At 72.8% G+C, this 115,343-nt stretch carries 77 protein-coding genes and 1 tRNA gene (1 of these 78 only partly in view); 42 read left to right on the top strand and 36 right to left on the bottom strand.

Features of this window, described 5'->3' with window-relative positions; genetic code table 11:
• A protein-coding gene (locus IEZ11_RS14885; RefSeq protein WP_189263207.1) for an ATP-binding protein crosses the window boundary here: on the bottom strand, positions 1–487 show its beginning. Its footprint begins 494 nt before the window's first position; the window shows 487 of its 981 coding nt (coding positions 1–487); it begins with the start codon at positions 485–487; its stop codon lies off the left edge, out of view.
• A gap of 100 nt (positions 488–587) precedes the next feature.
• On the opposite strand from IEZ11_RS14885, the gene IEZ11_RS14880 reads away from it, so the two are divergent.
• Positions 588–1,412 carry a Fic family protein gene (locus tag IEZ11_RS14880; RefSeq protein WP_189263206.1) on the top strand — a complete coding sequence of 275 codons (825 nt, stop codon included), beginning with the start codon at positions 588–590 and terminating at the stop codon, positions 1,410–1,412.
• A gap of 355 nt (positions 1,413–1,767) precedes the next feature.
• On the opposite strand, the gene IEZ11_RS14875 is transcribed toward IEZ11_RS14880, so the two are convergent.
• On the bottom strand, positions 1,768–2,592 hold the full coding sequence (locus IEZ11_RS14875; RefSeq protein ID WP_189263205.1) for an HAD family hydrolase: 825 nt from the start codon (positions 2,590–2,592) through the stop codon (positions 1,768–1,770).
• Positions 2,593–3,175: 583 nt separating this feature from the next.
• On the opposite strand from IEZ11_RS14875, the gene ssd reads away from it, so the two are divergent.
• The 7 genes from ssd (at position 3,176) to IEZ11_RS14840 (ending at position 8,233) form a co-directional block, all read left to right on the top strand.
• A complete protein-coding gene (gene ssd / locus IEZ11_RS14870; RefSeq protein WP_189263204.1) occupies positions 3,176–4,276 on the top strand; it encodes a septum site-determining protein Ssd in 1,101 nt (366 codons plus the stop codon).
• Entirely contained in the window at positions 4,273–5,451 is a 1,179-nt protein-coding gene (locus tag IEZ11_RS14865) for a TadA family conjugal transfer-associated ATPase (protein WP_189263203.1), read from the top strand. Before ssd ends, IEZ11_RS14865 begins: the two co-directional genes overlap by 4 nt.
• A gap of 64 nt (positions 5,452–5,515) precedes the next feature.
• The gene (locus tag IEZ11_RS14860) at positions 5,516–6,376 is read left to right on the top strand and encodes a type II secretion system F family protein (RefSeq protein ID WP_229713021.1); all 861 of its coding nucleotides are present in this window, start codon (positions 5,516–5,518) and stop codon (positions 6,374–6,376) included.
• Positions 6,373–7,152 (top strand): type II secretion system F family protein, encoded by a 780-nt coding sequence (locus IEZ11_RS14855; RefSeq protein WP_189263201.1) that lies wholly within the window; start codon positions 6,373–6,375, stop codon positions 7,150–7,152. Before IEZ11_RS14860 ends, IEZ11_RS14855 begins: the two co-directional genes overlap by 4 nt.
• A gap of 103 nt (positions 7,153–7,255) precedes the next feature.
• Positions 7,256–7,444: a DUF4244 domain-containing protein gene (locus tag IEZ11_RS14850; RefSeq protein ID WP_189263200.1), complete on the top strand. Its 189-nt coding sequence runs from the start codon at positions 7,256–7,258 to the stop codon at positions 7,442–7,444.
• Between the two features lie 28 nt (positions 7,445–7,472).
• Positions 7,473–7,787: a TadE family type IV pilus minor pilin gene (locus tag IEZ11_RS14845; RefSeq protein ID WP_229713020.1), complete on the top strand. Its 315-nt coding sequence runs from the start codon at positions 7,473–7,475 to the stop codon at positions 7,785–7,787.
• 29 nt (positions 7,788–7,816) lie between these two features.
• Entirely contained in the window at positions 7,817–8,233 is a 417-nt protein-coding gene (locus IEZ11_RS14840; RefSeq protein WP_189263465.1) for an Rv3654c family TadE-like protein, read from the top strand.
• 126 nt (positions 8,234–8,359) lie between these two features.
• Here the strand turns inward: IEZ11_RS14840 and sftH are convergent, their stop codons facing one another.
• Positions 8,360–10,810, bottom strand: a complete 2,451-nt coding sequence (gene sftH / locus IEZ11_RS14835) for a DEAD/DEAH box helicase (protein ID WP_189263198.1) — start codon at positions 10,808–10,810, stop codon at positions 8,360–8,362.
• 79 nt (positions 10,811–10,889) lie between these two features.
• Between sftH and bldG the strand changes: the two genes are divergently transcribed.
• The 12 genes from bldG to IEZ11_RS14775 all read left to right on the top strand — a co-directional run bounded on the left by bldG (position 10,890) and on the right by IEZ11_RS14775 (position 30,686).
• Entirely contained in the window at positions 10,890–11,231 is a 342-nt protein-coding gene (gene bldG, locus IEZ11_RS14830; protein ID WP_010986038.1) for an anti-sigma factor antagonist BldG, read from the top strand.
• Between the two features lie 240 nt (positions 11,232–11,471).
• Positions 11,472–11,906, top strand: a complete 435-nt coding sequence (locus IEZ11_RS14825) for an ATP-binding protein (protein ID WP_189263197.1) — start codon at positions 11,472–11,474, stop codon at positions 11,904–11,906.
• Positions 11,907–12,254: 348 nt separating this feature from the next.
• Positions 12,255–14,663, top strand: a complete 2,409-nt coding sequence (locus tag IEZ11_RS14820; protein ID WP_189263196.1) for a sodium-translocating pyrophosphatase — start codon at positions 12,255–12,257, stop codon at positions 14,661–14,663.
• Positions 14,664–14,942: 279 nt separating this feature from the next.
• A complete protein-coding gene (locus IEZ11_RS14815; protein WP_189263195.1) occupies positions 14,943–15,629 on the top strand; it encodes a small secreted protein in 687 nt (228 codons plus the stop codon).
• Positions 15,630–15,864: 235 nt separating this feature from the next.
• The gene (locus tag IEZ11_RS14810) at positions 15,865–17,394 is read left to right on the top strand and encodes a DUF7059 domain-containing protein (RefSeq protein ID WP_189263194.1); all 1,530 of its coding nucleotides are present in this window, start codon (positions 15,865–15,867) and stop codon (positions 17,392–17,394) included.
• 324 nt (positions 17,395–17,718) lie between these two features.
• A complete protein-coding gene (locus IEZ11_RS14805; protein WP_189263193.1) occupies positions 17,719–17,916 on the top strand; it encodes a hypothetical protein in 198 nt (65 codons plus the stop codon).
• Positions 17,917–18,183: 267 nt separating this feature from the next.
• Positions 18,184–21,018 carry a type I DNA topoisomerase gene (gene topA / locus IEZ11_RS14800; protein ID WP_189263192.1) on the top strand — a complete coding sequence of 945 codons (2,835 nt, stop codon included), beginning with the start codon at positions 18,184–18,186 and terminating at the stop codon, positions 21,016–21,018.
• A 160-nt stretch (positions 21,019–21,178) separates the two neighbouring features.
• The gene (tmk, locus tag IEZ11_RS14795; RefSeq protein ID WP_189263191.1) at positions 21,179–24,457 is read left to right on the top strand and encodes a dTMP kinase; all 3,279 of its coding nucleotides are present in this window, start codon (positions 21,179–21,181) and stop codon (positions 24,455–24,457) included.
• A 216-nt stretch (positions 24,458–24,673) separates the two neighbouring features.
• Positions 24,674–25,879 carry a DNA polymerase III subunit delta' gene (locus tag IEZ11_RS14790; protein ID WP_189263190.1) on the top strand — a complete coding sequence of 402 codons (1,206 nt, stop codon included), beginning with the start codon at positions 24,674–24,676 and terminating at the stop codon, positions 25,877–25,879.
• A 127-nt stretch (positions 25,880–26,006) separates the two neighbouring features.
• The gene (locus tag IEZ11_RS14785; protein WP_189263189.1) at positions 26,007–27,623 is read left to right on the top strand and encodes an alpha/beta hydrolase; all 1,617 of its coding nucleotides are present in this window, start codon (positions 26,007–26,009) and stop codon (positions 27,621–27,623) included.
• A 107-nt stretch (positions 27,624–27,730) separates the two neighbouring features.
• A tRNA-Thr gene (locus IEZ11_RS14780) sits at positions 27,731–27,804 on the top strand.
• A 119-nt stretch (positions 27,805–27,923) separates the two neighbouring features.
• The gene (locus IEZ11_RS14775) at positions 27,924–30,686 is read left to right on the top strand and encodes a SpoIIE family protein phosphatase (protein WP_229713019.1); all 2,763 of its coding nucleotides are present in this window, start codon (positions 27,924–27,926) and stop codon (positions 30,684–30,686) included.
• 18 nt (positions 30,687–30,704) lie between these two features.
• Here IEZ11_RS14775 and IEZ11_RS14770 read toward each other — a convergent pair whose 3' ends face one another.
• The 12 genes from IEZ11_RS14770 to eccCa all read right to left on the bottom strand — a co-directional run bounded on the left by IEZ11_RS14770 (position 30,705) and on the right by eccCa (position 62,929).
• Positions 30,705–45,026 carry a WXG100-like domain-containing protein gene (locus tag IEZ11_RS14770; protein ID WP_189263497.1) on the bottom strand — a complete coding sequence of 4,774 codons (14,322 nt, stop codon included), beginning with the start codon at positions 45,024–45,026 and terminating at the stop codon, positions 30,705–30,707.
• 10 nt (positions 45,027–45,036) lie between these two features.
• The gene (locus tag IEZ11_RS14765; RefSeq protein WP_189263188.1) at positions 45,037–45,414 is read right to left on the bottom strand and encodes a WXG100 family type VII secretion target; all 378 of its coding nucleotides are present in this window, start codon (positions 45,412–45,414) and stop codon (positions 45,037–45,039) included.
• Positions 45,407–45,838 carry a YbaB/EbfC family nucleoid-associated protein gene (locus IEZ11_RS14760; RefSeq protein WP_189263187.1) on the bottom strand — a complete coding sequence of 144 codons (432 nt, stop codon included), beginning with the start codon at positions 45,836–45,838 and terminating at the stop codon, positions 45,407–45,409. The genes IEZ11_RS14765 and IEZ11_RS14760 overlap by 8 nt, the downstream gene beginning before the upstream one ends.
• Before the next feature lie 26 nt (positions 45,839–45,864).
• Positions 45,865–48,234, bottom strand: coding sequence for a WXG100 family type VII secretion target (locus IEZ11_RS14755; RefSeq protein WP_189263186.1), 2,370 nt, complete (start codon positions 48,232–48,234; stop codon positions 45,865–45,867).
• Between the two features lie 23 nt (positions 48,235–48,257).
• Complete coding sequence (locus IEZ11_RS14750) at positions 48,258–48,908, bottom strand: RidA family protein (RefSeq protein WP_189263185.1); 651 nt, start codon at positions 48,906–48,908, stop codon at positions 48,258–48,260.
• 1 nt (position 48,909) lies between these two features.
• Positions 48,910–49,200: a WXG100 family type VII secretion target gene (locus IEZ11_RS14745; RefSeq protein WP_189263184.1), complete on the bottom strand. Its 291-nt coding sequence runs from the start codon at positions 49,198–49,200 to the stop codon at positions 48,910–48,912.
• A gap of 43 nt (positions 49,201–49,243) precedes the next feature.
• A complete protein-coding gene (locus IEZ11_RS14740; RefSeq protein WP_189263183.1) occupies positions 49,244–49,579 on the bottom strand; it encodes a WXG100 family type VII secretion target in 336 nt (111 codons plus the stop codon).
• 127 nt (positions 49,580–49,706) lie between these two features.
• The gene (locus tag IEZ11_RS14735) at positions 49,707–53,090 is read right to left on the bottom strand and encodes a right-handed parallel beta-helix repeat-containing protein (protein WP_189263182.1); all 3,384 of its coding nucleotides are present in this window, start codon (positions 53,088–53,090) and stop codon (positions 49,707–49,709) included.
• Positions 53,087–55,930, bottom strand: coding sequence for a hypothetical protein (locus tag IEZ11_RS14730; RefSeq protein ID WP_189263181.1), 2,844 nt, complete (start codon positions 55,928–55,930; stop codon positions 53,087–53,089). Before IEZ11_RS14730 ends, IEZ11_RS14735 begins: the two co-directional genes overlap by 4 nt.
• 5 nt (positions 55,931–55,935) lie before the next feature.
• On the bottom strand, positions 55,936–57,447 hold the full coding sequence (locus IEZ11_RS14725; protein WP_189263180.1) for a type VII secretion protein EccB: 1,512 nt from the start codon (positions 57,445–57,447) through the stop codon (positions 55,936–55,938).
• A 14-nt stretch (positions 57,448–57,461) separates the two neighbouring features.
• Positions 57,462–58,913, bottom strand: coding sequence for a type VII secretion integral membrane protein EccD (gene eccD / locus IEZ11_RS14720; protein ID WP_189263179.1), 1,452 nt, complete (start codon positions 58,911–58,913; stop codon positions 57,462–57,464).
• Complete coding sequence (eccCa, locus tag IEZ11_RS14715; protein ID WP_189263178.1) at positions 58,910–62,929, bottom strand: type VII secretion protein EccCa; 4,020 nt, start codon at positions 62,927–62,929, stop codon at positions 58,910–58,912. The genes eccD and eccCa overlap by 4 nt, the downstream gene beginning before the upstream one ends.
• 250 nt (positions 62,930–63,179) lie before the next feature.
• On the opposite strand from eccCa, the gene IEZ11_RS14710 reads away from it, so the two are divergent.
• Both IEZ11_RS14710 and IEZ11_RS14700 read left to right on the top strand, forming a co-directional pair.
• The gene (locus IEZ11_RS14710; protein ID WP_189263177.1) at positions 63,180–63,806 is read left to right on the top strand and encodes a response regulator transcription factor; all 627 of its coding nucleotides are present in this window, start codon (positions 63,180–63,182) and stop codon (positions 63,804–63,806) included.
• Positions 63,807–64,298: 492 nt separating this feature from the next.
• Positions 64,299–65,462 carry a ricin-type beta-trefoil lectin domain protein gene (locus tag IEZ11_RS14700; protein ID WP_189263176.1) on the top strand — a complete coding sequence of 388 codons (1,164 nt, stop codon included), beginning with the start codon at positions 64,299–64,301 and terminating at the stop codon, positions 65,460–65,462.
• A gap of 17 nt (positions 65,463–65,479) precedes the next feature.
• On the opposite strand, the gene IEZ11_RS14695 is transcribed toward IEZ11_RS14700, so the two are convergent.
• Positions 65,480–69,517, bottom strand: a complete 4,038-nt coding sequence (locus IEZ11_RS14695) for an ATP-binding protein (RefSeq protein ID WP_229713018.1) — start codon at positions 69,515–69,517, stop codon at positions 65,480–65,482.
• A 239-nt stretch (positions 69,518–69,756) separates the two neighbouring features.
• Between IEZ11_RS14695 and IEZ11_RS14690 the strand changes: the two genes are divergently transcribed.
• Together IEZ11_RS14690 and IEZ11_RS14685 are read left to right on the top strand one after the other, a co-directional pair.
• A complete protein-coding gene (locus IEZ11_RS14690) occupies positions 69,757–70,650 on the top strand; it encodes a glycosyltransferase family 2 protein (protein ID WP_189263175.1) in 894 nt (297 codons plus the stop codon).
• A 404-nt stretch (positions 70,651–71,054) separates the two neighbouring features.
• A complete protein-coding gene (locus IEZ11_RS14685) occupies positions 71,055–74,420 on the top strand; it encodes an AfsR/SARP family transcriptional regulator (protein WP_229713017.1) in 3,366 nt (1,121 codons plus the stop codon).
• Here the strand turns inward: IEZ11_RS14685 and IEZ11_RS14680 are convergent, their stop codons facing one another.
• Together IEZ11_RS14680 and IEZ11_RS14675 are read right to left on the bottom strand one after the other, a co-directional pair.
• Entirely contained in the window at positions 74,421–76,109 is a 1,689-nt protein-coding gene (locus IEZ11_RS14680; protein WP_189263174.1) for a bifunctional 3'-5' exonuclease/DNA polymerase, read from the bottom strand.
• Positions 76,110–76,176: 67 nt separating this feature from the next.
• Positions 76,177–76,965 carry a Clp protease N-terminal domain-containing protein gene (locus tag IEZ11_RS14675; RefSeq protein ID WP_189263173.1) on the bottom strand — a complete coding sequence of 263 codons (789 nt, stop codon included), beginning with the start codon at positions 76,963–76,965 and terminating at the stop codon, positions 76,177–76,179.
• Between the two features lie 133 nt (positions 76,966–77,098).
• On the opposite strand from IEZ11_RS14675, the gene IEZ11_RS14670 reads away from it, so the two are divergent.
• Positions 77,099–78,235 carry a DUF2786 domain-containing protein gene (locus tag IEZ11_RS14670; protein ID WP_189263172.1) on the top strand — a complete coding sequence of 379 codons (1,137 nt, stop codon included), beginning with the start codon at positions 77,099–77,101 and terminating at the stop codon, positions 78,233–78,235.
• A 193-nt stretch (positions 78,236–78,428) separates the two neighbouring features.
• Here the strand turns inward: IEZ11_RS14670 and IEZ11_RS14665 are convergent, their stop codons facing one another.
• Together IEZ11_RS14665 and IEZ11_RS14660 are read right to left on the bottom strand one after the other, a co-directional pair.
• Positions 78,429–78,947: a DUF4232 domain-containing protein gene (locus IEZ11_RS14665; protein WP_189263171.1), complete on the bottom strand. Its 519-nt coding sequence runs from the start codon at positions 78,945–78,947 to the stop codon at positions 78,429–78,431.
• Positions 78,948–79,121: 174 nt separating this feature from the next.
• Positions 79,122–79,592: a hypothetical protein gene (locus tag IEZ11_RS14660; RefSeq protein WP_189263461.1), complete on the bottom strand. Its 471-nt coding sequence runs from the start codon at positions 79,590–79,592 to the stop codon at positions 79,122–79,124.
• Between the two features lie 723 nt (positions 79,593–80,315).
• On the opposite strand from IEZ11_RS14660, the gene IEZ11_RS14655 reads away from it, so the two are divergent.
• The gene (locus tag IEZ11_RS14655) at positions 80,316–80,534 is read left to right on the top strand and encodes a DUF397 domain-containing protein (RefSeq protein ID WP_089100703.1); all 219 of its coding nucleotides are present in this window, start codon (positions 80,316–80,318) and stop codon (positions 80,532–80,534) included.
• Between the two features lie 90 nt (positions 80,535–80,624).
• Here IEZ11_RS14655 and IEZ11_RS14650 read toward each other — a convergent pair whose 3' ends face one another.
• The gene (locus tag IEZ11_RS14650; RefSeq protein ID WP_189263460.1) at positions 80,625–81,104 is read right to left on the bottom strand and encodes an ATP-binding protein; all 480 of its coding nucleotides are present in this window, start codon (positions 81,102–81,104) and stop codon (positions 80,625–80,627) included.
• 342 nt (positions 81,105–81,446) lie between these two features.
• On the opposite strand from IEZ11_RS14650, the gene IEZ11_RS14645 reads away from it, so the two are divergent.
• From IEZ11_RS14645 to IEZ11_RS14635, 3 genes are all read left to right on the top strand, one after another.
• Positions 81,447–82,283, top strand: a complete 837-nt coding sequence (locus IEZ11_RS14645; protein ID WP_505996124.1) for a helix-turn-helix domain-containing protein — start codon at positions 81,447–81,449, stop codon at positions 82,281–82,283.
• Positions 82,284–82,437: 154 nt separating this feature from the next.
• Positions 82,438–83,898, top strand: coding sequence for an aldehyde dehydrogenase family protein (locus tag IEZ11_RS14640; protein WP_189263170.1), 1,461 nt, complete (start codon positions 82,438–82,440; stop codon positions 83,896–83,898).
• 110 nt (positions 83,899–84,008) lie between these two features.
• On the top strand, positions 84,009–84,545 hold the full coding sequence (locus tag IEZ11_RS14635; RefSeq protein WP_189263169.1) for a DinB family protein: 537 nt from the start codon (positions 84,009–84,011) through the stop codon (positions 84,543–84,545).
• A 52-nt stretch (positions 84,546–84,597) separates the two neighbouring features.
• Here IEZ11_RS14635 and gad read toward each other — a convergent pair whose 3' ends face one another.
• Together gad and IEZ11_RS14625 are read right to left on the bottom strand one after the other, a co-directional pair.
• Positions 84,598–85,998, bottom strand: coding sequence for a glutamate decarboxylase (gad, locus tag IEZ11_RS14630; RefSeq protein WP_189263168.1), 1,401 nt, complete (start codon positions 85,996–85,998; stop codon positions 84,598–84,600).
• A 32-nt stretch (positions 85,999–86,030) separates the two neighbouring features.
• Positions 86,031–87,317 (bottom strand): ion channel protein, encoded by a 1,287-nt coding sequence (locus tag IEZ11_RS14625; RefSeq protein ID WP_189263167.1) that lies wholly within the window; start codon positions 87,315–87,317, stop codon positions 86,031–86,033.
• Positions 87,318–87,450: 133 nt separating this feature from the next.
• Between IEZ11_RS14625 and IEZ11_RS14620 the strand changes: the two genes are divergently transcribed.
• The gene (locus IEZ11_RS14620) at positions 87,451–88,221 is read left to right on the top strand and encodes a MerR family transcriptional regulator (protein WP_189263166.1); all 771 of its coding nucleotides are present in this window, start codon (positions 87,451–87,453) and stop codon (positions 88,219–88,221) included.
• Here the strand turns inward: IEZ11_RS14620 and IEZ11_RS14615 are convergent, their stop codons facing one another.
• Positions 88,222–88,590, bottom strand: coding sequence for a YbjQ family protein (locus IEZ11_RS14615; protein ID WP_189263165.1), 369 nt, complete (start codon positions 88,588–88,590; stop codon positions 88,222–88,224).
• Between the two features lie 141 nt (positions 88,591–88,731).
• Between IEZ11_RS14615 and IEZ11_RS14610 the strand changes: the two genes are divergently transcribed.
• Complete coding sequence (locus IEZ11_RS14610; RefSeq protein WP_373294903.1) at positions 88,732–89,592, top strand: DedA family protein; 861 nt, start codon at positions 88,732–88,734, stop codon at positions 89,590–89,592.
• 105 nt (positions 89,593–89,697) lie between these two features.
• Here IEZ11_RS14610 and IEZ11_RS14605 read toward each other — a convergent pair whose 3' ends face one another.
• Together IEZ11_RS14605 and IEZ11_RS14600 are read right to left on the bottom strand one after the other, a co-directional pair.
• Positions 89,698–91,356, bottom strand: coding sequence for a threonine/serine exporter family protein (locus IEZ11_RS14605; protein ID WP_189263163.1), 1,659 nt, complete (start codon positions 91,354–91,356; stop codon positions 89,698–89,700).
• A gap of 129 nt (positions 91,357–91,485) precedes the next feature.
• Positions 91,486–91,977, bottom strand: coding sequence for an inorganic diphosphatase (locus IEZ11_RS14600; RefSeq protein ID WP_089099927.1), 492 nt, complete (start codon positions 91,975–91,977; stop codon positions 91,486–91,488).
• 79 nt (positions 91,978–92,056) lie between these two features.
• Here IEZ11_RS14600 and dacB point away from each other — a divergent pair, with 79 nt between their 5' ends.
• From dacB to folE, 6 genes are all read left to right on the top strand, one after another.
• Positions 92,057–93,730 carry a D-alanyl-D-alanine carboxypeptidase/D-alanyl-D-alanine endopeptidase gene (gene dacB / locus IEZ11_RS14595; RefSeq protein ID WP_189263162.1) on the top strand — a complete coding sequence of 558 codons (1,674 nt, stop codon included), beginning with the start codon at positions 92,057–92,059 and terminating at the stop codon, positions 93,728–93,730.
• A gap of 130 nt (positions 93,731–93,860) precedes the next feature.
• Positions 93,861–94,994, top strand: coding sequence for an Rv3626c family coenzyme F420 biosynthesis-associated protein (locus IEZ11_RS14590; protein ID WP_189263161.1), 1,134 nt, complete (start codon positions 93,861–93,863; stop codon positions 94,992–94,994).
• A gap of 191 nt (positions 94,995–95,185) precedes the next feature.
• Positions 95,186–96,301, top strand: a complete 1,116-nt coding sequence (gene tilS, locus IEZ11_RS14585) for a tRNA lysidine(34) synthetase TilS (RefSeq protein ID WP_189263160.1) — start codon at positions 95,186–95,188, stop codon at positions 96,299–96,301.
• Positions 96,302–96,377: 76 nt separating this feature from the next.
• A complete protein-coding gene (hpt, locus tag IEZ11_RS14580; protein WP_067240779.1) occupies positions 96,378–96,938 on the top strand; it encodes a hypoxanthine phosphoribosyltransferase in 561 nt (186 codons plus the stop codon).
• 208 nt (positions 96,939–97,146) lie between these two features.
• Positions 97,147–99,186, top strand: a complete 2,040-nt coding sequence (ftsH, locus tag IEZ11_RS14575) for an ATP-dependent zinc metalloprotease FtsH (protein ID WP_189263159.1) — start codon at positions 97,147–97,149, stop codon at positions 99,184–99,186.
• 135 nt (positions 99,187–99,321) lie between these two features.
• Positions 99,322–99,927, top strand: coding sequence for a GTP cyclohydrolase I FolE (gene folE / locus IEZ11_RS14570; protein WP_189263158.1), 606 nt, complete (start codon positions 99,322–99,324; stop codon positions 99,925–99,927).
• 26 nt (positions 99,928–99,953) lie between these two features.
• Here folE and IEZ11_RS14565 read toward each other — a convergent pair whose 3' ends face one another.
• The 6 genes from IEZ11_RS14565 to IEZ11_RS14540 all read right to left on the bottom strand — a co-directional run bounded on the left by IEZ11_RS14565 (position 99,954) and on the right by IEZ11_RS14540 (position 105,077).
• Positions 99,954–100,439 (bottom strand): DUF3180 domain-containing protein, encoded by a 486-nt coding sequence (locus tag IEZ11_RS14565; RefSeq protein ID WP_189263157.1) that lies wholly within the window; start codon positions 100,437–100,439, stop codon positions 99,954–99,956.
• 50 nt (positions 100,440–100,489) lie between these two features.
• Positions 100,490–101,101, bottom strand: a complete 612-nt coding sequence (gene folK, locus IEZ11_RS14560) for a 2-amino-4-hydroxy-6-hydroxymethyldihydropteridine diphosphokinase (RefSeq protein WP_189263156.1) — start codon at positions 101,099–101,101, stop codon at positions 100,490–100,492.
• Positions 101,098–101,457, bottom strand: coding sequence for a dihydroneopterin aldolase (gene folB / locus IEZ11_RS14555; RefSeq protein WP_189263155.1), 360 nt, complete (start codon positions 101,455–101,457; stop codon positions 101,098–101,100). The genes folK and folB overlap by 4 nt, the downstream gene beginning before the upstream one ends.
• 281 nt (positions 101,458–101,738) lie before the next feature.
• Entirely contained in the window at positions 101,739–102,242 is a 504-nt protein-coding gene (locus IEZ11_RS14550) for a nuclear transport factor 2 family protein (RefSeq protein ID WP_189263154.1), read from the bottom strand.
• Positions 102,239–103,165, bottom strand: coding sequence for a dihydropteroate synthase (gene folP, locus IEZ11_RS14545; RefSeq protein WP_189263153.1), 927 nt, complete (start codon positions 103,163–103,165; stop codon positions 102,239–102,241). The genes IEZ11_RS14550 and folP overlap by 4 nt, the downstream gene beginning before the upstream one ends.
• Positions 103,166–103,265: 100 nt before the next feature.
• Positions 103,266–105,077 carry a phosphatidylglycerol lysyltransferase domain-containing protein gene (locus tag IEZ11_RS14540; RefSeq protein ID WP_189263152.1) on the bottom strand — a complete coding sequence of 604 codons (1,812 nt, stop codon included), beginning with the start codon at positions 105,075–105,077 and terminating at the stop codon, positions 103,266–103,268.
• A 225-nt stretch (positions 105,078–105,302) separates the two neighbouring features.
• Between IEZ11_RS14540 and IEZ11_RS14535 the strand changes: the two genes are divergently transcribed.
• Together IEZ11_RS14535 and IEZ11_RS14530 are read left to right on the top strand one after the other, a co-directional pair.
• Positions 105,303–106,427 carry an alpha/beta hydrolase gene (locus IEZ11_RS14535; RefSeq protein ID WP_189263151.1) on the top strand — a complete coding sequence of 375 codons (1,125 nt, stop codon included), beginning with the start codon at positions 105,303–105,305 and terminating at the stop codon, positions 106,425–106,427.
• Positions 106,428–106,524: 97 nt separating this feature from the next.
• Positions 106,525–107,772, top strand: coding sequence for a prolipoprotein diacylglyceryl transferase (locus tag IEZ11_RS14530; protein WP_189263150.1), 1,248 nt, complete (start codon positions 106,525–106,527; stop codon positions 107,770–107,772).
• 205 nt (positions 107,773–107,977) lie between these two features.
• Here the strand turns inward: IEZ11_RS14530 and IEZ11_RS14525 are convergent, their stop codons facing one another.
• Together IEZ11_RS14525 and IEZ11_RS14520 are read right to left on the bottom strand one after the other, a co-directional pair.
• A complete protein-coding gene (locus IEZ11_RS14525; RefSeq protein WP_189263149.1) occupies positions 107,978–109,306 on the bottom strand; it encodes a PH domain-containing protein in 1,329 nt (442 codons plus the stop codon).
• Positions 109,303–109,806, bottom strand: coding sequence for a PH domain-containing protein (locus tag IEZ11_RS14520; protein ID WP_189263148.1), 504 nt, complete (start codon positions 109,804–109,806; stop codon positions 109,303–109,305). The genes IEZ11_RS14525 and IEZ11_RS14520 overlap by 4 nt, the downstream gene beginning before the upstream one ends.
• 31 nt (positions 109,807–109,837) lie before the next feature.
• Between IEZ11_RS14520 and IEZ11_RS14515 the strand changes: the two genes are divergently transcribed.
• Entirely contained in the window at positions 109,838–110,989 is a 1,152-nt protein-coding gene (locus tag IEZ11_RS14515) for an NADH-quinone oxidoreductase subunit D (RefSeq protein WP_189263147.1), read from the top strand.
• Positions 110,990–111,032: 43 nt separating this feature from the next.
• Here IEZ11_RS14515 and IEZ11_RS14510 read toward each other — a convergent pair whose 3' ends face one another.
• Complete coding sequence (locus IEZ11_RS14510) at positions 111,033–112,055, bottom strand: SAM-dependent methyltransferase (RefSeq protein WP_189263146.1); 1,023 nt, start codon at positions 112,053–112,055, stop codon at positions 111,033–111,035.
• A 118-nt stretch (positions 112,056–112,173) separates the two neighbouring features.
• On the opposite strand from IEZ11_RS14510, the gene IEZ11_RS14505 reads away from it, so the two are divergent.
• Both IEZ11_RS14505 and IEZ11_RS14500 read left to right on the top strand, forming a co-directional pair.
• Positions 112,174–113,379 (top strand): sensor histidine kinase, encoded by a 1,206-nt coding sequence (locus tag IEZ11_RS14505; RefSeq protein ID WP_189263145.1) that lies wholly within the window; start codon positions 112,174–112,176, stop codon positions 113,377–113,379.
• Between the two features lie 83 nt (positions 113,380–113,462).
• Entirely contained in the window at positions 113,463–114,137 is a 675-nt protein-coding gene (locus IEZ11_RS14500; RefSeq protein WP_189263144.1) for a response regulator transcription factor, read from the top strand.
• A gap of 25 nt (positions 114,138–114,162) precedes the next feature.
• On the opposite strand, the gene IEZ11_RS14495 is transcribed toward IEZ11_RS14500, so the two are convergent.
• Positions 114,163–115,263 carry a DUF5937 family protein gene (locus IEZ11_RS14495; RefSeq protein ID WP_189263143.1) on the bottom strand — a complete coding sequence of 367 codons (1,101 nt, stop codon included), beginning with the start codon at positions 115,261–115,263 and terminating at the stop codon, positions 114,163–114,165.
• Positions 115,264–115,343: the final 80 nt, after the last annotated feature.

Here is a 115,343-nt window from a genome sequence, read left to right as displayed (position 1 = left end):
TGTCGACCACGACGTACTCGTCGGGGCCGTCGACGAGGTGGTTCAGGAACAGCTCCACCGCTCCCGTCTTGGAGTGGTAGCAGGACACCCCCAGGTCGGCGTCCGTGAAGGGGCCGGTGACCATCAAACGGACCGCGCCGCCGTCGAGTTCCACCGGCCGCGCACAGGCGTCGTACACCGGATTGGGCTCCCGCACCCGGACCAGCCGCGAACCCGCGCCGGGCGGAGTGGTCTTGATCATCGTCGCGGCGGAGGTGATGCGCGGGTTGTGGCCGCGCAGGTGGTCCTTGATCAGGGAGAGCCGCTCGCCCATCGCGGGCAGCGCCTCCGCCTCCCTCTCGTCGAGGCCGAGCGCGGGGCCCAGGTGCTGGTTGATGTCGGCGTCGACGGCGACGACCGGCGCGCCGCCGGCCGCGAGATGCCGGATGAACAGGGAGGAGAGCGTGGTCTTGCCGCTGCCGCCCTTTCCGACGAAAGCAATTTTCATGTTCACGAAGAGTAGTCGGGTGATTGCTTTGCGTGTCATGTGAAGTGAAGAAGACCACTCCTTCGTGGAGTCCCGGGGCGGGGTGCGTACTGTCGTACTCATGAGTACGACAGGTGCGACCGCCGATCCGCTCGCGGCGCTGGGCGAGCTGCCCGGGGTGCCCGAGTCCGTGGAGTCCGTGCGCAAGGCCGTGGACCGGGTCTACGGGCACCGGGTCATGCGGCGCCGCAGCAACGCCGTCACCTCGGAGGCCGCGCTGCGCGCCGCCCGGGGCAGTGCCGCGCTGTCCGGTGCCGACTGGGCGCTGGAGGAGGTGCGGCGGCGCTCCGACTTCGGTGTGGACGACGATGCGCGCGTGGTGGGCGCGGCCCTGCGGCTGACCGCGGAGGCGGGCCAGCTGCTCTCCATCTGGCGGCAGTCGCCGCTGCGGGTGCTGGCCCGGCTGCACCTGGTGGCGGCGGCGACGGGGGCCGACGAGGTCGGCAGGCCGCGCCGGGCCGGCGAGGGCGTCGACGAGCCGCTGGTGGAACTGGAGCTGCCGGGCGCCGACGAGGTGTCGGGACGCCTGGAGGGGCTCTCCGAGCTGATCGTCGCGGGGGGTGAGGCACCCGCGCTGGTGACGGCCGCGGTGGTGCACGGCGAACTGCTCGCGCTGCGGCCCTTCACCTCGTGCAACGGGCTGGTCGCGCGCGCGGCCGAGCGGATCGTGCTGATCGGCAGCGGCCTCGACCCCAAGGCGATCTGCCCTGCCGAGGTCGGCCATGCCGAACTGGGCCGGGCCTCCTACCTGGCGGCCCTGGACGGTTATGTCTCCGGTACCCCGGAAGGGATGGCGGCCTGGATCGCGCACTGCGGGCGCGCGGTGGAGCTAGGTGTGCGCGAGTCGACGGCGGTGTGCGAGGCGCTGCAGCGCGGCGCGGCGTAGCGCCCGTCCGGAAGGCCGCGTGGAGCGGCGGAAAAGGGTTGCGGCGGTACGAGTCCTCGTACCGCCGCTGGCATGCTCACCGGGTTACCAAGCGTCCTCGATATGTTGCCCATCAGGTCGGGTGCTTTGCCCGTCACCTGGTGCGGCTGGCCCGTAATCGACGGGTCGACGTCGCGTGGGTGCCCAGTGTCCATGCTCGGTCCGTGGGGCCAAATGCGTTTTAAAGGTGATCCTCTCGGATGTCCTTTGGTCTCGCGGGCCGCTAACCCCTTTGTACTGCAAGCCCGGAGCAAGCGGAAGTCCTGCCTACAGTTCTTTACTTTTAGGTTCAAAGACCCGCTAAACGGGCGTCTGTTCAGGCGACCGTGCTCCGGCGCCGGCTCGCGTACCAGACCAGGCCCGCGGTGGCCGCCGCCGCTCCTATGGCCGCCGCGGCGACCAGGGCCGGGCGCGGCGGTGCGGAGATGCGCTGCTTGAGCCGTACCGGCCGGTGGAAGTCCAGGATCGGCCAGCCGCGGGCCAGGGCCTCGCGGCGCAGCGCGCGGTCCGGGTTCACGGCGTGCGGATGCCCGACGGCCTGGAGCATCGGCACGTCGGTCGCCGAGTCGCTGTAGGCGTAGCAGCGGTCCAGGTCGTACCCCTCGGACGCGGCCAGCTCCCGCACGGCCTCGGCCTTGGTCGGGCCGTACGCGTAGTACTCCACCTCGCCGGTGTAGCAGCCGTCGTCGCCGACGACCATGCGGGTGGCCACCACCCGGTCGGCGCCCAGGAGTTCGCCGATCGGTTCGACCACCTCGGCGCCCGAGGTGGAGACGATGACGACGTCCCGGCCGGCCTGGTGGTGCTCCTCGATGAGGGAGGCGGCCTCGTCGTAGATGATCGGGTCGATCAGGTCGTGCAGGGTCTCGGCGACGATCTCCTTGACCTGCTGGACATTCCAGCCACGGACGAGACCCGACAGGTACGCGCGGGTGCGCTCCATCTGGTCGTGGTCCATACCGCCGAGCAGGAACACGAACTGGGAGTACGCGTTGCGCAGCGCCGCCCTGCGGTTGATCAGACCGCCTTGGTAGAACGACTTGCTGAAGGTGAGCGTGCTCGACTTCGCAATGACCGTCTTGTCCAGGTCAAAGAAGGCTGCTGCGCGGGGCAGGGAGTGGTTTTCCACGCCCCCGAGCATAGGCGCCCACCATTCGGCGTAAGGTGGGGCGCGTGGGTTTGCCTGAGAGGGCTCTCGGGTACACCATGGAAGTCACGGATCGTTCGCGACCGTGCTAACCCGGTCCGGCTCCTCCCCCCCCGAGTCGGCCGTGGAGACGACCCCCACTCTCCCCCCCGGTGGGGGTCGTCGCATGTCCGGATGGGTTTTTCCTCTCTCTCGTAGGCCGTGAGGCCTTGATCGGGCGGCTTCGGCCGCCCTTTTCGTATGCCCATGATCCGTCACGTTGGGTAGTCGCGGCGCTGCGCTGTGGAAGTCTCGCGGGGCCCGGAACGGGCCTCACCGGTAGGGGTGACGGCGATATTCACAGCCGTCGGGTCGTCCACAGTTTTCGACCAAGATCCACACGATTTCCGGGTTCGTTGCACCGTGATTCCAGCGCGCTCCGGCGGCGGCGAGTTCATGGCCGGTTCCGTTTGTCGGGCGCCAATGGCCGGTTTCTGCCGGCCGTGCATATGGAGGCCGCTTGCCGGTTCTCCACCCGTTTGGGAATCGCGTGGCCGCAGGGGCCATGCGCGAGAACACAGCCAAGGGGGAAGCTCACATGGCCGGAACTGTCACCCAGGACCCGCCGTCCGCCGCCGCGGGACGGCCCGGACGCCCGATGATCGTCACCGAGGACGCCGAACTCCTCGACGACCTGTTGCGCCTGTGCGCGGCGGCCGGCGCCAAACCGGAGGTCCACCACCGTCCTCCGGATCGTGGCGGCGGCTGGGAGTCCGCCCCGCTCGTCCTGGTCGGTGACGACGCAGCGCGGCGGGTGCGCGGGGCCGCACGCCGCCGCGGCGTGGTGCTGGTCGGCCTCGACCAGGACGACCCCGACGTGTGGAAACGGGCCGTGGAGATCGGCGCGGACCACGTCCTGATGCTCCCCGACGGAGAGCAGTGGCTCGTGGACCGGATCGCCGACGTCGTCGAGGGCGTGGGCCGCCCGGCCCTCACCGTCGGCGTCATCGGCGGCCGGGGCGGGGCCGGCGCCTCCACGCTGGCCTGCGCGCTCGCCGTCACCTCCGCGCGGGAGGGGCTGCGCACCCTGCTGGTGGACGCGGATCCGCTGGGTGGCGGAATCGACGTACTCCTCGGCGGTGAGACGGCCGAGGGCCTGCGCTGGCCCGCCTTCGCCGCCTCGCGCGGCCGGCTGGGCAGCGGCGCCCTGGAGGAGTCGCTGCCCGAGCTGCACTCGCTGCGGATCCTCAGCTGGGACCGCGGCGACTGCGTGGCGATCCCGCCGCCCGCCGTCCGCGCGGTGCTCGCGGCCGCCCGGCGGCGCGGCGGCACGGTCGTCGTCGACCTGCCGCGCCGCCTGGACGACGAGGTCGCCGAGGTCCTCACCCAGCTCGACCTCGCGGTCCTGGTGGTCCCCGCCGAGCTCCGCGCCATCGCGGCGGCCGGACGGGTCGCGGCCACCGTCGGCATGGTCGTGCGCGATCTCCGGGTGGCGGTACGGGGGCCGTACGCGCCCGGTCTTGACGACCGCGAGGTGGCCCGGCTGCTCGGCCTGCCGCTGGCCGGCGAAGTACCCGCCGAACCCGGTCTGTCCCGTCCGCACCGGAAACCGCCGGGTGCCGTCGCACGTGGACCGCTGGCCCGCTTCTGCAAGGGCTTCTGGGAGCGCACGCTGGTCGAGGCGGGTGGCGCCGTATGAGGCCCGGCACCGCGGGCGCGGACGGCCCCGCCCTGCTCGACGGGGTACGGCGCTGGCTCGCCGAGAGCGGCGCCGAACCGACACCCGCGCGGGTGGCACAGGCCCTGCGCGCCCAGGGGCGGGTCCTCGGTGACGCCGAGGTTCTCGGCGCGGCCGAGCGACTGCGCTCCGAACTCGTCGGCAGCGGCCCCCTGGAACCCCTCCTCGCCGACCCCACGGTCACCGACGTCCTGGTGACCGCCCCGGACCGGGTCTGGGTGGACCGCGGCGGCGGCCTGGAACTCACCCGGGTCGCCTTCCCGGACCCGGCGGCCGTACGACGCCTTGCGCAGCGGCTGGCCGCGGTGGCCGGCCGGCGCCTGGACGACGCACGTCCCTGGGCGGACGCCCGGCTGCCCGACGGCACCCGCCTGCACGCGGTCCTGCCCCCGGTGGCCATCGGCTGCACCTGCCTGTCCCTGCGCGTGGCCCGGCCCCGTGCCTTCACGCTCGGCGAACTGGTCGCGGCCGGGACGGTCCCCCCGGGCGGCGACCGGATCCTGCGGGCGCTCGTCGCGGCCCGGCTCTCCTTCCTGGTCAGCGGTGGCACCGGCACGGGCAAGACGACCCTGCTGAGCGCGCTCCTCGGCCTGGTCGGACCGGGGGAGCGGATCGTGCTCGCCGAGGACTCCGCGGAACTCAGGCCCGAACACCCGCATGTCGTACGGCTGGAGACCAGACCCGCCAACCAGGAGGGCGCCGGCCTCGTCACCCTGGAGGACCTGGTCCGGCAGGCCCTGCGGATGCGGCCCGACCGGCTCGTCGTCGGCGAGGTCCGCGGGCCCGAGGTGGTCCACCTGCTGGCCGCGCTCAACACCGGCCACGAGGGCGGCTGCGGCACCGTGCACGCCAACGCGGCCGCGGACGTACCGGCCCGGCTGGAGGCCCTCGGCACGGCCGCCGGGCTCGACCGGGCCGCCCTGCACAGCCAGCTGGCGGCCGCGCTGTCGGTGGTGCTGCACCTCGTACGGGACCCCGCGGGCCGGCGACGGATCGCCGAGGTGCATGTCCTGGAGCGGGACCCCGCCGGGCTGGTGCGGACGGTACCGGCGCTGCGCTGGGACACGGCGGCCTTCGCCCGGGAACGGGGATGGGAGCGGCTGCGGGAGCTGCTCGGAGGAGCAGCCCCGGAGTGACGCCGGTGAGCTGTGGGTTTCCGAAGTGATGTCAGTGATGGCTGAGTTGAAAGGGGCATGTGTGATGGGTGAGACGACGGTCGGTGCGGCCGTGGTGTGCGGTGGGGTCATGGCCTGGCTGCTGGCCGAGCGACAGCGTGAGGTACGGCGGACCCGGCTGCTGCTCGCCGGTGGCGGGGTGGTGGCCACCGGGCCGCCCTCCTGGGAGCAGGCGCTGGGGGAGCTACGGCGGCTGCGCGGCCGTTGGCGGTGCGAGTGGTGGGCTCTGGTCGCCGGTGTCACGCTCGCGCTGCTCGCCGCCTCGCTCCTTCCGGTCCTCGCGGGGGCCGCCGGGGTGCCGGTGCTGCGCCGGGTGCGGCTCGCCCGACAGGCCCGGCGGACCCGGCAGGCGCGTGCCGACGCGGTGATCGCGCTGTGCGGTGCGCTCGCCGGCGAGGTGCGCGCGGGACGGCAGCCGGGCGAGGCGCTGTTGCGGGCCGCACGGGACTCCGGTGGGCTCGGCGAGGCCCGGCCGGGCGTGGTCGCGGCGGCACGCTTCGGCGGGGACGTGCCGGGCGCGCTGGCGGTCGCGGCGCGGCAGCCGGGCGCCGACGGCCTGTCGGGGCTCGCGGCCTGCTGGCGGGTGGCCGTCGACCAGGGCGCCGGACTCGCGGCCGGTCTCGACCGCCTGGACGCCGCCCTGCGCGCGGAACGGGACCAGCGTGCCGACCTGCGAGCCCAGTTGTCGGGCGCGCGGGCCACCGCGGTGATGCTCGCCGCCCTGCCCGCCCTCGGCCTCCTGCTCGGCTCGGCCATGGGCGCCGACCCGCTCCGGGTGCTGCTGCACACCGGTGCCGGACTGGGCTGCCTGCTCGTCGGAACGGTGTTCGAGGGTGCCGGGATGTGGTGGGCGACCCGGATCGTGCGGGGAGCTGAGGGGGCATGAGCGCCGAGGTCGTCCACAGGCTGGGGGCGACGGCCGCGGCGCTGGCGGCCCTGGGCTGGTCGGCATGGTGGCTGGAGAGGGCCAGGCGTCGGCGCTGGGCCCGGCGGAGACTGGCCGAACTGCTCGGCCTGGAGCGGGCGGAGAGGCACTCCGACGTCGGCGGTGCCGTCCGCAGGTGGCTGCCGGTCGCCGGTGCGGCGTGCGGCGGCTGGGTGCTGGTCGGCGGGGTCGCCGGGGGACTGCTGGGGCTGGGTGTCGCGGCGGGGCTGTGGCGGTGGCGGAGCCGGGTGGACGACGGCGACCGGGCAGCCGTGGCGGAGGCGGCCGAGGCCGCCCGCCAACTCCCGCTCGCCGCCGACCTCCTGGCGGCCTGCATCGCTGCCGGTGCCGGTCCGGTGGTCGCCGCCCAGGCCGTCGGAGAGGCCCTCGGCGGACCTGTCGGGCAAGGGCTGGCGCGTGGTGCGGCGGAAGTCCGGCTGGGTGGAGAACCGGCGGTTGCCTGGCGGCGGTTGGCCGGGCTGCCGGGGGCCGCCGCCCTGGCCCGGCTGCTGGAGCGCGCGGACGAGTCCGGGCTGCCTGCGGCCGTGCCTGTCGCCCGGCTCGCCTCGGACGCCCGCGCCGAGTGGGCGAGAAGCGCGACCGCGCGGGCGCGCCGGGCGGCGGTGCTGATCTCGGCCCCGGTGGGGCTGTGCTTCCTGCCCGCGTTCATCGCGGTGGGCGTGCTTCCTGTGGTGATCGGACTCGCGGGCGGGGTGCTGCGCGGGGGCGGTGGCTGAAGGACATGTGACGACGAAGCAGCCGACGACGACCGAAGTCGGCGCCGATCCGGGCTAGTTCAAGAAGTTTCAACCAGTTTCAAGCGAGTTCGAGGGAGTCGAGATGTACCTGATGGGGCGGAAGATGCGGAAGCTGGTGCGCCGGGACGCAGGAATGGTCACGTCCGAGTACGCGATGGGGATCATCGCCGCCGTCGGGTTCGCGGCGGTCCTCTACGCGGTCGTGACGAGCGGACAGGTCAGCGCGGAGCTCCAGGACATCGTGAAACGAGCCCTCAGTGCGGGGGTGTGAGCGGTGGCGCGGGGCGGACCGGGGGTTCGTGACGGCGGAGGCGGCCGTGGTGCTGCCGGTGCTGGTGGCGTTCACGATGGCGCTGGTGTGGGGGCTGCTCGTGGTGGCCGCCCAGATCCGGTGCGTGGACGCCGCCCGTACCGGGGCGCGGGCCGCGGCACGGCAGGACGCCGAGGACGCGGTGGTCGCGATGACGAAGGAGGTGGCGCCGGCCGGGGCGACGGTGACGGTCGGCCGGGAGGGCGACGAGGTGCGGGTGACGGTGGTGGCGAGGCCGCCGGTGCTGGGCGTGTTGCCGTTCGAGGTGCGGGAGTCGGCGGTCGCCTTGGCGGAGGGGCCGTGAGGGGGCGGGCGGTGGTCGTTCGGCCGCGGGTGCGTGGGGGCTGGTCGCGCCCACGCGGCGGAGCCGCAGATGGCACAGCCCCGCGCCCCTGCGCGGCGCGTCGCAGCGAGGAACGTGATCGAGGCTCGGCCACTGTTTGGAGTGTCGGTGCGATCGCCGTGCTGTGTGTGGTGTTCGGGGTGGTACTCGGCCTCGGGCAAGCCGTAGTTGTCCGGCATCGAGCGGCCGGTGGTGCCGACTTGGCAGCTCTCGCGGCGGCGGACCACTGGGCCGAGGGGACTGCGGCGGCCTGCGCCCGAGCCGACCGGGTGGCACGGGCACAGGCCACGCGGCTGACGAGGTGCGTGATCGTCGGTGACGTCTCGGACGTCTCGGCGGTCTCGGGCAAGGGGCCGTTCGCGGCAGAGGTTCGAGCCAGAGCCGGCCCCGCTGCACCGCGCCCCTGACACCGCGCCCCTGACACCGCGCCCCTGACACCGCGCCCCAAAGGCGCGCGGGGCTGTGACATCTGCGGCTCCGCCGCGTGGGCGCGACCAGCCCCCACCGGCCCGCACCGACGCAACCGCCCACCCCTACCCCGGCGCCCCCCTCAACAGCACCGTGAGCAGCCGCACCGCCCCTCGCTTGTGCAACGGCTCGTTCCCGTTCCCGCACTTGGGGGACTGGATGCACGACGGACACCCGGCGTCGCACTCGCACACGGCGATCGCCTCCAGCGTCGCCGTCAGCCAGGTGCGGGCGGTGTGGAAGGCGCGCTCCGCGAAGCCCGCGCCGCCGGGGTGGCCGTCGTAGACGAAGACGGTCGGCAGGAGCGTGTCGGGGTGCAGCGGGATCGACACGCCGCCGATGTCCCAGCGGTCGCAGGTCGCGAAGAGCGGGAGCAGGCCGATGGAGGCGTGTTCGGCGGCGTGCAGGGCGCCGCCGAGGATCTCCGGGTTGATCCGGGCCTCGTCGAGCTGGTCCTCGGTGACGGTCCACCACACCGCGCGGGTGCGCAGCGTACGAGGAGGGAGGTCGAGTTTCGTCTCGCCCAGGACCTCGCCGGTGATGAGCCGGCGGCGCAGGAAGGAGACCACCTGGTTGGTGACCTCGACGGAGCCGTAGCAGAGGCGGCCGTCGCCCCAGGGGACCTCGGTGTCCGTCTCCAGGACGGAGATGGCCGTGGTGTCGCGGGCGACCGTGGAGTACGGCGGGTCGGCCTGCTCGACCAGGGCCACCGAGTCCTCCAGGTCGAGGGAGCGCACGAGGTAGGTGCGGCCCTGGTGGAGGTGGACCGCGCCCTCGTGGACCGTGGAGTGGGCGGCACTCGCGTCCACCGTGCCCAGCAGGCGCCCCGTGCCCGCCTCGACGACCTGCACCGGGCGGCCGCCCTCGCCGCGGATGTCGGTCAGCTCGGCGGCCCGCTCCCGCCGGGTCCAGTGCCAGGCCTTCGTCCGGCGGCGCAGCAGCTTCGCGGCCTCCAGCTGCGGCAGCAGCTCCTTGCAGGCGGGGCCGAACAGGTCGAGGTCGTCGTCGGTGAGGGGGATCTCGGCCGCGGCGGCGCACAGGTGCGGGGCGAGGACGTACGGGTTGTCGGGGTCGAGGACGGTGGATTCGACCGGTTGGTCGAACAGGGCCTCGGGATGATGGACGAGGAAGGTGTCCAGCGGGTCGTCGCGGGCGACCAGGACGGCGAGGGCACCCTGCCCGGCCCGCCCCGCGCGACCCGCCTGCTGCCACACAGAGGCCCTCGTACCGGGGTACCCGGCGATCAGTACGGCGTCCAGCCCGGAGACGTCCACACCCAGCTCCAGGGCCGTTGTGGCGGCAAGTCCGAGGAGCTCCCCGGAGTGCAGCGCGCGTTCCAGGGCCCGCCGCTCCTCGGGGAGGTAGCCGCCGCGATAGGCCGCGACACGCCGGGCGAGGGAGCGGTCGACCTCGGCCAGCCGTTCCTGGGCGATGACGGAGATCAGCTCCGCGCCGCGTCTGGAGCGCACGAAGGCGACCGAGCGCACGCCCTGCACGGCGAGGTCGGTCAGCAGGTCGGCGGTCTCGGCGGTGGCGGTACGGCGGACGGGGGCGCCCTTCTCGCCGTGCAGCTCGGTCAGCGGCGGCTCCCAGAGGGCGAAGACCAGTTCGCCGCGCGGGGAGGCGTCGTCGGCGATCTCCACGACCGGCAGGCCGGTCAGCCGCCCGGCGGCGAGGGCCGGCTCGGCGGCGGTGGCGGAGGCCAGCAGGAAGACCGGGGAGGCGTCGTAGCGGGCGCACAGGCGGCGCAGCCGGCGCAGCACCTGGGCGACGTGCGAGCCGAAGACGCCCCGGTAGGTGTGGCACTCGTCGACGACGACGTACTTCAGCGACTTCAGGAAGGAGGACCAGCGGGCATGTCCGGGCAGGATCCCGCGGTGCAGCATGTCCGGGTTGGTCAGCACGTAGTTGGCGTACTGCCGGATCCACTCGCGTTCCTCGTACGGGGTGTCGCCGTCGTACACCGCCGGGCGTACTGCGTGGCCCAGAGGTTGTGAAAGTTCCTTCACGGAACGGCACTGGTCGGCCGCCAGCGCCTTGGTGGGGGCCAGGTAGAGGGCGGTGGCGCCGCGGCCGTTGGCGGCCTCGGAGCCGTCCAGCAGGGTGGACAGGACCGGCACGAGATACGCCAGCGACTTGCCGGAGGCGGTGCCGGTGGCGACCACCACCGAGTCGCCGTCCAGGGCGTGCTCGGCGGCCAGCGCCTGGTGCTCCCAGGGGTGCTCGATGCCGCACTCCTGTACGGCCGCGACGACCTCCGAACGAATCCGGTCAGGCCAGACGGCATGCCGACCCGCCCGCGGGGGCAAGTGCTCCGTATGAGTGATGCGCGAAGCCCGGCTCGGCCCGGAGGCGAGCCGGTCCAGGACCGTGCCCGGAGAGAACCCGGACACGGCCGAAACCGGCGGTCGATCGGATCGGTGATTTATGGCCATCGGGACCGAGTGTGTCACCGGCGTGACGGACAATGGGGCCAAGGCGTCGTGCACGCCTGCCGGTAAGTGATTGAATGCCATCGCGGCTGGCGAACCGTCCCGGGGGCCGCAGGCCGAGTCCCGAGGGACGACCGCTCGATAGCAAGGTGCTGGAGGATCCGTGGACCTGTCCCTGTCGACCCGTACAGTCGGCGATCGTACGGTCGTCGAGGTCGGTGGCGAAATCGACGTATATACCGCGCCCAAGCTGCGCGAGCAGCTGGTCGAGCTGGTGAACGACGGGAATTTCCACCTCGTCGTCGACATGGAGGGCGTGGACTTCCTCGACTCCACCGGGCTCGGCGTACTGGTCGGCGGCCTGAAGCGGGTGCGTGCCCATGAGGGCTCACTGCGCCTGGTCTGCAACCAGGAGCGCATTCTGAAGATCTTCCGTATCACCGGCCTCACCAAGGTGTTCCCGATCCACACCTCGGTCGAGGAAGCGGTGGCGGCCACCGACTGACCCCGGGCCGGCCGACGGACCCGGACCGCCCATCGGTCCGTGCCGTCCGGCCGGCCCTCGGCACGGGCCCGTACGCGCCGTACGGACACCCGTGTCACCCCCGCCCGTCTACGGGCCCGCGTGCCCGTGCCGCCAGCCGCTCACGGACCGCGGTGCCCGCGGCGGACGCAATCCATCGGGGGTCCGGGTTCTTCGGCGGCCCGGCCCCCTACCGCACGCCCGTAGTTCCGAGGGGGACGCATGGCCACCGTTGAACTCCGCTTCAGCGCGCTGCCCGAGCACGTCCGTACCGCCCGACTGGTGGCGGCGGCGGTGGCGCGCAGGGCCGGAGTGGACGAGGCCGTCCTGGACGAGGTCCGGCTGGCCGTCGGCGAGGCGTGTTCCCGTGCCGTGGGCCTGCATCAGGTCGCCGGTATCGCCGAGCCGGTGCGGGTGGCGCTGATCGAGGAGGAGAAGCAGTTCTCCATCGAGGTCGGCGACGAGGCACCCCGTTCCGTTCCCGGTGACCGGACGTCCGGCGGCGCGGCGGAGCTCGACGTGGACGCCGAGGAGGACGAGATGGGCCTCGCGGTCATCAGCGGCCTCGTCGACGACGTGGAGGTCACCGCAGGGGAGCACGGCGGGCTGATCCGCATGACCTGGCCGACGACCCCGCCCGGAGTCGCGCTCACCTGAGAGTGATACCGGTCACACCGTCCGTCTCCGAAGGGCCCCACCGGGTGGGGCCCTTCGGCGTTTCCGCCTGTCCGCATGGCCGCGTCAACCACGCGCCGGTCGTACAGTGATCTCGTGCGATGGATTTAGTGAATTCATTCACGATCAATCAGGCGATAATTCGATCAAGTAAACGCCGCCGTCAATGCTTTTGGAGCATTACCGCTTTCGGGTTCGTCGATGCGACCTCGATCATTTGCTGAAGAGCACGAGAAGGCCAATTCCGTTTACCGTCCCCTGTTTAGATCACTCGCGGGTACCTACAATCCGTCCACATCTTGAGCTCAGTCCAAGCGTCAAGGAGGACGAATGGCGGGGCTTTCTACCCCTCATCAGTTGGGCCACCCCACAACCTTCGCAGCCGCGGTCCTGACCGACGACAATCGGGCCCTGGTGGCGGTCATCGCCGTCGTCGCGCTGGCCGCGCTCGTGGTCGCCTGGATCCTGGTGCGCCAGGTACTCGCGGCGGGCGAGGGCACCGACAGCATGAAGAAGATCGCGGCGGCGGTCCAGGAAGGCGCGAACGCCTATCTGGGCCGACAGTTGCGCACCCTCGGCGCATTCGCCGTCGTGGTGTTCTTCCTGCTCCTGCTGCTGCCCGCGGACGACTGGAATCAGCGCGCCGGCCGGTCGATCTTCTTCTTGATCGGCGCGGTCTTCTCGGCGACCACCGGTTATATCGGCATGTGGCTCGCCGTACGCAGCAATGTGCGCGTCGCCGCTGCCGCCAGGGAAGCCACTCCGGCGGCGGGTGAACCAGAAAAGGATCTCACCGCCGTCTCGCACAAAGCCATGAAGATCGCTTTCCGCACGGGCGGCGTCGTCGGCATGTTCACGGTGGGGCTCGGCCTGCTCGGCGCCTCCTGTGTGGTGCTGGTGTACGCGGCCGACGCGCCGAAGGTGCTCGAAGGCTTCGGCCTCGGAGCCGCCCTGATCGCCATGTTCATGCGAGTCGGCGGCGGCATCTTCACCAAGGCCGCCGACGTCGGCGCCGACCTGGTCGGCAAGGTCGAACAGGGCATTCCGGAGGACGACCCGCGCAATGCCGCGACCATCGCGGACAACGTGGGCGACAACGTCGGCGACTGCGCGGGCATGGCGGCCGACCTCTTCGAGTCGTACGCCGTGACCCTGGTCGCCGCGCTGATCCTCGGCAAGGCCGCCTTCGGCGACTCCGGACTGGCCTTCCCGCTTCTGGTGCCGGCCATCGGCGTGCTCACCGCGATGATCGGCATCTTCGCGGTCGCCCCGCGCCGCAGCGACCGCAGCGGCATGAGCGCCATCAACCGCGGCTTCTTCATCTCCGCGGTGATCTCGCTCGTGCTCGTCGCGATCGCGGTCTTCGTCTACCTGCCCGGGAACTACGCGGACCTGCACGGCATCTCCGACGCGGCCATCCGGGCCAAGGACGGCGACCCGCGGATCCTCGCGCTCGTCGCGGTCGCCATCGGCATCCTGCTCGCGGCCGTCATCCAGCAGCTGACCGGCTACTTCACCGAGACCAACCGGCGTCCGGTCATGGACATCGGCAAGACCTCGCTGACCGGCCCGGCCACCGTGGTCCTCGCCGGTATCTCGATCGGCCTGGAATCGGCCGTCTACACCGCTCTGCTGATCGGCCTCGGCGTCTACGGCGCCTTCCTGCTCGGCGGTACGTCGATCATGCTCGCGCTGTTCGCGGTGGCGCTGGCCGGCACCGGCCTGCTCACCACGGTCGGCGTCATCGTCGCCATGGACACCTTCGGGCCGGTCTCCGACAACGCCCAGGGCATCGCCGAGATGTCCGGGGACGTCGAGGGCGCGGGCGCGCAGGTGCTCACCAACCTGGACGCCGTCGGCAACACCACCAAGGCCATCACCAAGGGCATCGCCATCGCCACCGCCGTCCTCGCGGCGTCGGCGCTCTTCGGGTCGTACCGGGACGCGATCACCACGAACGTGCAGGACGTGGGCGCGAAACTCAGCGGTACGGGCGCCCCGTTGACCCTGTCCATGGACATCTCGCAGCCCAACAACCTGGTCGGCCTGATCGCCGGCGCGGCGGTCGTCTTCCTCTTCTCCGGACTCGCCATCAACGCCGTGTCGCGGTCGGCGGGTTCGGTGGTCTTCGAGGTGCGGCGGCAGTTCCGCGAGCACCCCGGGATCATGGACTACACGGAGACGCCCGAGTACGGCAAGGTCGTCGACATCTGCACCAAGGACGCCCTGCGCGAGCTGGCCACGCCGGGACTGCTCGCCGTGATGGCGCCCATCTTCATCGGGTTCACACTCGGTGTCGGAGCGCTCGGCTCCTACCTCGCGGGCGCGATCGGCGCCGGCACCCTGATGGCGGTGTTCCTGGCCAACTCCGGTGGTGCCTGGGACAACGCCAAGAAGCTGGTCGAGGACGGCCACCACGGCGGCAAGGGCAGCGAGGCCCACGCCGCCACGGTGATCGGCGACACGGTCGGCGACCCCTTCAAGGACACCGCGGGACCCGCGATCAACCCGCTGCTCAAGGTCATGAACCTGGTCTCCCTGCTCATCGCACCCGCGGTGATCAAGTTCTCCTACGGCCATGACAAGAGCGTCGGCGTCCGGATCACGATCGCGGTCCTCGCGCTGATCGTGATCGTCGGCTCGGTCTACGTCTCCAAGCGGCGCGGCATCGCCGTCGGCGACGACGAGGACAGCGCCGAACGGGTGGCCAAGCCGGCCGATCCCGCGGTGGTTTCGTAGGCGGTCTTACGACGCCCACCGGGGCCCTCGCGAGCCTCGCGAGGGGGGACCGGTCAACGAGCGGGCGGATGGCGTGTGCTGACACGCCGTCCGCCCGTTTCGCGTGCCGGGGCGCTCGCCGTCGGTCGTGCGCGGGAGTGGGCTCGGGGGCGGGAATGTGCGCGTCGTCTCGTCGTGAGCCTTCTCTCCCTTGGTGCAAAATTGCCCAAAAGTGAACTTAATGGGTGCTTCCATGAGGGTGCTGTCCGTCCGCCGTGTAGATTCCGGGGGCCGAGAGCCATGGAAGGGACCGATCCGGTGAACAAGAAGCTCGCGGCCGCACTGTCCGGCGGCGCGGTACTGGTGGTGGCGCTGTCCGGGTGCAGCAGCAACAAGGGCACCGACCCGAAGCTGATCGCCTGGGCCAAGACCGTGTGCGACGCGGTGCCGGCGCAGGACGCGAAGATCAAGGCGGCGAACGAGGCGATCTCCACGGCGGTCTCGGACACCACGAGCTCGCCCACGACCATCCAGAAGACCGACTCCCAGGCCTTCCAGGACATGTCCGACGCCTACAAGGCGCTCGCCTCCGCCATCAGCGGTGCCGGCGCGCCCCCCGGGGTGGAGGAGGGCGCCAAGCGCCAGCAGAACGTGGTCACGACCCTCAACAGCCTCTCCGCCTCCTATGCCGACCTGAAGAAGAAGGTCGACGCGCTCGACACCAAGAACCAGGCCAAGTTCGCGTCCGGTCTGCAGGACATCGCCTCCCAGACGACGCAGCTGGAGACGCAGAGCAAGAGCGGCACGGCGGCGCTGCAGGCCCTGGAACAGGGCGAGGTCAAGGACGCGATCGCCGAACAGGCCAGCTGCAAGAAGGTCTCCGCGACGGCGACGACCGGGGTGTCGACCCCCGCGTCGGGGTCGACGCCGTCTTCGTCGGCGTCCGCGTCCTCGTCCGCATCCTCCTCCTCGTCGACCGCGGGCTGAGACAAGGAACTGCCCCGGCCTGCGAGGCCGAGCCTCCGGGGCCGGGGGCGGGGCCGGGGGTAGGGCGAAGGCCGGGGCCGGGGGCCGGAGCCGGCGCCACGCGCTGAGGCCGGGTGCCGGGCCCCGGTGGTTCGGGGCCGGGTCCCGAGTCCGGTGGTCCCGAGTCCGGTGGTCCCGGGTTCCGTGGTCCGGAGTCGTGTGCTGAGTCCGCGGTCGGGCGGTGCCACGGGCCACAATGGAGGGCGTGACTGACTCCGGCCTCGCCCCCCTGCCCGCCTCCGACCGCCCCGACGCCGCCGCCCGGCTGCGCGCCGCCCTGCTGGACGCGTCCTTCACCGCCGACGGGCTGCTCGACCTGCTCGGCGCGCCCGCGTACGCGGCGCTGGCCCGTAGCGAGACGGTGCCCGCGCTGCGGGCGACCCGCGGTGACGCGCCCCTTGAGACGCTCGTCCGGCTGTTCCTGCTCCAGCAGCCCGTGCCGCACGCGCGCGTGGCCGGCGTGCTGCCCCTCGACGACCTCGTGGACAGCGGCTGGCTGACCCGGGTGGGCGGCGACGAGTTCGCGGCCACCGTGGACGTACGGCCGTACGGCGGGCCCGACGGCGAGGACTGGTTCATCGTGTCCGACCTCGGGTGCGCGGTCGGCGGCGCCGGCGGCATCGGGCAGCGGCACGAGGGTGTGGTCCTCGGGGTCGGCGGCGCGTCCACGACGCTCGCCGGCATCACCGTCCGTACGCCCGTCGCGGCCGCCCTCGACCTCGGCACCGGCTCCGGGATCCAGGCGCTGCACGCCGCCCAGCACGCCACACGCGTGACGGCGACCGACGTCAACCCCCGCGCCCTGCACATCACGGCGCTCACGCTGGCGCTCTCCGGCGCGCCGGCGGCCGAGCTGTCCGAGGGCTCGCTGTTCGAGCCGGTCAAGGACGGGGAGACGTTCGACCTGATCGTCTCCAACCCGCCGTTCGTGATCTCGCCGGGCGCCCGGCTGACGTACCGGGACGGCGGGATGGGCGGGGACGATCTGTGCCGCTCGCTCGTTCAACAGGCCGGGGAGCGGCTGAGCGAGGGCGGGTTCGCGCAGTTCCTCGCCAACTGGCAGCACGTCGCGGGGGAGGACTGGCAGGACAGGGTCAGGTCGTGGGTGCCGCGCGGCTGCGATGCGTGGATCGTGCAGCGCGAGGTGCAGGACGTCAACCAGTACGCCGAGTTGTGGCTCCGGGACTCCGGTGACCACCGCGGGGACTCGGCGGAGTACCAGGCGCGGTACGACGTGTGGCTCGACGAGTTCGAGGCGCGCAAGGTGAAGGGGGTGGGATTCGGCTGGATCACGCTGCGGAGGACGGGTGCCGCCGTGCCCTCGGTCACCGTGGAGGAGTGGCCGCATCCGATCGAACAGCCGCTCGGCGAGACGATCCGCGCGCACTTCGACCGGCTCGACTACCTCCGTGCCCACGACGACGCGGATCTCCTGGAGGGCCACTTCCGGCTCGCCGTCGAGGTGGTCCAGGAGCAGGTCGGGCTGCCCGGCGCCGAGGACCCGGAGCACGTGGTGCTGCGCCAGCACCGCGGGATGCGCCGCGCGACCAAGGTGGACACGGTCGGCGCCGGGTTCGCGGGGGTGTGCGACGGCACGCTGAGCGCGGGGCGGATTCTCGACGCCATCGCGCAACTGATGGGTGAGGACCCGGTGCTGCTGCGCGACCGGACGCCCGCGCAGATCCGGCTGCTGGTGGAGCAGGGGTTCCTGGAGCCTGCGGTCTGACGGACCGGAAGGTGTGCCCGGCGGGTCCCTGGGACACGCCGGGAGGGGAAAGAGCCGGAAAAATCTGGCCGGAACGTTCGCCCTGCGGTTCAACGCCCGTCCAGCGCCGGTCCCATGCCGCTCCCATCCGGTCCCATGCCCGTCCCATGCCCGTCCAGCACCGGTCCGTCGCTGCACTGCCGCTAGTCCGTCGATCGAATGTTCGAGAAGGTTGCGCCCGCTCGTTCACCTCGATTTCGCCCGCCGGCCTCCCGCCTGCCGCCCGTGCGTGCCATTCTCCGGGCGCTGGGCAGTCGCAGGCGGCAGGGAAGGGGCGCGCGGGCCATGGAGAGCGGACCGGCGATCTTCGCGGGGGTGGTGTTCGCCCTGTTCGGGGGCGCGCTGCTCGTGTGGACCGGCACCCGGCTCCGGCGCGGCGAATCCGTCGCCCAGGGTGTGAGCCAGGTCGCATCCGCGACCCTCGCGACCCTCGCCGCGATGATCTCGCTGGGACTCGGGGCGTACTGCCTGACCCGCCTCTGAGCCCGTCCGCGACGGTGCGGCCCGGGTGATCGGAGCCTCACGCTCCGGACGGTGCCGGGAGAGCGACCGGGGACTCCGGGCGGCAGGAATGGCGGTAGTCGGGTTACCGTTCGAGTGGCCGTTGTGGGCTTTTCCCGTTTGACACGGGGGCGGGATGTACCGTCACACTCCGCAGCGTCACCAAGTGAGCGGGCATCCGTGCCCGTGCCACGACCCCGGGAGCAAGGCCTGGGGAGGCCCCAGCGTCGACCGGAGAGAAGAGCGAAGTTGTCCCCGACCAGCGAGACCGCACAGGGCGGCCGCCGACTCGTCATCGTCGAGTCGCCTGCCAAGGCGAAGACGATCAAGGGCTATCTGGGCCCCGGATACGTCGTCGAAGCGAGCGTCGGGCACATCCGTGACCTTCCCAACGGCGCCGCGGAGGTGCCCGAGCAGTACACCGGCGAGGTCCGGCGCCTCGGCGTGGACGTCGAGCACGACTTCCAGCCCATCTATGTGATCAACGCCGACAAGAAGGCCCAGGTCAAGAAGCTCAAGGACCTGCTGAAGGACTCCGACGAGCTCTTCCTCGCCACCGATGAGGACCGCGAGGGCGAGGCCATCGCCTGGCACCTCCAGGAGGTCCTCAAGCCGAAGATCCCCGTCAAGCGGATGGTCTTCCACGAGATCACCAAGGACGCGATCCGGGCCGCCGTCGCCAACCCGCGCCAGCTCAACCAGAAGCTCGTCGACGCCCAGGAGACCCGCCGCATCCTCGACCGCCTCTACGGCTACGAGGTCTCGCCGGTCCTGTGGAAGAAGGTCATGCCGCGTCTGTCGGCCGGCCGTGTCCAGTCCGTGGCGACCCGGCTCGTGGTGGAGCGGGAACGCGAGCGCATCGCGTTCCGGTCCGCCGAGTACTGGGACCTGACGGGCACCTTCGGAACAGGCCGGGCCGGTGATCCGAGCGACCCGTCGTCCCTGGTCGCGCGCCTCCAGGCGGTCGACGGCCGGCGGGTGGCCCAGGGCCGCGACTTCGACTCGCTCGGGCAGCTGAAGAGCGCGAACATCCTCCACCTCGACGAGGCGAACGCCCGCGCGCTGGCCGCCGCCCTGGAGAACACCCGGTTCGCGGTCCGCTCGGTCGAGTCCAAGCCGTACCGCCGCTCTCCGTACGCCCCGTTCCGTACGACGACCCTCCAGCAGGAGGCCTCGCGCAAGCTCGGCTTCGGTGCGAAGGCCACCATGCAGGTGGCCCAGAAGCTGTACGAGAACGGCTACATCACGTACATGCGTACGGACTCCACGACGCTGAGCGACACCGCGATCGCGGCCGCCCGCGCCCAGGTCACGCAGCTGTACGGCGCCGACTACCTGCCCTCGGCCCCGCGGACCTACGCCGCGAAGGTCAAGAACGCGCAGGAGGCGCACGAGGCGATCCGCCCCTCCGGTGATCGTTTCCGCACCCCCGCGGAGACCGGTCTCACCGGCGACCAGTTCAAGCTCTACGAGCTGATCTGGAAGCGGACCGTCGCCTCCCAGATGAAGGACGCGACCGGCAACAGCGTGACCGTCAAGATCGGTGGCACCGCCGCCGACGGCCGCGACGTCGAGTTCAGCGCCTCCGGCAAGACGATCACCTTCCACGGCTTCCTGAAGGCCTACGTCGAGGGTGCCGACGACCCGAACGCCGAGCTGGACGACCGCGAGCGCCGGCTGCCCCAGGTCGCCGAGGGCGATGCGCTGTCCGCCGAGGAGATCACGGTCGACGGGCACGCCACCAAGCCCCCGGCCCGCTACACCGAGGCCTCGCTGGTCAAGGAGCTCGAAGAGCGCGAGATCGGCCGCCCCTCGACGTACGCGTCGATCATCGGCACGATCCTCGACCGGGGATACGTGTTCAAGAAGGGGACGGCCCTGGTGCCCTCCTTCCTGAGCTTCGCCGTGGTCAACCTCCTGGAGAAGCACTTCGGCCGACTGGTCGACTACGACTTCACCGCCCGGATGGAGGACGATCTCGACCGCATCGCCGCCGGCCAGGCGCAGGCGGTGCCGTGGCTGAAGCGCTTCTACTTCGGCGAGGGCGGCGAGGACACGGCCACGGGCGGCGCGGCCGACGCCGGCAACGGCGACGGGGACCACCTCGGCGGCCTCAAGGAGCTGGTGACCGACCTGGGCGCGATCGACGCGCGCGAGGTGTCGTCGTTCCCGGTGGGCAATGACATCGTGCTCCGGGTCGGCCGCTACGGCCCCTACATCGAGCGCGGCGAGAAGGACTCCGAGGGCCACCAGCGCGCGGACGTCCCCGAGGACCTGGCACCGGACGAGCTGTCCGTCGAGCTCGCGGAGGAGCTGCTCGCCAAGCCGAGCGGCGACTTCGAGCTGGGCGCCGACCCGGAGAGCGGCCACCAGATCATCGCCCGTGACGGCCGCTACGGCCCGTACGTCACCGAGGTGCTGCCCGAGGGCACCCCGAAGACCGGCAAGAACGCGGTCAAGCCGCGCACCGCCTCGCTCTTCAAGACCATGTCCCTGGACACGGTCACCCTGGCGGACGCGCTGAAGCTGATGTCGCTGCCGCGGGTCGTCGGCGCCGACGCCGAGGGCCAGGAGATCACCGCGCAGAACGGGCGCTACGGGCCGTACCTGAAGAAGGGCACGGACTCGCGTTCGCTCACCTCCGAGGACCAGCTCTTCACGATCACCCTCGAAGAGGCGCTGGCGATCTACGCCCAGCCCAAGCAGCGCGGCCGGGCCGCCGCCAAGCCGCCGCTGAAGGAGCTGGGCACCGACCCGGTCAGCGAGAAGCCGGTCGTGGTGAAGGACGGCCGCTTCGGGCCGTACGTCACCGACGGGGAGACCAACGCGACCCTGCGCTCCGGCGACAGCGTCGAGGAGATCACCCCGGAGCGCGGCTACGAGCTGCTCGCCGAGAAGCGGTCCAAGGCGCCCGCCAAGAAGACGGCGAAGAAGGCGCCCGCGAAGAAGACCGCGGCCGCCAAGAAGGCCGCGCCGGCGAAGAAGACGGCGGCCAAGAAGACCACCGCGAAGAAGACGACGACCACCGCGAAGACGGCGGCCAAGAAGGCGACGGCCTCCCGGACGGCGACCGCGGAGGACTGAGCCCGGATCGAGCCGGGCGCGGGACCGGGAGGGCCGAGACGCCCCCCGGCCCTCACATCGGCTTCGCAATGTGCACGCCCCGGCATCAACTTGGTGTCGGGGCGGGCGTACCTGTGGACGGTCGCCGCAGGCTGTCGTCGGCTGCCGATAGGCTGAAAGCATGACGCGAGCCGAGCAGCCAACGGCCCCCCAGACAGATCCGGACGACGCGCTGGTAGCGGATTCCCGCGAGCGCGCCGTTCGCTCGCTGCTGCGCCGACCCGAGTTGAGGCGCTTGTGGAGCGCCCAGCTGGTGAGCGGGATCGGTGACAGCCTGGCGTTGCTGGTGCTGGTCGTGCTCACGCTCCAGGCAGCCGTCGCCCAGGGTTCCTTCGGCGGCGGCTACCGAGGTGCGGCGCTCGCGGTGGCGATCGTCTTCGGGGTGCGCATTCTGGCCACCCTGCTCTTCGGCGCGGTCCTGCTGGGCCCGCTGACGGCGCTGACCGCACAGGACGGCCCGCTCGACCGGCGCTGGACCATGGTCGGCGCCGACGGTCTGCGCACCGTCCTGCTGATCATCGCGCCCCTGTGGATCGACTGGACCCCGGCGAACGCCCTGACGCTCCTGCTGGTGACGGGCTTCGTCACCGGAGTCGCCGAGCGCTTCTGGACCGTCTGCCGGGAGAGCGCGGCCCCCGCGCTGCTGCCCGCGCCGCCCCTGGAGGGCGCGACGGTACGCCCGCTCCCCGACCACCTGGACGCCCTGCGCCGGCTGTCGCTGCGCACGACGTTCCTGGCGATCCCGCTCGCGGCCGCCGCCCTGGTTGTCGCGTCGCTGGTCAACAACCTGCTGGGCACCGGCATCGCCTGGTTCGCCCAGCACCAGGCGGCCCTCGCCTCGTACGTGGCGGCCGGCCTGTTCGCCGCCTCCCTGTCGGTGCTGGTCTACCTGGAGGTGCCCGGCACCCGCACCCCGCGCGCGCGGTCCCCGCTGGAGGGCCTGCGCCGACCCAGGACCGCCGCCGGCGTCGAGACGGGCCGCACCGGCGCCATCCCGCTCCTGGTACTGGCCTGCGCCGCGGTGGCCGGAGCGGTCGCCGCGGCCGTCTCCGTCGCCGTACTGGACGCCAGGGACCTGCACGGCGGGCCGGTGCTGTACGGCCTGCTGGTGCTCGGGCTGACCGGCGGGGTCGCCGTCGGCATCCGTACGGCGCCCGCCCTGCTGCCGACGCTCTCGCGCCGCCGGCTGCTGTCGCTCGCGATCGCCTTCACCGGCATCGCGCTGCTGGCCGCGGGGCTGGTCCCGGACGTCACCACCGTGCTCCTGATCGTCACGCTGGCCGGTATCGGCGCGGGCGTGGCCGCCAACACCGGGCACACCCTGCTCGACCAGGAGACCGAGGACTCCCGCCGGACGCGGACCACCGAGCACCTGCACGCGGTGGTCCGGGTCGCCATGGCGCTCGGCGCGCTGATCGCCCCCCTGGTGGCCGCGCTGATCGGGCCGCACCGGCTGGAGAACGGCAAGTTCGTGTTCGCGCACGGCGGAGCCGCGTTCACGCTGATGCTGGTCGGCGCGCTGCTGCTGCCGGTGGCCGCCCTGGTGCTGGCCAAGGTCGACGACCGCGCGGGCGTACCGCTCCGCCACGACCTGCGTGACGCGCTGCTCGGCGGCGACGACCCGGCGCAGGCACCCACGGCCAACGGTTTCTTCATCGCCCTTGAGGGCGGCGACGGCGCCGGCAAGTCCACCCAGGCCGAGGCCCTCGCCGAGTGGATCCGCGCCAAGGGCCACGAGGTCGTCCTCACCCGTGAGCCCGGCGCCACGCCGGTCGGCAAGCGGCTGCGCTCGATCCTGCTCGATGTCTCGTCCGCCGGTCTGTCGCACCGCGCGGAGGCGCTGCTGTACGCCGCCGACCGCGCGGAGCACGTCGACACCGTCGTCCGGCCCGCCCTGGAGCGCGGCGCGATCGTCATCTCCGACCGCTACATCGACTCCTCCGTCGCCTACCAGGGCGCGGGCCGCGACCTGTCCCCGACCGAGGTCGCCCGCATCAACCGGTGGGCGACCGACGGACTCGTCCCGCATCTGACCGTCCTGCTGGACGTGGTGCCGGAGACCGCCCGCGAACGCTTCACCGAGGCCCCCGACCGGCTGGAGTCGGAGCCCGCCGAGTTCCACGCGCGCGTGCGGGCCGGTTTCCTGACGCTGGCCGCCTCCGACCCCGGCCGCTACCTGGTGGTCGACGCCGGCCAGGAGCCCGAGGCCGTCAGCACCGTCATCCGGGCCCGGCTCGACACCGTGCTGCCGCTGTCCGAGGACGAGATCAGGGCCGCCGAGGAGGCGCGCAGGAAGGCCGAGGAGGAGGCCCGCCGCAAGGCCGAGGAGGAGGCCGCGCGCAAGGCCGAGGAGGAGCGCCTGGAGCGTGAGCGCCAGGAGCAGCTCGCCAAGCTGCGCGCCGAGGAGGAGGAGCGCAAGCGCCGCGAGCTGGAGGAGGCGCAGCGCCGCGAGGCCGAACGGCAGGCGGAGGAGGCCCGGCTGCGGGCCGAGGAGGCGCGTCGGCGGGCCGAGGAGGAGCAGGCTCGGCTGCTCGCCGAGGAGAAGGCCCGCGCGGAGGCCGAGGCCCGTCGCAAGGCCGAGGAGGAGCAGCGCCGCAAGCGGGCCGAGGAAGAGGCCCGGCTGCGCGCCGAGGCCGAGGAACGGCGCCTGGAGAAGCAGCGCAAGGCCGAGGAGGCGCTGCTCAAGGCGGAGCAGGCACGGCGTGCCGCGGCGGAGGCGGCGGCAGCGGCCGACGTGGCCGTCCAGCAGTCCGCCGTACGGCAGCCGACGGCTCCCGGTGTCACCCCGGAGGCGACGACCATGCCAACACCGGTGGTGAAGCCGGAGGCCGGGGCCGACGAGACGAAGGTGCTGCGCCCGGTGCGGGACGAGCGGGCGGCCAGGGCCCAGGAGTCCGACGCCGAGGTGACGGCGGAGCTGCCGCAGCCGCCGGTGCGGCCCGCGCGGTCGGCCGACGAGACCGCGGTGCTGCGGCCGGTGCCGCCGGGTGCTGCCGACGAGACGGCGGTGCTTCCGCCGGTGCCGTCCGGTGCCGCGGACGAGACGGCGGTGCTCCCGGCGGTGCCGTCCGGTGCCGCCGACGAGACCGCCGTGCTGCCTCCCGTGCGCGACGAGGCCGCCGCTCCTGACGATGCCCCGGCGGACCGGATGCCGCCCGGGTTCTTCCGGGACGAGCGGGCGGGCCGGAACCCCGACGGCTCCGAGGGCAGCACCCGCGAGCTGCCGCAGGTCGACGCCGACACCGGCGGCCCGGCCCGGCGGCAGCGCCCCCGGCCCGACTGGGCCGAGGAGACCCCGCTGGACGACCTGCCGTCGCTGGCGGACGAACTGCTGGGGAACTACGAGGAGCCGGATCACGGCGACGAGCGGGGCCGCAGGGGCCGCGGTCGGCGCGGCTGAGTCTCCCGGCGCGGGGGCGGTGCGGGTCGGGGACACCGGCCGGTGCCGCCCCCGTCGCCGTGGGCGGGAGCCGGCGGGACCGGCTGTCCCTCCCGGTCGTCCGCGGACCTCGTTGTCAGTGGGCACCCGCACAATGGAGTCCGGACCACGGAACCGGTGGGCTTCGGGTCCCTGCGTATTCGGATCGGTTCGTATGACGAAAGGGCGGCGTGACCCATGACCGTGTGGGACGACCTCGTCGGGCAGGAGCGGGTGAGCGAGGTGCTCACCGCCGCCGCCCGGGACGCCGACGCCCTCGTCACCGCGGCCGCGGCCGACCAGCCGCCGCCGGAGTCGTCCAAGATGACGCACGCCTGGCTGTTCACCGGCCCGCCCGGCGCCGGCCGCAACCAGACGGCGCGGGCCTTCGCCGCCGCCCTCCAGTGCGTGAGCCCGGACCGGGCCCTGGGCGGCGCCCCCGGCTGCGGCTTCTGCGACGGCTGTCACACCGTGTTGATCGGCACCCACGCGGACATCACCACGGTCGCCGCCGTCGGCGCCGAGATCCTGGTCAAGGACATGCGTGACACGGTCCGCAAGTCCTACACGTCCCCCGCGACCGGCCGCTGGCAGATCATCCTGGTCGAGGACGCGGAGCGGCTGAACGAGAAGTCGGCCAACGCCGTCCTCAAGGCCGTGGAGGAGCCCGCCCCCCGCACCGTCTGGCTGCTCTGCGCCCCCTCGCTGGAGGACGTGCTGCCCACGATCCGCTCCCGCTGCCGCCATCTGAACCTGAGCACGCCCTCGGTGGCGGCGGTCGCCGACATGCTCGTCCGGCGCGAGGGCGTCGAGCCCCAGGTGGCCGAGGCCGCCGCCCGCGCCACCCAGGGGCACGTGGACCGGGCTCGTCGGCTGGCCACCGACCCGGCCGCCCGCGCGCGCCGCGCGGCCGTGCTGAAGCTGCCGCTGCGGCTGGACGAGGTCGGCGCATGCCTGAAGGCGGCACAGGAGCTGGTGGACGCGGCGGCGGAGGACGCCAAACAGCTCGCCGAGGAGATGGACGGCAAGGAGACCGAGGAGCTGAAGGCGGCGCTCGGCGCGGTCCAGGGCGGGCGGCTGCCGCGCGGCACGGCGGGCGTGATCAAGGACCTGGAGGACATGCAGAAGCGCCGCCGGACCAGGACCCAGCGCGACAGCCTCGACGTCGCCCTCACCGACCTCACCGGCTTCTACCGCGACGTCCTCGCCCTCCAGCTGGGGTCCAGGGTCGCGATCGCCAACGCGGACGCCGAGGACGCCCTGGAGCGGCTGGCCCGGGCCGGCTCGGCCGAGGCCACGCTGCGCCGGATCGAGGCGATCGCCTCCTGCCGGGACGCCCTCGACCGCAATGTGGCGCCGCTGCTGGCGGTGGAGGCGATGACGATGGCGCTCAGAGCGGGCTGACGCCCCGAACGGCGGCGTCCGGGCGAACCTCTGTCGCCGAGGTGCGGGGCGTTGACCGGGGTCACCCGTACGAGCCACAGTCGCTCGGTACGCCACGGAGATCATTTCTCGGCGTTACGCTCGAATGATGCACATCAGGCGAATCGCCCGCCAGGCCCCGATCCGGTCCCGGACCCACGCCCGGACCACGGCGGCCGCCCTGCTCTCGGCAGCCGCCCTGCTCGCCTCCGGGTGCTCCTCCTCGGGGAACGCGTCGGCATCGACACCGGCGTCCACCACGGCCGGCGCCGCCCAGCTGGCCGCACTGCCCCGCTCGACACCGTCGTCGCTGGCGCGCTACTACGACCAGAAGCTCACCTGGCGCGACTGCGGAGTCCCCGGATTCCAGTGCGCCACGATGAAGGCCCCGCTGGACTACGCCGATCCGGGCGCGGGTGACGTCCGGCTGGCCGTCGCCCGGAAGAAGGCGACCGGCAAGGCGAAGCCGCTCGGTTCGCTGCTGGTCAACCCGGGCGGGCCGGGCGGCTCGGCGGTGGACTACCTCCAGCAGTACGCGGGCATCGGCTACCCCGCCGAGGTGCGGGCGCGCTACGACATGGTCGCCGTGGACCCGCGCGGGGTCGCCCGCAGCGAGCCCGTGCAGTGTCTGAACGGGCGGCAGATGGACGCCTTCACCGAGACCGACATGACCCCCGACGACCAGAAGGAGACGGCCCGGCTGGTGGCGGAGTACAAGGCGTTCGCGGAGGCCTGCGGGACGCACTCGGCGCAGCTGCTGCGCCATGTCTCCACCGTCGACTCGGCGCGGGACATGGACATCCTGCGGGCGGTGCTCGGCGACCCGAAGCTGAACTACGTGGGGGCGTCGTACGGCACCTTCCTCGGCGCGACCTACGCGGGCCTGTTCCCGGAGCGGGTCGGCCGGATGGTCCTGGACGGCGCGATGGACCCCTCCCTGTCCGCGCGGGAGCTGAACCTCCAGCAGACGGCGGGGTTCGAGACGGCGTTCCGGTCCTTCGCCGAGGACTGTGCCAAGCGCGCCGACTGCCCGCTCGGCCCCAAGGGCAGCACGCCGACGCAGATCGCCGACAACCTCAGGACGTTCTTCCTGAAGCTGGACGCGCACCCCGTCCCGACCGGTGACCCGGACGGCCGCAAGCTGACCGAGTCCCTCGCGACGACCGGCGTGATCGCCGCGATGTACGACCAGGCGGAGTGGGAGCAACTGCGCGACGCCCTGCACGCGGCGATGAAGGACAACGACGGCGCGGGTCTGCTCGCCCTCTCCGACAGCTACTACGAGCGGGACTCCGACGGCCGCTACTCGAACCTGATGTCCGCCAACGCCGCGGTGAACTGCCTGGACCTGCCGCCCGCCTTCACCGGCCCCGCGCAGGTCGAGAAGGCGCTGCCCGCGTTCGAGAAGGCGTCCCCGGTGTTCGGCCCGAACCTGGCGTGGGCCTCGCTGAACTGCGCGTACTGGCCGGTGCGGGCCATGGGGGAGCCGCACCGGATCGAGGCGAAGGGCGCCGGGCCCATCGTCGTCGTCGGCACCACCCGGGACCCGGCGACCCCCTACCCCTGGGCCCGCTCCCTGGCCCGCCAGCTCTCCTCGGGCCGCCTCCTCACCTACGTCGGCGACGGCCACACCGCCTACGGCCGGGGCAGCGCCTGCATCGACTCGGCGATCAACACCTACCTCCTCGACGGCACCCCGCCGGCGGAGGGAAAACGCTGCTCATAACCCCTGCGGCCGGCCCCGGAACCCCCGCTCCGGAGCGTGTGCGGAGCACCCCCGGAAACTGTGTAGACTTACCGACGTCGCTGATCGCACCATAGTGCGGGCGACGCGCCGCTTTAGCTCAGATGGCCAGAGCAACGCACTCGTAATGCGTAGGTCTCGGGTTCGAATCCCGAAAGCGGCTCTCTTTGAACCCCGGGTCAGGACTCTGATCCGGGGTTTTCTCGTTCCGGCGGGCGGCATTCGGGTGAAAAGTAACGGTATGATCGTTGTTCGGTAGGGTGCTGTGCGGAGTGGTCCCGGGTGTCGCCCGGGGTCGGGAAGCAGGCCGAAGTGGCCGTCGAGTGGGACGACACCGAAGCTCTCAGCCACGCCCATGACCGCTTCCTGGGCAGTCGTCCGGTGGGCGGCAGGGTCCGTGAGCCGGTACTGCGCTCCTGGCAGCGATCCCGTTCGCGGGGCGTCGCGGCCGATCACATCGACGTCCTCTACCACCAGGATCTGGACTTCGGCGGCCTGCTCGACCAGCTCGCCGGACCCGTCCTGGACGACCTCGCGTCGAGGGTGTCCGGGATCAAGGTGTGCATCGCCCTCTGCGACGAGCAGGCACGGGTACTGGCGCGCCGCGTCGGCGAACCCTCGCTCAACGGCTTCCTCGACACCATTCAGCTCGCCCCCGGCTTCGGCTTCCCCGAGCCCGGCGTCGGTACCAACGGCATGGGCACCGCGCTCGCGGCCAGGCGCCCGTCGTTCATCTGCGGGCGCGAGCACTACGCGGACATCATGCGCCCCTTCGCCTGCGCCGCCACCCCCATACGCGACCCGCTCAGCGGGCGGATCCTGGGGGCGCTGGACCTGACCTGCGACCACAAGGACGCCGAGGTCTCCATGCTGGACCTGGTCAGCGAGACGGCGGAGCTCATCGAACAGCGTCTGCTCGGGCAGATCCGGGGCCGTGAACGGGCCCTGCTGCAGTCGTATCTGCGGGCCCGGCGCCAAGCGGGCCTGGCGGCGGACCGGTCCGGTCCGCCGGTCCGCACCGGACTGCTTCCCGACGACCGGCTGGAGCAGCGGGACCGCATCCTCCTGCTGGAGAAGGCGGCTGAAATGATCTCCACGGGGCGCACCGGCCTCACCGAGGCCGGACTCGCCCACGGACGGGTCGCCGTCCTGCTGAGCCGGCCGGTGCACAGCCCCACCGGGATGACCGGGCTGGCCGTGGAGGCCGTACTGCCCGACGGCGCGCTGCGCCGCCTGGACTCCACAGCGGCGAGGCCGGCCGAGCCGATCGTCGAACCGGCCGACAGCCCCGGCGTACGCGAACCGCCCGCCCCGCCGCGTTCGCCGCCGGCCGCCACCCGATGGCTGGTCGCGGTGGGGGAGGCGGGCGTGGGGCGGCTCGCGCTGCTGTCCCGGCAGCGTCTTTCGCTGCTCACCGAAGCCGGCTGCCGGATCGGCTCCACTCTCGATGTGACCCGTACCGCCGAGGAGCTGACCGAGGTCGTCGTCCCCAAGTTCGCCGACTTCGCCGCCGTCGACCTGTCCGATGCCGTGCTGGGTGGCGAGGAGCCGCCGGGCCCGGGTGAGGCGACCCGGCGGGTCGCGCTCAGGGGAGTCCGCGCGAACTCGTCGCTGCACGAGGTGGGCACACTGATCACACCTGCCCCGGCCACCCCGCAGGCGATCAGCCTGACCACCGAGGAGTCGATCCTCGAACCGGACCTGAACGCCGCGCCCGGGTGGACCACCCAGGATCCGGCCCGTGCCGCCCGGATCCGCGAGGCCGGCATCCACTCGCTCATCACGGTGCCGCTGCGCGCCCGGGGCGCGGTCCTCGGCGTGGTCAGCTTCTACCGCTCCGAACAGCCCGGCCCCTTCGAGGGGGACGACCTCTCACTCGCCGAGGAGCTCGTCAGCCGCGCGGCGGTCTGCATCGACAACGCCCGCCGCTACACCCGCGAGCACTCCGCGGCCCTCGCCCTGCAGACCAGCCTGTTGCTGCACGAGGTGCCCGAGCAGAACGCCGTCGAGGTCGCCCACCGCTACCTGCCGGCGCGCGGCGGGGCCAGCGGCGACTGGTTCGACGTCATCCCGCTCTCCGGCGCCCGGGTGGCACTCGTCGTCGGTGACGTGGTCGGCCGCGGAGTACGTGCCTCGGCCACGATGGGGCGGCTCTGCACGGCGGTGCGCAACTTCTCCGACCTCGACCTGCCGACCGACGAGGTCCTGGCCCATCTCGACGACCTGGTCGCCCGCCTCGAACTCGAACAGGAGGGGCGGGGCCGGGCCGGGGAGGTGATCGCCGGCGCCACCTGTCTGTACGCGGTCTACGACCCGGCCTGCCGGCGCCTCACCATGGCCAACGCCGGGAACCCGGCACCGGTGCTGGTCCGCCCGGACGGAACCGTGGACCGTCCCGAAGTGCCGACCGGGCCGCCTCTCGGCCTGGGCGGCGGCCCGTTCGAGACCGTCGACGTGGAGCTGGACGAAGGCAGCGAGCTGGTGCTCTTCACCAACGGCCTGTTCCGCGACCGCTCCTGGGACGCCGACACCATGCTCACGGCGATGCGCGACGTGCTCGCCGGCCCCGCCCGCACCCCGGAGCAGGTCTGCCGCACCCTGCTGGAGACGCTGCTCCCCTCCGGGCCCCAGGACGACGTGGCGCTGCTGGTCGCCCGCACCCGCGCACTGGACGACAGCCAGGTGGCGCGATGGGACCTGCCGGTCGACCCGGCGGCCGTCTCCGGGCTGCGCTCGGCCGTGACCGGGCAGCTCGTCGACTGGGGACTGGAGGAGCTGGCGTTCGCCACCGAGCTGGCCGTCAGCGAGCTGGCCACCAACGCCATCCGCTACGGCGGTCCGCCGATCCAGGTACGACTGCTCCGTGACCGCGCGCTGGTCTGCGAGGTCACCGACGGCAGCAGCACCTCGCCGCGGCTGCGCCGGGCCAAGAGCACCGACGAGGGCGGCCGGGGTCTGTTCCTGGTCGCGCAGCTCACCAGTCGCTGGGGCACCCGGTACACCGGCGACGGCAAGGTCATATGGGCCGAGCAGCCCTACCCGTGATCCCGGCAGCCGCCCCGGTCAGGTGGTCGTGGTGCGGCCGTCGTGGCGGGTGCGCCAGTGGTTCACGTCGTAGGTGACCTGGCGGGTGGCGGGCTGGAGGGCGGTGGTCAGGGAGATGGTGAATTCCTCGGGGGTGAGGGTCGAGCCGTGGGTGCGGAGGAGGGCGGCCATGCGGGTGCGCAGTTCGTCGCGGATCCGGGTGGCCATGGCGGTGGTGGTCCGGAGGTCCGGGTGCGGGGCGGAGTCGTGGGCGGTCAGGTCGGTGGTCGGCAGGGGAAGGCCGTGGGCCTGGTTCCAGAGGCCGGTGCGGACGAGGTGCTGGGCGAGGAAGTCCAGCTTGTAGCCCGCGCTGTCCGCCATCGCGCCGGACTGGTCGAAGGGGACGGAGCGGTGCTCGGGCGCGGAGACGGCGTGGCCGTGGAGCACGACCAGGGTCAGCGGGTTCGCCTCGGCCGAGACGTGGTCGGAGAGGAGTTCCGCGTGGGTCTCGTGCATGGTCTCTCCCGGTCGCCGGCTGTACGAGCGGAAGTACCACTGGGCCTTGCCGTCGATCATCGGGGCGGTGCCCTGCATCGCCGCGGCGGCCTGACGGAGGGCGTGGTGCTGTTCCGCCTCGGGCGCGCGCCGGTCGCGGGCCTCCTTCGCCGTGACCAGCAGGTCGGCCACCCTGGCCCAGGACCTGAGGGTCTTCTGGCGCTCCGCGGACGCGCCGACCCGTTCCGCGTACCCCGCGCGGTCGTGCAGCGAGGCGGCCACCTCGCGCAGGTCGGCGGCGGAGCTGCGCAGGTTCTTCTCGACCGCGTCGTTCATCTCCGCGCGGTTCCTGCTGACCCGGGCGTGGTTCTCCAGGGCGATCTGGGTGTGGCCGTCCTCGCTGGCCAGGACGACGGACGCGAAGTGGTAGCCGAAGTGTGAGCCGTTGCTCGCGCCCGGCTTGGCGTAGTTGAACTCCAGGGTCGGCCTGCCGGACGGGTCCGCCGCGTTGATCGACTGGACGAGGTAGCCCTCGCCCACCTGGGCCCAGGCACCCTCGTTGAACCCGGTCTGCCGGGCCGCTCGGGCCAGCGCGTCCCGGCGCGGGTCGTCCAGCAGCTCGTAGCTGAGCGCGCTGCCGTACGCCCGGCCGGGCAGCGGTGAGCCGCCCTGACCGCCTACCACCCGGTTGTCCCGGGCGATCTGGGCGGCGGCCCAGGCCGGGCCGGTGGCCGCCGGGTCGATCTCGCCGTCGGCGACCCGGGCGAGCGACTCGGCGAGATGGTGGGTGCCGGTGACCTCCGCCGTGTCCAGGGCGCTGATCTGGCCGGTCGCGACCCGCCGCTGTGCCCTGAACACCACGTTCGAGGCCCTGACCTCGCCGGACACCATCTGGGCGAAGTCCCGGCAGGCCTCCTCCTCGGACCGGCCGGAGCGGGTCAGGAAGCGCGGGGTGACCCGCAGGAGGCGCGGACCGGGTCCGGGCTCCCCGTCGGGGCGGGGCAGGACGAGGGAGACCTCGGGATCGGCGTCCAGCCGTACCTTGCTGCCCGCGGCGGCGAGTTTCGCGTTGGACTCGGCGACGGCCCGCTCGGTGGCGTACGCGTGCTGGCTGAGGCCGCCGGTGTCGATGGCCAGGGTGCGGTCGCGCGACACCCGGATCGCGGGGTGGTCCCCGGCCCGCACCACGCCGAGTTCCTGGGTGGGCAGCCGCAGCGCGGGGGCGCCGGGGCCGGACCGGGTGGCGTGGACGGACTCGACGTGGGTGGCGGGCAGCCGGTGGAAGAGCACGGCGTCGGCGTCGGCGGCGTGCACCGTGTACCTCCTGGTGACCAGGGGATCGGGCCGCAGGTGCGCGAACTCGTCGCGTCCGAACGGGGTGGTGGCGGCCCAGTGCGGGTTGTCCCCGGACAGCCGGATCCGCTCGACCGTCGTCCCGTTCGTCCGGACGGAGGCGAGTTCGAGGGCGCCGTCCGACGGAGTCCACACCTTGCGCCCCGTCGCCCGGGACACGGCCTCCGCAAGCCCGGCGGGGGCCTCGTGCAGGCCGCGCACGGCCAGCACGATGTCGGCGCCCGGGGGCCGGACCGGGTCGTTCTCCACCAGGGCGGCGAAGTCCTCGGCATCCGTCAGCCGGACGGTGCGGGACGGGGTCTCCAGCGTGATGTGGCCCCTGCCGGCACGGGCCAGGACGACATGGGCGTCGTCGGACCAGGGCACCTCGTGCTGGTCCCGCTCCCCGTCGGCCCGGTGGACGTGGTAACGGACCCGGTCGAAGCGGGGGCGCCCGGGGCCCCGCCAGTTGCGGCCGCCGCCGTCCATCGCGGTGTTCTCGTGCGTGACGTCGCGGATCAGCCTCGCGACGTCCGCGCGGGAGCGGCCGGAGAACGGTGCGGCCGCGGGGGGCCGGGCCGGGTCCGTCGGGTGGGAGTGCGGGTCCGGTGCGAGGAGGGACTCGCGGGCCGCGGCGCCGGTCAGCCCGGGGGCGGTGACGACCGGCTCTCCGTGCTCGGCGTACGGCAGGTCGCGCAGGACCGGACCGGAGTCGGTGACCTCGGCGATGGACCTCAGGTAGCTGTCGGGTACGTCGATGGTGTCGATGTCCGCCATCAGACCGGTCCGGTCGGCCTGTTCCTCGTGGCGGCGGAAGAGCGTCGTCGCGTCGTGGTAGCGGTCCGGCAGGCCGCCGTAGTGCAGCAGTTCGTGGAGGGCGCGGGCGTCGTCCAGCGCGCCCTCGTGCGTGCCGAGGGGGAAGGTGAACTGGTCCCAGGCGTGCTCGGGTTGCTCGCTCCGGCTGATCTCGACGGCCTCCGGGTGGTCCGGACGGTGCTCCAGGTCCACGTCGATGTGCAGCTGGTCGCCCGAACCGGGCAGCCGGCGACCGTCGTTGACGTGCGTGTCCAGCAGCGACTGGAGGCGGTCACGGTACGGGGCCAGGTCGGCGGGGCCGAATCCGTGGCCGAAGCGTACGGGGAGGTGCAGGGAGAGGTTGCGGACCCAGCGTCCGTCGTTCGCCTGGATCCGGGTCACCGCCGCGCGGACCACGACGTCGCGGCCGGCGAGGAGGCCGGGCGCGGGGCGGTCGGCCGCCGGGTCGCGGGCGGGGTCGTACCGCTCCGTGCGGAGCACGGACCAGACCGCCTGGTCGCGCCGGGGGCGCCACTGGGAGGGGTGCAGGGGCGGTGGCTGCGCGGGTTCGTGGGCCGCGGCCGGGGGGTGGGTGATCGTGACGACCGCGCGGTCGGGGGAGTCCGGGGCGGTGTGGGGGAGGTCGTCCGGGCCGTGGGACTCGGTGGTGATCGTGAACGCGGCGGAGGTGAGGGGGGAGCCGAGGTCGTGCAGGTGGGCGTCCAGCCGGCGGGTGAAGAACTCGCGGACGTGTTCGGCGCGTTCGGCGGCGAGTTGGAGGGAGCGGCCGAAGTGGGGCTGGCCGGCGAGGGACGCGGTGGCGTGGCCGGTGATCCGGACGGTGGGGAGGGGGCCCTGTTCGGGGGTGGGGCCGGGGTGCTGTACGGCGCTCTGGGCCGTGTCGGCGGCCAGTGTGTCCAGGTGGGTGATCTGGGTGGGGGTGAGGGTGGGGGTGGGGGTGTGTTCGGTGGCGAAGGTGAAGTTGTGGGTGGCCGTGGCCGTGGCCGTGGCCTCGGCTTCGCCTTCGGCGGGTGTTTTCCCGCCCGCACCACCCGTGACGGTTTCGTGGTCGGGTGCGGGTGGCCCCTGTGGGGCGGACTCGCCGTCGGCGGCAGCCGGGGGACGGGGATCAGCCTGCGCTGAGGGACGGGGACCAGCCTGCGCCGAGGGGCGGGGATCAGCCTGCGCTGAGGGGCGGGGCTCGGTGTGTGTCGAGGGGCGGGGGGCGGCTGCGGGGGGTCGGGGGGCGCGGGGGGCGGTCTCGGGAGGGGCGGGGTGAGTGTCGGAGCCCGGAGGGGCGGGGTGGGTGTCGGAGTCGGAGGGGGTGGGGTGGGCGGTGGGGGGCGGGGTGGTGGTCCAGTGGAAGAGGTGGCCGGTCAGGGAGCGGGGGGTGCCGTAGGGGCCGGCGTCGTCGTGGGGGTGGAGGGTGATGCGGACGGGCTGGCGCATCAGGGAGGCCGGGCCGGTGAGTTTGGCCTTGCCCGGTTCGGTGGGGGGTACGGCGTGCGGGAGGGACGCGTCGGGGGTGGGGCGGCTCGGGGTGCCGGGGGCGCGGGTGACGGGGCGTGCGGAGTCGTAGGTCTGGTCGCGGGTGAGGCGGGTGGTGGAGAGGGGGACGGTGAGGACCGGGTCCTCGGTGAGGACCGCGAGGTCCACGGGGGAGACCGTCCAGTTGTAGGAGTTGGTGGCGGCGGTGGCCGACTCGTCCTTGACGGCGACCGAGAGTTCGTCGTCGGCGGCGTCGCGGTGGGCCAGTTCCTCGGCGGGGCCGATCGCCTCCATCGAGACGGCGAGGGAGGTGCCCGGTACCCGGTAGGGGCGGTCCGAGCCGCCGAGCCGGTGGAAGAGGGCGGGGAGCGACTGGCCGGAGAACATCTGCCGGATCGCGAACTGCTCGTCCGGCGTGAGGCGTTGTTCCTGGCTCAGGTCGTGGCCGGGGCCGAGCCGGGGGTCGGCGGTGAAGGTGGCCAGGAAACGGGAGACCGTGTCCGTCAGGTGCGAGGGAAGCAGGGTGTGGGCCGCCCAGCGGGCCGCGCCGACGCCCTGCGCGAGGGCCCAGGAGTAGGAGGCGCCGGTCTGGCCCAGCACGCCGTCCCCCCAGGGGCGCGGGGTCGCCTGGACCTGGACGGCGGTGTCGTGCAGGGCCTTGGTGCTGTCGAAGCCGACTAGGTCGTGCGCCGCGTGCAGGGCGTTCTGCCAGGCCTCGTACCGGGCGGGGTTGCGGAGGCGGCCGAGTTCGACGTCGAACGGGTGGTCGGCCAGGGGGAGGGCCGGGAGGGCCGGGTGGGCCGGGTGGGCCGGGTCGTCGGGGATGTGCGGGGTGCCGGGGTGGGGTGCGGCGGTCGCGTCCTCGGTGAGGGACTCCGGCACCCAGGCCGCGACCGGGTGCGGGCCCACCGCCTCCGGCTCCTTCGGCAGGCGCGTGAAACGGCCGGCCTCGGTGCGCCGGGTGACCGTCACCTCGTAGCTCAGGCCGGCGGTGAACCGGGCGTTGGTGTTGCCGTAGCCGGACGTCTTGTGGCCGACGGTGGTGGTCACGCCGGACTCGGCGCTGCTGCCCCGGCCGCCTTCGAGTCCGCCGGCCGGGGCGATGGAGACCGAGTTGAGGTGGGGCACCTCCGGGGGGCGCACGGAGGCCCGCAGATTGCCCTCGGCGCCGAACGTGCCCTTGGCGCCGGCCTTGCCCTTGACGGTGTGGGCGGCGGTGACGTCACGGGTGAGGGGGCGGTCCGAGCGGGAGCCGTCGTCGCGCCAGCCGTCGGTGATGCCGCGCACCAGCACCTCGGTGACGACATGTCCGGCGCGCGTCACCTCGACGTGCCGGTCCAGGATGCCGGGACCGACGAGTTCGTCGTAACGGGCGGCGAGCGTGTCCGGTGAGTAGGTGTCGGCGAAGGGGAGGGCGGACACCGGGACGGGGCCGGCGTCCGGTCCGCGCAACTGCCGGTCGATCTCCCGCAGGACGGGGTCGGTGTCGGGGAGCTCCACCAGGGCACCGCCCGAGACGCCCTGGTCCAGCAGGGTGGCGCGGCGTTCCGGAGGCAGGACGCCCGGGTCCGTGAGGGCCGCGGTGTGCAGGCGGGCCACGTCCTCGTCGGAGAGCAGGACGTGGATGTCGTGGTGGTGAGCGACCGGACGGCCCACGTGCGAGGCACCGGACGCCTCGGTGAGGCGGCCGGCGACGCTCACCTCGGCCGTGGCCCGGTAGACGTGCCAGGTGCCGGTGTGGCTGACCTTGCGGGTGGTGACGGTCTGCTGCTTGAGGGTGTCCACGTCGTCCCACTGGCCGCCGGCCTTGCCCTTGCCGCCGCCCCGCACCTGGAACGTGGTGGTCAGCGAACCGGCCGCGGTCTCGGGGAACAGCCCGAAGTCCGGGCCGAGGCTGCCCTTGACGGACAGCGACGTCTGCTCGGCGAGGGTGGTGGCTCCGCTCGCCTTCAGTTCCAGGTCGAGGGTGTTGTTCCCGGACAGCGTCTCCTGGTAGTGCAGGTCGATCAGCCGGGTGCGCACCGACAGGCCCACGGTGTCCGGGGCCCGGCCGTCGCCCACGTGCCGGTCGAGCGTGTTGGCCCAGCCGGAGTGCGAGGCGGAGACCAGACCGGGCAGTTGGGCACGGCCGGTCAGCGCCGTCACGGCCTCGTCGAGTTCGGGGACCCTCGGTGGTTCGACGTCGGGCTCGCGGGACCGGTACGCCGCCTCCAGCGCGGCCCTGGCCTGCCGCTGGAAGCGGGCCTCGTCGGAGACCCGGGTGACGGCGTGCGACTGCGGCAGCCGGGCGGCCCGCAGATGCTGGGGCGCGGAGGCCGACTGCTCCGCCCGGCGTACCTCGACCCGCAGCCGGTCGTCGGCCGCGAGGAACACCTCGCGCACCGCGTCCGGCCCCCGGCCGTGGGCCGGGCGTTCGGCCGGCAGGGTGCTCGGCGGGTTCCCCTCCCGGTGCGGGGCGACCAGGACCCGGTACGTCACCGGGTAACTGAACGCGTCCGCCGGCCCCTTGAGCTGGAACGTCCGCTTGGCCTGCGTCTCGGTGGACGCCACGGTCTGCCGGGACGGGCCGTACGAGCCGTCGACACCGGCGTTCCCGAACGCCCGTACGGTGTCCGGCGGGTTCAGGGCCCTGCGTACGTTGCCGCTGACGCCGAGGGTGTGCTTGCTGCCCCGGGTCACGCCCTTGTCGGCGGCATGGCCCCGGGCCACCGTGTTCTTCGCGGTTCCCGCCACCGCCCCGTCGTGGCGGCCCGCCTCGGTGTCGGCCCGGACCACCACCTCGTACGTACGACCGGGCAGTCCCGGCAGATGGGAGGTGTCCAGGGTGATCCGGAAGGTGCCGTCGAGGAGCTGTCCGCCGTCGGCGCGCAGCCCCGACCGGGAGACGCGCTCGCGCAGCAGGCGCTGGTTCTCCATGGCCTGCGGGGTGACCCGCCCCGCCGCGGCGCCGTCGGGCGGCGGCAGGGTGCCGGGGGCCAGCTCGTGCAGCCGCCTGGTGATGTGCCGCTCCAGCTCCCGGGAGCCGGGTACGTCGACGAAGGCGGTGCGCTCGGCGATCAGGGGTTTGCGCAGGTTGTCGGCGGCCGGGGCGGGAGTGTGGGCGGCGGGGGCGGGGGCGGGGGCGTGGGCGGCCGGGGCGTCCGCGGTAGGGGGGTTCGCGGCAGGGGCGTCCGCGGCGGGTGCGGACGGGTGGTGGCGGACGCGGATGACCGTGCCGGTGTGTGGTGTGGGCGGGTTCTCCTCGTCGTGCGGGGCCTCGCCGCGGGCGGGCGCGGGGGCGGGTTGGCCGCGGACCGCGTGCAGGCCGTCCGTGCCCGGGGAGAGCCGCTCGCGCAGCACCTCCACCCGGAACCGTACGGCGGTCGTGACCAGGTCGCCGGTGCCCGCGTGCTCCAGGCTCCGCTCCAGCGAGAAGGTCTGCTTGCCCTTCTCCTGGTGGGCCTGGCTGTACGCGTAGGAGTAGCCGCCGGTGACCGTCAGCCAGGAGGACTCCTTCGTCGTGGCGCTCTGCCACATCCGCCGCGCGCCGCCGCCGTTCAGGCCCAGGCCCCAGCCGGAGGTGTCGGTACGGCCCGTGGCGTGCTCGCCGGTCTCCTTGCTGGTGACGGTGTCCTTGTCGGCGACCGTGCCCTCGCGGGCCGACGCCCCGGGTTCCAGGGTGAGCCGGAGCCAGGCGTGGCCGCCGTCGCTGAGGTCGAGCCGTTTGGAGGTCAGCCCCCAGCCGGCGGCGTGTTCGAAGCCGTCCACGACGTTCTTCGGGGACAGGAACTCCAGGATGTCGTTGTGGGCGGTGCCGTCGGGGCGGGCCTCGTCCGGCAGCCGGTCGAAGACGTCCTTGTGCAGCGCCGTCAGCCCGGTGACGTCGAGCGGGCGACCCTCCGCGTGGTCGGGGCCGTCGCTCTCCCAGCCGTTCCAGCCGTTGGCGCGGCCGTCCGCGGGGGCCGGGTCCGGGCGGGTGACCTCAGCGGTCACGTCGGCGGAGACGTGGGCACCGGCGGGCGGGCCGAGCGGACGGCCGTCGGGGCCGGTGACGGTCGCCCGGTAGCGGAAGCGGGAGACGTAGGTGTCGGTGGGGCCGGTGAGCGAGGTCTTCGTACCGGTCTCGGCGCCCGTCTTCACCGAGGTGTCGGTCGCGTGGGTGGCGCCGCCCGCCTTGATGGAAGGGGTGATCAGGGCCAGCCGGTCCCCGCCGGAGCCGTCCGGGCGGATCACCGTCGGGGCCAGGTCCAGGCCCGCCTCCGAGGTGGTGAGCGCGGTCTTCTTCGGCTCGGCCGCGCGCTTGGCCTCGGCGGACCGGTCGAAGCTCTTGCCCTGCTTCTCCTCGGCCGGCGCCTGTTCCGTACGCAGGCGCCAGCGACCGGGCTCGGCCGACAGCACCACGTCGTGCAGGTCGCCGCCCACCCGGATCTGGAAGCGCCAGCCGCCGTTGACCATCTGCTCGTGCCGGGTGCGGAAGTTGGCCGGGTCGAACTCCGCGTCGAGTTTCTGGACGACCCGGCGGTCGGTGCGGTGCGCCTCGGGCAGGGTCGCCAGGACCTGGGCACGCAGGGCCTCGGGGCCGGGGGCGTCGGTGATCCGGATGCCGGCCAGCGAATTCCGGTGCCGGTCGCCCAGGCGGGCGGGCGGGCCGGGCGGCTCGGGCGGTGGCGCGGGGTGGTCCGCGGTCTCGGGGTCACCGGCCCGGTGGGGGGCGTCGCCCGGCGGCGGGATCGCGGGATCGCCCTCCGGCTCCGGCGCCCTCGGCTCGGGCTCGGCGGCCTTGACGGCGTCCCCACCGTCCCCGCCGGCCGTCCTGGGCTCCACGAGGGGTTCCACGAGCGGCGCTGCGTGGGGCTGCTGGGGTTCTACGAGGGGTGCTGCGTGGGGCTGCTGGGGTTCTACGAGGGGCTCCACGAGGGGTGCTGCGTGGGGCTGTTCCATGCGGGGTGCCGCCTCGGGCTCCCCGGGGTGCTCGATGTGGGGGAGCGGTCCGACGGCGTGCGGGAGCGGCGAGCCGGCGCGCGGGGTGGGTGAATCGGCGCGCGGGGCGGGCGAGTCGGTGTCCGCGAGGGGTGGCTCGGGCCGTGTGGTGGTGGGCTCCGTCGGGGGAAGTGGCGGTTCAGGGTGTGTGGTCGGGGGCTCTTCCGGTGTCGGGCGTGGCTCCGGGGCCGGGCCTCTGACGAGGAACTCGGCCGGGGCATGGACGAGTTCGGCGTCGTTGAGGCCGGGACGGAAACGCAGAAGGGGCTCGCCGCCCTCCTGGTGGGACTCCACGATCTTGCTGAAGATGCCCTTGCTGAAGGGCGTCGTCGGCTCCCAGTCCATGTGCGCCCCGTGCATGACGGCCATGCCGCTGGTCATCATGGTGTTGACCACGTCGTCGTACGGGTCCCCCTGCAGCCGCGTACCGCCCGGTGTGTTGATGTCGAACACGTCGTGGTCGCCGGTGATCTCCGTCCAGCGGTCCTGGCCGTTCAGGCCGTACACCAGGCCGTCGTCGACCTTGAACCGGCCCTGGGTCCGGAGCTCGGCCATCACCGGCGCCAGGGTCTCGAACTCCTCGGTGCGCTGCGCGAACCGTTTTCCGAGCTGTTCCCAGGTCCTGTCGTCGAGGTTTCCGCGCTCGGGCCGGGCCGGCTTGAAGTACCCGATCAGGCCACGGTGTTCGGCCTTGGCGCCCAGCAGCACGTCCAGCTCGTTGATGGACTTCGCCTTGATGTCCTTGGGCTTGGGCAGCTTCCCCTGGTCAAGCCACTTCGGCGCGTCCGTGTTGGTCGGCCGGACGTCGATCACGAGATTGCGCGCCCGCGCCAGGGACCTGAACCTGTCGAAGTTCTTCTCCGGCATTCCGTAGTGCGACCGTGCCACGGCCGGGGCCACTGCCCGTGAGGACTCGTACCCCGACGCGGACGCGGACGCGGACGTGGACGCGGACGCGGACTCGGACTCGGGTGTCCGCGCCGTCGTGTCCGTGATCCGGATCTCCGGGACGGACGGGTGCGCAGAACCGGGTTGCCCCTGCTGACCGGTGTCCGGGGACCGCGTCCCCCGACCGCTGCCACTGGCCACGGGGGCACGGGGAGCGAACTCGTCGGGGTGCGGAGCGGACGCCTCCCGGACCACGGAAAGCACCGGGGGCGTGTCTGTTCCGTGGAACACGGCCTCCACACCGTCGGACATCGCGAGGAACTCGTTCTCGTGCTCGTACAGGAAGAGGGTGCGCTCGGCCTCCCCCTCGCCCCGCGCTCTGCTCTGCAGGTACGTTCCGAAGACCTGGTGCAGCGGAATCTCCTGCGAGGTGACCCAGAAGGCCCCCAGCCCATGATCGGTTTTGTTCTGGTCCTTGTACGGTCTCATCAGGCTGTACGAATCCGCGGGCCCGCGGCGCAGATTGATCCGGGCGCCGATGTCCGGGGTGCGTTCACCGTTGGCGTCGTCCACCACGGACCGCTTGTCCAGGCGCAGGAGTTGGACGATGCCCCGCTCCGGGTCCACGTTCGGCATTTTGACCCGGGTGAGGATCTCGTGGGTGAAGACGTGCTGGGCCACCATGCTCCGCACGTACGACGGGACGAAATCGAACTCCGGCAGGGCGTCCGGGTGGTCCGCGTGGGGGATATCGCGGTCCTTGACCCCCGGGCCGTCGAGGCGGGACATGTAGAAGCGCTCGGGATGCTTCGGCGGTCGGAAATGGCTCACCATCACCTTGAAGCGCAGTGCCTGGGCGGTATTGGAGCCGCCCGACTGGTGATCAGCCCAGTTCGCCAGCCAGCCGCGGTCGCCGCCGTTCCTGTCCAGCCAGGCGTGGAACTGCTCCGACACACCGCCAGGTCCGTGCAGCGAACCGCCGATCGGCCCCGCCGGATCGTCCGGCGAGACCAGGGCATACGACGTCACTTCGTCCGCATCGGTCCCGGACCGGTCGCCCCAATGCTCGTTCACGACCAGTTCCGGCGGCAGGTTGCCCAGGAAGCCGTCCTCGACCATCAGCATCTGCACGCGCAGGAACTCACTGCGGTACTCGGGCCGCCAGCCGCCCTGCTTGAGCGTCGACTCCACCTTCAGCAGACGCTCGGCACGCTCTCGTTCCGGATCGCCCGGTGCCTTCGTACGGACGGTCTGCTCCGCCCGGTCGGTGATCAGACGAAGTCGGTGCTCTGCCGCATCCGCCATCGCATGGTACGCGTCACCCCGGTATTCCCACTGCTGCCAATCGCCTTGCTCGTTCTCCGCCGGGAGATGTTCCGCCGTGCTTTCGTGGGAGTACGCCGTCGCAACCGTTCTGATCGTCCGCGCGGAGGGGTCCTCTTGGACGGTCACACTGAAGTCGACGAAGGGATCGTCTCCCCACAGCGTGGCTGCCTCGAACGGCCCGGACGGCAACGACTCCAGCGGAGGAACGACGGGTGGGGGCACGGGCGCCTCTTCCGCGGCCTCCTGGTGTCCGGAGGCGTCGGTGTGCTCCGGCTGCTCTTCGGTCTCCGGTGTCCCCGGACGGTCCGGGCTCTGTGCCTCGGCGCCCGTCCCCGTCCCGTTGCCGTGCTGCGCCAGCTGGTGGGTGGGAGCCGGTGCCGGCCCGCGGGACGGCCCCGGCAGAGGAGCGGCGCGGCGGGGGGCCGGTGTGTCACTCTCCGCATCGCTCCATTCCGCTTCCGGCTCCTCGTCGGAGTCCTGCAGCCGAAGCAGCCGGTCGTTGAGTGCCGCGTCGAGCGCCCTGGCGAGATCCGCCGGGGTCGTGGTGCGCGGGTCCGCGACCGCCGACGCCCTGTGCCCGGGGCCGTCGAGCGGTGCGTAGCGCGAAGGATCGGAGACCGGGTCGACCCAGGTGTGGCTCCGCTTGTGGGGCGTCGCGGCGAGGCGCGTCTGCTCCCACTCGGCGCCGTGCTCGAGCCCGGGTTCCGCGCGGTGGAGGTCACCGACGACAGCGGCGATCAACTGCAGATGACGTTCGCGCAGACCACCTCTGCTCAGCCCCTCGGGCGGGTCGGCGTGGAAGTTGCCCAGCAGACTGCCCTCGACATCGGGGCGGTGCGGAACGGCCTCGTCACGGTACTCGTCACGCAGGTTGAACACCTGGTGCGTCACCTCGTGGGCGAACTCGACGGGTTCGGCGTTCGCCCGCCATCTCCGCTGGTCCATGACCCCGTCGTGGCCGACGAGATCGACCGTCAGGTGCGCCTCCTCACCGGGCCTCGCACGCAACACGGTGACATGCAGCCGGTCACCGGCACCGGGAGTGTGGTCCGCACCGGGCAGGCGGTACCCCGGCGCGTTGAGGTACTGCTCGACGCCGGCCGTCACCCTGGCCCAGACGGCATCCGTGTCGTGCCCGTTGCCGCCGTTCCGGAAGGCGACCCGCACCGTCAGATCGGTGACCGGTTCGCCCCGGTACACGAACCGGCGGGCCTCGAAGCTGGAGCGCACGACGAAGCGAGGCGTACGGTCGAGCCGCATCCGGGGCGCCGGAGCCCGTCCGGCCCGGTCACCGCCGGGGGGCGGGGTGGGGTCCGGAGTGCGGTCCGGGGCCGGGGCGGAGTCCTGCCGGTGGGGTGTGGCGGCACCGTCATGGCCGGGTGCGGCGGTGGCGCCGGCGGTCGCGGCCACGGTCTTCGGTACGGCGCCGGTCTCCGATACGGCGGCGGTCGTACGCGAGGCGCCGCCGGCCTCGGTGTCGGTGCCGCCCGCGGTGGCCGACGAGGATGTGGTGACGGTGCTGGACGCCGTCGGCCTGGCCGCGCCCGCGGTGCCGGTGGTGCTGGTGGTCTGCGGGGTCCTGGCGGACTCCGGGCCGGTCTGGGTGCGGGTGGCGGCGGACGGCGGCGTGTTCGTCTCCGTCTGGGTACGGACGGACGCGCCGGGCTCGTTACGAGCGGATCCACCGGTCTCCGTACGGACGGACGGCGCCGACCCGGTCGTACCCGTGCCCGTGCCTGTACCTGTACCTGTACCTGTGCCCGTGCCCGCAGTGGACGGGCGGGCGGTTCCGGTGCCGGTGACTCCGCCGCCCCCGGTGGTGACGCGGGTCTGGGTACCGGACGCCGTACCGGTGCGTGTCGCCGTCCCGCCCTCGGCGTGCGGCTGCGTGGTGCTCGACGTGGACCTGACGGTGGTCGAGAACCCCGGCAGCCCCTGCTCGTGTGCGTGTTGTGCGCCTGTGACGGCCGTGGAGGTGGACGCGGAGGCGGCCGCGGAGGTGGACGTGCCGTGGGTCGACTCGGTGGTGTGCTGGGTGCCGGTGCTCTGTTGCCCGGTGCTCTGTTGCCCGGTCCCCGTCCCCGTCCCGGTCCGTGTCACGTTCTTCTCGGTGGTGCCGGTGCTCCGCGTCGACTCCTTGAAGGTCCCGGTGCCGGACAGCTGTGCCGGCTTCTCGGCCGAGAGCAGGCCGGGCAGGTCGGACAGACCCGACAGGCTGAGCTTGAGCGCGTTCGGCACGTTCACGTGGACGGGGTCCACCTTGACCGTGTCGTCCTTGCCGCCGAACCGCCGCTTGCCGCCACCGCCCAGCGCGCCCAGCGCACCCGCGCTGATGGACGTGCCGAACTCGTCCTCCCCGCTGTGGTAGATGCCGTACATGATCGCGGAGGTGCCGATGCCGGTCGCCGCGCCGAGGATGCCCTTGCCGAGCAGCGAGTGCGCGAACTTCGGCGCGAGGACGCTGCCGGCACCGAAGAAGATGCCGCCCACGGCCCCGCCGATGGCGCCCGACACCACGGCGGAGACGGTGTTGTCGGTGGACCACTCGGTACGGTCGCCCTTGAGGAACTGGATGGTCTGGACGGCGACGTCGAGGCCGACGTTCATGGCGACACCGGTCGCGACCGAGATGAGCAGCCGGCGCAGGATCATCTTCACCGCGATCCGGGCCGCCGTGATGGCGAGCGGGATGACCTCGGGCGCGAAGAAGATCCACTCCGCGATCTGCGCGGCCAGCAGGATCAGTTGGCCGAGGATCATGTACTTGGAGTACTCGACCTGGACGGCGGTGTGCTTGCCGAGCTTGCCCAGCTGGTTCGCGGACTCGGCCATCTCCGGGAGGCTGGCCTCCAGTTGGGTCACGAAGGACCGGAACTCGTCGGCGACCTGGCCGCCCACGCTCTCCAGGACCCCGTTGCCGGACGCGCCGATCTGCCCGCTGATGCCCTTGAGTTCCTGGGCGGCGTCGTTCCACGCCTGGCCGAGGGCGTGCAGGTTGTCCTCGTTGCCCTTGGGCCAGGCCTGACCGACCGCCAGCCGGGCGACCCAGGCCAGCTCGGGGGGCATCTCGACGCTCATGGAAGGGAGTTCACCGCCGGGTGCGGTGCGGCGAGGAGTCGCCGCCCGTCGTCACGGAGCCCGTGGACGGTGTGATGGCGCGCAGTGCCTCGACGTTCGCCTCCTCGGTCCGGGCGAACCCCTTGGCCATGGTGCTGATGCCGTCGACCGTGCTGTCCAGCACGTTCCCGGCGCCCATGATGCCCTCGCTGAGCTGCCGCTTGGGCTCCGCGTACTGCTCCAGGAACTGCCGTCCGCTCTCGTCGTCGCCCCAGCACGCGCCGAGCGACTCCAGCCGGCCGTCCAGCTTGGTGGCGATGGACCGGATCCGCGCGGCCAGCTCCACCATCTGCGGGGCGGACTGGCCGAGCCGGGCGGTGTCGACGGAGAAGGTGCTGCCGTCACTCATGGGTCTCTCCCTGGAAGCCGTGGTCGACGTAGTCGCGTACGGAGTCCGGCATCGCCGGGTCCTCGGGCAGTACGGCGGCCGGGTCGACCCGGCCCTGGAGCAGGTCCGGCACGGTCACCCCGGGCGGCAACCGCTCGGCGAGCACGCCCGAGACGCCCTCCAGCGCCTCGGCCCTGGCCTGCCGCAGGGTGGTGAGCAGTACGTCGGCCAGTTCCTTGGGGGCCATCCGGCGGTAGGCGCCGGTGGGGAACTCGATGGCCGTGACGTCCCCCTGGGCGCCGACGGTGATCTTCACCGTCTGCCGGGGGGCGGTCACGGTCGCCGTCGTCTCGTTGATCCGGCGCCGGGTCGCGGCGGCCTCGTCACGCTGGCGGCGGTACTGGTCCAGCAGATCCTCGATCTGCTGGTCGTACGGGCTGGGCACGGGAACTGGTCTCCTCGCGGGCCGGGTCAGAGGGTGGCGGTGGAGTCGCCGGGGACGCTGCCCCAGGTGCTCTGGTGCTGGACCAGCAGGTCGGCGATGCCGCGGGCGGCCGGTTCCGGGTCCGGCTCCGACCCGGCCTCCGCCGACTCCTCGGGTTCCTCGGGTTCCTCGGGTTCCTCCGGTTCGGGGCCGCCGTCGCCGCACAGCGCCTCGCCGCGGACGGCGGTGCCGGTAGCGGCCGGTGACCCGGTGGCGGTGCGGTCCGGCTGCCAGGTGGTGCGCGGCTCGGCGGACACGCCCTGTTCGGGGTCCGCCTCCCGCTCCCCGTCACCGTTCAGCGCCCACAGCAGCGGGACGAACGCGCCCGCGCCGGTCCCGACCTCCCAGACGGAGAAGTCCTCCTCGCCGTCGTCGGGCAGGGGCCGCGCCGCCGTGGCGGAGCCGTCGCCGTGCTCGCCGGCGGGCACCGGCAGGCCGTCGGAACCGACGGCGACCGGGGCGGTGCGGGGGGCGGCGGACGCGGTGGCCGGTCCGGCTGCGGCGGTACCGGGAGCCGCGCTCTCCGCGCCCGTGGTCCGCTCGGCCGCTTCGGCCGTGTTCTCCTCGGCCGTGTTCCCTTCCGCGGCGGCCGGCTCGGCGACGCGTTCGCCGGTCCGGCCCTCCGCACGGCCCGTGGCGCCCGTGGCGCTCGTGGTGACTGTGCTGCTTGTGGTGCTTGTGGTGCTTGTGGTGCCTGTGGTGATGCCGAAGCCGGGCAGGTACGGCACTCCGGGCAGGGCTCCGGTGGGGGAGCCGGCCTCGTCGGCACCGGACTCGGACTCCTCCGCGCCCTCCCACGGCTCGGCGCTCCCGTCGAGCAGACCGGAGGCGTCGCTGCGTTCGCCGGCGCCGTCCCGGCCCGCGCCCGAGGCGCCGCCCATGCCGCCCATGGCCGGCAGGTACGGCATCCCGGCCGTGCCGAGCCCCTCGCCGCCGGCCGCCGTGCCCAGCTCCGAGCCGACCTCGTCGCCGGGGGCCTCCTCGCCCTCCCAGGGGTCCGCGCTGGAGTCGAGCAGCCCCGAGGCGTCCGTGGGCTCGGAGGTGAGACCGGCGCCGTTCGCGCCGCTGCCGCCCATCCCCGGCATGTACGGCATCCCGGAGGACGTCGCCAGCTGGGACGGGGACAGGGCGTCGGAGGACAGGCCGTCGGCGAGGCCGTCGCCCAGACCGTCGTCCAGCCCGGTGTCACCGAAGGCGGCCGGGTCGGCCGTGGACAGACCGCCCAGCGCGCTCTCGCCGTCGGCCCCGAGACCGCTGCTGCCCAGGCCGGCCAGGCTGCCCAGGCTCCCCAGGGCGGGGAAGGAGAGCGGGTTGAGCGCGCTGTCGATCGCGGACGGGTCGAGGCCGCTGAGATCGCCCAGGTCACCGAGGTCGCCGATGCCGTCGCCGGTGCCGAGCCCGCTGTCCGTACCGCCGTCCAGGCCGAGGTCGCCGGGGTAGGAGGTGGGGTCGCCGGAGCCGTCCAGCGCGCCGAGGTCGCCGACGTCGCCGATGCCGTCGCCGGTGCCGAGTCCGCTGTCCAGGCCGGTGTCGGGGTAGCCGGAGAGATCCGACAGGTTTCCGGTGTCGCCCAGGCCGCCGATGCCGGAGTCGGATCCGCCGCTCAGGTCGGGATCCAGGTTCGGATCGAGGTTCGGGTCCGAAAGACCGTTGTCGTCACCGGAGTCGTTCGGGTTGTCGGTCGGCGAGGTCACCGGCGTCGGGTTCACGATGGCGTCGGTGGTGACCTGGTAGGAGTGCGCCAGGCTCTTCAGGACGGCGCGCATGTCGTCGGTCATCATCGCGACGAGTTCGGGCTTCTGGCTGATCGGGATCAGCCCGTCGGCCATCGGCGTGACGCCCATCCGCTGGGCCTCGTCGGCGTAGAACGAGTCGATCTCCGCGAGCTTGTTCTGCGCGCTCTGGAAGGAGATCGCGTTGTTGGCGAGCTGGTGCGGGATGGAGTGGTCGCCGGTCGAACCGCCGGACAGGACGTCGGCGTTGGCCTTCACCTGTCGGGAGAAGTTGGTCATCATGTCGAGGAAGGAGTCGGCGGCGGTGCCGCCCCACGGGCCGTTGTCGCCGGCCAGCGCCTTGGCCTGGTCGACCAGGCTCTTGGTGACGCCCTCCAGGGTGCGCTGGACATGGAAGAAGGCGTTCGCCGCGTCCAGCAGCGACTGCGGGTTGGCGATCGCGCGCGCGTGCGCGATGTTGGCGTCGGTCGAGACGCCGGACGACATGCCGTAGACGGCGGCCTTGATCTGCTTCCAGTCCCAGTTGTCGTAGTCCGTGACGCTTCCGGTGGCCGTGCCGTCCGGGTTCCCGAAGATCGTCCCGTCGTCGCCCTGGTGGAAGCCGCCGCTGTTGTAGTCCGGCACTTTCGCCCTCCCGCGGAGCGCGCCTAGGTGGTGGTGTTCGAGTTGCCGGACCCGCTGTTGCTGTTCGGGTTGCCGGTACCGGTGGTGGTGGTCATGCCGCTGCCGCCGTTCGACGTCATCATCGCGTTGAAGTCGGCGGTGGTCGTCGTGAAGGCGTCCGCGAGGTCCTGGGCCCTCATGCCGTTGGCGTCCTCGGTCGTGGCGTACTTGTGGCTCAGCCCCCGTACCCCGTCCCGCAGGTCCGTCAGGCCTCGGACCAGCGCCGACAGGGCGTCGCCGTAGCTCTTCTTGAGACCGGCGTCGGCGTTCGGGCCGTTGACCGTCGTGCGCATCACGTTGGCGTGGTAGAAGGCGCCCGGCGCGACCGAGACATCGGTCAGTTTGGTGGCGACGTCGCGCACCGGCTGGATCAACAGGTCGATGTTGGAGGCGAACAGGTCCAGCGACGGCGTGCTGACGGAGGTCCCGTTGTGCCCGTCGCCGCCCGGTACCGGCGGCGGCACGAAGGGGTGCAGGTCGCTCAGGATGCCCGGGACGTGCAGGACGTCCGTGCCGCCGTGGTAGTGGTGGTCGCCGGAGTTGCTGTTGCCCGAGCCGCTGTTGCTGTTGCCGTAGTCGTTGTTGTTGATGTTCGGGTCGTTGCTGTGGTCGCTGTCGGCGGTCTCGTTCGCCATCTCACTGCTCCCAGAGACTCACGCCGTGCCGCTCGCCCGCGTAGTAGGACTCGTTGATCTGGCCGAGGGCGTTGGTGGCGTTCTGGGCCTGGGTCACCATGTCGGCGGCGGCTGCGTCCCACTTGGCCTTGGCGATGTCGTAGGTGGCGCGGGCGTCGCTGGTCCACTCGCTCAGGTGCACCTTGGCGCTGTCGTCCAGCTCGGTCAGCGCCGCCTGGATCTTCCCGCTGATCGCGGTCATCTCGCCGACCACGTACTCGACCTGGTTCATGTTGACGGTGTACGTAGGCATGGTCGCTCCTCGTGTGTGCGGGGGTGGTGGTGGAGAACGGGGCTCAGAAACCGGGCAGCGGGGTCGACATGCTCTTGTGCAGCTGGGTGGCCGCGTCCGTGGTGTGCTGGTGCGTGGTGTCGTAACTCCCGGTGTTCGCCTGCAGCTTGCTGAGCATCAGCTCCAACTGCTGCTTCACCGTGCCGAAGTCGGTGAGCCAGGTGTCCATGGCGCTCTGGAAGGTGCTGGAGGCGTCACCGGTCCAGCTGGAGCGCAGCGCCTCGATCTGGCTCTGCATCTGGGTGTACGTGTTGTTGACCTCGTCCAGGGCGGTCTGGAAGCTGCCCTGGGCGATCCGCATGCCCGAAGTGTCGACCGATGTGTTCGTGTTGGCGGCCATGGCCGTTCCTCTCGTGCCGGGGACGTGGGGGTCGTCGTTCGTGATGGTGGTCCGGGGCGGCGCGGGCCCGGGGCCGGAAACCGGACTCCCTGCCCCACCGGCCGTGATTTTCTGTCCCTGCGGCCCGTCAGCCGGCCACCAGCGCCTCCGCCAGCGGGAGTTCGCCCGCCAGGTCGGCGAGGACCAGCGCGGGGGCGCCCGCGCGGACGGCGATCCGGTCCGCCAGCCGGTGCGCGCCGTACGCGCCGTGCGCCGGGTCCTGCGCGGCCAGTGCGCCGCGGACGTCGTCGGGCACGTCGAAGCCCAGGGCCGTGAGCCGCCGCCGGGTCAGCTCCGCGAGATCCGCGCCGGTCCAGGCCGGCAGCCGCAGGTACTCGGCGAACGCCCCGGCCAGATCGGTACGGGCGCGCAGCAGCTCCATCAGGCGCGGGGCGCCGCCGCAGAGCACCAGCACCGGGCCGTACGGGTCACGGGCCGCCGCTTCCACGGCCAACGCGTCGACGACCGCCTGCCGTTCGGGCTCCGGGCGGGACTCGAAGGCGGGGTCGGCCGTCACCGCCAGGAGGCCGCCAGCCGCGCGCCGGAAGACGTCGGCGAGGAACGCGCGCGGCTGGGTGGCCCAGCGGGCCGGGACCGCCGACAGCGGTACGTGCGTGAACGCGCCGGAGGGTACGACCCCGAGCTCGGCGAGGGCTCGCCCGTACGCGGCGGCCACCGCCCGGCGTCCGCTGCCCGGGGGGCCTTCCAGGATCACGTCCGCGAGGCCTGCGGTGCCCTGGCCGAGCTTGACGAGGGTGTCCAGGCGGGCGGCCAGGGCTTCGGTGACGGGGGTGAGGGCGGTGAGGGTGGTGAGGTGGCGGGTGGGGGTGAGGGTGGGGGCCGTGGCCTCGGCTTCGCCTTCGCCTTCGGCCTTTGTGTTCCCGCCCGCACCACCCGTGACGGTTTCGTGGTCGGGTGCGGGTGGCCCCTGTGGGGCGGACTCGCCGTCGGCGGCCGCGGGCACGGGCACGGGCGCCGGGAGCGCAGCGGGTGCGGGTGCGGGTGCGGGCGGGGGTGGGGGAGGGGTGGGGGTGGTGGCCGGAGGCCTGGGGGCCGGGGTGACGTCTGCGGCGGTCAGTAGGCTCAGTTCGTTGTCGTGGCCCGGCGGATGGGTGGCCAGGCGGGAGGCCTGGGCGCCGATCATCGACTCGAAGACCTGGCGGGCGACCCGGCCGTTGCCGAAGGTCGGGCCCTTGGGGACGTCCTCGAAATAGCGGGACAGCGCGCCCAGGGCGTCTTCGGAGAGTTCGTAGTAGTGCTTGGCACACAGGCCCCGGACGATGGTGACCAGTTCCTCCGGCGAGTAGTTGGGGAACTCGATCGTCCGGGCGAACCGGGAGGCCATACCGGGGTTGGAGGCGAGGAAGCGGTCCATGTGCTCGGAGTAGCCGGCCGCGATGACGACGATCTCGTCGCGGTGGTCCTCCATCAGCTTCATCAGCGTCTCGACGGCCTCCTGGCCGAAGTCCGGCCCGGTGCCCCGCGACTGGTTGGTCAGGGTGTACGCCTCGTCGATGAAGAGCACCCCGCCCAGCGCCCGGTTGAAGACCTCCGTGGTCTTGATGGCGGTTCCGCCGATGATCTGGGCGACCAGGTCGGCACGGGCCACCTCGACGATGTGCCCCTGGCCGAGGATGCCGAGTTCGGCGAGGACCGCGCCGTAGAGGCGGGCCACGGTGGTCTTGCCGGTGCCGGGCGGCCCCGCGAAGACGAGGTGCCGGCTCATCGGGGGCATCGGCAGGCCCATCTCGGTGCGCCGCTTGGTCATCTTGTTGAGGTTGATCAGCCCGGTGACCTCCAGCTTGACGCTCTCCAGGCCGACCAGCGCGTCCAGTTCGGCGAGCGGTCCGGTGGCGGCGGAGCGGGAGACGTCCGGGGCGGCCGACGGGTCGGGGGTCCCGGAACCGTCCGGGCCACCGGTACCGGTACCGGTACCGGTACCGCCTCCTCCTCCGCCTCCGCCACCGGCACCGCCTCCGTCCGTGCCGAAGCCTCCGCTGTGTCCGCCGTCCCTGCCGAAGCTCCCGCCGTGCCCTTCGCGCCCGTCGAAGTCGTCGCCCGCGCGGCCGGCAGGCGCGGGCCGGTCGCCGGCGTTGTCCTGGATCGCACAGTTGCTGAGGTCGGTGCGGGCGTCGGCGTGGGCGTTGACGCCCTGACCGCCCGCGCCCGTCATCCGGCACCCGACGGCGGTGAACGAGCCGCCCGCCAGCACCCGCACCGCGTCGCCCGGCGAACCGGTGAACTCGGTGTCGTGCGCGGTCAGTTCCGAGTCCTCGCCGACGACCGCAGGGCACCCGCGCAGCACCGAACCGGCCACGAACGCGCTCGCCGACCCGGTCAGCCCCAGCCCCGGCGCCGTCGTCCCCCGGCCACCGCCGGTCATCGCGATCCCGGCGTCCCGCAGCGTCACCCGGGCACCGCCCTGCGCCCGGACCCCGGCACCCGAGGCGGTGCCGGTGACGGTGAGCCGTTCCAGTTCGGCCGTGCCCGAGTCGGCGGCCTGTACGGCGGCGGTCGTGGCGTCCCGGACGACGAGCCCGGTCGCCCTGACGGCGGTCCCCGCGCCGGTGACGTACAGGCCGACCGGCGTACCGGTGATCTCGCAGTCCTCCAGGCGGGGCCGGGCACCCCCGGTGACCTGGACGCCGCTGCGGGCCGCGCCGCTGACCTTGCAACCGCGCAGGTGCGGCGCGGCGCCCTCGGCGATGTGCACGGACTGCCCGCCGGAACCGGAGAACGCGCAGTCGGTGAGCGTGGTCTCGCCCCGGCCGGTCAGGTAGGCGTCCAGCGCGGTACTGCCGGTCACGGTGACCCGGAGCAGCGCGGCGCGCGCCTCCTGTTCGACGGCGATGGCGGGCTTGCCGCTGCCGGTGACGAGGGTGCCCTCGACGGTCGCGGAGGCGTTGCCGTTGACACAGACGCCGTTGCCCCGGGGGCGGTCGAGCCGGCAGTCCCGGATGTCGAGGCGGCCGTGCTCGGCCACCACCACGGCCGAGGAGCCGGCCTCGGTGATCTCGGTGCCGGACAGCACGTTGCCGCCGGGCGAGGTGACCACCACGCCGGCGCCGTGCGGGTTGGTCACCCGGCAGCCGCGGGCGGCCAGCGTGCCCTCGTCCCAGGCCAGTACGGCCGTCCACGCCGCGCCCTCGATCCGGCAGCCGTCCAGAGCCGACTGCCCGCGCCGCAGGTCGAGGACCGGGGCCTCCCGGTCGGCGCCCGACAGGACGAGCCCGGACAGCTGCACGGCCTCGGCCCGCACCACGACCGTGCTTCCGGCGGTCGCGTGCACCTGTACGGTTCCGGCGCCGCCCTCCGCGGCCAGGGTCACGGGCCGGACGATGTCCAGCGCCTCCTCGTACCGGCCGGGGGCGATCGTGACCAGCGCCCCCTCCGCCGCCTCGGCCAGCGCCAGGCCGATCGTACGGTGGGCGCCCGGACGGTCCGGGGAGACCAGCAGCACCTGCCTGCTCACGACTCGGCTCCTTCTGTGCGGACCGTACGGGGAATGACGATCAGTCCGGGCGGGTCGGCGCTCTCGGCCGCGGCGTCGGTGCCGGTCCGCTCCAGCGCGTCCAGGATCTTCTCCAGGCCCTTGACGGCGATCTCGTCGAGCTTCGCCGCCACGACGTCGCCGCCCTGGCCGCCATGGACGTCCTTCGCGGCCTTCGCGGCTTCCGCCGCTTCCGCCGCTTCCGACGGCGACAGCTCCCGCATCAGCACGGCGGTGCCATCGGCACGCAGCACCCTGAAGACGGTGCCCGGCAGGAACACCACCCGGTCGGGGACGGCGGCGTCGAGGGAACTGGTCCGCCGCGCGGTCATCGACCAGATCAGGACGTCGGTGGCGCCGCTGCCGCGCGGGCCGGGGTGCAGCGACGTACGGGCGTGGCAGAAGGCCCACTCGGTGGCCAGCCTGCCCTCGCGGTACCAGGCGCGCTCCGCGTCACCGAGCCGGGTGCGCAGCAGGGCCGGACCTCGGTAGGAGGGCAGCCGCCGCAGCCCGGCGGTCACACAGCGCGCCAACGGCACATGCGGTCCGGGTACGGCCTCGCGCACGGCGGCGTCGGCCCGGCGGGGATCGCCGGACAGGTAGAGGCGTACGGCGACCAGGTCGGTCAGCGCGTCCGCGGCCTCCGTCCTGGACCCGCCGCGCAGTCCGGGCGACTCCGACATCACGCGCGAGACCGAGCCGGCCAGGGCGTTGTACTGCTCGCTGAAGGTCCGGCGCATCCAGTCCCGTTCCTGCGCGACACCGCGCTCCGGCGGCAGCGCGGAGGCGGCGGCCCGCGGCACGGGTTGCACCCGCACGGCCCCCGTTCGTGCCACCGCCGACGACCCGGCGGCGGGCTCGGCCCCCGGGGCGACCACCGACGACGGAACGCCGACGTCGTGGACGTCGCCGATATCCCGGATATCCCCGATAACCCCGATATCCGGCTCCGGCGCGGCGGACTCCAACCGAAACCGTGGCGAGGCAGGGGGCACGGGCCGCTGCACTGGGGCGGAAGGAGCGACGGCTGCGGCGGGCGAGGGCGAGGGCGAGGGCGCGGACGCCGGGGCGGCCGTGACGGCCGTGACGGCGGGTCCGGCTGCGGCGGAGGGCGCGGTTTCGGCGGAGGGCGCGGCTCCCGTGGGAGGCGCGGGTTCGATCGGGGAGACGGCTCCGGCCGTGGGGCCGGCTTCGGTGGAGAGCGCGGCTGCGGTGGGGGGAACGACTCCGGGCGTGGGCGCGACTCCGGGCGTGGGCATCGGGCCGGCCGGGGGGACGGCTCCGACCGGGGGGCCGGTTTGGATGGAGGGCCCGGCTGCGGCTGTGGGCACGGCTCCGGTTGTGGGCGCGGTTCCGACCGTGGGCGTGACTTCGGCCGTGGGCAGTGCTTCGGCCGTGGGTCCGGCTTCGGTGTTGTGTACGGCCTTGGTTGAGGGTGTGGGGGTGATCGGGGGCACGGGTTCGGCGGAAGGCGCGGGTTCGGACGAGAGGACGGGGCGGGGCTGTGGGGCCGATCGCGATGTCGACTCCGCTGTCGGGAGCTGGGGTGATGCCGGCGTTGTCACCGGGATCAGGGTTGATGGGGACGGTGCTGCGGGAGCCCCGGCAGGGGGCAGTGCCGACGTCGGCCCCGTTGCTGGAACTGACGCCGGTTCAGGCGTCGTTGCCGGAAGCCGATCCGGTGTCGGTGTCGGTGCCGGTGTCGATCCCGATGTCGAGGCTGCTTCCCTTTCCCTTTCTCTTTCTCCGGCCTCTGGCGATGTGTCGGTCTGGCTTCTGTTCCGTGTGGCGCGGGTTCTGCTGAGGACGGTGGGTGCGTCGTCGAGGTCCGCCGCGCCGCCGCTGGTCGCGTTGCGGACGGTCGGTGCCTCCGAGAGGTCCGTCGTGTCGGCGGTGTCGGCTGCGGTGTCCGGGGCGTCGGCGGCTACGGACTCCGTGCGGACGGGCGGCGCGGGCGCGCGGTCCGGTACCGGTGGAACGGAAGCGCGGGGGAGACAGGTCGTCTCGGCCGGTTCGGTCCGGTCGTCGGGCAGGCCGTCGTACAGGACGGCCGGGTGGCCGAGGGCGTCGGCGAGTGCCTGCCCGGAGGCGGCGCGGCCGCCGGGCACGTCGAGGGCGCCGTACAGGACGAAGCGCACCGCGGGGCGGGCGCCGGGGAGCACGGTGGTGTCCCAGAAGCGGGTCAGGTCGTCGAGGGACAGCGGTGGCGTGCCGGGGCTCCCGAGGACGACCAGGTAGCGATGTGGGTCGGTGGCCACGGCCTCGACCGCGCGCCGGTGGTGCGCGGCCAGGGGATCCGGGTCCGTGTGCCGCAACCACACGCCCGCGGGCAGCGGTTGGGCGACGGTGTGCGGCCCGGCCTGCTGGGTGCGGGCCGGTGCCGAGAACTCCCAGTGCGGTTTGGGGAAGCGCTGCGCCACCGGCTCGGGGTCATGGCCGGGCCGGAACCGCAGCCAGGCCGCGCCGTCGTCGCCGGGCACGAACAGGCCGCCGCCGACGGTCGGTACGAGGTCGCCGCCGGGGGCGAGCACCTCGCGTTCGAGCCGGTCGGCGATGCGCTGGCAGGCCGTACGGATGTCGTCCGGGGTGCCCCGCCCGAAGATCAGCCGCGGGCTGCCGTACCGCGCGGACGACAGCAGCCGGGCCACCGCCTCCCACTCCGTGGCGATGGCGTCGCCCGGCAGGTCCACCACGGCGAGGGTGTGCAGCGGGTCCTCGGCGATCCCGTCGGCGAACGCGGCCGCCCGGTCGTCGAACCTGCCCCTGGGGTGGATCAGCAGGGCGTCGCCCACGGGGGTGGAGCGGAGGCGGAGCCGGGCCACCGGGCTCAGCCCTTCGCCGCGGCGGCGCGGCTGAGCGCCGGACCGTCGGGGACGAGGGCGAGGACGCCCGCGGGCAGCGTGAGCCGGTGCTTGCCGTCGCCGAACCCGAGGGCCTTCTCGGCGTCGGTGTCGGCGATCCGGTACTTCAGGCCCTGCTCGGTGATCAGGTACTCGGCCCGGGTGGCCGACGAGGAGCCGTCCGGGACGGCCAGGACACCGTCGCCGGCCGGCAGGACGACGCCCCCGGCACCGGGGACGCCCATGGTGATCCGGGTACGGCCGTCCGCCGCTTCCGTCAGGCATACCGTGCCGTCGGCCAGCGCGCGGACACCGGTCAGGTCCGGTACCCGGCCGGTGGTGGCGCCGCCGTCCGCCGAGACCGGGGCGACCGCGATGTCCGACTGCCCGACCTGCCGCGCTGCCGGAGCGCCGGGGCGGGCGGCGAGCAGGGCGTACTCGGTGGCGTTGACGCGGGCGACTCCGTCCGAACGCATCACGTAGTAGTGCGCGGTGCCGCCGGTGCTGGTGCGGAAGACCTGGCCGACCTGCGCGGTCTGACCGGCGACCTGCCCGGCCGGCTTGCCGGCGCCGGCCGGTACGGGCGCGGTGAGCGCGGCGCCGGTGGGCACGGCGGCCAGCCAGTCGGCGGTGGCGGGGAGGGCGACCTGGTCGTCCAGACCGAGGGCGATCAGCGTGGAGTCGCCGGGGACGGGGTACTTGACGCCGCGCAGCAGCAGATACCGGGTGCTGCCGGGCCCGGCGAGCAGCACCTGCCGGTCGGCGGGCAGCGCGAGGAGCCCGGCGGCGGAACCACCGAAGAGCAGCGCCTGCCCCGTGCCCCCGGAACCCTTGCCGGCCCCTCCCTGGCCGCCCGACGCCTTGTCGCCCGACGCCTGGCCCCCCGACTCCTTGCCGCCCGACGCCTGGCCGGCCGACTCCTTGCCGGTACCGGCAGATTCCTTCCCGCCCGACGCCTTCCCTCCGGTCGCGCCCGTGCCACCGGCGCTCGTGCCACCGGCCCCTGCTCCGCCGCCGCCCGTGCCGTCCGCTCCCTGCCCCGGCAGGCACCGTGCCCACGCGCCGGTCGCCAGTGCGGATGTGGTCGGTACGGTGTCCGGCGCCCCCTGGATGCCGACCGGGGTGCCGTGCGGGACCCCGGCCAGGGACTTCGCGGACACCGTCTCCGGCGCGGCGCGCTCGCCCGCGATGAGCAGCGCGGAGGCGTAGTTGCGTACGGGGCGCAGCTCGCCGCCCGCGTACACGTACCGGTTGCCGGTGTCCTCCTCCAGGACGATCGCCCCGTCCTTGCGCCAGTCGTCCTTGGCGGCGGGCGAGATCAGCCCGTACACCCCGAACCCGGCGCACAGCAGCACCGCCATGCCCACCCCGAAGACCGAACCGAGCGCGGACCGCCGGGTCGGGCTGTCGCCCCGGCCGGGGTCGCCGCTGACCAGGGCGGAGGCCAGGCGGCCCATGGCGAACTGGTAGGCCTGTACGTGATCGCGTCGCGTCTGCATGGATGCCGCCGTCCCTAGCCCGCGAGGCCGCGGAAGTAGCCGTACGCGTGCAGCACCTGGAGCAGCAGCGGCAGCAGCGCGACCGCCGTGAGGGTCTCCAGCAGATCGCCGAAGTGCCCCCACACGGGCAGCAGCCGGGCCCGTGGCAGCCGCCAGGCGCCGACCAGCAGGAGCAGGGCGGCGGCCAGCAGTACCGCGAGGACGGCGGCCCGGCCGCCGGGGCCGGTGGGGGCGACCCGGACGATGAGGACGAGTCCGAGGCCGTAGGCGCCGGCCAGCACGGCGGGGACCCGCTGGAGGGTGCCGTTGGTGCCGCGGGCGCGGAGCAGGACGGCCAGGCTCAGCGAGAGCGGGAGCAGCCAGCCGGCCCAGCCGTGCTCGCGGTCGGCGAGCAGCCACAGCGCGACCGCCCACACCAGTGCCGAGGAGATGCTGATCATGTCGAGGCAGGCGGTCGCGACGGCGACCCGGCTCGCCACGGCCTCGCCGGGCTCGGGCTCGATGTCGAGCTGGAGTTCCTCGGCGTCGTGGGGGAGCTGGGGTACCCGCAGCCGGGCCGTGCGCAGGGCGAGGCGGGGGGCCAGGTGTCCCAGCACGAACAGGCCCACCGCGACCACCGCGGCGGCCTGGAGGCCGTGCAGCCCGGTGGCCCGGGCGAGTCCCGCGCCGATCGCGGCGGCGACCGCCGTGAGCAGCACGGTGCCGGGGACGACGAGGGGCAGTGCGCCCAGCGCGAGCAGCAGGCCGGCCAGCGCGACCACGAACCCGGCGGCCAGCAGTGTTCCCGTGGTGCCCGGCGCGAACCCGCCGGACGGGCCCTCCCGCAGGGTCGTCCCGGCCAGCGCGGCGAAGCCGAACGCGCCGACCCCGGCGACCAGGACGCCGCCGCGGTCGGCCTGTGCGCGGGCCGCCGCCACGCAGGCCGCGGCCAGCACCAGGGCGACCGCCCCGGCCGCCGCGGAGGTGAGCGGGCCGGGGCCCGCGCCGAACAGGGTGGCGGCGAGCGCGGCGAGCGCCAGGCAGGACAGGGCGAGACCGAGGTCGCGGGTGAGTCCGGGGCGCCAGCGGCCGGATCCGGCGCCGACGGTGTGCGCGACACCGTCGGAGACGTCGTCGAAGTGCACGGCGGGCAGTGCCGCGTCGGCGGGACGTAGGTGCAGCACGTCGCCGTCGCGCAGTCCGGCGCTCTCGGGGGTCGCCTCCGGGTCGAGCGGGTCGGCGCCGAGCCGTTGCAGGATCCAGGGCGTGCCCTGGAGGTCGGGGCCGACCGCCTGGCGCAGCAGCACCGGCAGCAGGGCGGAGAACGGGGTGGTGACCGGGACGGCGAGGTCCGCCCGGCCGGCCGGTGCCTCCACGGTGAGCCGGCAGACCTCGGCGGCCCGGACGGGCTGCGGTGCCGCGCTGGTGGTGCCGTTGGCGGCCGGTGCGTTGGCGGCCGGTGCGGTGGTGGCCGGGGCGGTGGTCATCGTGCTCCTGTGGGGACGGGGGCCGCCGACACCAGGCCGGTCTGGACGAGCTGGACGGTGCGCCGGGTGACCAGTTGGGCACGGCCGGCGGGCAGGGTGCGGGGCTTGGCCTCGCCGATGAACTTGCCCTCCTCCTTGGGGTAGGAGAACAGCAGCGCCGGGTTGCCGAGCTCCCACATGCGGCGGATCAGCGGGTCCATCACGGACCGCATGGCGCCGGAGGTGGAGCGGGCCACGACCAGGTGCAGCCCGATGTGGGCGCCCTGCGCGAGCAGCGGCACCAGCGGCATCATCGGGGAGGGCGTGCCGGGCGCGCCGGCGAAGAGGTCGTAGTCGTCGACGAGGACGAACAGCAGCGGACCGCTCCACCAGTCCCGCTTCTCCAGCTGCTCCGGGGTGACGTCGGCACCGGGGGCCCGTTTGGCCACCGACACGGCGGCGCTGTCGGCGAGCTTGCCGAGCGCGTCGTTGTCGACGACGTATCCGACCCGGTACTCCTCGGGGACGTCCTTGAGGAGCCCGCGGCCGGGGTCGGCCAGCAGGATCCTCGCCTCCTCCGGACGGTAGCGGGCGGTGATGGCGCGGATGGCGAGGCGCAGGGCGTTGGTCTTGCCGGTCTCGCCGTCGCCGTAGACCAGCAGGTGCGGGGTGGTGCCGAAGTCGTGCCAGACGGGGGCGAGCCGCTGCTCGTCCCAGCCGAGGCAGAACCTGAGGTCGCGGGTGTCGGCGGGGGCGGGCAGCCGGCGGGCGTCCAGCCGGGTCGGCAGCAGCCGTACGCCGGGGGCCCGGGGGCCGGTCCAGAACGTGTCGATCTCGGCGACCGCGGCCTTGGTGGCGGCCGTCAGGTCGTCGGTGCGCGAGGAGCTGTCGAGCCGCGGCAGCGCGGACAGGAAGTGGTGTCCGGAGCTGGTCAGACCGCGTCCCGGCCGGTGCGGGACACCGGCGGCGGCCCGGGAGCCGACCTCGGACTCCATCGAGTCGCCGAGCCGCAGTTCGAGCTTGGTGCCGAGCATGTCCCGCAGTCGGGGCCGTACTTCGGACCAGCGGACCGCGGAGGCGACCACGTGCAGGCCGAACGACAGCCCGCGCGCGGCGAGTTCCATGACCCGCTGCTCCAGGTCGTCGAAGTCCTGGCGGAGCGTGGCCCAGCCGTCGACCACCAGGAAGACGTCGCCGAACGGGTCGTCGATCGAGCCGTCCGCGCGCAGCGCCCGGTAGGCGGCCATCGACTCCAGGCCCCTGGACGTGAACAACTGCTCGCGCTGTTCCAGGAGTTGGGTCAGCTCTTCGACGGTGCGCAGCACCCGGTCGCGCTCCAGGCGGGTGGCCACCGAGCCGACGTGCGGCAGCCCGGCCGTCGAGACCAGACCGCCGCCGCCGAAGTCCAGGCAGTAGAACTGCACTTCGCGGGGTGTGTGGGTCAGCGCCAGCGACAGCATCAGGGTGCGCAGCAGCGTCGACTTGCCGGTCTGCGGCGCGCCCACCAGGCCGATGTGGCCGTCGGCGCCGGACAGGTCGGCGGTCAGCAGTTCGCGCAGCTGCTCGAACGGCCGGTCCACCATGCCCAGCGCGACGCGCAGCGAGCCCTGCACCCGCGGGTCGGCGGCGCCCATGCCGCGCTCCGGGTCCGGCACGATGCCGGGCAGCAGCTGGTCCAGGCCCGGCGACTCGGACAGCGGCGAGAGCCAGACCTGCCGGGCGGGCGGGCCGCTCTCCTCCAGCCGTCCGACGAACACCTCCAGCAGGCTGTCCTCGCCGCCCTCCGTCTCCTCCTCCGCGGTGTCCTGGTCGCGCAGGTTCTCCTCGGCGAGCGAGACCAGCCGGGCGGCCTCCTCCGCCTCCCGGGCCCCGGCGGGCGGCCCGTGCCGCTCCAGCCCGAACGCGGTCACCTCCCGTACGACGCCCTGCCGCCCGGCGGTCTCCTCGGGACCCGGCGCGGCGGGCGCGGGCCCGGAGACGTACGCGGCCTTGAACCGCACCAGGTTGGTGGTGTCCACCTTGAGGTAGCCGTTGCCGGGCGCGGACGGCAGCTCGTAGGCGCTGGAGGTGCCGATCACGCTGCGCGACTCCATCGAGGAGAAGGTACGCAGCGCGAGCCGGTACGACAGATGGCCCTCGACCCGGTGGATCCGGGACTCGTCCAGCCGCTGCGAGGCCAGCAGCAGATGGACGCCGAGGCTGCGCCCGAGCCGCCCGATGGAGACGAAGAGCTCCACGAACTCCGGCTTGCTGGCGAGCAGTTCGGAGAACTCGTCCACGATGACCAGCAGCGAGGGCAGCGGGGCGAGGGTGCCCACCCCGGCGGCGCGCGCCTTCTCGTACTCGTAGAGCGAGGCGTAGCCGGCCTCCCGCAGCAGCTCCTGACGGCGGATCATCTCGCCGTTGATGGAGTCCCGCATGCGGTCGACCAGGTGGAGTTCGTCGGCGAGGTTGGTGATGACGGCGGAGGTGTGCGGCAGCCGGTCCATGTTGAGGAAGGTGGCGCCGCCCTTGAAGTCCACCAGGACCAGGTTCAGGATCTCGGACGAGTGGGTGGCGGCCAGACCGGTCACCAGGGTGCGCAGCAGTTCGCTCTTGCCGGAGCCGGTGGCGCCGATCAGCAGCCCGTGCGGGCCCATGCCGCCCTGCGCGGACTCCTTCAGGTCCAGCTCGACGATCTCGCCGTCCTCGGTGACCCCGATCGGCACCTTGAGCCGGGCCTCCTGGGCCAGCCGCGGCCGCCACTTGGCCGCGACGTCGAAGCCGCGCACGTCGCGGATGCCGAGCATGGTGGCCAGGTCGAAGTCGGACTCCAGCGGCTGGTCCACCAGGTCGACGACGCCGCCGGTGCGCATCGGGGCGAGCGCCCGCGCCAGGTTCTCGGCCTCGACGGGGCCGAGCCGGTCGGCCCGGCCGGTGACGCTCTCGGCACCGCTCGGGAAGTCGACCCGGCCGCCGCGCACCGTGAGCCGCAGCACCTTGGGGCCGCCGGGCACCGCGCCGGTGAGGTCCAGCAGCACCACCCCACGGATGCCGCCGCCCAACAGCCTTGACGCGGAAGGGACGGGCACGCCCTGGGCGACGATCACCGTGAACGGCTCGGCCACGCTGGGCGAGGAGGCCGCGTCATGGTCGGGGCGGTCGCGGACGTCCGGCCCGAGCAGGTCCATCAGCTCGTCGTGGTCCCCGGCGGCCAGCCGCACCGCGCCCGCCGCGTCCTCCTCCGCCGGATGGGCGTTGTGCGGCAGCCACTTGAGCCAGTCCCACTCGCGCCGCGCGGCCTCGTCGCCCAGTACGGCCACCCGCAGCTCGTCCGGGGAGTGGAAGACCGCCAGCTGCCCGAGCACCGCCCGGGCCAGGGCCACCGCCTCCCCGGTCTCGCCGGTGAACTCGACGCTGGTGAAGCGCCGCAGCGAGACCGGCACGGGCAGCAGGGGCACGGTCTGGTGGGCCTTGGTGAACCGGCGCAGCGAGATCGCGCACAGCGGCTCCAGGTCCTCCACCGGCCGGGTCTGCGGCGGCAGGAACTCCAGTGCCGCACGGCGGGTCGCGAGACCGATCCGGACCCGCCCGAAGTCCTCGTGACCGGGCCGCCGTTCCCACAGCCGGGGACCACCGGCGAGGGCCCACAACTCGGACGCCTCGGGGTTGTCCCACAGCAGCGCGGTCCGCTGCTCGTCGGCCGCCTGCCGGGCCTGGACCCGCTTCTGGCCGAGGTAGCGCAGATAGTCACGGCGTTCGGCGCGCATCCGGCGGCGCCGCTCCGCACCGGGCCGCCCGATCTGGGTCAGCGTCATGCTGACCATGGCGATGCCCATCATCCCGGTCATCATGTACATGGACGTACCGCCGCTGCCGACCGAGTACATCAGCACCATGGCCCCGGCACCCAGGCCCATCGGCAGGTACGTCATGACCGAGCCGAAGTCGGCGGTGGCGGGTTCGCCGAGGACCGGGGGCTCGGCCAGTTCCACCTGGCCCTCCGGCATCGGGGGGCCTTCGGCACGCGGCGAGCGCTTGGCGACGACGGTGCTCAACGTGCTCTCTTCTCTGCTGCAATTCCAGGCGTGCGCGGTGTCTGGCAGTCCGCGCGTGGAGCGTAGGCAGGAGGCCGTCGGCGCCTGTGCGGCGTGAGCGGATGTCCGCCCCCGCGGACAGCGAAGCCTGGCCGGAGGGGCAGCTTCGCCAAGTACACGCCAAGTCGGCGTTAAGGGGGTCCGGCGACGATCCTCGCGCGCCGTTCCGGTACGACGGCCCATGCCCGGAAGGAACACAGGAACGTTGGGGATGATCTCGATCGCAGTCCTCGCCGGTGACCCGATCACCGGCGAGGGGGCCGTCTCGTGCCTGCGCCGGTACCCGGGGCTGAAGGTGGTGCCCCAGGAGGAGCACCGGCACGCGGACGTGGTCCTCATGATCACGCCGGAAGTCAGCGAGGAGACGGTGCTGCTGATGGAGTCGGTGACCGCCCGCTCGGCCAACCCAGGCCTGGGGATCGTGCTGGTCACCGGGCACATCGGCGACGCCCACCTGCTGCGCGCGATGCGCCACGGGCTGCGCGGGGTGATGTGGCGTCAGGACACCACGTACGACATGGTCGTGGAGGCGGTCCGGGCGGTGGCCGAGGGCGGGGCCGCGCTGCCGCTCCCGGTCCAGGGGATGCTCGTCGACCACCTGCGGGCGGTCCAGCGCGACGTGCTCGGACCGCTCGGGCTGACCACGTCCGGCCTGGAGGCCCGCGAGGTCGACGTGCTGCGACTGCTGGCCGAGGGCCTGGAGACGACGGAGATCGCCCAGAAGCTGAACTACTCCGAGCGCACCATCAAGAGCATCGTCAGCGTCATGATGAACCGCCTGGGCCTCCGCAACCGCACCCACGCGGTCGCCTTCGCCCTACGCTCGGGAACGATGTAGCCGACGGGGCTGGCGGGGCTGGCGGGGCCGGAGGGGCCGGCGGGGCCGGAGGGGGCGGAGGGGCTGGAGGGGGCGGAGGGGCCAGGCGGGGCCGGAGGGGCTGACCGGGTCGTGCGGGCCTGATCGGGTCGATGGGGCTGACGGGGTGCGCGGTTGTGCGGGTCGATGGGGCTGACGGGGTCGTGCGGGCCAGGTGGGAGTCGATGGGGTCGATGGGGTTGGGGGGGGGCTGACGGGGTTGTGCGGGTCAGGTGGGGGGCGATGGGGTTGGGGTGGTTTTTTCGGGTGGGATGTCCGGCGTGGTCGTGTGGGATGCGGTCGGGTGGTACGCGCAAGGGGCGCGGGGAACTGCGCGAGCGACCCCCACCGGCCCGCAGGGGAAGGCTTTCCGGTTCGGCGGGGCAGAGTCCGCGGCGAACGGCGGGGCACCCGTCGCCGCGCCCCTAGATTCGCGCGCCGGGGCACAACACACGCGGAGACGGGCAGGCGGACATGGAGCACAGCGCAGGGCAGCCGGAGACGCCGGAGGAGCCGGCCGTCTGGGAACGGCCGCTGCCGTGGCTCCGGGAAACCGAGTCCGAGTCCCAGTCCGAGCGCCTGGCCGGGGCGACGCCCGCCTCCCCGGCGCCCGCCACGGAACCGCCGGCACCCCGCGCGGCCTCGTCCGCCCCGGACGGCGAGAGCGCACCCGCACCCGACCGCACGCCCGCTGCGACGCCCGCGGCCGCCGCCGAGTCCGAGCCCGCCGGTGGCGTCGGACGGCTGTTCCGGTCGCCCGTGGTCCGGCCGGACCAGCCCGGTGCGAGGGACGACGCGGACTCCGGGGAAGCCCGGCCGGAACGCGGCGCACGGTTCGTCGGAGCCGTGGCCGCCGCCTGTGCCCTGCTGGTCCTCGGCCTCGGCAGCGCCGCGTTCATGGCACTGCCGAACCACGACGACTCCACGCCGCACGCCGCCGCCGTCGGTGACGGCGCCGTCCCTCAGCTGGCCGAGGGCGCCTCGGCACAGCCGGCCGGCTCCGCGTCCGCGTCGCCGTCCGGCAGCGGCCGTCCCTCGCACGACCCGAAGAACACGAAGTCCGGCAAGGACAAGGGCTCGCACACCACCTCGGTTGCGGACTCCGCCCACCCGGACAAGTCGTCCGGCACCAAGACCACCCAAGCCGCCGGCACCACGAGCGGCAGCGGCGGTAGCGGCGGCAGCGGCAGTTCGGCGACGAGCAAGCCGGCGTCCAAGCCGGCCGCCACCCACCCCGCCTCGTCCACCACCGTCTCCGGCGACGCGATCGTCGGCTACGCCTCCTCGAAGTGCATCGAGGTGAGCGCCCACGCAGGCAAGGACGGCTCCCCGCTGCGGCTGTGGGGGTGCGACGGCGACGCCTGGCAGAAGTGGGTCTTCAAGTCCGACGGCAGCGTGCGCTCCATGGGCCTGTGCCTGGACATCGCCAACGCCTCCCAGGACAACGGCGCGGTCATCCAGCTGGCGACCTGCAACGGCGGCTGGGCCCAGCGGTTCAACCTCAACAGCTCCCACGACCTGGTCAACTCCGTGATCGGCAAGTGCGTGGACGCCAAGGACGCGGGCACCGCCAACGGCACCCGGCTCCAGCTGTGGGACTGCGCCGGCACGTCCAACCAGAAGTGGCGGCTGTCCTGACCCCGGCCGCGGTCACGTCATCTCCGGCCCGCCCTGCCCTCCGCGGCGGCCCGCGCCGCCGCGACCAGGTGCCGGGAACCCCACTGCCCCGCCACCTCCTCCGCGTGCGCGAACTGCCGTACGGCCTCCGCCTCGTTGCCGAGCAGCCGGTACAACTCGCCCAGCGAGTGGGCGAACGGGCGGGTGGCGAACGAGACGCTGGCGGCACCGGCGAGCTGGGTGCGCAACGGCAGCAGCAGCGGGACCAGTTCCAGCGCCGTGGTCATGTCGCCCACCAGGAAGGCGAGTTCGGCCCGGAGGGACAGAGCGATGCCGTACAGGTGGTCGGGTACGAGGGGGACGACGGCCGCGGTGCGCCGGCCGAGCGCGTGCGCCTGCTCGTGCTCGCCCAGCCGGGCGAGGACCACCCCGAGAGCGAGCTCGGCGGTGGGCTCGCGCTCGGGTTCCCGCGTGCGCGAGCGGGAGTGAGTGCGGGTGCGGGTGCGCGAGCGCATGTGTTCGCGCTCGGTCTCCGGCTCGGCTTCGGCTTCGGTATCGGCGAGGAGGGCCCGCAGCAGCGGTTCGGCCTCCCGCGGGCGACCCTGCCCGAGGAGTACGGTCGTCAGGCCCAGGACGTGCACGAAGTCGCCGTACGGCGACCCGCGGGAACGCAGCCGCTCGCGCACCGCCGCATAGCCGGCCTCGGACTCGGCGAAGAGGCCCTGGACCTGGGCCAGCATGGCCAGGGTGGTCAGGTTGACGGCCTCCGCCTCCGCCAGCCGGTGCCGCCGGGCGACGGCCCGGCCCTCCTCGGTGTGCCGGCGGACCTGGGCGACGTCGTTACGGGCGCCGGCGGCCATGGCCCCGATGTGCTCCCGCACCCAGCTGTTGGCGGGCAGGTCGTGCGCGTACCCGAGCACCCGTAGTTCGGTCGCCAGCGCCTCGCGGCGGTCCGGGAACCCGTCGGGCGTGACGGCGGACGCCACGGTCAGCGCGCAGGAGAGCAGCAGCGGGTCCCCGACCGCGCGGGCGACGGCCAGCCGCCGCGCCGCCTCCGACACCCGCTCCGCCCGCTCACCGGCGCCCGCCCCGGCCCCGGCACCGGCCCCGGCCCCGGCCTCGGCGTCGCCGCCGCGCTCCCGCTCGTCCGCGGGCCTGGGCGGCAGGTTGCCGAGGACGGCCGGGTCCAGGTCGGCGCGTGCGATCAGCCGGTCGGCGAAGGTGTACACCGCCGCCGGTTCGACGAGCCCCCACGGCCCGCTCAGCGCTCCGCTCAGCGCTCCGCTCAGCGCTCCGCTCAGCGCTCCGCTCAGGGCCCCGTTCAGGGCCGGCTCCGGTCCGATCCAGGTGCCGAGGGCCGCTGCCGCCAGTTCGTCGTGCCCGACCCCCTCGGCCGCCGCCAGGGCGCGCTGCCGGGTGTGTCGCGCGGCCACGATGGCCCCGGCCCGTATCTCGGCCCGCAACAGCCGCCCGAGCAGGGCGACCAGCCGCCCGGCCCGGCCGCAGTCGGCGGCGCCCCCGGCCGTGTCGGCGTCCATGGTGGCGGCGGGTATCAGCGCGAAGGACTCGATCGCCTGGGTGAGCAGTTCGACCGCGGTGTCATGGGCGTAGCGCCGCTCGGCCAGATCGGCCGCGCCCAGCGAGTACTCGACGCCGAGCGCCGCCGTCCGCGCGTTCGCGGCCCGCGTGAAGTGGTGCGCGAGAGCCGCCAGATCGTCCGGACGGCGCCGTCGCAGGACCTCTGCCAGACGGGCGTGCAGCCGTGCGCGTCGTACGCCGACCAGGTCGGTGTAGAGGGTGTCGCGGACCAGGGCGTGCGCGAACCGGACCACACCCGGCGCCGGTTCGGTCAGCAGCCCGGCCACGACGGCCGCCTCGACGGCGTCGAGCACGTCGTGTTCGCCGTGCCGGGCCGGGTCGGCGGCCTCGACGAGGACACCGATCTCGGTCTCGCGGCCCACCACCGACGCGAGCTGGAGGACGGCCACCGCCTCCTCGGGCAGCTGCCGCAACCGCCGGCGCAGTACGTCGCGTACGCCCTGCGGCACCTCGGAGACCGCCACCAGGGCGCCCTCGCTGGCGAGCAGCCGGGCGCTTTCGCGGACGTAGAAGGGGTTGCCCCCGGTGCGCTCGGCGAGCGCGGTCACGATGGCCGCGTCGACCGGCTCCCCGCACACCGCGCTGACCAGCGTGTCCACCTCCGGCAACGACAGCCCGCCGAGCGCCAGCCGGTACGGCGAGCGGTGGGCGAGTGCGCCGAGGGTCTTGGTCAGCCGGTCCGCCGCGTCGACGGGGCGATAGGCAGCGATCACCAGCACCGGTGAGCCGACCAGCTCGGCGGCGCGTTCCAGCAGGGCCAGCGTCTCGCCGTCCGCCCGGTGCAGGTCGTCGACGACGACTGCCAGCGGCGCCTCCGCGGCGGCCTCCCGCAGCCAGGCGCCGAACGCCCGGTGCAGCCGGAACCGCCCGGCCGACGCGGCCCCGCCGTCCGGGCCCGGGAACCCGGTGCCGCCCCGTTCGCCGTAGCCGGCCTCCCGGAGCAGGGCGCCGAGCGCGTCCGGGTCGGTGGGCGGCACGCGGCGGGCGAGCGCGCCGAGCGCCTCCACCCAGGCCCAGGCGGAGGGCGCGCCGTCGAACTCGGGGCAACGGCCGACCACCACGGTCCAGCCCTGCTCCCGCAGCCACAGCCGGTACCGGCCGAGCAGCGCGGACTTCCCTGCGCCGGCCTCCCCGGTCACCAGGACGACACCACCGCCCCGCCGCGCGTCCCGCGCCACCTCGCCCAGGTCCCGCAACTCACCGTCCCGCCCCACGAAAAGATCCTCGCCCGGCGACGCGGCACCCACGGGGTCCACGAACGGGAGCGCCGGGCCGACGACCGCCACCCCGGAGCCCGCGAACGACGTGGTCGGCTGCGCCGACGCTGCCCCCGAGCCCGCGAACGGCGTGGTGGGGGCGGCCGGTTCTGTCCCGGTGTGCGTGAGCGGCCCGCAGACGTCGGAGGTCGACGCCCCGGAGACCGTGAACGGTCCGCGCGGGTCGGCGGGTGCCGCCCCGGAGTCCGCGAACTGCTCGGGCAGGGCAGCCCGTGCCGCCCCGGAGTCCGCGAACGGTCCGCGCGGGTCGGCCGGGGTCGCGCCGGAGTCCGTGAACGGCCGGAGCGGGTCGGCCGGAGGCGGCGCGGCAGAGGGCGGCACCGGCCCGGGCGGGTTCTCGGAAGTGGGCGGGTTCGAGGAAGCGGGCGGGGTCGGTGTGCGCGGGGTCGTCGCGGGCGTCGGCGTCGGTGTGCGCAGGACCGTCGCGGCCGACGGCACCGACGCGCGCAGGATCTCGGTCCGCCCCGTCAGCAGCGCGTGCTCCAGTTCGGTCAGGGCGTCGCCCAGACCCAGGCCGAGTTCGTCGGCCATGACGGCGGCGGCGCGGCGCAGCTCGGCCAGCGCGTCGGCGCGGCGCCCGCCGGCCCACAGCCCGAGGGCCAGCAGCCGCCAGCCCTCCTCGCGCAGCGGATGCTCCCGCACCAGCGCCTCGGCCGTCGGTACCGCCTCCGCCGGGGCCCCGGACGCGAGGGTCGCCCCGATCGCCAACTCCCGTGCCGTGAGGTGCAGATCGTCCAGCCGGGCCGCCTCGGCGGCCGCCCACTCCTCGTCGGCCCACTCGCCGTACGCCGTCCCGTGCCACCACCCGATGGCCTCCTCCAGCAGCTGCCGGGCCTCGGCCGGAGGCGCGGTACGGGCCTGCCGTACCGCCGCCTCGAACCGCCAGGCGTCGACCGCCTCCTCGGGCAGCCGCAACGCGTACCCGGGGGCGACGCTGAGCAGGACACCGGCGGGGGTGCGGGGCGCCCGGCCGGGTTCGAGCGCGCGGCGCAGGTTCGAGACGTAGACGTGCAGGGAGGCCGCCGCCTTCGCCGGGGGCCGCTCCCGCCACAGCCGGTCGATGAGCCGGTCGACGGGGACCACCCGGCCGCGGCTCGCCAGCAGGAGCGCGAGGACCGCGCGTTGCCGGGGGCTGCCCAGGTGGACCGGTGCACCGTCGATGTCGGCACCGATCGGCCCCAGGACCTGAACAGAGAGCATGATGTGCCAATTTACAGCGCCGCCCGGCCCCCACCGAGACGCTCCGCCGCGTGCCCGTACCCCTGCCTGTACCCCTGCCCGTACCCGTCTCCGTACCCCCCGCCTGGGCGCCCGCCGGGCACCGCCACAGGACAGGCCCATTTATGGAGTATCGACCTACCAGTGGTGACGTCTTGGTGAACAATGGCCATCCTGGTGACAGGTGCGGCTGCCGCCGTCGGCCGGATGGGGTGAGGGGCATGCAGGAGCCGAGGCTCGGGGTCGCCGTCGTGACCATGGGGAACCGGCCCGACGAAGTCGACGCCCTGCTCAGGTCCGTTGCCAAGCAGGACCTCGCCCCCGACCGCATCGTGATCGTCGGCAACGGCTGCCGGCTGCCCGAGTTCGCCCGCCGCCTCGACCTGCCCGGCGAGGTCACCACCGTCGACGTCGAGGACAACATCGGCTGCCCAGGCGGCCGCAACGTCGCCCTCGCCGCACTGCGTTCCTTCGGTGACGTGGACGTCGTCGTCGAACTCGACGACGACGGACTGCTCGTCGACGTCGAGGTGTTCCGGCAGGTCCGCGACCTGTTCGCGGCCGACCCCCGGCTCGGCATCGTCGGCTTCCGGATCGCCGACGAGCGCGGCGTGACCCAGCGTCGGCACGTGCCGCGCGTCGGCAACGCCGACCCGATGCGCGGGGGTTACGTGACCGGGTTCCTGGGCGGCGGCCACGCCCTGCGGATGGACATGCTCGCCGAGATCGGCGACTGGCCCGCCGAGTTCTTCTTCGCCCACGAGGAGACCGACCTCGCCTGGCGGGCCGCCGACGCCGGCTGGAAGATCCTCTACGCGCCCGAACTGCTCCTCCAGCACCCCAGGACCTCGCCCGCCCGGCACGCCGTCTACTTCCGGGTCACCGCCCGCAACCGGGTCTGGCTGACCCGCCGTCGGCTGCCCCTGCCGCTGATCCCGGTCCACCTGGGCGTCTGGATACTGATCACGCTCCTGCGCACCCGGTCGTCGGGCGGCCTGCGTGCCTGGTTCGCGGGCTTCGTCGAGGGAATACGCGAACCGGCCGGGGAGCGCCGCCCGATGCGCTGGCGCACGGTCTGGCACCTCACGCGCCTGGGCCGCCCACCCGTCGTCTGAAACCGCGATCCGTTCCCGGGAGGGGAGGAGAGGGGAGGACAGTGAGGGGCGGGACGAGGGTCCCGGTCGATCACCTCCGCCGACCGGAACCCTCTCGCGTCCCCGGACCAGGCCTGCGGCGACACTCCCCCGAGTTACGCGATGCACGCGCGCACCGTTGGACCCGATCCGATGCGAAGATCACATCAGTGCTCGCCAACGGATCGCTAACATGTGGCCAGCGGTTCTCCCGGAGGTCGCGAACCGGTTGGCGAGAAGCCGCCGTACGGTTCCGGGGACAGGCCGGAAGCCCAGCGGATTCCGGCTCCGACCGGCACAGAGAAGATGGCGGGAACCCATCCCCAGCGGGATGGAATTCCGCCAGGACCCAGGACCGGCGGGTACATCCGCCGTTCGGGAAGGCGATGGGCGGAGTGATGCGGCGGTACGAGCTGCGGTTCGGACTGCTGGGACCTCCGGTTCTCTACGACGCGTCCGACGTGCGGCCCATCGGCAGCCCCAAGGTGCGCGCGCTGCTCGCCGCGCTGCTCCTGGAGGCGGGGCGGGTCGTCTCCGTGGAGTCGCTCAGGGAGGCACTGTGGGGCGGGGCGCCCCCGGTGTCGGCGCGCGCCTCGCTGCACAACCACGTCGCCCGGCTGCGCCGGCTCCTCGACGACCCGGAGCGGCTGCGGGCCGTACCGCCCGGTTACCTGCTGCGGGTCGACGACGGTGAACTGGACGTCGACGTGTTCGACGCCCGGGTCGCCCAGGCGCGCGCGGCGCACGGGCGGCGGGAGTGGACGCCGGTGCTGCACGCCTGCGCCGAGGCGCTCGCACTGTGGCGCGGCACCCCGCTCGGCGGCCTCCCCGCCGACATCGGCGGCCTCGCCTTCGTGCAGCGCCTGGAGGAGGCCCGACTGCTCCTGCTGGAGTGGCGCTACGACGCGGAGCTCGCCCTCGCCGGACCCCGACTGGGCGGCGTGGTACCGGAGTTGGCGGCGCTCGTCGCGGAGTACCCGCTCCGTGAGGCCTATCACCGCCAGCTGATGCTCGCCCTCCACCGCACCGGCCGGCAGGCCGAGGCCCTCGCCGTCCACCGCGACCTGCGCAGCCGTCTGAGAGAGGAACTGGGCATCGAGCCGAGCCCGTCGGTGCGCCGGGCCCATGTGGAGGTGCTGCGGGGGAGCGGCACGGTGGGGGAGGCGCCGCCGTACGAAGGCACCGCGCCTCGTGCGGCGCGAGACGGGGACGGGGCGGGCGCGGGCGCGCGGTTCCCCACACCCCGAAGGGGCGCGCCGACGGGCCGTCGGCCGAAAGCGGAGGGCGCCGCACCCATCGCCCCCGGTTCTACGCGCGACGACCCCCCGACCCCTCGCCCCGCCCAACTCCCCCCACCTCCACCCCACTTCACCGGCCGCACGCCCACCACAAAAGAGCTGACCGACGCCCTCGCCCCCACCGGTCCCGTTCCTCGCGCGGCCGCCGACGGCGAGTCCGCCCCACAGGGGCCACCCGCACCCGACCACGAAACCGTCACGGGTGGTACGGGCGGGAAAACACCCGCCGAAGGCGAAGCCGAGGCCACGACGCCCCCCGCCCCCGCCCTCGCCCCCACCCCGGCCCCCACCCCCGCCGTCGCCGTGATCAGCGGCATGGCCGGTGTCGGCAAGACCGCCCTCGCCCTGCACGTCGCCCACCACCTGCGGGATCGTTTCCCCGACGGCCAGCTCTACGTCAACCTGCACGGCGCCACCCCCGGCGTGCCCCCGCTCGCCCCCGGCCAGGCACTCGCCGCGCTGCTCAGGGACCTCGGCGCCGACCCCCGGCAGATCCCCGAACACCCCGACGCGGCAGCCGCTCTGCTGCGCTCCCTGCTCGCCCCGACCCGCACCCTGCTGCTCCTCGACGACGCCGCGAACGCCGCCCAGGTAAGACCGTTGCTCCCCGGCGGCCCCGGCTGCGCCGTGATCGTCACCAGCCGTTCCCCGCTCACCGCCCTCGACGGCGCCCACCGCGTCCCGCTCGGACCGCTGACCGGCGAGGACAGCGCGGCGCTGCTCCGCGCGGTGAGCGGGCGGCACGAGATCGACGCCGGTCACCCGCTGGTCGGCCTCACCGGCCGGCTCCCGCTCGCCCTGCGCGTCGTCGCCGCCCGGCTGGCCGCCCGCCGCGCCCTCACCCCCGACGTGCTGGCCAGCCAACTGGCCGCAACCGAGGGCAGGTTGCACCACCTCGAATACGACGACCTGAGCGTCCGGCGCTCCCTCGCCGTCGCCCATGACGCCTTGACCGCCTCCGAGCGGGCCCCCGACCGTGACGCCGCCCTCGTGCTGCGCCACCTCGGCGCCCTCGATCTGCCCACCTACGGCGCCCCTCTGATCGCCCGGCTCACCGGTACCGACGAGCACCGCGCCGAGGCCGCCCTGGACCGGCTCGTCGACGTGGCCCTCCTGGAGGAGACCGCGTACGGCCGCTACACCCCGCACGACCTGGTGCGGGACTTCGCCCGAGAACTGGCCGAAGAGCCCCACGACACCGACCGCACCGACGGCACCGGCCGCACTGACCACACCCACAACGACGACCGCACCCACAACGACGACCGCACCCACAACGACGACCGCACCCACGGTCCCGACCGCACCGAGGCCGCTCTCACCGCCCTGCGCTGGTTCGCGGCCGTCGCCGAGCGTGCGCTCGTCGCGATCGTCGAACCCGGACTAGACCAGGGTGACCGCCGCCGGCCCACCCCCGCCCAGCCCCCCGAACACCAGCCGTACGCCGCCGCCCTGCCGCCCTTCGAGCACGCCGAACACGCCTTCGCCTGGGGCGACATGGAGCTGGAGAACATCGTCGCCCTGGTGGCGCGGTACACCGACACCACCGACGCGCGGATCGACGCCTACCTCGCCACGCTCGTCCGGCTCCTCTACCCCTACGTGCTGCGCAGCGGCCGGGTCGCCGAGATGGAGGTGCTCGGCAGCACCGCCCTGGCCGCGGCCCGGCGCCTCGGGGACGAACCCGCCGAGGCCTACGCCCTGGGCGACCTCGCCGGTCTGCGCTTCCTGACCGGCCGCCAGCGGGAGGCCCTCGCCCTGACCGAGGGGGCGCTGGCCCTCTGGCGGCGGCTGGGCGCGGCGTCCTGGATCCGGCGCGCCCTGAACAACCGGGGGCTGCTCCTTGAGGGACTCGGCCGGTACGAGGAGTCGGGCGAGGCGCTGCGGCAGAGCCTGGCCTACTCCCGGCAGCTGAACGACCCCTACGGCGAGGCCGTCACCCACAGTCATCTCGGCAACCTCTACGAGCACACCGACCCGCGCGCCGCCATCGAGCAGCACCGGCACTCACTGGCCATCGGGGACGCGATCGGCGCCGTCATCGTTCAGCACTCGGCGCACTGCAACATCGGCTACGCCCATCTCAGCCTCGGTGAACCGGCGGCCGCCGCCACCCACTTCGAGGAGAGCCTGCGCATCCTCGGCGGCCACGGCGACTGGCACGGCGAGTCCCAGACCCGGCTCGGTCTGGTCCGCGCGCTGCGCGCCCTCGGCCGCACCGATGCCGCGCACCGTGAGTGCGCCGAACTGCTGGGCCGCGCCGACGCCCGCGCCGACCACTACAGCGGCGGTCTCGCCCGCCACCAGCTCGGCCTGCTCCTGCGCGAGCAGGGGCGCACGGGGGAGGCGAACGGCGTCTGGCGCGAGGCCCTCACCGCCCTGGACGGCACGGACGAGCCGGACGTCCTCACCGAGCTGCGCGACCTGCTGGCAACCGGCGACCGGTCCGGCTGATCACTTCGCGTCGGCATAGCACTCCACCACCGCCGTCGTGAACGGGAACCGCACCGGCGTCTGCCCGAACGTCAGCCGTCCGGCCAGGTCCGCCGCCTCCCGTATCGCGGCGACGACCGCCTCGGTCTCCTTCTCAGGACAGTGCACGATCACCTCGTCGTGCTGGAAGAAGACCAGCTCGGCCGCCAGGTCCGCGCAGGTCCGGCGCAGCGCCGCGAGCATCAGCAGGGCCCAGTCGGCGGCGCTGCCCTGGACCACGAAGTTGCGCGCGAAGCGGCCCCTGGCCCGGGAGTTCGTGGACGCGTACCCCGGCACCCAGCCCTCAGCCGCCTGTTCCTCCGGCTCCTCCTGAGGCATCCCCGCCTCCTCCGTGCCGTCGCCCGCACCGGTCGCCGGCGGACAGGTCCGGCCCAGCCAGGTGCGCACCAGCCGGCCCTCCTCGCCCGCCCGCGCCGCCTCGTCCACGTAGGCCACCGCCTTGGGGAACCGGCGGCGGAGCGCGGCCAGGTTCTTCAGGCCGTCGCCCGAGGTCTGGCCGTAGACCGCGCCGAGGACGGCGAGCTTGGCCTGCGCGCGGTCGCCGGAGAACGCACGGTCGGAGACGGACTGGTAGAGGTCGGTCTCCCGCCCGGCGACCTCCATGAGCCCGGGGTCGCGGGAGATCGCCGCCAGCACGCGCGGTTCCATCTGGTCGGCGTCGGCCACGACCAGCCGCCAGCCCGGGTCGGCCACCGCGGCCCGCCGGATCACCTTGGGGATCTGCAGGGCGCCCCCGCCGTTGGTCACCCAGCGCCCGGTGACCGTGCCGCCCGCATGGAACTCGGGCCGGAACCGGCCGTCGCGCACCCAGTCCTGGAGCCAGGTCCAGCCGTGCGCCACCCAGATCCGGTACAGCTTCTTGTACTCCAGGAGCGGTCGCACCGCCGGGTGGTCGACGGACGAGAGCTCCCAGCGCCGGGTGGACTTGACCTTGATCCCGGCCTGCGCGAAGGCCTTGACCACATCGGCCGGCAGGTCCGGGCGCACCCGCCTGCCGAACGCGGCCGACACCTCGTCGGCCAGCTCGGCCAGCCGGCGCGGCTCGCCGCCGCCCGCGTACCGCTCGCCGAGCAGTTCGCGCAGCACCTCGCGGTGGACCTCGGCGCTCCAGGGCACGCCCGCGCGGTTCATCTCGGCGGCGACCAGCATGCCCGCCGACTCGGCGGCGGTCAGCAGCCGCATCCGGTCCGGGTGTTCGGCCCGGTCGTGCCGGCGCTGCTGCTCGGCGTAGACCGCGAGGAGCTCGTCGAGCGTGAGGCGGGCGGAGCCCTGCGGCTCGAACAGCGGGGACTGCGCGCCCGGTTCGGCCGCGCGCGGCGGCGGATCGGGCGGTACGGGGCCGCCGCGGAGGCGGGCCAGGGCGGCGGCGGCCGAGTGCGGCTCGCCGGACCGCCCCTCGTGGCCCAGCAGGAGTGTCTCGGCGTCCTCGATGTCGTAGCACCGCTCTACTCGCACCCCCGTGGCGAGCAGACGCGGGTAGACCTCGGGGGTCGACCGCCACACCCAGCGTGTGACCTCCGGGCGGCCCCTGACCGCCCCGGCGAGATCGGGCTCCCGCCGCACCGGTCCGGCGGGCAGCCCGTCCGGACCGAGGGGGGCGACGTCCACGCCACCGTCCTCGGCCGGAGCGAGAGCCCACCGGTCGGTCATTCGACGAGTCTTGCACCCACCACTGACAATCACTCTGACCTGCGGATTCAGCCTTCCTGCGGGCTTTTCAGCCCGCCCCGTCCTCCTTCGTGTCGCCCGTGCCCTCCGCTGCTCCCGCGGCCTCCGCCGCCGCGTTCTTCTGCTCCAGCAGCAGCGACAGCACCTTGGTCATGTACTCCTCGGTCGCCGGCTTGGTGATGCCCAGTCCGCTGAGGACGCCGTCGCCGTTCTCGTGCTCCAGGAGCGCCAGCAGCAGGTGTTCGGTGCCGATGTAGTTGTGGCCGAGGCGGAGGGCCTCGCGGAAGGTGAGTTCGAGCGCCTTCTTGGCCTCCGGGCCGTAGGGGACGAGGTCGGGGACGTCGTCCGAGGCCGGCGGGAGCGCGGCCGTCGCCGCCTGGCGCACGGTGTCCAGCAGGACGCCCTGCGCGAGGATCGCCTTCGCCGCGATGCCGTCCGGCTCGGCCAGCAGGCCGAGGACCAGGTGCTCGGGGCGGCCCTCGGGGTTGCGGGCCGCGAGCGCTTCGTTGTGGGCCGCCATCACCACGTTCCGCGCGCGGGGGGTGTAGCGGTCGAAGCCCTGGCTGGTGTCGAGGGCGGCGGACTCCTTGGGCACGAAGCGCTTCTGCGCCGCCTGCCGGGTCACGCCCATGCTCTTGCCGATGTCGGTCCAGGACGCGCCCGAGCGCCGGGCCTGGTCGACGAAGTGACCGATCAGGTGGTCGGCCACGTCGCCCAGGTGGTCGGCGGCGATCACCGCGTCCTGGAGCTGGTCGAGGGGTTCGGGGTGCACCTTCTTGATCGCCGCGATGAGGTCGTCGAGGCGTACGGATGCCGTGATGTTCGAGTCGGTTGTCATGTGTCAACCGTAGGTTGACACCCGCGCGCTGTCAACCGTCGGTTGACACGCCGACGGCGGCCGGTACGGACGTTTGTCCACAGGGTGTGGACGGCCGTCGTCGGCTGTCGGCGCCGCATGGCACGATCGACACGTGACCAGCAGCCGCCCCAGCACCGTCGACCGAGCCTTCCGGAGCGCCCTGTACGACGACACCGACTCCGGCCTCGACACGGGCGCGTCCCTCCTCGCGGCCGACTCCGGCGCGGACGCGGAGGTCGGGCACCGGGGCCGGGAGTTCGTCGCGGCGGCCTGGCGGCGCGGCTGGCAGCCCGCCGACGTCGTGCGACTGGTCCGGCGCGAGCTGGACGACCCGCACGTCCGGCTCGCCGCCGGGCTGATCCGGGCGCAGATACCGGACGACCGGCCGCGCGGCCCCCGCTGGCGGGCGCAGCTCGACGTGCTGCCCGAGGAGGACGGCCAGGTACGCGTGGGCGACCGTTTCTCCCATGCCACCGCCGTCCTGGAGCTGTACCGGCTGCTGCTGCGGCTGCCCTCACTGGAGCCCCTGGACGAGCCCGGCCACCGCGCGGCCGCGCACCGGCCGGAGTCCCGTACGCTCACCCGGATCCGCGCGCTGCTCGCCAAGGCCGAGGCGACCGGCTACCCGGAGGAGGCGGAGGCGCTCAGCGCCAAGGCGCAGGAGCTGATGGCCCGGCACAGCGTCGACGAGGCACTGATCGCCGCCGGGGCGCCCGCGCCGGACACGCCGGGCGCCTGCCGGATCGGGGTCGAGCCGCCGTACGAGCAGGCCAAGGCGGTGCTGCTGGACGCGGTCGCCACGGCCAACCACTGCCGCGCGGTGTGGAACGAACCGCTGGCCTTCTCCACGGTCGTCGGTTTCGAGGCGGACCTGGCGGCGGTCGAACTGCTCCACACCTCGCTGCTGGTGCAGGCCACGCACGCGATGACGAAGGCGGAGGCGGCGCAGCGGGCGGGCGGCCGCAAGCGCACGAAGACCTTCCGCCAGTCCTTCCTGGCGGCCTACGCGCACCGCGTCGGCGACCGCCTCGGAGCGGCGGCCCGGTCGGCCGTGGCCGAGGCCGAGGCACCCCGGGACCTGCTCCCGGTCCTCGCCACCAGAGAACTGGCCGTGACCGACCGCATGAACCAGATGTTCCCGGACACCACCACGACCCGCCTGCGCGGAGTGACCGACGAGGCCGGCTGGACAGCAGGCACAAAAGCAGCAGACCAGGCCCAGGTCCACACCCACACCCCACTCCCCTGACCCCGCCCCGCCCCGTCAGGGGCGCGGGGAACTGCGCGATCAGCCCCCACCGTCGGTGCGCCGAAACTCAAGGCCGCCCCGCCCCACCAGGGGGCGCGGGGAACTGCACGAGAAGCCCCACCGGCGGTCAGCCGAAACCCGGCCGCCCCGCCCCGCCCCGCCCCGCCCCGCGCCGCGCCGCGCCGCCCTCGAATCAGTCCCCCGCCTGCTGGAACGCCCCCACCGCGGCGTTCGGTTTGTCCGCAGCCCCCTTGCCCGCCACCGCCCCGTACTTCCACGGGAAGCTCTGCGTCGCGTCGCCCCCCGGCAGGGACACCGTCAGCGACGTGGCCGCGAGGCTCGCCTTGTCGCCGTCCTTGCCCCGCACATACGTGATCGAGAACGTCGCGGAGTCGCCCTTGGCGAGCTTGAGCTTGTCGGTCTTGGCGCCCGACTGCGGGGCGACCGTCGCCGACGCGCCGCCCCCCTTCAGCGTGACGCCGGCGAAGCCGTCCAGCGTGCACGGCGCGCTCTGGTTGGTGATGCTCACCGGCACCTCGCCGGTGTCCCCCGTGGTCGGCGCGACGCTCGCGGAGCCGACCTGGACGGAGACCTTGCCGATCTCGCAGGTCGAGCTGTTCTTGCCGCTGGAGCCCGAGCCGCCGCCGTTGTCGCAGGCGGTCAGGGCGAGGGCGGCGGCGAGGGCGGTGACGGTGAGCGGAATGACGCGCATGAGCAGTTCCCCATCGAGGTCGTGACGGTGTCCCAGCATCATCACGCCCCGGCCCGGGTCCCGCGCGCCCGCCCCCGCCCCCGACCGCTTCACGGCGTGTCCCCGCAGGCCCGCACGGACCGCCGGGAGCGCGCCGCACGACGGTCGAACAGATCGAAAAGGTATGGAGCGGCCCTACTGGCCAAGGCTAGCCGTCGGCAGCCCCGACGGCAGCTTGCCGCCCTCGGCCCTGGTGTAGGTCTCCGCACCCGATTTACCGGACCAGGTGACCTTCATGCCGCTCTTGCTGACGGAGTCGACCATTCCGGTGCCCCGGTCCTTGCTGCCGTCCGTGCAGGTGAGATGGATCATCCGCATCCCGGCCTCCTCACCGGCGGTCCCGCTGCACACGGCCCCACCGGTCTCGAAGAGCCCGGCCTGCTTGCCGGTGACCACCAGTGCGACGATCTTGCCGCCGCTGGTGGTGATCCAGCTGCCCTGGAGCGCGTCGGAGGAGGCCGTGGAGCTCTCCGAACCGGCCGTGGCGGTGGCGGCCGCGGACGAGGTGCCCGACGGGGTGGCCGAGGAGCCGCCGGAGTCACCGCCGCTGCACGCGGTCAGCGCGAGCGCGCCCACCAGCCCCGCGGCGACGGCCCCGGCCCGCAGCACCGGCCGCGCGGCCGCCGCGGCCCCCGCCGGAGCCGTCCCCGTCGAAGCCGCCCCCGCCGAAGCCGCCGTCTCCCTGTGCGCCGTAGCCGTACTCGTCGTAGCCGTGGTCACCGCAACGCTCCCGAGCTCTAGGGGGTCGGCCGCCCGGCCGCCCGGACGACAGCCGCAAGCTACCAGCACTCACCAGGAGGACCCGCGTAGGTCAGGTAGGTATCCGCTGTGGACGGCTCCCGCCCCGGCGAGACCGTCCGCTCCCGCGTCGCCGACGTGCGGTTTCCCGCCAACGGCGGGAAGTGGACACGGTCCGTCCGGTGGTCCGGTCCCGATCCGGCCAATCTCGCTCACCGGACCATCACATGGACGCCGGAACACGGGGGCCGGGCTACGCGTCTTCTCCTAGTGCGTGAAGTATTCGATCCGGGCGGTCCCGAGCGGCTGACGGCGCGCGGGATCATGGACGGGGGCTGGCGGTCGCATGTCCTGCGGAGACTGGGGCAGACGCGGGAACGGGTTGAGTAAAGCGGACGTCAAAGCTGTAACCGCAGGAACACCCCCCGTGCACGTGCATCTGCTCATGCATCTGCACGTGAACAAGGTTATGATCCGGGTCAGTTGACCGCTGCACCAATGGTCACATCAGCCAGTTAGTGCACCACCGGGGAGCGACCTGTGAACCTCGACGTTGACGGCGTGTACGGGGGGTTTGACGTGTACAACGGCATGGCTGCCACGCAGCTGGACGGAGTGGCCTGGCAGAAGAGCAGGCACAGCAACTCGCAGGGTTCCTGCGTGGAGTTCGCCCGGCTGCCGGGCGGCGACGTGGCGGTCCGCAACTCGCGCTTCCCGGACGGGCCGGCACTCGTCTACACACGCGCCGAGATCGAGGCGATGCTCCTCGGTGTCAAGGACGGCGAGTTCGACCACCTGATCACGAGCTGACGGCGGCCTTACCTGGGGCAACCCGGTGCGTTCGGCGCACAACGCACGGTAACGCGCGTAGAAACCCGGCGTCCGAAGACGCCGGGTCCGTCATTCGGCGGGCTGGAGCCGGAACAGCGCCCACACGACCTTGCCGCTGAGGGTGCCCGCCAGCGGGTGCCAGCCCCAGCTGTCGCTGAAGGAGTCGACCAGGAAGAGCCCGCGGCCCGACTCCGCGGAGAAGTCGTCGGAGTCGCGGGGGGCGGGCGTCTCGTGGCTGGGGTCGCGCACCGCGCACACCAGCCGTCCGGTCCACCGCATCAGATGCAGCCGCACGGCCGGGCCGTGCGGCGCGACGAGGCAGTCGGTCTCGCCGGGCACCGCGTGCCGCAGGGCGTTGGTGACGAGCTCCGAGACGACGAGACAGACGTCGTCGAAGCGGTCGCCGACGTCCCACTGGCCGAGCATTCTCCGGGTGAACTGACGGGCTTCGCGCACCGCTTCGTAGCGGGCCGGCAGGGCACAGGAGGCGGCATTGGACACGGCCGCGGGATCAAGCGGCGGAAGGCCCTGCCGTAATGGCTTGAGCATGGTCGATCCATTCGTCCCCATGCGAGGCACTCCCGGGAATTCGCGGTCGTTGCGATGCAGCGGTGGCGCGAGACCATGGTTTCGGATGCGTACAGCAGATGCAAGGGCAGATGCACGTGCACGCGACCGAATTGGACCCTCCCGTACCGCTTGTTGGCCATTTTTTCCGCCAACTTGCTGCCCTTGGCTCACTACCTGCTTGCAACTTCCTGTGCTTAAACTTTGGCCGCTTTCCGTTTCCGTAACCGGACGAGTACTGCTCGAAGTGTTTTAGTGGCAGACTGCGGGCCCTGAAGACGGTTGGGGAGGCTGGCGAACGTGAGCGCGGGAGAGCCCGGATCGGTGGTGCGGCGCATGCTGCTCGGCTCGCAACTCAGGCGGCTGCGCGAGGCCCGGGGGATCACGCGCGAGGCCGCCGGGTACTCGATCCGCGCCTCCGAGTCGAAGATCAGCCGCATGGAGCTGGGCCGGGTGAGCTTCAAGACGAGGGACGTGGAAGACCTGCTGACGCTGTACGGCATCACCGACGAGGCCGAGCGCGAACAGCTCCTCTCCCTCGCCCGGGAGGCCAACGTCGCGGGCTGGTGGCACAGTTACTCCGACGTCCTGCCGACCTGGTTCCCCACCTATGTGGGCCTGGAGGGCGCGGCGCATCTGATCCGCGCCTATGAGGTGCAGTTCATCCACGGCCTGCTCCAGACCGAGGAGTACGCGCGTGCGGTGGTGCGGCGCGGTATGAAGGGAGCCAGCGAGGCCGACGTCGAACGGCGGGTCACGCTGCGTCTGGAGCGGCAGAAGTATCTGGTGGCCGAGAACGCACCCGACTTCCACATCGTCCTGGACGAGGCCGCCCTGCGCCGGCCCTACGGCGACCGTGAGGTGATGCGCGGTCAGCTCCAGCATCTGGTCGAGATGTCCGAACGGCCCAACGTGCGGCTCCAGATCATGCCGTTCAGCTTCGGCGGGCACTCCGGGGAGGGCGGCTCGTTCACCGTCCTGAGCTTCCCCGAGTCCGACCTGTCCGACGTGGTCTACCTGGAGCAGCTCACCAGCGCCCTCTACCTCGACAAGCGCGAGGACGTCGCCCAGTACGAGCTGGCGCTGAAGGAGCTCCAGCAGGACAGCCCGGGACCGGACGAGAGCCGGGACCTGCTGCGCGGGCTGCTGCAGCTGTCCTAGATATATCGATGCACCTGGGGATTCCCCTAGATCATCGAACTGGTGCCCCAACTGCCTTGTGACGCAAGTACGATGACGCGTGATCAGACCGTGATGTGGGTGTGGACCGGGTGTTCGCATCGACTGCCGTCGCAGCAGGGGATCGAGGGATCACATGTCGTCCTATTTCACCGACCTGGCCCAGCAGTACATCGACGGTGAGTGGCGCCCGGGGACCGGTTCCTGGGACATCATCGACTTCAACCCGTACGACGGTGAGAAGCTCGCGTCGATCACCATAGCCGCGGTCGACGAGATAGATCAGGCCTACCGAGCCGCCGCGCGCGCCCAGAAGCAGTGGGCCGCCATCAATCCCTACGCCCGCCGTGCCGTCTTCGAGAAGGCCCTGCGCCTCATCGAGGAGCGCGACGCGGAGATCACCGAGGCGATCATCGCCGAGCTCGGCGGCACCCGGCTGAAGGCCGCCTTCGAGCTGCACCTCGCCAAGGAGTTCCTGCGCGAGTCGATCCAGTGGTCGCTGCGCCCCGAGGGCCGGATCCTGCCCTCCCCGGTGGACGGCAAGGAGAACCGCGTCTACCGGGTCCCGGTCGGCGTGGTGGGCGTGATCAGCCCCTTCAACTTCCCCTTCCTGCTGTCGATCAAGTCGGTCGCCCCGGCGCTCGCGCTCGGCAACGGCGTGGTCCTCAAGCCGCACCAGAACACCCCGATCGTCGGTGGCACCCTGGTCGCGAAGATCTTCGAGGACGCGGGCCTGCCCGGTGGTCTGCTCAACGTCGTCGTCACCGACATCGCGGAGATCGGCGACGCCTTCATCGAGCACCCGATCCCGAAGGTCATCTCCTTCACCGGCTCCGACAAGGTCGGCCGGCACGTGGCCACCGTCTGTGCCTCGCTCTTCAAGCGCACGGTGCTCGAACTGGGCGGCAACAGCGCGGTCGTGGTGCTCGACGACGCCGACCTCGACTACGCGGTCGACGCGGCGGTCTTCAGCCGGTACGTCCACCAGGGCCAGGTCTGCATGGCCGCCAACCGCATCCTGGTCGACCGCTCGATCGCGGACGAGTTCACCGAGAAGTTCGTCGCCAAGGTGAAGACCCTCAAGGCCGGCGACCCGAACGACCCGCAGACCGTCATCGGCCCGCTGATCAACTCCCAGCAGGCGGAGTCGGTCTCGGCCACCGTCGAGCAGGCCGTCGCCGAAGGTGCCACCGCCCTGCTGCACGGCACGACCACCGACAACCTGGTCGAGCCCTCCGTCCTCACCGGCGTCCCGGCCGAATCCGACCTGCTCCGCCAGGAGGTCTTCGGCCCGGTCGCCTTCCTCATCCCGTTCGACGGCGAGGAGGAGGCCGTACGCATCGTCAACGACACCCCGTACGGCCTCAGCGGCGCGGTCCACACCGGGGACATCGAGCGGGGCGTGGCCTTCGCCAAGCAGATCGACACTGGGATGTTCCACGTCAACGACGGCACCGTGCACGACGAGCCGGTCGTCCCCTTCGGCGGCGAGAAGCACTCCGGGATCGGCCGCCTGAACGGCGAGACGACCGTGGAGTCCTTCACCACCCTGAAGTGGATCTCCGTCCAGCACGGCCGCAGCGGCTTCCCGTTCTAGCCCGCTGAAGGATCTCGGGCGCCCCGGGCCCTTTAGGACGCGATCTGTCCTAAAGGGCCCGTAGTTTCGGTCGGGTCAGGGCAACACGACCCGAGGAAAGGCGGCCGGCCATGGTCACTCACGTTCCCGCGGAAGCACAGGGCGACGAGCGCGGAGCACTGCTCTCCTTCATCGAGGAACAGCGCGGCGGCATCCGCCGGGCGCTGCTCGGCCTCACGGACGAGCAGGCGGCGAGCCGGCCGAGCGCGAGCGAGCTGTCCCTGGCGGGCCTGCTCAAGCACTGCGCCGAGGTCGAGCAGAGCTGGATCGCGCGCGCGAAGCAGGAACCGCCGGCGATGCAGCGCGACCAGTCCAACTGGCACGAGACCTTCCAACTGGTCGGCGACGAGACGGTGGCCTCCCAGCTCGCGTACTGGGAGCAGGTCGCCGCCGAGACCGAGAAGTTCATCCGCTCGGTCCCCAGCCTCGACGACACCGTCCCGCTCCCCGTGGCCCCCTGGTTCCCGGAGGGCAGCGTCTCCATGCGCTGGATCTGCCTCCACCTGATCCGCGAGACCGCCCGGCACGCGGGCCACGCCGACATCGTCCGCGAGTCCCTGGACGGGAAGACGGCCTTCGCACTGGTGGCGCTGGAACAGGGCGCCTGACCCGAACCCGCGGCGACGACAGCGCCCCGTCACGGCCCCTCCAGCGGACCGCTCAGTGGTGGAAGCCGGTGGCCGCCTCCTTGTCCCGGATCAACGGGTGCGGCTGCCGGCGCAGTTCCGGCAGCAACCGGCTCAGGTCCTCGACGAACAGGTCGGCCAGGTCCTTGGAGAAGCCGTTGCGGCACACCACCCGGAGCACCGACAGGTCCTCCCGGTTCGCCGGGAAGGTGTACGCCGGCACCAGCCAGCCGCCCTCGCGCAGCCGCCGGGAGACGTCGAAGACGTCGTACGACGTCACGTGGTCGGCGGTCGTGAAGGCGAACACGGGCAGCTCGTCGCCGCGGGTGAGCAGCCGGAAGTCGCCGAGCGCCTCGACGCGCGCGGCGAGCCCGGTCGCCACGTCCCGCGAGGCCTGCTGCACCGCGCGGTAGCCGTCCCGGCCGAGCCGCAGGAACGTGTAGTACTGCGCGACCACCTGGGCGCCGGGGCGGGAGAAGTTGAGGGCGAAGGTGGGCATGTCGCCGCCCAGGTAGTTGACCCGGAAGACCAGTTCCTCGGGCAGCGCCTCCTTGTCCCGCCACAGCGCCCAGCCGACGCCCGGGTATACCAGGCCGTACTTGTGCCCCGAGGTGTTGATCGACGCCACCCGCGGCAGCCGGAAGTCCCACACCAGGTCCTCGTCGAGGAAGGGTGCGACCATCCCGCCGGAGGCGCCGTCCACATGGACCGGGACGTCGGTCCCGGTGCGCTCCTGGAGGGCGTCCAGGGCCGCGCAGAGGTCGGCGACCGGCTCGTAGGACCCGTCGAAGGTGGAGCCGAGGATGGCGACGACCCCGATGGTGTTCTCGTCGCAGAGGTCGGCGGCGGCCTGCGGATCCAGGTGGTAGCGCTCGCCGTCCATGGGGACGAACCGCGGCTCCACCTCCCAGAAGTTGCAGAACTTCTCCCAGCAGACCTGGACGTTGATGCCCATGATGAGGTTCGGGCGGCCCGTCGGGGTGGGGTTCCGCCTGCTCCAGCGGCGCTTCAGCGCCATCCCGGCCAGCATGCAGGCCTCGCTGGAACCGGTCGTGGAACAGCCGATGGTGTTGGCCGGATCCGGCGCGTTCCACAGGTCGGCGAGCATCGCCACGCAGCGCCGCTCCAGTTCGGCGGTGCGCGGGTACTCGTCCTTGTCGATCATGTTCTTGTCGTTGCACTCCGCCATCAGGATCCCGGCCTGGGGCTCCATCCACGTGGTGACGAAAGTGGCCAGATTCAGACGGGCGTTGCCGTCCAGCATCAGCTCGTCGTGCACCAGCTGGTAGGCGGTGGAGGGCGGCAGCGGGCCGTCCGGCAGCCGGTGCGTGGGCGGGGCCTCGGCCATGCCGGCGACCGGGTTCGCCTCGCCGAAGAACGGGTTGACGGACATGGGTCGCTCTTGGTGCTTCTGGGGGCCTTTGTGGAGTGGCATGGAAGAGTGCCTCCTAGAGGAATTCACAAGGATCAGCGCAGGGCCGTACCGTCCGCCCGCAACTGCATTCTCGGCCGCCCGGTCACCAGGAGCCACGCGGGCAGCGACGCGATGCACAGCAACGCGGTGATGCTCGGCGAGGCCACCAGCACCGCGGCCGTGAACAGGCTCACCCAGCCCTGGCGGGTGACGGCCAGCAGCATGCCCAGCACGCCCGCCGCCACGCCCACCGAGGGCTGGACGGCGGACACCAGGGCGTGGGCGCACAGCCCGAAGGCGGCGCCGATGAAAACCGACGGGAAGATCCGGCCGCCGCGGAACCCGCAGGCGGCGGCCACCAGCAGCGCGGCCAGCTTGACGACCGTCATCACGGCGTACTGCCCGGCCGACCAGCCCGCCGGGTCCTTCGCCAGCTCCGCGACCTCGTCCAGCCCCTTGAAGAGCGTCAGCGGGCCGCCCAGCGCCCCCAGGAGGCCCAGCACGAGCCCGCCGGCCGGCAGGGCCACCATGGGGTGCCCGAGGCGCCGGAAGACGCCGTGGACGTACGGGAAGGCGCGGACGGCGCACATGCCGAGCAGTGCCGCCGCGGGGGCGACCACCAGGGCGGCCAGCAGATCGGGCCAGCGCGGCGCGCCCATGGCGGGCAGGCCGAGGTCCAGGGTCGGACGGGACACCAGGGCGGTGGTCATCGCACCCGCCCCAGCGGCCATCAGCGGCCCGAAGAGGTTGTCCCACAGGGCACCCTTCAACGGCTTCCCGGCCAGCGCCTCGGAGATCACCAGGGCCGCCGCCACCGGGGTGCCGAACAGCGCGCCGAGCGTCGCCGCGTCGGCCAGCGCGGGCCACAGCGAGCCCGGCAGCCGGGGCCTCGCGAGCCGGCCCAGCCACAGCGCGAGCCCGACGTTGACGGCGATGATCGGGTTCTCGGGGCCCAGGCTCGGCCCGCCCGCCAGCATCAGCGCGGTCGCCAGCACCAGCCCCGGCAGCACGGCCGGCGGCAGCGCCACCGCCTCCAGGCCCAGGGTGGCCGGATCGGGCCCCGCGTGTCCGGGCACCTTCCACACCACCAGCCCCACCGCGATCCCGGTGGCCGTGAGCATCACCAGAATCCACAGCACCGAGTACCGTCCGATGCCGAGCGCGTCCGGCAGGTCGGTCCACAGCACGTGCTGCAACCGCTCGGCCAGCGAGCTCACCAGCACGAACAGCAGGCTGCTGCCGACACCGACGACGAGCGCGGGCAGGATCAGCGGCAGCAGGGCACGCGCGGGGGCCGAGGGCGGGGTGGGAAGCGCCTGCTGCGCGGTGTCCTGGGCCACGGGCCCACGATAAGCGGGCAAAACCGACACAACATCCCGAAGGCTTCTGAAAACCTCCCTGCGGCACGGGCTTGCACCTCACGTGGCGTGAGGCCCCAGGCTGGAGCGCGGAAGGGAACGAGGAGGAGCCGACGTGAGCTACACCGTGGGACAGGTCGCCGGATTCGCCGGCGTCACCGTGCGCACGCTGCACCACTACGACGAGATCGGCCTCCTGGTGCCGGGCGAGCGCAGCGGCGCGGGCCACCGGCGCTACGGCGACGCCGACCTCGACCGGCTCCAGAAGATCCTGTTCTACCGGGAGCTCGGCTTCCCGCTCGACGAGGTCGCGGCCCTGCTCGACGGCGAGGCCACCGGACAGACGGATCCGCGCGCACATCTGCGCCGGCAGCACGAACTGCTGACCGCGCGGATCGGGAAGCTCCAGAAGATGGCCGCGGCCGTCGAACACGCCATGGAGGCACGCAGAATGGGCATCGACCTCACCCCCGAGGAACGCTTCGAGGTCTTCGGCGACAAGGACCCCGAGCAGTACGCCGAGGAGGCCGGGCAGCGCTGGGGCGGCACCGAGGCCTACGCCGAGTCGCAGCGCCGCGCGGCCCGCTACGGCAAGGCCGACTGGCAGCGCATGCAGGCCGAGGCCGACGACTGGGGCGGGCGTTACGCCGCCCTGGTGACCGCGGCCGAGCCGCCGGCCGGCGCACGGGCCATGGACATGGCCGAGGAACACCGGCGGCACATCTCGGCCTGGTTCTACGACTGCCCGCACGAGATGCACCGCTGCCTCGCCGTGATGTACGTCTCCGACGAGCGCTTCAAGGTTCACTACGACACGATGGCGCCGGGCCTCGCCGCCCACCTGAAGGAGGCGATCGAGGCGAACGCGGCCCGGCACGCGGTCTGACTAGACGGCCCTGTCGATGATCACGGCGGTCCCGTAGGCACACACCTCGGTCCCGACGTCCGCCGCCTCGGTCACGTCGAACCGGAAGGCCAGCACGGCGTTGGCACCACGCGCGCGTGCCTGCTCGATCAGCCGCTCCATGGCCTGGTTGCGGGTCTGGACGAGCGTCTTCGTCAGCCCTTTCAGCTCGCCGCCGATCATCGACTTCAGACCCGCGCCGATCTGGCTGCCGAGGTGCCGGGAGCGCACGGTCAGCCCGAAGACCTCGCCGACCACCTCCCGCACCCGGTACCCGGGAACGTCGTTCGTCGTGACGACCAGGACATCGGCCTGCGGTCCCTGACCGCCGCCGTACTCTTCGATACCCATGTCCACAGCCATTCCCCAGGCCGGGCACAGTCCACCCAGGTTCCACCGGTGGAACCTGGGGCGGACACATTACGTTGATAGCTTTGTGCGCCCGCACAAGGAACCCGACGTGCCTTCCCCCTTCAGGAGCCCGGAACCGTGATGACGATGGCCCTCGGCCCGAGCTGGCTCGATCCGAACAAACTTCTCGACTCGTTCGGCATCTGGGGCCTGCTCCTGGTCGTCTTCGCCGAGTCCGGCCTCCTGATCGGCTTCTTCCTCCCGGGCGACTCGCTCCTGTTCACCTGCGGCCTGCTGATCACCTCGCACCAGCTGGACTTCCCGCTGTGGGCCGCCATCGCCCTGATCTGCGTCGCCGCGATCCTGGGCGACCAGGCGGGCTACATGTTCGGCAAGAAGGTCGGCCCGTCGCTCTTCAACCGCCCGGACTCCCGCCTGTTCAAGCAGGAGAACATCGCCAAGGCGCACGAGTTCTTCGAGAAGCACGGCCCGAAGTCCCTGATCCTGGCCCGCTTCGTGCCGGTGATCCGTACGTTCACGCCGATCATCGCCGGCGTCAGCGGCATGGCCTACCGCTCGTTCCTGACGTTCAACGTCATCGGCGGCGTCCTGTGGGGCGCCGGCGTCACCCTGCTCGGCTCCTGGCTCGGCAAGATCGACGTGGTGAAGAACAACATCGAGGCGATCCTGATCCTGATCGTCCTCGTCTCGGTGGTCCCGATCATCATCGAGTTCCTGCGGGCCCGCGCGAAGGCCAGGAAGGAGCCCCGCCCGCAGCAGCCGGCCGCCCCGGTCATGGACGACGCGACGACCCAGCTCCGCCGCATCGAGCCGACGTACACCCCCCAGCAGCCCCAGCAGCAGTACGGCCGGCAGCCCCAGCAGCCCTACAGCCAGCAGCCGTACTACGACCAGGGCGGCTACAGCCAGCAGGGCTATGGCCAGAACGGCTACGGCCAGCAGCAGAACCCGTACACCGAGGACCACTACCAGGCGCCGTAAGCGGCGACGCCCTGTCTTCGTCTTCTGGGGGCGCGGGGAACCGCGCGACAAGCCACGACGCACCCACACCCGCCGACGCACCCGCACCGGCTCCTCCGTAGGCGCTCAGAACCCCCTGGTCCTCTTGGCGGCCCTGCGCTTCCCGGCCGACCCCACCCGCAGGGTCAGCCGGGAGATCTCCGAACCGAGATTGACCCCGATGGCGATCGCCATGGCCAGGGACGCCGCCTTGGCCAGCGAGACCAGTCCCCTGTCGACCTCGTTCTGGGCCATCGACAGCAGCCCGAAATAGGTCGCCGAACCCGGCAGCAGCGGCCCGATCGCCGCCGTCGTGTACGGCAGCGCGGACGCGAACCGGTACCGCGACAGCAACTGCCCGAACAGCCCCACGAGGCCTGCCGCGACGGCCGTGGAGGCGACCGGCGAGATCTCCCCGGCGTAGCGCATCGCGCCGTAGACCGACCACGCGACACCGCCGTTGAGGGTCACGGCCAGCACGGTGGACCGTTCCTGCTGGAGCAGGACGGCGAAGGTCAGCGACAGCACCATGGACGCGGCGATCTGCAGCAGCGGCCGCTGCGAGGTGCTGAGCGCCACGTCGGGATTGAGACTCCCGCCCAGCTTCACGCCGAAGTACAGGACCGTCAGCACCCCGATGACGATGCCGACGAAGAAGTACATGACCTCCAGCAGGCGCGCGGCGGCGGTGATGTAGAAGCCGGTGAGCCCGTCCTGGACGCCCGCGACCAGCGCCCGTCCGGGCAGCAGCGCGAACAGTCCACCGGTGACGACGGCGGACGCCGCGACATCGACGTGGGCGAGCGAGAAGGCGACCCCGATCGCGGCCGGCGGCATCGCGGCGATCATGAACTGGTAGAACTCCGGCAGCCCCCGCCCCGCGCACAGCCACGCCAGCCGGTCGCCGAGCATCGCGCCGACCGCGGCCGCCACGAACACCAGCAGGTCACCGCCGACCAGCACGGAGGCGGCCCCGGCGAGCAGCCCGCTCGCCGCGGTCAGCGCCCAGCCGGGGTACGGGTGCCGGTTGCGGCGGATCTCCGCGAGCCGCCGGTAGGCCTCCTCCAGGGAGACATGGGTCTCGGGGTCGGTGAGGTCGTCCACGAGCCGGAAGACGGCGGCCAGACGCGTGTAGTCGGTCCCGCGCCGCCGCACCGTCCGGGACGCCGTCACCGGGTCGTCGACGAGCGAGGGCTGGTACGAGATCGCCAGCAGCGTGAAGGTGACGCCCGGCTCGCAGCGGTCGAGACCGTACGACCGGCAGACCGCGAACATCGCGGCCTCCACGTCCTCCGCGCCCTCGCCGCCCGCCAGCAGCAACTCCCCGATGCGCAGGGTCAGGTCGAGCACACGCGGGACGGCGGGACCGCCCTCGTCGGCCTTCTGCACCGGCTCCGGCGCCGGCCGCTCGGCCACCGGCATGCGCAGCATCGTGCGCATCCGGTCCTGCCAGGGCGCGTCCTTGACGAGGCTGACCGCGGGGAACCCGGAGGCGGGCGTGAAGGCCGGCGGTGCCTCATGGGCGCTGTAGGTGCTCGGCGGGCTGAACGCGGACCGCTCCGGGTCGGCACTCGCGGGCGGCCGCGCCTCGAACCCCGCCGGCACGTCGAACTCGGACGTGGTCTCCGGCTCACCGCCACCGCCCTCGGGGGCCGCGACGCCCGCCGGCACCGCGAACTCGGACGTGAGCTCGGGGTCGTACCGCGCCTCGTCCCGCCCTGGCTTGCGGTCCTCCGCCTCCGTCACCGTCGTAACGCTCCCTGAACGACATCCTCACCTGAGCCTCAGTATGCGCATGACCGCACACCGGACACGAAAAACGGGCCCCACGCGTGCGTGCGGCCCGTTTCCCGGTTTCGGCCTGCCGGGGTGGTCTCAGTGACCGCCGGACTCCTTGAAGCGCTTGTACGACCGCTCGATCTCGACCTCGGCGTCGGTGCGGCCCACCCAGTTGGCACCCTCGACGGACTTGCCGGGCTCCAGGTCCTTGTAGACCTCGAAGAAGTGCTGGATCTCCAGGCGGTCGAACTCCGACACGTGGTGGATGTCGCGCAGGTGCTCCACGCGCGGGTCGGTCGCCGGGACGCACAGCAGCTTGTCGTCGCCGCCGGCCTCGTCCGTCATCCGGAACATGCCGATCGCGCGGCACTTGATGAGGCAGCCCGGGAAGGTGGGCTCGTCCAGGATGACCAGCGCGTCCAGCGGGTCGCCGTCCTCGCCGAGGGTGTTCTCGACGAAGCCGTAGTCGGTCGGGTAGGCGGTCGAGGTGAAGAGACGACGGTCCAGGCGGATCCGACCGGTCTCGTGGTCCACCTCGTACTTGTTCCGCGAACCCTTCGGGATCTCGATCGTGACGTCGAACTCCACCGGTGGCTCCTCCATGATCAACACATAGTTCTGATGGTTAAGTGTCCCCCACGCAGGTGTGTGATCGCGAAAGGGGCTGGTGGTCGTGCCAGAGCTGAGGCCTTGGCAGTCCGCGAAACCGCGTGTGCGGAAGATCGCGGGCGCCCTACGACCGCGGCTCACGCACCTCGCGACCGCCACGAAACCGCAGGTCGAGCGAGTGCGGCGGGCAGTGGGACCATGGCTCGCACGCGAACTCGCCCGCGTCACGCGCGCGACCGGACCCCGGCTGGCCACCCTGGTCCGCCCCCCTCGACCTCGGTCCCGGACCCTCAGGACCTGGCAGTACACCGCGGGCGCCGCCACGGCCGGGCTCGCCCTGGCCGCCGGTGTGGTGACCGCGGCGGGCCCCTGGGACGCCGACGGCCAGCGTACGGCCGAGCGGGACCGGGCCACCGCCCTGGAGCGGACGGGTGGCACAGATCACGGCTCCGGTGCGGACTCCGTCACAGCCGACGGCGGACCCACCCCCGCGCCCAGCGCCGGATCCGTCCTGACGGGCCTGGACGGCGCCACGAACACCGTGAAGTCGGCGCCCGCCGGGAAGTCCGCCGGAATCTCCGGAGCGGCCCTCACCGGCGTCCTGGGGCCCCTGCTGGACGCCCCGGCGCTCGGCAGCACCCGCACCGCCGCGGTCGTCGACGTGGCCAGCGGCAGGCGCCTGTACGGCTCCGGCGCCGACACGGCCCTCACCCCCGCCTCCACCACCAAGATCGCCACCGCGGTCGCCGCCCTCTCCGCCCTCGGCCCCGACCACCGCTTCACCACGCGCGTGGCGCTCGAACCCGGCACCAGGGAGGTCGTCCTGGTCGGCGGCGGCGACCCCACCCTGACCGCCCGCAAGGACGCGGCGGGCTGGGCGAGCCTGCGCACCCTCGCCACCGCGACGGCGAAGTCGCTGACCGCGCGGGGCATCAGAGAGGTCACCCTCTCGTACGACACCACGCTCTACTCCGGACCCGACCTGCACCCCGTCGGCGTCAACGAGAACCTCGCGCGCGTGAGTCCCCTGACGGCCGACGAGGGCCGCACCGACGACTCCGTCGAGGGGCCGGTGATCCGGGTGGGCGACCCGGCGGCCGACGCGGCACGGAAGTTCGCGGGCTTCCTGACGGCCGCCGGCATCAGGACCTCGGCGCCGGGCACCTCCAAGGCGAGCAGCCGGGCCGACACCCTGGCCACCGTCTCCTCGCCGCCGCTGTCCTCGGTCGTCGAGCGCATGCTGACCAACAGCGACAACGACATCGCCGAGGCCCTGGCCCGCCAGACCGCGCTGGCGAGCGGCAGGCCGGCCAGCTTCGCCGGGGGAGCGGCCGCGATCGACGCCCAACTCACCAAGCTGGGCCTGCCGATGACCGGCGCCTCCTTCCACGACGGCAGCGGCCTGAACCGCGACGACCGGCTGACGGCGAACCTCCTCACCGCCCTTCTCGTCAAGGCCGCCGACGCGGACCGGCCGGGCCTGCGCGCGGTCCTCACCGGCCTCCCCGTCGCCGGCTTCACGGGCACCCTCACCAACCGCTACACGGACGGTGCGGCCGGCGTCGTCCGGGCGAAGACCGGCACCCTGACCGGCGTCAACACCCTCGCGGGCACGGTCGTCGACAAGGACGGCCGCCTCCTGGTCTTCGCCTTCCTGACCTCGAACACGACCAACCCGGTGGAGGCCCAGGCGGCTCTGGACACAGCGGCGACGGCCCTGGCGGGCCTGTAACCACACCCTGAAAAGTGACCTCGCTCCGCCGATGCGAGCGCCCCCGACGCCGGCCCACCGAACAAGTCACGCCAACCTCACCAACCCGCACGGCCTGCCCCAAGTGGGAGCGCTAACGTACGGTTGACGCATGACGAGCATCGGTGGCGCTGCTTCATCTGGGATGGTCGACTGGAATCTCGCGGTGGCGACCGCGACCCGGCTCGTGCGGCCGGGCCCCGAGGTGAGCCGCGACGAGGCCCGGGACATCGTCGCGGAGCTGCGGCGGCACGCGAAGGCCTCGGAGGAACACGTCCGGGGCTTCACCCGTATGGGGACCGGCGATGTGCACGACACCCCCGTTCTGGTGGTGGACAGGCCCGGCTGGGTGAAGGCGAACGTCGCCGGGTTCCGGGAGCTCCTCAAGCCCCTGCTGGAAAAGATGCAGGAGCGGCGGGCGGGCACCCCCGGCGGCACGGTCCTCGGCGCGGTCGGCGGCAAGGTCACCGGCGTGGAGCTCGGCATGCTCCTGTCGTTCCTGTCGTCCCGGGTCCTCGGCCAGTACGAGACCTTCGCCCCTTCCTCCCGCGACCTCCCGGCGGACGAGAACGGCGGTGGCCGGCTGCTGCTCGTCGCCCCCAACATCGTCCACGTGGAGCGCGAACTCGACGTACAGCCCCACGACTTCCGCCTGTGGGTGTGCCTGCACGAGGAGACGCACCGCACCCAGTTCTCGGCGGTGCCCTGGCTGCGCGCCCATCTGGAGGGCGAGATCCAGTCGTTCCTCTCGGAGACCGACGTCGACCCGATGACCGTCCTCGAACGCGTCCGGGACGCCGCCCAGTCCCTCGCCGGCGGCCGCCCCGAGGCCGAGGAGGACGACGGCGGACGCTCGTTCGTCGAACTGGTGCAGACCCCCGCCCAGCGCGAGATCCTCGGCCGGCTCACCGCCGTCATGTCCCTCCTGGAGGGCCACGCCGACTTCGTCATGGACGGCGTCGGACCCGCGGTCGTACCGACCGTCGCCGAGATCCGCGAGAAGTTCCAGCAGCGGCGCGCCAAGGGCGCCTCCCGGCTGGACATGACCCTGCGCAGGCTGCTCGGTCTGGATGCCAAACTCCGTCAGTACCGGGACGGCGAACGCTTCGTGCGGGCCGTCGTCGAACAGGTCGGCATGGACGGCTTCAACCGGGTGTGGACCTCTCCGAACACATTGCCGACCAAGGCGGAGATCGCCAAACCGGCGGACTGGGTCGCGCGGGTGCACCGCAAGGCCGAGTCGTGAGCCAGCGGAGGTGCGGTGAGCCGAAACCGGCCGACGGCAGGCGAACGCCCCTCCAATCACCCGTCCGAGGGACCGTGAGCGATGGGTAGGCGTGCAATGCTCGGGGAACGGCCCGTTTCTGTCACCATCTACACACTCTGAGTGACCGATCTCGGGTTCACCCCCCGAAAACTTCATGAAGGGAACCGGACATGGGTCCCCATCCTGCGGTCGCGGCGATACGCCTGGCGGTCCGCCGCGTCCTCCACGACATCCTGACCGACCACAGCCGCCACCCCCGCACCGCCGGTGAACGAGCCGGTGAACGCGTCGGCGGCCGCATCGGCGCGCGCTGTGCGCGCCCCCTCGGCGGTATCCCGGAGATCCCGGAGCAGACACCGAACGAGCGGCCCCCCTCCCCGCTCGTCCTCGTCGCGTGCTCCGGCGGCGCCGACTCCATGGCGCTCGCCTCGGCCCTCGCCTTCGAGGCCCCCAAGCTCGGCATCCGCGCGGGCGGCATCACCGTCGACCACGGTCTGCAGGCCGGCTCCGACCTGCGCGCCGACGAAGTCGTCCTGCGCCTTCGCGAACTGGGCCTCGACCCGGTCGAGGCCATCACCGTGACCGTCGGCCGCGACGGCGGTCCCGAAGCCGCCGCCCGGGACGCCCGCTACGCCGCCCTGGACGCCGCCCTCGAACGGCACGGCGGCACCGCGATCCTGCTCGGCCACACCAGGGACGACCAGGCCGAGACCGTCCTGCTCGGCCTCGCCCGCGGCTCCGGCATCCGCTCCCTGTCCGGAATGGCCGCGGTCTCGGGGGCCGGCGGCCGTTACCGCCGCCCGTTCCTCCAGCTGGACCGGCAGACCGCCCGCAAGGCCTGCCTGGTCCAGGCCCTGCCCGTCTGGGACGATCCTCACAACGCGGACCCGGCGTACACCCGCTCCCGGCTCCGCCACGAGGGCCTGCCCGCCCTGGAGAAGGCCCTCGGCAAGGGGGTCGTCGAGGCGCTCGCCCGCACCGCCCAGCTCTCCCGCGACGACGCCGACGCCCTCGACACCTGGGCCAGCCAGGCCGAGGCCTCCGTACGGGACGCGGCGGGCCTGCTGGAGTGCGCCAAGCTCTACGCCCTGCCCCCCGCGGTGCGCCGCCGGATCCTGCGCCGGGCCGCCATCGAGGCGGGCGCGCCGGCCGGCTCCCTGTTCGCCCGGCACATCGAGGAAGTCGACCGCCTGATCACCGGCTGGCGCGGCCAGGGGGCCATCAATCTCCCCGGCAAAGTCGTCGCCCAGCGCCAGGGTGGCAGACTGGTGATTCGGCAAGGCTGAATCCCTACCTCGCGGAGAGCTCCTCGGTGCTCCTGTGAAGGGCCGGGTAGGCCGGTGGGACGACCGACCGAAAGTGATGCGGGTGGACGCGAAAGACATGGGTGCCGACCTCCAGCAGGTGCTCATCACCAAGGAAGAGATCGACGCGAAGCTGGCCGAGCTGGCCGCGAAGATCGACGCGGAGTACGCGGGCAAGGACCTGCTCATCGTCGGCGTCCTCAAGGGCGCCGTGATGGTCATGGCGGACCTCGCCCGGGCGCTGTCCACCCCCGTCACCATGGACTGGATGGCCGTGTCCTCGTACGGCGCGGGCACCCAGTCCTCCGGTGTGGTGCGGATCCTCAAGGACCTCGACACCGACATCAAGGGCAGGCACGTCCTGATCGTCGAGGACATCATCGACTCGGGCCTGACCCTGTCCTGGCTGATCAACAACCTCGGCTCCCGTGAGCCCGAGAGCCTGAAGATCTGCACGCTGCTGCGCAAGCCGGACGCGGCCAAGGTCGCCATCGACGTCGAGTGGGTCGGCTTCGACATCCCCAACGAGTTCGTCGTCGGCTACGGCCTCGACTACGCCGAGAAGTACCGCAATCTCCCGTTCGTCGGTACGCTCGCGCCTCACGTCTACGGCGGCTGAACCTCCGGCTGATACGCCGGAGGTCCACTTACGTAAGACGATCGGGAACCCCAGCGGGTTTCGCGCCGTTGGAGCATGCAGAGGCGGGTTCACCAGCCGTCCGAGCGGCTCAGTGCGGCTTCGGGCCACAATGCTGGGGTACCGTCAGAAGAACTGTCTTATCAAACTCACTATGGCAGGAGGGACGGGGCGACACCGCTCCGTATGGATGGACGTGAAGCGATACTTCCGTGGGCCGGTCATGTGGATCGTGCTGGCCGTCCTTGCCGTGGTCGTGTTGATGCAGGTCGTCGGCTCGTCCGGCGGCTACAAGACGGTGGACACCGGCCAGGTCGTGGCGGCGATCAATGACAACAAGGTGGAATCGGCCAAGCTGACCACCGGTGACGAGCAGACCATCAAGGTCACGCTCAAGAACGGCGAGAAGGTCGACGGCAGCTCGAAGATCCAGGCGAGCTACATCGGCGACCAGGGCGTCACCCTCGCCAACACGCTGCAGACCAAGTACCAGGACAAGCAGATCCCCGACGGGTACACCGTCGCGCCGACCAAGCAGAACGCGTTCGTCAGCGTCCTGCTGTCCCTGCTGCCCTTCGTCCTCATCGTGGTCGTCTTCCTGTTCCTGATGAATCAGATGCAGGGCGGCGGCTCCCGGGTCATGAACTTCGGCAAGTCCAAGGCGAAGCTCATCACCAAGGACACCCCGAAGACGACCTTCGCGGACGTCGCGGGCTGCGACGAGGCCGTCGAGGAACTCCACGAGATCAAGGAGTTCCTCCAGGAGCCGGCCAAGTTCCAGGCGGTCGGCGCCAAGATCCCCAAGGGCGTGCTCCTCTACGGCCGTCCCGGCACCGGCAAGACGCTGCTCGCGCGTGCCGTCGCCGGCGAGGCCGGGGTGCCCTTCTACTCGATCTCCGGTTCCGACTTCGTCGAGATGTTCGTCGGTGTCGGTGCCTCCCGGGTCCGTGACCTCTTCGAGCAGGCCAAGGCGAACGCCCCGGCGATCGTCTTCGTCGACGAGATCGACGCGGTCGGCCGCCACCGCGGCGCCGGCCTCGGCGGCGGTCACGACGAGCGCGAGCAGACGCTGAACCAGCTGCTCGTCGAGATGGACGGCTTCGACGTCAAGGGCGGCGTGATCCTCATCGCCGCGACGAACCGGCCCGACATCCTCGACCCGGCGCTGCTGCGTCCGGGCCGCTTCGACCGCCAGATCGCGGTCGACCCGCCGGACCTCCAGGGCCGCCTGGAGATCCTCAAGGTCCACCAGAAGGGCAAGCCGGTCGCGCCCGACGTCGACCTCGCGGCGGTCGCCCGCCGTACGCCGGGCTTCACCGGCGCGGACCTGTCGAACGTGCTGAACGAGGCGGCGCTGCTCACGGCCCGCAGCGACCGCAAGCTCATCGACAACCTGATGCTCGACGAGGCGATCGACCGTGTGGTCGCGGGCCCGCAGAAGCGGACCCGGATCATGTCGGACAAGGAGAAGAAGATCACCGCGTACCACGAGGGCGGACACGCCCTGGTCGCGGCGGCCTCCCCGAACTCCGACCCGGTCCACAAGATCACGATCCTGTCCCGGGGCCGTGCCCTCGGCTACACGATGGTCCTGCCGGACGAGGACAAGTACTCGACCACGCGCAACGAGATGCTCGACCAGCTCGCCTACATGCTGGGCGGCCGCGCGGCCGAGGAACTGGTCTTCCACGACCCGACCACCGGCGCCGCCAACGACATCGAGAAGGCCACGGCCACCGCTCGCGCGATGGTCACGCAGTACGGCATGACCGAGCGTCTCGGCGCGATCAAGTTCGGCGGCGACAACACCGAGCCCTTCCTCGGCCGTGAGATGTCCCACCAGCGCGACTACTCGGAAGAGGTCGCCGCCCTGGTGGACGAGGAAGTCAAGAAACTGATCGAGAACGCGCATAACGAAGCCTGGGAGATCCTGGTCGAGAACCGCGACGTCCTCGACAACCTGGTGCTCCAGCTTCTGGAGAAGGAGACCCTGAACAAGGAGGAGATCGCCGAGGTCTTCGCGGCGATCCACAAGCGGCCCGCGCGTCCCGCGTGGACCGGCTCCTCCCGCCGTACGCCGTCCACCCGCCCGCCGGTGCTCTCCCCCAGGGAGCTCGCACTGACCAACGGGGCGAACGGCTCGACGCCGGCGATCAGCACGGTGAAGTCCACGGCGGCCGAGCCCGCCACCGCGGTCGAGAAGGCCCCGGAGGACCGTCCCGAGAGCTGAGTCACACCGGCCTCGCCTGGCTCGGAATGGATGCCGCGCCCCCCAGGATCTAGCCTGGGGGGCGCGGCATTTCGGTATGCCCGCAGATGAGGCGCACGGTCCACGTGCGCCGCCCCGAAGGAACGAGGCACCCAGATGACCGACCCCGTGACCCTGGACGGCGAGGGCACCATCGGCGAGTTCGACGAGAAACGCGCCGAGAACGCCGTACGCGAACTTCTCATCGCGGTCGGCGAGGATCCGGACCGTGAGGGCCTCCGGGAGACTCCGGCACGGGTGGCGCGGGCCTATCGCGAGCTTCTGGCGGGGAACCACCAGTCGCCCGAGGAGGTCCTGACGACGACGTTCGACCTGGGACACGACGAGATGGTCCTGGTGAAGGACATCGAGATCGTGAGTCTGTGCGAGCACCACATGTTGCCGTTCCACGGTGTGGCCCATGTCGGCTACATCCCGGCGGAGACCGGCAAGATCACGGGTCTGTCGAAGCTCGCGCGTCTGGTCGAGGTGTTCGCGCGCCGCCTTCAGGTGCAGGAACGACTCACCACGCAGATCGCGGACTCGCTCATGCGGATTCTCGAGGCCCGGGGCGTGATCGTCGTGGTCGAGGCCGAGCACATGTGCATGTCGGTGCGGGGGATCCGGAAGCCGGGTGCCAAGACGACGACGTCAGCGGTCCGTGGCCAGCTCAGGGATGCCACGACCCGCGCCGAGGCGATGAGCCTGATACTGGCGCGCTGACCTCCGCGCCAGGGATGTGCGGCGCGTCACGCGGCGGAGGCCGCGCCGTTGTCGTGCTCGTCGTCCTCCGGGAGCTTGCACACCCGCTCCAGGAAGATGGCCGCCGCTATCACGGCGATGCCCGCGACGACCGAGAAGGCCGCGTAGAGGGCCTGGTCGCGGCGGGTGGGGAGGTCGAGGAGTTCCAGCAGGAAGACGCCGGTGCCGCCGTACATGCCGGCCACCAGGGCCGCGACCAGGGCGCTCGCCTGACCGAAGACCACCGCGCGGGCCGCCATCAGGGGGTCGACGCCCTTGGCGCCGGGGCGGCGCTCGCGCTGGGCCTTGAGGCGGGCGCGCAGCGAGAGTGCCGTGGAGAGCAGGACCACCGCGATCAGCGCCAGGACGATCGGGGCGGCCACCGGCACGCTGGGCAGGGTCGCCACCGCGTTCCACAGACGGGCGCCCGCCCAGGACAGCACTCCGGCCACGACGAAGACACCGGCCAGCACCCTGATCCGCAGCTCTTTCACTGTTTTCCTTCAGCTCCCCCGCAGCGATGTGGTCGTCCTGACCTTAACGACTACTCGGGCAGTCGGAGTTCCAGGTCGCCGCGTGCTTCCACTCCGTGCCGGGTGACGGCGGCCAGCAGCTCCGCCACGGCGCCGCGGCCGGGCAGTGCGGCCTCGGGGTCGACGTCGTACCAGGGCGCCAGGACGAAGGCGCGCTCGTGGGCGCGCGGGTGCGGGAGGGTGAGCTGCGGGTCGTCGGAGACGACGTCGGCGTAGGCGACGATGTCGACGTCGAGGGTGCGCGGGCCCCAGTGCTCGTCCCGCACCCGGTTGAACGCCTCCTCCACCGCGTGCGCCCGCTCCAGCAGGGAGGACGGCGGGAGGGTGGTCTTCAGCACCACGACCGCGTTGTAGTACGTCGGCTGGCTGCCGGGCTCGACGCCCCACGGCTCCGTCTCGTACACCGGCGACACGGCCTTGATGCGGACGCCCGGGGTGTCCTCCAGGGCGTCGATGGCGCCCTGGAGGGTCTCCAGGCGGTTGCCGAGGTTGGAGCCGAGGGCGACCACGGCTCGTCTGGGGTTGGACAGCGTGGTGTCGGCGGCGTCGACCTGCTCGACGACGGAGGCGGGCACCGGCTGTACGGTCGGGTCGCTGGGACCCCGCAGGGAGGAAGCGGTCATACTCGGCTCCGGGTGATGGTGACGGTGACGTCGTCGAAGGGGACGGTGATGGGCGCGTCCGGCTTGTGGACCTGGACCTCGACCTCTCTTACCCCCTCGTGCTTGAGGCAGACCTGTGCGATCCGCTCGGCGAGTGTCTCGATCAGGTTCACCGGCTCTCCCTCGACCACGGCGACGACCTCCTCGGCCACGATGCCGTAGTGCACGGTCTTCGCCAGGTCGTCGTCGGCGGCCGCCGGCCGGGTGTCCAGGCCGAGGACGAGGTCCACGACGAAGGTCTGGCCCTCCTCGCGCTCCTTGGGGAAGACCCCGTGGTGCCCACGGGCCCTCAGCCCGCGCAGCGCGACACGATCCACGCGAATCACTCCTGCAGTCGTCGGTGTGGTGGCCGGGCGGCACCGCGTGCGGGCGTGGACCGGCCACCCACGAATCTACCTGCGGGCACTGACAGCGCAGGGGTTCGGGGCGTGCGGGCCCACCGGGGCACGGCAGGGTTCACCGCGGGTTTCCCCGGGAGAACCCCGCGGCTCACGGGCCGGTGGCCCTACCTACTCGCGAGTTCGTGATTCCAGCCACTTCTTGCTCCGCAAGGCTTCCGGAAGCCTTCCGAGAGCCCTGCGGAAGCCTCCCGCGAGGATCAGGACGGGGTGTCCTCCTCCTCGTCCTCGTCGGCCTCGGACAGCACCGGGGAGGCGTGGTGGGACCAGAGCTTCCAGCCGTCCAGGGTGCGCCGGAACACGTTCGTGGCGACGACGAGCTGCCCGACCAGCGGGCCGAGCTCCTGGCTGCCCTCGGGCGCGGGGCCGCCGCTGAGGATGTTCTCCGTGCAGGTCACCAGGGCGGTGTCGCCGGTGACGGAGACGTGCACGTCGGTGAGGAAGAACTGGATGTAGTCGGTGTTCGCCATGATCAGCGCGTACGACCGCAGGACCTCGCCGCGACCGGTGAGCACCGGCCAGCCGGGGTGCACGCAGGAGATCACGCCGGTGTCGGCGGGGTCGTGGTACTCCTCGTCGACGCCCAGGTCGGCGGGTGTGAGCCAGAGGGTTGAGACCGTCTCGAAGTCGCCGTTCTCCAGTGCCTCGTAGAAGGCGGTGTTGGCCGCCTCGACCTGCTCGACGTCGGTGTGGGGGGCGCTCACCGGGCTCCTTCTGCGCGGTGGGGCGGGTTCCGCACGGCCTGCGCGCCCGGCGCGTCCGTTCCGGTGCGCGCTTCCTCTACGGCGCGCGCGACCTGGACGGCGTCCGCCGTGGCCCGTACCTCGTGCACGCGTACCGCCCACGCGCCGGCGTGCGCCGCGAGCGCCGAGACGGCGGCCGTCGCGGCGTCGCGCTCCCGGGCCGGCGGGGGCGCCCCCTCGGGTCCGGCCAGGACCCGGCCGAGGAACCGCTTGCGGGAGGCGGCGACGAGCAGCGGGTGGCCCAGGGTGTGCAGCCGGTCGAGGTGGGCGAGGAGCGTCAGGTCGTGCTCGGTGTTCTTGGAGAAGCCGAGGCCGGGGTCGACGACGACGCGGTCCGGGGAGATGCCGCCGGCCAGGACGGCGTCCACGCGCGCGTGCAGTTCGTCGAGGACTTCGCGGACGACGTCGTCGTACACGCCCTGGACGTTGCCGCCCTCCAGGAAGCCGCGCCAGTGCATGACGACGAAGGGGGCGCCGGCGTCGGCGACGACGGGGATCATGTCCGGGTCGGCGAGGCCGCCGCTGACGTCGTTGACGAGGGCGGCGCCGGCGGCGAGGGCCTGGGCGGCGACGGAGGCGCGCACGGTGTCGACGGAGACGACGACGCCCTCGGCGGCGAGGCCGCGGACGACCGGGACGACCCGGCGCAGTTCCTCGTCCTCGTCGACGCGGGTGGCGCCCGGTCGGGTGGACTCGCCGCCGACGTCGACCAGGTCGGCGCCCTCGGCGACGAGGACCAGGCCGTGTTTGACGGCGGCGGTCGTGTCGAACCAGCGGCCGCCGTCGGAGAAGGAGTCGGGGGTGACGTTCACGACCCCCATGACGGCGCACCGGTCCCATGCCGGAAGCCCTGTCACCTGGCCACGTCCGCTGTGGTTGCTCATACGTTCAGCGTAGGCCCAGGGCTCTACGGGCAGGCCCGGTGGCCCGAGCGGCGCCCCCGGGCCGGAGGGGGAGGGGCGTCCGCTCGGACCGGTCAGGGGGTCAGGCCGCGCGCACACCCTGTTCGGCGATGCTGTGGGCGCACGGGCGGGACACGGGCGGGCGGCGGCGCAGGAAGCGGGGCAGGGGCAGGGCGAGGCTGACGAAGCCCTCGGCCTGCATGGCCGCGAGGCCGATGCGCGGAAGGTCGCCGGAGGCCCGGTAGACCACGAAGCGCGGCTCCCAGCGGGGCTGGAACTTCGCGTTGAACTTGTACAGCGACTCGATCTGGAACCAGCGGGAGAGGAAGACCAGCAGTCCGCGCCAGGCGCGCAGCACCGGTCCGGCGCCGATCTTCTCGCCGCGGGCGAGGGCGGAGCGGAACATCGCGAAGTTGAGGGAGATCCGGGTGATGCCGAGTTTCGGTGCCGCCTGGAGGGCGGCCACGATGAGCAGTTCGTTCATGCCGGGGTCGGCGGAGCGGTCACGGCGCATGAGGTCGAGGGAGACGCCGTCGGTGCCCCAGGGCACGAAGTGCAGGATCGCCTTGAGGTCGCCGTAGGCGCCGGGCTGGTCGTCGGCCTTGTGGGCGGTGGCGATCAGGCAGTCGCCGTCGGCGGGGTCGCCGATGCGGCCCAGCGCCATGGAGAAGCCGCGTTCGGTGTCGGTGCCGCGCCAGTCCTCCGCGGCCCGGCGGATGCGGTCGAGTTCGGCGTCGCCGACGTCACGGATGCGCCGTACCCGGGTTTCGTAGCCGGCCCGCTCGATGCGCTTGACCATCTGGCGCACGTTGCGCATCGCGCGACCGGCGAGCGAGAAATCCGACACGTCCACCACCGCCTCGTCACCGAGTTCGAGTGCGTCCAGGCCGGTCTCGCGGGTCCACACCTCGCCGCCCGTCTCCGAGCAGCCCATGACGGCGGGGGTCCAGGAGTGTGCCTTGGCCTCGTCCATGAAGCGTTCGATGGCGCCCGGCCAGGCCTCGACGTCACCGATCGGGTCACCGCTGGCGAGCATGACGCCGGAGACGACGCGGTAGGTGACCGCGGCCTTGCCGCTGGGCGAGAAGACGACGGCCTTGTCGCGGCGGAGCGCGAAGTGGCCGAGGGAGTCGCGGGCGCCGTGCTTCTCCAGGAGGGCGCGCAGTTGTGACTCGTCCTCCTCGGTGAGGCGGGCGGCGGGGTGTTCGGGGCGGAAGGCGAGGTAGATGGTGGTGACCGCGGTGATCAGGCCGAGGGCGCCGAGCGAGAAGGCGACCGTCCAGGAGGTGGAGCCCTCGTAGTCGACGGGGCCCTCGAAGCCGAACAGGCCGTACAGGACGTGCGTGATGCGGTCGGCCAGGCTGGGGTCGCCGATGGTGCGCTTGGGGTGGGCGCTGACGACGACCAGCCCCAGGGCCAGCGAACCGGCGCTCATGAGGACGAAGTTGGCGAGCGCGCGCCACCTGCTGCGCGGGTCGGGCAGCGCCTTGAACTCGTCGCGGTGGAGCACGAGCGGCACGAACAGCGCCAGGGAGATCAGCGCGCCGATGACCGAGTGCCGGTACACGAACTGCGACACGGCACCGGCCGGCAGCAGGACGACGGCGGCCCGCCACGCCCGCCGCTTGCGCCGCTTGAGCCCGTGCGCGAGCAGCAGCAACAGGACGCCGACGCTGAGCGCGAGCGCGGCGGCGAACGGGCCGAGTGAGCCGGGCAGTACCTCGGCCATGGCGTGCATACGGCTGTGACGGAAGCGCGGGAACACTCCCGCGGCGATGTCCAGGACGCCGACGACCGCGCACGCCCTGCCGACCAGGGCGGGGACGGCCTCGGGCCGCGGGCCGCGGACTATGCGCCGCGCCCGGCCTGATCGGCTCGGAACCTCGCCCGACATTTCCCCATCTATCCTGACAGACATCGCATCCCGTAGTTCTGCGAGAGACCTTGGATCCGGGCCCGATTGGGGCATCCGGCGACATTGCGCCCTCTAGGACGGTGTCTCGGGGGGAGAGGTTCACTCCCCACCGGAAAGCCGGTTCAAAGGCCAGGGAAAGCCCAGGGCAAGGCTCGCTGAAAGTAGCGACCGCCCACGGAGGAAAGCGCAGGCAGGAAGCACCTCATGGGTCTCACGAGCAATAAGATGCTGGCATTGACGATCTTGTCCGCCGTACTGCTGTTCGTCGGCACGGTGTGGCTCTGGCCCCGGCTGGCCCGCCGGAACCTGCGAGCCGTCGGCGGCCGCGTCGGTCTTTTGCTGGCCACGCAGTTGGCGCTCTTCGCGTGCCTGGGGATAGCCGTCAACCAGGCTTTCGGTTTCTATGCGAGCTGGGGCGACCTGCTCGGAACGGAAACCGACCAGGGCGTCGTCGTCAACCACACGGCGGGTGTCCGGGCCGGCAGCCCGGTCCAGGTGGTGGCCACGTCCGAGGTGCACGGCATGGGCGGCTCGCTGCCCCGGACGGCCGGTCAGGTCCAGGAGGTCGACATCGCCGGCCGGACGACCCGCATCGCCACGCCCGCGTACGTGTACCTGCCGCCGGAGTACTTCCAGCCGCAGTACCGCACGCGCACGTTCCCGGTGGTGGTCGTGCTCAGCGGCTATCCCGGCACCGCGCGGGCGCTGGTCGACAAGCTGCACTACCCGCGCACGGAGCAGCACCTGGTCCGGGCCGGGAAGATGCGGCCGACGATCCTGGTGATGCTGCGCCCCACGGTCGCGCCGCCCCGTGACACCGAGTGCGTGGACGTCCCGCGCGGCCCGCAGACCGAGACCTTCTTCGCCAGGGACCTGCCCGACGCCGTGCGCGCGCACTACCGGGCCGCCAAGCCGGGCGGCTGGGGGATAGTCGGCGACTCGACGGGCGGGTACTGCGCGCTCAAGCTCGCGATGCACCACCCCGGCGTGTACGCGGCCGGTGCCGGGCTCTCCGCGTCGTACAAGGCGCCCCTCGACCCCACGACCGGGGATCTCTTCCAGGGCGACCGGAATCTCCAGAACCGCGCGGACCTCTGGTGGTTCCTGCGCCACGAGCCCGCCCCGGACACCTCCCTGCTGGTCACGAGCAGCAGGGTCGGAGAAACCAACTACAAGGCCACGCTGAAATTCATCGCGGCCGTGGAGGCCACGAAGCTGACCCGGATCTCGTCGATCATCCTCGACAGCGGCGGTCACAACTTCAATACCTGGCGCCGCGAGATCCCCGCGACGCTGGAGTGGATCAGCGGTCGATTGAACGGAGGCTGAGTCCGGGCCCTGCCGATACCGTGTGAAGACCTCGTTGTCGCCGTGTTTTTACGGCCCGGGGCACCACGATTCCCCTACGCGCGGTAAGTTTCTGGCCATGCCACGTGGACGCCACCGTCATTCCCCGCCTTTGCACAGGCTGTTGCCTCCCTCGGCGATCGCCGGTGTCTCCCTCGTCTGCGCTCTGGGCCCCTGGTTGTTCTCCCAACCGACGGTGCTGCGCACGCTGGCCGCGATAGCCGCGGCCACCGCGGCCGTCGGCGCCGCCGTCATGCGGCGCTGGGACAGCGAGGCGGGCAAGCAGGTGGCCGACCTGGCACGCGCGCGTGCGAGCGACGAGTGGCGCCACGAGGAGCGGATCGCCGAGCTGGAGACCGACCTGGAGGAGTCGCGGGAGCTGCGCGCCAAGCTGGAGCAGCGGCTGCGCGCGAAGCGGTCGGAGCTGGCGGGCCTGCGCAACGAGCACGCGTCCCTGCTGCGCCGGTACGCCACGGCCGAGACCGAGCGCGCGAGCGCCCTGGAGGGCCGCCGCCTGCTGGAGATCGAGGCCACCGCGCCGTCCGAGCCGGCCGGGGACGAGGCGGAGGAGACCGCGGCGTCGGCCACGAAGAAGGCCGACTCGAAGGTCGCGGAGAAGGCCGACTCGAAGGCCACGGAGAAGGCCGAGGCGCTGACCGCCGAGGAGGCGACTCCCGCGATCTTCTCGCCGGAGGGTTCCAAGCTGTTCCTGCGGGCCAAGGTGGCACTGGCCCGGTTCGACGAGAAGAACGCCCCGGCGGCCGAGGCCGACACGGACGGCGAGGGCGCGGCGAAGACGGCCGCCGAGCCCGAGGCCCCGAAGGGCGAGACCGCGCCGGAGGACGAGGCGCAGGGGCAGCCCGAGGCGGCCGACGGGCACGCGCGCGCGGCCGCCGCCACGGCCGGGCCGGCGCAGGACACCACCCCGGAACCGGCGCAGGACACCACCGCCCAGCCGGCCGAGCAGGACGCCCACCCCATGACGGCACCGTCCGCCAACTCGGTGAAGCCCTCGGGCCACTTCACGGTGCCGACCGCGGTGGCGGTGCTGCCGGCCGCGCCGATCCCGCGCCCGCTGGTCACCGGCGGCTTCGACTTCTTCGGCACCCAGAAGGGCTCGCCGGCGGGCGGTCTGGACTCCGTGCACAACGAGGACCTCGCGGACGTCGTCGGCCAGGAGGCGCTCGCGCTCCACAAGGCCGAGTCCGAGTCCGACTTCAAGCCCGCCGACGCGCAGTCGCGGGGCGTCGGCCAGGTCATCGACCTGACCGCGCACGACGAGACGGAGCAGATCAACCTCGGGGGACTGCGCAGCGCCGCCTCCTGAACCCGCGGCGATCCAGAGCCTGGTTCGGCCGGTGGTCGGCTGCGGGTGAGCGGGGGCTGGCCGCGCCCACGTGGCGGAGCCGCACATCAAATGCAGCCCCGCGCCCCTGAAGGGGCGCTCACCGCAGCGCCCTGCTTCCAGGGACGCGGGGAACCGCGCGACCAGCCACGACGGCGCCGCACCCGCCCACCGCCCGCCCCGGCCGTCAGGCCATCCAGCGATCGGGTCGCGCCGCCCGCCGCCCGGTCCGTGACCGCTCGGCCTGCTCCCGCAGCAGCGAAGCGGCCTCCTCGGCGCCCCGCAGGCGCGCCGTCACGGTCTTGTCGGCCCCCGTGTCCACATGGACGTCCGCGAGCCGCCACAGCCGCCCCCAGGGCCCCTGCGTCAGCCGTACGCTCTGGACCTTGGCGTGCGGGACGAGCGCGAGACGGCGGCGCAGCAGCCCGTGCCGCGCCGCGAACACCGCGTCCGTGACCGCGAGCCCGTACCCGCGCCACCACAGCGGCAGGCACCACCGGGCCCGCCCCGGCGGCCGCAGCAGCTCGCCGGGCACGGTCGCACCGGGCAGCACGCGTGCGACGACCGACTCGGCGACCGCCCGCGGGGCGACCGGCACCAGCACGGAGTTCGCCGAGCCGGCCACGTCCAGCTCCACCCGCACCCAGCGCATCGGCCGCCACAGCAGCGGCTCCACGATCCGTACGGTCTGCACCCGCCCCGGCGGCACCGTCTCGTGCGTGCGGTCGAGGAGTCCGTGGTCGATGCGCAGCCCGTCCGGGGACTCCCCGACCGTCCAGTCGTACTCCCCGACGAACCGCCCCACACTCGTCGTGGCCGCCGCTCCGAGCAGCGGCACGGCGGTGGCGAGGACCGTCCACACGCTGTGGGTGGTCAGCCAGAGGAACGGCGGGGCGACGAGGGCGGCGGCCAGCGAACCCCAGGTGGCGCCGGTCAGCAGGATCGAGATCGCCAGCTTGTTCGGGGGCACGCGCATCAGCTCCCGCGCCGGTGCCTCGCCGACCTCGCGTGCCGTCTCGGGCGCGAACCCGGCGGCGCGCGCGAGCAGCTCCGCGCGCAGGGCACGCGCCTCGCCCTGGCCCAGGAAGGCGAGTTCGTCCTTCTTGTCGGTGCCGACGACGTCTATGCGCAGCTTGGCGACGCCCGCCACGCGCGCGAGCAGCGGCTGGGTGACGTCGACCGCCTGGATCCGCTCCAGCCGGATGTGCGCGGTGCGCCGGAAGAACAGGCCGGTGCGTATGCGCAGTTCGCTGTCGGTCACCGAGAAGTAGGTGAACCACCAGGTGAGGAAGCCGTAGAGGGCCCCCGCCGTGACCAGCACGGCGAGCCCGCCCAGGACCATGGTCGTGGTCAGCCTGGTGAGCTGCTCCTGTGCCTGGTTCGGGTCGTGCACCGCCCAGCCGGTGAGCACCGCGACCGGCGCCCACGCCCGCCGGAACGGCGTCACCGGATGCAGCCGTCGCTCACCCACGGCCTTGCCCGCGCGTACGGCGCCCTCGACGCCCGGCGCGGTCACAGCCCCGCCGATCGGGCCTCGCCGAGCTCGGTGAGCCGGTCGCGCAGCCGTTCCGCCTCGGCCGGGTCGAGCCCGGGGATCGTCGCGTCGGTGGCCGCGGCCGCGGTGTGCAGCTGCACGCTGGCCAGCCCGAAGTACCGCTCGACCGGCCCCGACGTCACCTCCACCAGCTGCATCCGCCCGTACGGCACCACGGTCTCCTCGCGCCACAGCACCCCGCGGGTGATCAGCAGGTCGTCGGCGCGCTCGGCGTACCGCCAGGAGCGCCAGTTGCGGCCCACCAGCACCCAGCCCCAGGCCAGCAGGGCCAGCGGCAGCAGTGCGAAGGCCGCCCACACCGGGCCCGCGAACAGGCCCAGCAGCACCCCCACCGCCAGGGCGAGCAGCCCCAGCCACACCACCAGCAGCAGCCGCCGCATCCGCAGCAGTCCCGGCGGCAGCCCCGTCCACAGCGGCTCGGTCCCCGTCGTCTCGGCGCCGGCCGCGCTCCCCGTCTCCATGGGGCCAGCGTACGTAGGGGAGACTGGGTCCATGACGCCTACGACGGAGACGACGGTCGGGATCGGCGGCGCCGCGGAGAGCACCGACATGGTGCTCAACATCGGCCCCCAGCACCCCGCCACGCACGGCGTGCTGCGGCTGCGGCTCGTGCTGGACGGCGAGCGGATCGTCTCCGCGGAGCCGGTGATCGGCTATATGCACCGGGGCGCGGAGAAGCTCTTCGAGGCCCGCGACTACCGGCAGATCATCATGCTCGCCAACCGCCACGACTGGCTGTCGGCCTTCTCCAACGAGCTGGGCGTGGTCCTCGCCGTGGAGCGCATGCTCGGCATGGAGGTGCCGGTCCGCGCGGTGTGGACGCGCACCCTGCTCGCCGAGCTGAACCGGGTCCTCAACCACCTGATGTTCCTCGGCTCCTACCCGCTGGAGCTCGGCGGGATCACCCCGGTCTTCTACGCGTTCACCGAGCGCGAGGTCCTCCAGAACGTCATGGAGGAGGTCTCCGGCGGGCGCATGCACTACATGTTCAACCGCGTCGGCGGCCTCAAGGAGGACCTGCCGGCCGGCTGGACCGCACGCGCGCGTGCGGCGGTGTCCGCCGTGCGCTCCCGGATGGACGTCTTCGACGACCTGGTCCTCGGCAACGAGATCTTCCGCGGCCGCACCCGGGGCGTGGGCGTCCTCGCGCCGGAGGCCGTGCACGCGTACGGCGTGAGCGGGCCCATCGCGCGCGCCTCGGGTGTCGACTTCGACCTGCGCCGCGACGAGCCCTACCTCGCCTACGGCGAGCTCCAGGACGTCCTCGGGGTCGTCACCCGGACCGAGGGCGACTGCCTGGCCCGCTTCGAGTGCCTCCTGGCGCAGACCCACAACGCCCTGGACCTGGCCGACGCCTGCCTGGACCGGCTCACCGCCCTGCCGCCGGGACCGATCAACCAGCGGCTCCCCAAGGTCCTCAAGGCACCCGAGGGCCACACCTACGCCTGGACCGAGAACCCGCTCGGGATCAACGGCTACTACCTGGTCAGCAAGGGCGAGAAGACCCCGTACCGGCTGAAGCTGCGCTCGGCGTCGTACAACAACATCCAGGCCCTGACCGAACTGCTGCCGGGGACGCTGGTGGCGGACATGGTGGCGATCCTCGGGTCGATGTTCTTCGTGGTGGGGGACATCGACAAGTAGGGCGCGGCAGGCCGAGCAGGCCGAGCAGGGCGGGGCGCGCGGGTCAGAGCAGCGCGTCCTTGATGCCCACCGGCTGGAGCAGCCAGCCGAAGTCCCCGAGGCCGCCGGGGGCGATGAGTTCGGCGGCCTCTCCGGCGATCGCGAGGCCGCGTACGTAGGCGGCGGGGTGCGTGGAGGCGAGCGTGAGCGGGGGGCGTGCGCCGACCAGGCCCAGGGCGCGCAAGGCGTCGCGCTGTGTGCACAGGAGAGCCTCGGGGAGTCTGAGCGCCGGGTCGAGCGCCGCGCACGCGTCCAGGGCGACGTGCGCGGTGATGTCGCACGACCCGTCCGGCACGGGCGTCGTCGCGCGCCCCTCACGGAAGCCGGTGAGCGTCCCGAACGGGGGGCGGGTGGCCACGGTGTGCGCGTAGTCCACGGCCACCGCCAGGCCCCGCTGGAGGCTGGTGACGGCGGACGCCCACGCCCGGTCCCGGGGCAGTCCGATCTCCGCGCGCAGCCCCGGCTCGGTGCCCAGCGGCCACCACCGCGCGAGCCACTCGGCCTCCGCGCCCCACACCCGCTCCCCGAGCAGCTCGATGCCATCCCGCCGGACGTGCACCAGGCGGTGCGCGCCGGCCGCGTCCACCTCGGCGACGTCGACCGGGACGTTGTCGAGCCACTCGTTGGCGAAGAGCAGGCCGGTGACCGTGCGCGGGATCTCGGCCAGCCAGGTGACCCGGTCGGGCAGGCCCGGCGGGCGGTCGGCGAGCTCGACGGCGTACGCACGCGTGCGTGCCGCCACGTCGGCGGGCAGGGCCGTGAGCACCCCGGTGACCAGTTCGCCGCGGCCGGCGCCCATGTCGACGAAGTCCAGCGTCTCGGGGCGGTCCAGGGCTTCGTCGACTCTGCACAGCAGTTCGGCCACGGCCTCGGCGAACAGCCGCGAGGCGTGCACCGACGTACGGAAGTGCCCGGCCGGGCCCTCCGGGCGCCGGTAGAAGCCGCCAGGGCCGTACAGGGCCGCCTCGGTGGCCGCGCCCCAGCCACGGGCGTCGTCGGCCGTCTCTCGCGTCGCCTCATCCGTCACCTGGCCAGACTAGGCGCACAGGTGATCACCTTCTCCACCTTGGGGAGTACGCGTGCGGAACAGGGATCGGCCCTCCGGTTGACCCCTGCACCTATCACGCTTCCCTACTCTGGGTTACGTGCAGCGCCTCTATGACTTCCTCCGCAGGCACCCGACATGGGTCGACAGCTTCTGGGCCGTCGTCCTGCTCGGGATCTCAGGCGCGAGCACCTTCAAGCTCGGCGCGGCCCAGGCAGAGCACGGAACCAGGGCCGCCATGCTGGCCGTGTCCGTCGTGATGAGCGTCGTCGTCGCACTGCGCCGCCGCTTCCCGGAGCCGATGCTGCTGCTGGCCGCGGCCACCGGCCTGGCCCAGCTGGTGCTGGACGTGGAGACGACCGTCGCCAACTTCGCCATGCTGGTGATCGTGTTCACGAACGCCGCCGTCGGCGCCCGCTGGGCGTCCCGGTTCGGCCTCTACGCCGGGCTGTGCGCGGCGCCGCTGGCGGAGATCCGGTGGCCGCAGCAGCAGTCGAGTTTCCCGGGGCACATCGCGATCGTGCTGTTCCAGACGGTGCCGTTCGTGCTCGCCTGGGTGCTCGGTGACTCCATGCGCACCCGCCGCGCCTACTTCGCGCAACTGGAGGAGCGCGCCGCCCGGCTGGAGAAGGAACGGGAGGCGCAGGCCAAGGTCGCGGTCGCCGCGGAGCGCGCCCGGATCGCGCGCGAGCTGCACGACGTCGTCGCGCACAACGTGTCCGTGATGGTGGTCCAGGCCGACGGCGCCGCCTACGTCCTCGACGCCGCCCCCGACCAGGCGAAGAAGGCCCTGGAGACGATCTCCTCCACCGGCCGCCAGGCCCTCGCCGAGATGCGCCGCCTGCTGGGCGTGCTGCGCACCGGCGAGCACAAGGAGGTCGGCGAGTACGTTCCGCAGCCCGACGTCGAGCAGATCGACGACCTCGTCGAGCAGTGCCGCAGCTCCGGCCTGCCCGTCGACTTCAAGGTCGAGGGCACCCCGCGCCCGCTGCCCAGCGGCGTCGAGCTCACGGCCTACCGGATCGTGCAGGAGGCGCTCACCAACACCCGCAAGCACGGCGGCCCCAACACGGGCGCCAGCGTGCGGCTGGTCTACTTCGACGACGGACTCGGCCTGCTGGTGGAGGACGACGGCAAGGGCGCCCCGCACGAGATGTACGAGGAGGGCGGCGCCGACGGCCAGGGGCACGGCCTGATCGGCATGCGCGAACGGGTCGGCATGGTGGGCGGCACGCTCGACGCCGGCCCCCGTCCTGGCGGAGGATTCCGCATCAGCGCCCTGCTCCCGCTCAAACCAGCGCACTGACGCAGACGCACGCCCCCGATTGACACCTGTCACGCCCGGAAAAAACCGGAGCAGACGGACGAACGGAAACGGAAGAGGACCCGATGACGATCCGCGTGATGCTCGTCGACGACCAGGTGCTGCTGCGCACCGGGTTCCGGATGGTGCTCGCGGCCCAGCCGGACATGGAGGTCGTCGCGGAGGCGGGCGACGGTGTCGAGGCCCTCCAGGTGCTGCGGACCACCGCCGTGGACGTCGTCCTGATGGACGTGCGCATGCCCAAGCTGGACGGCGTGGAGGCCACCCGGCGCATCTGCGCGGAGCCCGACGCGCCCAAGGTGCTCATCCTGACCACCTTCGACCTCGACGAGTACGCCTTCTCGGGGCTCAAGGCGGGCGCCTCCGGCTTCATGCTCAAGGACGTGCCGCCGGGCGAGCTGCTGGCCGCCATCCGCTCCGTGCACAGCGGCGACGCCGTCGTCGCGCCCTCCACCACCCGGCGCCTCCTCGACCGCTTCGCGCCGATGCTGCCCTCCGCCGGCAAGGACCCCCGCCACCAGGAACTGGACCGGCTCACCGACCGTGAGCGCGAGGTCATGGTGCTGGTCGCGCAGGGCCTGTCGAACGGCGAGATCGCCGGCCGGCTGGTGCTGTCCGAGGCGACGGTGAAGACCCACGTGGGCCGCATCCTGACCAAGCTCGGGCTCCGCGACCGGGTGCAGGTGGTCGTGCTGGCCTACGAGACCGGGCTGGTGCGGGCGGGCGGCGGACACGGCTGACGGCGCGGCGCACGCGTGCCCGCGGCTAGCGGAGCATGCCTTCCAGGAAGTCGCTGCCGAGCCGGGCGACGACCGTGACGTCCAGCTGGTGCAGCACGTACCGCCCGCGGCGGCGGGTCGTGACCAGGCCCGCCCTCTTGAGCACGCCCAGGTGCCGGGACACCTCCGGCGCCGACAGGCCGTGCAGTTGCGCCAGCTCGCTGGTGGTGTGCGCGCTGCGCGCCAGATGCCGGCACAGCCGCATCCGGACGGGATGGGACAGCGCCGCCATCCGCAGCGTCAGCTCCTCCACGGACGCGGGCGAGGCGAGCTCCGGCGATCCGACCGGGTAGTGCAGCACCGGCTGCCAGCCGTAGCGGTGCAGCACCATCAGATGCGGCCGGCCCAGGCTCGTGGGCACCAGCAGCAGGCCGTCGGCCGCCACGCGCGCGTGGCCGTCGGTGAGCTTGTCCACGGTGATCCGCGTGCCCGTCTCGTCGAGTGTCACGGCGGGGGAGACCGCCGCCAGCGCCTCGGCCAGCCCCTTGCGGCGCAGCAGCTCCGTCTTGTGCCGGGCGTCGGCCGCCAGCTGGTGGCGCAGCCGTGACCAGGTCTCGTCGAAGAACGCCCCGGCGCAGTCCGCCAGGAACCGGCGCAGCCAGGCGCGCACGCTCGGCGGATCGTCGAGCAGCCGCCGGGCGAACCGGACCTGCTGCGGACCCCGCGAGGCGGCCACCGCCAGCGCCCTGCGGCGCCCGGCGGGATCCGACAGCAGACCCGGCACCCGGGTGTCGTACGCGATCACGCCCGTGAACTCCAGGGCCGTGTCCACGAACTGCTCGTCCGTCAGCTTGTCCAGCTGGTCGAGCTCGCCGGCCAGCGTGCCGGCCGGGAGGGCGTCCGGGACGGCCGCGTACGGCAGGAACAGGTCCGAGAAGGTCGTCCGCCACAGGAAGTCCGCCTCGGACATCCGGTCGGCCAGGTGCGGCTCCATACGGGCGGTCACACCGGTCGCCCAGCCCTGGAGGCCGGGGTGGTGCCCCGGCTCGGACAGCGCGTGCAGCGCCATGCCGAGCTCGGCCAGCGGCGAGGGTACGACGGTGACGCTCTCGGGGCGCAGCCCCTGGATGTCGATACGTACGCTCATATGTCCATCGTGCACTTTGCCGTGGTGTGGGTGGGTCGGGCGCCTGGTGGGGTGCCGCGTCCGGTCGGGTGGCGGGTGCG

Source organism: Streptomyces fuscichromogenes, from assembly GCF_014645815.1.
GTDB lineage: Bacteria > Actinomycetota > Actinomycetes > Streptomycetales > Streptomycetaceae > Streptomyces > Streptomyces fuscichromogenes.
Note: the sequence above shows the minus strand (reverse complement) of the source record. Positions and strands in the feature narration are given on the sequence as shown.

Coding starts and splice junctions, on each gene's coding strand:
- IEZ11_RS14880 (WP_189263206.1), top strand. CDS start 588: ATGAGTACGACAGGTGCGACCGCCGATCCGCTCGCGGCGCTGGGCGAG.
- IEZ11_RS14875 (WP_189263205.1), bottom strand. CDS start 2,592: ATGCTCGGGGGCGTGGAAAACCACTCCCTGCCCCGCGCAGCAGCCTTC.
- ssd (WP_189263204.1), top strand. CDS start 3,176: ATGGCCGGAACTGTCACCCAGGACCCGCCGTCCGCCGCCGCGGGACGG.
- IEZ11_RS14865 (WP_189263203.1), top strand. CDS start 4,273: ATGAGGCCCGGCACCGCGGGCGCGGACGGCCCCGCCCTGCTCGACGGG.
- IEZ11_RS14860 (WP_229713021.1), top strand. CDS start 5,516: ATGGGTGAGACGACGGTCGGTGCGGCCGTGGTGTGCGGTGGGGTCATG.
- IEZ11_RS14855 (WP_189263201.1), top strand. CDS start 6,373: ATGAGCGCCGAGGTCGTCCACAGGCTGGGGGCGACGGCCGCGGCGCTG.
- IEZ11_RS14850 (WP_189263200.1), top strand. CDS start 7,256: ATGTACCTGATGGGGCGGAAGATGCGGAAGCTGGTGCGCCGGGACGCA.
- sftH (WP_189263198.1), bottom strand. CDS start 10,810: ATGGCATTCAATCACTTACCGGCAGGCGTGCACGACGCCTTGGCCCCA.
- IEZ11_RS14825 (WP_189263197.1), top strand. CDS start 11,472: ATGGCCACCGTTGAACTCCGCTTCAGCGCGCTGCCCGAGCACGTCCGT.
- IEZ11_RS14820 (WP_189263196.1), top strand. CDS start 12,255: ATGGCGGGGCTTTCTACCCCTCATCAGTTGGGCCACCCCACAACCTTC.
- IEZ11_RS14815 (WP_189263195.1), top strand. CDS start 14,943: ATGGAAGGGACCGATCCGGTGAACAAGAAGCTCGCGGCCGCACTGTCC.
- IEZ11_RS14810 (WP_189263194.1), top strand. CDS start 15,865: ATGGAGGGCGTGACTGACTCCGGCCTCGCCCCCCTGCCCGCCTCCGAC.
- IEZ11_RS14805 (WP_189263193.1), top strand. CDS start 17,719: ATGGAGAGCGGACCGGCGATCTTCGCGGGGGTGGTGTTCGCCCTGTTC.
- tmk (WP_189263191.1), top strand. CDS start 21,179: ATGACGCGAGCCGAGCAGCCAACGGCCCCCCAGACAGATCCGGACGAC.
- IEZ11_RS14790 (WP_189263190.1), top strand. CDS start 24,674: ATGACCGTGTGGGACGACCTCGTCGGGCAGGAGCGGGTGAGCGAGGTG.
- IEZ11_RS14785 (WP_189263189.1), top strand. CDS start 26,007: ATGCACATCAGGCGAATCGCCCGCCAGGCCCCGATCCGGTCCCGGACC.
- IEZ11_RS14770 (WP_189263497.1), bottom strand. CDS start 45,026: ATGAGCGTCGAGATGCCCCCCGAGCTGGCCTGGGTCGCCCGGCTGGCG.
- IEZ11_RS14765 (WP_189263188.1), bottom strand. CDS start 45,414: ATGAGTGACGGCAGCACCTTCTCCGTCGACACCGCCCGGCTCGGCCAG.
- IEZ11_RS14750 (WP_189263185.1), bottom strand. CDS start 48,908: ATGGCGAACGAGACCGCCGACAGCGACCACAGCAACGACCCGAACATC.
- IEZ11_RS14745 (WP_189263184.1), bottom strand. CDS start 49,200: ATGCCTACGTACACCGTCAACATGAACCAGGTCGAGTACGTGGTCGGC.
- IEZ11_RS14740 (WP_189263183.1), bottom strand. CDS start 49,579: ATGGCCGCCAACACGAACACATCGGTCGACACTTCGGGCATGCGGATC.
- IEZ11_RS14725 (WP_189263180.1), bottom strand. CDS start 57,447: ATGCAGACGCGACGCGATCACGTACAGGCCTACCAGTTCGCCATGGGC.
- eccD (WP_189263179.1), bottom strand. CDS start 58,913: ATGACCACCGCCCCGGCCACCACCGCACCGGCCGCCAACGCACCGGCC.
- IEZ11_RS14710 (WP_189263177.1), top strand. CDS start 63,180: ATGATCTCGATCGCAGTCCTCGCCGGTGACCCGATCACCGGCGAGGGG.
- IEZ11_RS14700 (WP_189263176.1), top strand. CDS start 64,299: ATGGAGCACAGCGCAGGGCAGCCGGAGACGCCGGAGGAGCCGGCCGTC.
- IEZ11_RS14695 (WP_229713018.1), bottom strand. CDS start 69,517: ATGCTCTCTGTTCAGGTCCTGGGGCCGATCGGTGCCGACATCGACGGT.
- IEZ11_RS14690 (WP_189263175.1), top strand. CDS start 69,757: ATGCAGGAGCCGAGGCTCGGGGTCGCCGTCGTGACCATGGGGAACCGG.
- IEZ11_RS14685 (WP_229713017.1), top strand. CDS start 71,055: ATGGGCGGAGTGATGCGGCGGTACGAGCTGCGGTTCGGACTGCTGGGA.
- IEZ11_RS14680 (WP_189263174.1), bottom strand. CDS start 76,109: ATGACCGACCGGTGGGCTCTCGCTCCGGCCGAGGACGGTGGCGTGGAC.
- IEZ11_RS14675 (WP_189263173.1), bottom strand. CDS start 76,965: ATGACAACCGACTCGAACATCACGGCATCCGTACGCCTCGACGACCTC.
- IEZ11_RS14665 (WP_189263171.1), bottom strand. CDS start 78,947: ATGCGCGTCATTCCGCTCACCGTCACCGCCCTCGCCGCCGCCCTCGCC.
- IEZ11_RS14655 (WP_089100703.1), top strand. CDS start 80,316: ATGGCTGCCACGCAGCTGGACGGAGTGGCCTGGCAGAAGAGCAGGCAC.
- IEZ11_RS14650 (WP_189263460.1), bottom strand. CDS start 81,104: ATGCTCAAGCCATTACGGCAGGGCCTTCCGCCGCTTGATCCCGCGGCC.
- IEZ11_RS14640 (WP_189263170.1), top strand. CDS start 82,438: ATGTCGTCCTATTTCACCGACCTGGCCCAGCAGTACATCGACGGTGAG.
- IEZ11_RS14635 (WP_189263169.1), top strand. CDS start 84,009: ATGGTCACTCACGTTCCCGCGGAAGCACAGGGCGACGAGCGCGGAGCA.
- gad (WP_189263168.1), bottom strand. CDS start 85,998: ATGCCACTCCACAAAGGCCCCCAGAAGCACCAAGAGCGACCCATGTCC.
- IEZ11_RS14615 (WP_189263165.1), bottom strand. CDS start 88,590: ATGGGTATCGAAGAGTACGGCGGCGGTCAGGGACCGCAGGCCGATGTC.
- IEZ11_RS14610 (WP_373294903.1), top strand. CDS start 88,732: ATGACGATGGCCCTCGGCCCGAGCTGGCTCGATCCGAACAAACTTCTC.
- IEZ11_RS14590 (WP_189263161.1), top strand. CDS start 93,861: ATGACGAGCATCGGTGGCGCTGCTTCATCTGGGATGGTCGACTGGAAT.
- tilS (WP_189263160.1), top strand. CDS start 95,186: ATGGGTCCCCATCCTGCGGTCGCGGCGATACGCCTGGCGGTCCGCCGC.
- hpt (WP_067240779.1), top strand. CDS start 96,378: ATGCGGGTGGACGCGAAAGACATGGGTGCCGACCTCCAGCAGGTGCTC.
- ftsH (WP_189263159.1), top strand. CDS start 97,147: ATGGACGTGAAGCGATACTTCCGTGGGCCGGTCATGTGGATCGTGCTG.
- folE (WP_189263158.1), top strand. CDS start 99,322: ATGACCGACCCCGTGACCCTGGACGGCGAGGGCACCATCGGCGAGTTC.
- folK (WP_189263156.1), bottom strand. CDS start 101,101: ATGACCGCTTCCTCCCTGCGGGGTCCCAGCGACCCGACCGTACAGCCG.
- folP (WP_189263153.1), bottom strand. CDS start 103,165: ATGAGCAACCACAGCGGACGTGGCCAGGTGACAGGGCTTCCGGCATGG.
- IEZ11_RS14540 (WP_189263152.1), bottom strand. CDS start 105,077: ATGTCGGGCGAGGTTCCGAGCCGATCAGGCCGGGCGCGGCGCATAGTC.
- IEZ11_RS14535 (WP_189263151.1), top strand. CDS start 105,303: ATGGGTCTCACGAGCAATAAGATGCTGGCATTGACGATCTTGTCCGCC.
- IEZ11_RS14530 (WP_189263150.1), top strand. CDS start 106,525: ATGCCACGTGGACGCCACCGTCATTCCCCGCCTTTGCACAGGCTGTTG.
- IEZ11_RS14520 (WP_189263148.1), bottom strand. CDS start 109,806: ATGGAGACGGGGAGCGCGGCCGGCGCCGAGACGACGGGGACCGAGCCG.
- IEZ11_RS14515 (WP_189263147.1), top strand. CDS start 109,838: ATGACGCCTACGACGGAGACGACGGTCGGGATCGGCGGCGCCGCGGAG.
- IEZ11_RS14500 (WP_189263144.1), top strand. CDS start 113,463: ATGACGATCCGCGTGATGCTCGTCGACGACCAGGTGCTGCTGCGCACC.
- IEZ11_RS14495 (WP_189263143.1), bottom strand. CDS start 115,263: ATGAGCGTACGTATCGACATCCAGGGGCTGCGCCCCGAGAGCGTCACC.